The 115,343-nt window shown below is 40.2% G+C and carries 99 protein-coding genes and 8 pseudogenes (2 of these 107 cut by a window edge); 76 read left to right on the forward strand and 31 right to left on the reverse strand.

Features of this window, described 5'->3' with window-relative positions; genetic code table 11:
* On the forward strand, positions 1-1,716 hold the end of the coding sequence (locus ACRWSG_RS18930; protein WP_462167191.1) for an ATP-binding protein. The gene continues 1,749 nt to the left of window position 1, outside the view; the window shows 1,716 of its 3,465 coding nt (coding positions 1,750-3,465); the start codon falls outside the window, past its left edge; the stop codon is at positions 1,714-1,716.
* Between the two features lie 296 nt (positions 1,717-2,012).
* Here the strand turns inward: ACRWSG_RS18930 and ACRWSG_RS18935 are convergent, their stop codons facing one another.
* Genes ACRWSG_RS18935 through exbB form a run of 5 tightly spaced genes read right to left on the reverse strand, consistent with a single transcriptional unit; the run spans position 2,013 to position 5,234 of the window.
* Positions 2,013-2,429, reverse strand: a complete 417-nt coding sequence (locus ACRWSG_RS18935; RefSeq protein WP_462167192.1) for a YbaN family protein — start codon at positions 2,427-2,429, stop codon at positions 2,013-2,015.
* A gap of 13 nt (positions 2,430-2,442) precedes the next feature.
* Positions 2,443-3,048, reverse strand: coding sequence for a biliverdin-producing heme oxygenase (locus ACRWSG_RS18940; RefSeq protein WP_462167193.1), 606 nt, complete (start codon positions 3,046-3,048; stop codon positions 2,443-2,445).
* Between the two features lie 23 nt (positions 3,049-3,071).
* Entirely contained in the window at positions 3,072-3,920 is an 849-nt protein-coding gene (locus ACRWSG_RS18945; protein ID WP_462167195.1) for an energy transducer TonB family protein, read from the reverse strand.
* Positions 3,921-3,925: 5 nt separating this feature from the next.
* The gene (locus ACRWSG_RS18950; protein ID WP_054553556.1) at positions 3,926-4,357 is read right to left on the reverse strand and encodes a biopolymer transporter ExbD; all 432 of its coding nucleotides are present in this window, start codon (positions 4,355-4,357) and stop codon (positions 3,926-3,928) included.
* Between the two features lie 4 nt (positions 4,358-4,361).
* The gene (gene exbB / locus ACRWSG_RS18955; RefSeq protein WP_462167197.1) at positions 4,362-5,234 is read right to left on the reverse strand and encodes a tonB-system energizer ExbB; all 873 of its coding nucleotides are present in this window, start codon (positions 5,232-5,234) and stop codon (positions 4,362-4,364) included.
* A gap of 286 nt (positions 5,235-5,520) precedes the next feature.
* Between exbB and ACRWSG_RS18960 the strand changes: the two genes are divergently transcribed.
* The 16 genes from ACRWSG_RS18960 (at position 5,521) to csm6 (ending at position 25,459) form a co-directional block, all read left to right on the forward strand.
* Complete coding sequence (locus ACRWSG_RS18960; protein WP_200909101.1) at positions 5,521-6,024, forward strand: sigma-70 family RNA polymerase sigma factor; 504 nt, start codon at positions 5,521-5,523, stop codon at positions 6,022-6,024.
* 6 nt (positions 6,025-6,030) lie between these two features.
* Positions 6,031-6,996, forward strand: a complete 966-nt coding sequence (locus ACRWSG_RS18965; protein WP_462167198.1) for a FecR family protein — start codon at positions 6,031-6,033, stop codon at positions 6,994-6,996.
* A 101-nt stretch (positions 6,997-7,097) separates the two neighbouring features.
* On the forward strand, positions 7,098-8,000 hold the full coding sequence (locus tag ACRWSG_RS18970) for an STN domain-containing protein (protein WP_462167200.1): 903 nt from the start codon (positions 7,098-7,100) through the stop codon (positions 7,998-8,000).
* Between the two features lie 45 nt (positions 8,001-8,045).
* Positions 8,046-9,605, forward strand: coding sequence for a TonB-dependent receptor domain-containing protein (locus ACRWSG_RS18975; RefSeq protein WP_462167201.1), 1,560 nt, complete (start codon positions 8,046-8,048; stop codon positions 9,603-9,605).
* Between the two features lie 17 nt (positions 9,606-9,622).
* A complete protein-coding gene (locus ACRWSG_RS18980) occupies positions 9,623-11,563 on the forward strand; it encodes a choice-of-anchor tandem repeat GloVer-containing protein (RefSeq protein ID WP_462167202.1) in 1,941 nt (646 codons plus the stop codon).
* Positions 11,564-11,669: 106 nt separating this feature from the next.
* The gene (locus ACRWSG_RS18985; protein WP_462167204.1) at positions 11,670-12,086 is read left to right on the forward strand and encodes a heme acquisition protein HasA; all 417 of its coding nucleotides are present in this window, start codon (positions 11,670-11,672) and stop codon (positions 12,084-12,086) included.
* A 26-nt stretch (positions 12,087-12,112) separates the two neighbouring features.
* Positions 12,113-12,310 (forward strand): hypothetical protein, encoded by a 198-nt coding sequence (locus tag ACRWSG_RS18990; RefSeq protein WP_462167205.1) that lies wholly within the window; start codon positions 12,113-12,115, stop codon positions 12,308-12,310.
* A 54-nt stretch (positions 12,311-12,364) separates the two neighbouring features.
* Complete coding sequence (locus ACRWSG_RS18995; protein WP_462167206.1) at positions 12,365-14,260, forward strand: hypothetical protein; 1,896 nt, start codon at positions 12,365-12,367, stop codon at positions 14,258-14,260.
* Entirely contained in the window at positions 14,257-15,969 is a 1,713-nt protein-coding gene (locus tag ACRWSG_RS19000; RefSeq protein ID WP_462167208.1) for a type I secretion system permease/ATPase, read from the forward strand. The genes ACRWSG_RS18995 and ACRWSG_RS19000 overlap by 4 nt, the downstream gene beginning before the upstream one ends.
* A complete protein-coding gene (locus tag ACRWSG_RS19005) occupies positions 15,966-17,249 on the forward strand; it encodes an HlyD family type I secretion periplasmic adaptor subunit (RefSeq protein WP_462167209.1) in 1,284 nt (427 codons plus the stop codon). The genes ACRWSG_RS19000 and ACRWSG_RS19005 overlap by 4 nt, the downstream gene beginning before the upstream one ends.
* Positions 17,250-17,361: 112 nt before the next feature.
* Complete coding sequence (locus ACRWSG_RS19010; protein WP_054553565.1) at positions 17,362-17,877, forward strand: sigma-70 family RNA polymerase sigma factor; 516 nt, start codon at positions 17,362-17,364, stop codon at positions 17,875-17,877.
* Positions 17,878-17,882: 5 nt separating this feature from the next.
* Entirely contained in the window at positions 17,883-18,863 is a 981-nt protein-coding gene (locus tag ACRWSG_RS19015) for a DUF4880 domain-containing protein (RefSeq protein WP_138599171.1), read from the forward strand.
* A 77-nt stretch (positions 18,864-18,940) separates the two neighbouring features.
* On the forward strand, positions 18,941-21,643 hold the full coding sequence (locus ACRWSG_RS19020; protein ID WP_462167211.1) for a TonB-dependent receptor: 2,703 nt from the start codon (positions 18,941-18,943) through the stop codon (positions 21,641-21,643).
* Between the two features lie 29 nt (positions 21,644-21,672).
* Positions 21,673-23,469: a PKD domain-containing protein gene (locus tag ACRWSG_RS19025; protein ID WP_462167212.1), complete on the forward strand. Its 1,797-nt coding sequence runs from the start codon at positions 21,673-21,675 to the stop codon at positions 23,467-23,469.
* Entirely contained in the window at positions 23,400-24,107 is a 708-nt protein-coding gene (locus tag ACRWSG_RS19030; protein ID WP_462167213.1) for a hypothetical protein, read from the forward strand. The genes ACRWSG_RS19025 and ACRWSG_RS19030 overlap by 70 nt, the downstream gene beginning before the upstream one ends.
* 359 nt (positions 24,108-24,466) lie before the next feature.
* Positions 24,467-25,459, forward strand: coding sequence for a CRISPR-associated ring nuclease Csm6 (csm6, locus tag ACRWSG_RS19035; protein WP_462167214.1), 993 nt, complete (start codon positions 24,467-24,469; stop codon positions 25,457-25,459).
* Here the strand turns inward: csm6 and ACRWSG_RS19040 are convergent.
* Entirely contained in the window at positions 25,442-26,389 is a 948-nt protein-coding gene (locus tag ACRWSG_RS19040) for an IS30 family transposase (RefSeq protein ID WP_462167215.1), read from the reverse strand. The two genes, csm6 and ACRWSG_RS19040, sit on opposite strands and share 18 nt — an antisense overlap.
* Before the next feature lie 127 nt (positions 26,390-26,516).
* Here ACRWSG_RS19040 and ACRWSG_RS19045 point away from each other — a divergent pair, with 127 nt between their 5' ends.
* The 11 genes from ACRWSG_RS19045 (at position 26,517) to ACRWSG_RS19095 (ending at position 39,209) form a co-directional block, all read left to right on the forward strand.
* Complete coding sequence (locus ACRWSG_RS19045; protein WP_462167216.1) at positions 26,517-28,649, forward strand: hypothetical protein; 2,133 nt, start codon at positions 26,517-26,519, stop codon at positions 28,647-28,649.
* A complete protein-coding gene (locus tag ACRWSG_RS19050; protein ID WP_462167217.1) occupies positions 28,649-29,218 on the forward strand; it encodes a dynamin family protein in 570 nt (189 codons plus the stop codon). Before ACRWSG_RS19045 ends, ACRWSG_RS19050 begins: the two co-directional genes overlap by 1 nt.
* Positions 29,215-30,288: a LeoA/HP0731 family dynamin-like GTPase gene (locus ACRWSG_RS19055; RefSeq protein WP_462167541.1), complete on the forward strand. Its 1,074-nt coding sequence runs from the start codon at positions 29,215-29,217 to the stop codon at positions 30,286-30,288. Before ACRWSG_RS19050 ends, ACRWSG_RS19055 begins: the two co-directional genes overlap by 4 nt.
* 467 nt (positions 30,289-30,755) lie before the next feature.
* The gene (locus ACRWSG_RS19060; RefSeq protein ID WP_074989424.1) at positions 30,756-31,703 is read left to right on the forward strand and encodes an IS30 family transposase; all 948 of its coding nucleotides are present in this window, start codon (positions 30,756-30,758) and stop codon (positions 31,701-31,703) included.
* 231 nt (positions 31,704-31,934) lie between these two features.
* On the forward strand, positions 31,935-32,465 hold the full coding sequence (locus tag ACRWSG_RS19065) for a HEPN domain-containing protein (RefSeq protein WP_058584613.1): 531 nt from the start codon (positions 31,935-31,937) through the stop codon (positions 32,463-32,465).
* A gap of 11 nt (positions 32,466-32,476) precedes the next feature.
* On the forward strand, positions 32,477-33,130 hold the full coding sequence (locus ACRWSG_RS19070; protein WP_462167219.1) for an AAA family ATPase: 654 nt from the start codon (positions 32,477-32,479) through the stop codon (positions 33,128-33,130).
* Positions 33,090-34,022 carry a hypothetical protein gene (locus tag ACRWSG_RS19075; RefSeq protein WP_462167221.1) on the forward strand — a complete coding sequence of 311 codons (933 nt, stop codon included), beginning with the start codon at positions 33,090-33,092 and terminating at the stop codon, positions 34,020-34,022. The genes ACRWSG_RS19070 and ACRWSG_RS19075 overlap by 41 nt, the downstream gene beginning before the upstream one ends.
* Positions 34,023-34,198: 176 nt before the next feature.
* A complete protein-coding gene (locus ACRWSG_RS19080) occupies positions 34,199-35,491 on the forward strand; it encodes a VWA domain-containing protein (protein WP_462167223.1) in 1,293 nt (430 codons plus the stop codon).
* A 101-nt stretch (positions 35,492-35,592) separates the two neighbouring features.
* Positions 35,593-37,158, forward strand: coding sequence for a DUF262 domain-containing protein (locus ACRWSG_RS19085; RefSeq protein ID WP_462167224.1), 1,566 nt, complete (start codon positions 35,593-35,595; stop codon positions 37,156-37,158).
* On the forward strand, positions 37,151-37,585 hold the full coding sequence (locus tag ACRWSG_RS19090; protein ID WP_462167225.1) for a DUF262 domain-containing protein: 435 nt from the start codon (positions 37,151-37,153) through the stop codon (positions 37,583-37,585). The genes ACRWSG_RS19085 and ACRWSG_RS19090 overlap by 8 nt, the downstream gene beginning before the upstream one ends.
* 88 nt (positions 37,586-37,673) lie before the next feature.
* Complete coding sequence (locus ACRWSG_RS19095; protein WP_462167226.1) at positions 37,674-39,209, forward strand: HNH endonuclease family protein; 1,536 nt, start codon at positions 37,674-37,676, stop codon at positions 39,207-39,209.
* Between the two features lie 85 nt (positions 39,210-39,294).
* Here the strand turns inward: ACRWSG_RS19095 and ACRWSG_RS19100 are convergent, their stop codons facing one another.
* Both ACRWSG_RS19100 and ACRWSG_RS19105 read right to left on the reverse strand, forming a co-directional pair.
* Entirely contained in the window at positions 39,295-40,755 is a 1,461-nt protein-coding gene (locus ACRWSG_RS19100) for an ankyrin repeat domain-containing protein (protein ID WP_462167227.1), read from the reverse strand.
* A 179-nt stretch (positions 40,756-40,934) separates the two neighbouring features.
* Complete coding sequence (locus ACRWSG_RS19105; RefSeq protein WP_462167228.1) at positions 40,935-41,297, reverse strand: hypothetical protein; 363 nt, start codon at positions 41,295-41,297, stop codon at positions 40,935-40,937.
* Positions 41,298-41,673: 376 nt separating this feature from the next.
* Between ACRWSG_RS19105 and ACRWSG_RS19110 the strand changes: the two genes are divergently transcribed.
* The 5 genes and pseudogenes from ACRWSG_RS19110 to ACRWSG_RS19130 all read left to right on the forward strand — a co-directional run bounded on the left by ACRWSG_RS19110 (position 41,674) and on the right by ACRWSG_RS19130 (position 44,921).
* Entirely contained in the window at positions 41,674-41,919 is a 246-nt protein-coding gene (locus tag ACRWSG_RS19110) for a YfhL family 4Fe-4S dicluster ferredoxin (RefSeq protein ID WP_054553587.1), read from the forward strand.
* 88 nt (positions 41,920-42,007) lie between these two features.
* The gene (locus ACRWSG_RS19115) at positions 42,008-43,327 is read left to right on the forward strand and encodes a methyl-accepting chemotaxis protein (RefSeq protein ID WP_054553588.1); all 1,320 of its coding nucleotides are present in this window, start codon (positions 42,008-42,010) and stop codon (positions 43,325-43,327) included.
* Between the two features lie 276 nt (positions 43,328-43,603).
* On the forward strand, positions 43,604-44,083 hold the full coding sequence (locus tag ACRWSG_RS19120) for a PAS domain-containing protein (RefSeq protein ID WP_462167230.1): 480 nt from the start codon (positions 43,604-43,606) through the stop codon (positions 44,081-44,083).
* A gap of 40 nt (positions 44,084-44,123) precedes the next feature.
* A pseudogene (locus ACRWSG_RS19125) lies at positions 44,124-44,330 on the forward strand (PAS domain-containing protein); the annotation flags it as partial.
* A 33-nt stretch (positions 44,331-44,363) separates the two neighbouring features.
* Positions 44,364-44,921, forward strand: coding sequence for a methyl-accepting chemotaxis protein (locus tag ACRWSG_RS19130; RefSeq protein WP_462167542.1), 558 nt, complete (start codon positions 44,364-44,366; stop codon positions 44,919-44,921).
* Positions 44,922-44,923: 2 nt separating this feature from the next.
* On the opposite strand, the gene ACRWSG_RS19135 is transcribed toward ACRWSG_RS19130, so the two are convergent.
* Together ACRWSG_RS19135 and ACRWSG_RS19140 are read right to left on the reverse strand one after the other, a co-directional pair.
* Positions 44,924-45,175: a TIGR03643 family protein gene (locus tag ACRWSG_RS19135; protein ID WP_054553589.1), complete on the reverse strand. Its 252-nt coding sequence runs from the start codon at positions 45,173-45,175 to the stop codon at positions 44,924-44,926.
* A 45-nt stretch (positions 45,176-45,220) separates the two neighbouring features.
* Positions 45,221-46,105: a LysR family transcriptional regulator gene (locus tag ACRWSG_RS19140; protein WP_462167232.1), complete on the reverse strand. Its 885-nt coding sequence runs from the start codon at positions 46,103-46,105 to the stop codon at positions 45,221-45,223.
* 102 nt (positions 46,106-46,207) lie between these two features.
* Here ACRWSG_RS19140 and ACRWSG_RS19145 point away from each other — a divergent pair.
* The 3 genes and pseudogenes from ACRWSG_RS19145 (at position 46,208) to ACRWSG_RS19155 (ending at position 48,643) form a co-directional block, all read left to right on the forward strand.
* A pseudogene (locus ACRWSG_RS19145) lies at positions 46,208-46,836 on the forward strand (NAD(P)-dependent oxidoreductase).
* A 68-nt stretch (positions 46,837-46,904) separates the two neighbouring features.
* Complete coding sequence (locus ACRWSG_RS19150) at positions 46,905-47,927, forward strand: Kelch repeat-containing protein (RefSeq protein ID WP_166338459.1); 1,023 nt, start codon at positions 46,905-46,907, stop codon at positions 47,925-47,927.
* A complete protein-coding gene (locus ACRWSG_RS19155; protein WP_462167234.1) occupies positions 47,924-48,643 on the forward strand; it encodes an SIR2 family NAD-dependent protein deacylase in 720 nt (239 codons plus the stop codon). The genes ACRWSG_RS19150 and ACRWSG_RS19155 overlap by 4 nt, the downstream gene beginning before the upstream one ends.
* 34 nt (positions 48,644-48,677) lie before the next feature.
* Here the strand turns inward: ACRWSG_RS19155 and ACRWSG_RS19160 are convergent, their stop codons facing one another.
* The gene (locus ACRWSG_RS19160) at positions 48,678-50,270 is read right to left on the reverse strand and encodes a carboxylesterase/lipase family protein (RefSeq protein WP_462167235.1); all 1,593 of its coding nucleotides are present in this window, start codon (positions 50,268-50,270) and stop codon (positions 48,678-48,680) included.
* A 252-nt stretch (positions 50,271-50,522) separates the two neighbouring features.
* Between ACRWSG_RS19160 and ACRWSG_RS19165 the strand changes: the two genes are divergently transcribed.
* Complete coding sequence (locus ACRWSG_RS19165; RefSeq protein WP_462167543.1) at positions 50,523-51,134, forward strand: MarC family protein; 612 nt, start codon at positions 50,523-50,525, stop codon at positions 51,132-51,134.
* 40 nt (positions 51,135-51,174) lie between these two features.
* On the opposite strand, the gene ACRWSG_RS19170 is transcribed toward ACRWSG_RS19165, so the two are convergent.
* Positions 51,175-52,173, reverse strand: coding sequence for a DUF4382 domain-containing protein (locus ACRWSG_RS19170; RefSeq protein WP_462167544.1), 999 nt, complete (start codon positions 52,171-52,173; stop codon positions 51,175-51,177).
* Positions 52,174-52,402: 229 nt separating this feature from the next.
* Here ACRWSG_RS19170 and ACRWSG_RS19175 point away from each other — a divergent pair, with 229 nt between their 5' ends.
* Positions 52,403-52,843, forward strand: coding sequence for a hypothetical protein (locus tag ACRWSG_RS19175; RefSeq protein WP_054553598.1), 441 nt, complete (start codon positions 52,403-52,405; stop codon positions 52,841-52,843).
* A gap of 37 nt (positions 52,844-52,880) precedes the next feature.
* Here ACRWSG_RS19175 and ACRWSG_RS19180 read toward each other — a convergent pair whose 3' ends face one another.
* The 6 genes and pseudogenes from ACRWSG_RS19180 to ACRWSG_RS19205 form a co-directional block, all read right to left on the reverse strand.
* On the reverse strand, positions 52,881-54,569 hold the full coding sequence (locus ACRWSG_RS19180) for a methyl-accepting chemotaxis protein (RefSeq protein WP_462167236.1): 1,689 nt from the start codon (positions 54,567-54,569) through the stop codon (positions 52,881-52,883).
* 98 nt (positions 54,570-54,667) lie between these two features.
* Positions 54,668-55,177, reverse strand: a complete 510-nt coding sequence (locus ACRWSG_RS19185) for a GNAT family N-acetyltransferase (RefSeq protein WP_462167237.1) — start codon at positions 55,175-55,177, stop codon at positions 54,668-54,670.
* A gap of 3 nt (positions 55,178-55,180) precedes the next feature.
* A complete protein-coding gene (astB, locus tag ACRWSG_RS19190) occupies positions 55,181-56,524 on the reverse strand; it encodes an N-succinylarginine dihydrolase (RefSeq protein WP_462167238.1) in 1,344 nt (447 codons plus the stop codon).
* A gap of 48 nt (positions 56,525-56,572) precedes the next feature.
* The gene (locus ACRWSG_RS19195; RefSeq protein ID WP_138617797.1) at positions 56,573-56,803 is read right to left on the reverse strand and encodes a helix-turn-helix domain-containing protein; all 231 of its coding nucleotides are present in this window, start codon (positions 56,801-56,803) and stop codon (positions 56,573-56,575) included.
* A gap of 752 nt (positions 56,804-57,555) precedes the next feature.
* Positions 57,556-58,569, reverse strand: a pseudogene (locus tag ACRWSG_RS19200) (zinc-binding alcohol dehydrogenase family protein).
* Between the two features lie 93 nt (positions 58,570-58,662).
* Entirely contained in the window at positions 58,663-59,094 is a 432-nt protein-coding gene (locus ACRWSG_RS19205; protein ID WP_054553603.1) for a MarR family winged helix-turn-helix transcriptional regulator, read from the reverse strand.
* A 123-nt stretch (positions 59,095-59,217) separates the two neighbouring features.
* On the opposite strand from ACRWSG_RS19205, the gene ACRWSG_RS19210 reads away from it, so the two are divergent.
* Positions 59,218-59,646 (forward strand): organic hydroperoxide resistance protein, encoded by a 429-nt coding sequence (locus ACRWSG_RS19210; RefSeq protein ID WP_054553604.1) that lies wholly within the window; start codon positions 59,218-59,220, stop codon positions 59,644-59,646.
* Between the two features lie 27 nt (positions 59,647-59,673).
* Here the strand turns inward: ACRWSG_RS19210 and ACRWSG_RS19215 are convergent, their stop codons facing one another.
* Entirely contained in the window at positions 59,674-61,407 is a 1,734-nt protein-coding gene (locus ACRWSG_RS19215; RefSeq protein WP_462167240.1) for a GMC oxidoreductase, read from the reverse strand.
* Positions 61,408-61,558: 151 nt separating this feature from the next.
* Between ACRWSG_RS19215 and ACRWSG_RS19220 the strand changes: the two are divergent.
* Positions 61,559-63,680, forward strand: a pseudogene (locus ACRWSG_RS19220) (methyl-accepting chemotaxis protein).
* 1,235 nt (positions 63,681-64,915) lie between these two features.
* Here the strand turns inward: ACRWSG_RS19220 and ACRWSG_RS19225 are convergent.
* Complete coding sequence (locus tag ACRWSG_RS19225; RefSeq protein ID WP_294408200.1) at positions 64,916-65,212, reverse strand: hypothetical protein; 297 nt, start codon at positions 65,210-65,212, stop codon at positions 64,916-64,918.
* A gap of 414 nt (positions 65,213-65,626) precedes the next feature.
* Complete coding sequence (locus ACRWSG_RS19230; protein ID WP_462167241.1) at positions 65,627-67,099, reverse strand: sensor domain-containing diguanylate cyclase; 1,473 nt, start codon at positions 67,097-67,099, stop codon at positions 65,627-65,629.
* Positions 67,100-67,499: 400 nt separating this feature from the next.
* Between ACRWSG_RS19230 and ACRWSG_RS19235 the strand changes: the two are divergent.
* Positions 67,500-68,964: pseudogene (locus ACRWSG_RS19235) on the forward strand (DUF3360 family protein).
* 80 nt (positions 68,965-69,044) lie between these two features.
* On the opposite strand, the gene ACRWSG_RS19240 reads toward ACRWSG_RS19235, so the two are convergent.
* Positions 69,045-69,578: a TetR/AcrR family transcriptional regulator gene (locus ACRWSG_RS19240; RefSeq protein WP_462167242.1), complete on the reverse strand. Its 534-nt coding sequence runs from the start codon at positions 69,576-69,578 to the stop codon at positions 69,045-69,047.
* Positions 69,579-69,680: 102 nt separating this feature from the next.
* On the opposite strand from ACRWSG_RS19240, the gene ACRWSG_RS19245 reads away from it, so the two are divergent.
* Positions 69,681-70,223: a carboxymuconolactone decarboxylase family protein gene (locus tag ACRWSG_RS19245; protein ID WP_054553610.1), complete on the forward strand. Its 543-nt coding sequence runs from the start codon at positions 69,681-69,683 to the stop codon at positions 70,221-70,223.
* A gap of 75 nt (positions 70,224-70,298) precedes the next feature.
* Here ACRWSG_RS19245 and ACRWSG_RS19250 read toward each other — a convergent pair whose 3' ends face one another.
* Entirely contained in the window at positions 70,299-70,823 is a 525-nt protein-coding gene (locus ACRWSG_RS19250; protein ID WP_138599194.1) for a hypothetical protein, read from the reverse strand.
* Positions 70,824-70,875: 52 nt separating this feature from the next.
* Between ACRWSG_RS19250 and ACRWSG_RS19255 the strand changes: the two genes are divergently transcribed.
* Positions 70,876-71,103 carry a DUF1294 domain-containing protein gene (locus ACRWSG_RS19255; RefSeq protein ID WP_462167243.1) on the forward strand — a complete coding sequence of 76 codons (228 nt, stop codon included), beginning with the start codon at positions 70,876-70,878 and terminating at the stop codon, positions 71,101-71,103.
* Positions 71,104-71,285: 182 nt separating this feature from the next.
* On the opposite strand, the gene ACRWSG_RS19260 is transcribed toward ACRWSG_RS19255, so the two are convergent.
* The 7 genes and pseudogenes from ACRWSG_RS19260 to ACRWSG_RS19290 all read right to left on the reverse strand — a co-directional run bounded on the left by ACRWSG_RS19260 (position 71,286) and on the right by ACRWSG_RS19290 (position 78,689).
* On the reverse strand, positions 71,286-71,630 hold the full coding sequence (locus tag ACRWSG_RS19260) for a PEGA domain-containing protein (RefSeq protein ID WP_054554082.1): 345 nt from the start codon (positions 71,628-71,630) through the stop codon (positions 71,286-71,288).
* A 246-nt stretch (positions 71,631-71,876) separates the two neighbouring features.
* Positions 71,877-72,197 carry a hypothetical protein gene (locus ACRWSG_RS19265; protein ID WP_054554081.1) on the reverse strand — a complete coding sequence of 107 codons (321 nt, stop codon included), beginning with the start codon at positions 72,195-72,197 and terminating at the stop codon, positions 71,877-71,879.
* A 21-nt stretch (positions 72,198-72,218) separates the two neighbouring features.
* A complete protein-coding gene (locus ACRWSG_RS19270) occupies positions 72,219-72,746 on the reverse strand; it encodes a hypothetical protein (RefSeq protein WP_054554080.1) in 528 nt (175 codons plus the stop codon).
* A gap of 214 nt (positions 72,747-72,960) precedes the next feature.
* Positions 72,961-73,823 (reverse strand): annotated as a pseudogene (locus ACRWSG_RS19275) (immunity 49 family protein).
* 166 nt (positions 73,824-73,989) lie between these two features.
* Complete coding sequence (locus tag ACRWSG_RS19280) at positions 73,990-74,556, reverse strand: immunity 49 family protein (RefSeq protein ID WP_462167244.1); 567 nt, start codon at positions 74,554-74,556, stop codon at positions 73,990-73,992.
* 2 nt (positions 74,557-74,558) lie between these two features.
* Entirely contained in the window at positions 74,559-74,852 is a 294-nt protein-coding gene (locus ACRWSG_RS19285; protein WP_462167245.1) for a hypothetical protein, read from the reverse strand.
* Positions 74,853-74,864: 12 nt separating this feature from the next.
* A complete protein-coding gene (locus tag ACRWSG_RS19290; protein WP_462167246.1) occupies positions 74,865-78,689 on the reverse strand; it encodes a contractile injection system protein, VgrG/Pvc8 family in 3,825 nt (1,274 codons plus the stop codon).
* A 303-nt stretch (positions 78,690-78,992) separates the two neighbouring features.
* Here ACRWSG_RS19290 and ACRWSG_RS19295 point away from each other — a divergent pair, with 303 nt between their 5' ends.
* From ACRWSG_RS19295 to ACRWSG_RS19455, 33 genes and pseudogenes are all read left to right on the forward strand, one after another.
* Complete coding sequence (locus ACRWSG_RS19295; RefSeq protein WP_138599200.1) at positions 78,993-79,412, forward strand: hypothetical protein; 420 nt, start codon at positions 78,993-78,995, stop codon at positions 79,410-79,412.
* Positions 79,413-79,440: 28 nt separating this feature from the next.
* Positions 79,441-79,908 (forward strand): type VI secretion system lipoprotein TssJ, encoded by a 468-nt coding sequence (gene tssJ, locus ACRWSG_RS19300; protein ID WP_082389302.1) that lies wholly within the window; start codon positions 79,441-79,443, stop codon positions 79,906-79,908.
* Entirely contained in the window at positions 79,908-81,248 is a 1,341-nt protein-coding gene (tssK, locus tag ACRWSG_RS19305; RefSeq protein ID WP_054554076.1) for a type VI secretion system baseplate subunit TssK, read from the forward strand. The genes tssJ and tssK overlap by 1 nt, the downstream gene beginning before the upstream one ends.
* Positions 81,249-81,259: 11 nt before the next feature.
* Positions 81,260-81,982, forward strand: coding sequence for a type IVB secretion system protein IcmH/DotU (gene icmH / locus ACRWSG_RS19310; RefSeq protein ID WP_462167247.1), 723 nt, complete (start codon positions 81,260-81,262; stop codon positions 81,980-81,982).
* Between the two features lie 8 nt (positions 81,983-81,990).
* Positions 81,991-85,706 (forward strand): annotated as a pseudogene (gene tssM / locus ACRWSG_RS19315) (type VI secretion system membrane subunit TssM).
* 8 nt (positions 85,707-85,714) lie between these two features.
* Positions 85,715-86,707, forward strand: a complete 993-nt coding sequence (gene tagF, locus ACRWSG_RS19320; protein WP_054554073.1) for a type VI secretion system-associated protein TagF — start codon at positions 85,715-85,717, stop codon at positions 86,705-86,707.
* The gene (locus ACRWSG_RS19325; protein ID WP_054554072.1) at positions 86,704-88,269 is read left to right on the forward strand and encodes a TssA family type VI secretion system protein; all 1,566 of its coding nucleotides are present in this window, start codon (positions 86,704-86,706) and stop codon (positions 88,267-88,269) included. The genes tagF and ACRWSG_RS19325 overlap by 4 nt, the downstream gene beginning before the upstream one ends.
* A gap of 52 nt (positions 88,270-88,321) precedes the next feature.
* Positions 88,322-88,843, forward strand: a complete 522-nt coding sequence (tssB, locus tag ACRWSG_RS19330; RefSeq protein WP_054554071.1) for a type VI secretion system contractile sheath small subunit — start codon at positions 88,322-88,324, stop codon at positions 88,841-88,843.
* Positions 88,844-89,054: 211 nt separating this feature from the next.
* Positions 89,055-90,379 (forward strand): annotated as a pseudogene (gene tssC, locus ACRWSG_RS19335) (type VI secretion system contractile sheath large subunit).
* A gap of 137 nt (positions 90,380-90,516) precedes the next feature.
* Complete coding sequence (locus tag ACRWSG_RS19340) at positions 90,517-90,831, forward strand: hypothetical protein (RefSeq protein ID WP_462167248.1); 315 nt, start codon at positions 90,517-90,519, stop codon at positions 90,829-90,831.
* 74 nt (positions 90,832-90,905) lie between these two features.
* Positions 90,906-91,352, forward strand: a complete 447-nt coding sequence (locus ACRWSG_RS19345) for a hypothetical protein (protein WP_152967163.1) — start codon at positions 90,906-90,908, stop codon at positions 91,350-91,352.
* A 193-nt stretch (positions 91,353-91,545) separates the two neighbouring features.
* Positions 91,546-92,031: an Hcp family type VI secretion system effector gene (locus ACRWSG_RS19350; RefSeq protein WP_054554067.1), complete on the forward strand. Its 486-nt coding sequence runs from the start codon at positions 91,546-91,548 to the stop codon at positions 92,029-92,031.
* A gap of 54 nt (positions 92,032-92,085) precedes the next feature.
* Complete coding sequence (tssE, locus tag ACRWSG_RS19355; RefSeq protein ID WP_054554066.1) at positions 92,086-92,493, forward strand: type VI secretion system baseplate subunit TssE; 408 nt, start codon at positions 92,086-92,088, stop codon at positions 92,491-92,493.
* Positions 92,494-92,515: 22 nt separating this feature from the next.
* Positions 92,516-92,998, forward strand: coding sequence for a type VI secretion system baseplate subunit TssF (locus ACRWSG_RS19360; protein ID WP_462167249.1), 483 nt, complete (start codon positions 92,516-92,518; stop codon positions 92,996-92,998).
* A complete protein-coding gene (locus tag ACRWSG_RS19365) occupies positions 92,958-94,235 on the forward strand; it encodes a type VI secretion system baseplate subunit TssF (protein WP_462167545.1) in 1,278 nt (425 codons plus the stop codon). The genes ACRWSG_RS19360 and ACRWSG_RS19365 overlap by 41 nt, the downstream gene beginning before the upstream one ends.
* Positions 94,232-94,483 (forward strand): hypothetical protein, encoded by a 252-nt coding sequence (locus tag ACRWSG_RS19370; protein WP_462167250.1) that lies wholly within the window; start codon positions 94,232-94,234, stop codon positions 94,481-94,483. Before ACRWSG_RS19365 ends, ACRWSG_RS19370 begins: the two co-directional genes overlap by 4 nt.
* Positions 94,484-94,527: 44 nt before the next feature.
* A complete protein-coding gene (locus ACRWSG_RS19375; protein ID WP_462167251.1) occupies positions 94,528-95,211 on the forward strand; it encodes a type VI secretion system baseplate subunit TssG in 684 nt (227 codons plus the stop codon).
* A 27-nt stretch (positions 95,212-95,238) separates the two neighbouring features.
* Positions 95,239-97,977, forward strand: a complete 2,739-nt coding sequence (tssH, locus tag ACRWSG_RS19380; RefSeq protein WP_462167252.1) for a type VI secretion system ATPase TssH — start codon at positions 95,239-95,241, stop codon at positions 97,975-97,977.
* A 21-nt stretch (positions 97,978-97,998) separates the two neighbouring features.
* Positions 97,999-100,020 (forward strand): type VI secretion system Vgr family protein, encoded by a 2,022-nt coding sequence (locus ACRWSG_RS19385; protein ID WP_462167546.1) that lies wholly within the window; start codon positions 97,999-98,001, stop codon positions 100,018-100,020.
* A gap of 15 nt (positions 100,021-100,035) precedes the next feature.
* Positions 100,036-101,610 (forward strand): hypothetical protein, encoded by a 1,575-nt coding sequence (locus ACRWSG_RS19390; protein ID WP_462167253.1) that lies wholly within the window; start codon positions 100,036-100,038, stop codon positions 101,608-101,610.
* A complete protein-coding gene (locus tag ACRWSG_RS19395; RefSeq protein ID WP_462167254.1) occupies positions 101,600-102,631 on the forward strand; it encodes a DUF2169 family type VI secretion system accessory protein in 1,032 nt (343 codons plus the stop codon). The genes ACRWSG_RS19390 and ACRWSG_RS19395 overlap by 11 nt, the downstream gene beginning before the upstream one ends.
* Positions 102,621-103,529 carry a hypothetical protein gene (locus ACRWSG_RS19400; protein WP_199528963.1) on the forward strand — a complete coding sequence of 303 codons (909 nt, stop codon included), beginning with the start codon at positions 102,621-102,623 and terminating at the stop codon, positions 103,527-103,529. Before ACRWSG_RS19395 ends, ACRWSG_RS19400 begins: the two co-directional genes overlap by 11 nt.
* Positions 103,517-104,542 carry a DUF4150 domain-containing protein gene (locus ACRWSG_RS19405; RefSeq protein ID WP_462167255.1) on the forward strand — a complete coding sequence of 342 codons (1,026 nt, stop codon included), beginning with the start codon at positions 103,517-103,519 and terminating at the stop codon, positions 104,540-104,542. The genes ACRWSG_RS19400 and ACRWSG_RS19405 overlap by 13 nt, the downstream gene beginning before the upstream one ends.
* Positions 104,539-108,396, forward strand: a complete 3,858-nt coding sequence (locus tag ACRWSG_RS19410; RefSeq protein ID WP_462167256.1) for a toxin VasX — start codon at positions 104,539-104,541, stop codon at positions 108,394-108,396. The genes ACRWSG_RS19405 and ACRWSG_RS19410 overlap by 4 nt, the downstream gene beginning before the upstream one ends.
* A gap of 81 nt (positions 108,397-108,477) precedes the next feature.
* The gene (locus ACRWSG_RS19415) at positions 108,478-109,281 is read left to right on the forward strand and encodes a hypothetical protein (RefSeq protein WP_462167257.1); all 804 of its coding nucleotides are present in this window, start codon (positions 108,478-108,480) and stop codon (positions 109,279-109,281) included.
* A gap of 14 nt (positions 109,282-109,295) precedes the next feature.
* On the forward strand, positions 109,296-109,673 hold the full coding sequence (locus ACRWSG_RS19420) for a hypothetical protein (protein ID WP_462167258.1): 378 nt from the start codon (positions 109,296-109,298) through the stop codon (positions 109,671-109,673).
* A 92-nt stretch (positions 109,674-109,765) separates the two neighbouring features.
* Positions 109,766-110,830, forward strand: a complete 1,065-nt coding sequence (locus ACRWSG_RS19425) for a hypothetical protein (RefSeq protein ID WP_462167259.1) — start codon at positions 109,766-109,768, stop codon at positions 110,828-110,830.
* Between the two features lie 40 nt (positions 110,831-110,870).
* Positions 110,871-111,047: a hypothetical protein gene (locus ACRWSG_RS19430; RefSeq protein WP_199529348.1), complete on the forward strand. Its 177-nt coding sequence runs from the start codon at positions 110,871-110,873 to the stop codon at positions 111,045-111,047.
* 108 nt (positions 111,048-111,155) lie between these two features.
* Positions 111,156-112,388 carry a hypothetical protein gene (locus ACRWSG_RS19435; protein WP_462167260.1) on the forward strand — a complete coding sequence of 411 codons (1,233 nt, stop codon included), beginning with the start codon at positions 111,156-111,158 and terminating at the stop codon, positions 112,386-112,388.
* Positions 112,389-112,475: 87 nt separating this feature from the next.
* On the forward strand, positions 112,476-113,360 hold the full coding sequence (locus ACRWSG_RS19440; protein WP_462167261.1) for a hypothetical protein: 885 nt from the start codon (positions 112,476-112,478) through the stop codon (positions 113,358-113,360).
* A gap of 48 nt (positions 113,361-113,408) precedes the next feature.
* Entirely contained in the window at positions 113,409-113,678 is a 270-nt protein-coding gene (locus ACRWSG_RS19445; RefSeq protein WP_462167262.1) for a hypothetical protein, read from the forward strand.
* A gap of 92 nt (positions 113,679-113,770) precedes the next feature.
* The gene (locus ACRWSG_RS19450) at positions 113,771-114,199 is read left to right on the forward strand and encodes a hypothetical protein (RefSeq protein WP_462167263.1); all 429 of its coding nucleotides are present in this window, start codon (positions 113,771-113,773) and stop codon (positions 114,197-114,199) included.
* Positions 114,200-114,487: 288 nt separating this feature from the next.
* Positions 114,488-114,685, forward strand: a complete 198-nt coding sequence (locus ACRWSG_RS19455; RefSeq protein ID WP_462167264.1) for a hypothetical protein — start codon at positions 114,488-114,490, stop codon at positions 114,683-114,685.
* On the opposite strand, the gene ACRWSG_RS19460 is transcribed toward ACRWSG_RS19455, so the two are convergent.
* A protein-coding gene (locus ACRWSG_RS19460) for an IS30 family transposase (RefSeq protein ID WP_074989424.1) crosses the window boundary here: on the reverse strand, positions 114,668-115,343 show its 3' portion. It continues 272 nt past the right edge of the window; 676 of the gene's 948 nt are visible here — the last part of the coding sequence; the start codon falls outside the window, past its right edge; the stop codon is at positions 114,668-114,670. The genes ACRWSG_RS19455 and ACRWSG_RS19460 overlap by 18 nt on opposite strands.

The raw sequence follows: 115,343 nt of genomic DNA on the forward strand, positions 1-115,343 counted from the left end.
CTCGATTTAAACATTCAAAAAATCAAACCTCAATTACTGATCGAAAGTTTAGTCGAGTCATGCTCTGTGAGGGCTTTTGATAAAGGTCTTGATGTTTATTTAGATACGAGCGGGCTGGCTTGTTACGAAGTTAAGACTGATCCTCTTAGGCTTACTCAGATCATTAATAATTTGATTAGTAATGCGATTAAGTTTACAGAGCAAGGCTTTATCAAAGTAACGGCATCATCTGAGCAGGTTTCTAATACAGAGCATACCTTAAAAATTACCGTGCAAGATACGGGGATAGGAATAGAGTTAAATACTCAACGTCATTTATTTGATGCATTTCAACAAGCTAATAGTTCTATAGCCGACAACTATGGCGGAACAGGGCTTGGTTTATCAATATGCAAACAGCTGTGTAATATAATGAATGGTGATATTGCAGTTAATTCTGCAATTAATGAAGGGAGCGCATTTAGCTTTTACATTAAAGTTGGGAGTAGCCAAGCCCCAAAACCAGATGTTTCAGACTATTATAATCATAAACGTATTTTATTGATTAGTAACAACTCGCAATGCCATGATGTGATGCAAAAGTTACTAAAAGTATATGGGGCTGATGTTAAAGTTAGCGACATAAACACACTTGCTGATGAACATACAAGCAATGTTGATTATGTTTTTATTGATTATGAAAGTATTCAAGCGATAAACCCTCAATCACTGGTAAATAGCCTCGCGAATACATTAGAACAAGGCCGTATAATTTTACTGCATCTACCAGCTAACCCCCTTCCAAAGGCGCTCGTTACAAAAGTTACATCCCTTAATAAACCAATTACACAAACTAATTTATTGAGAGTTGCAGGTTTTGAAGTATCAGAAAATGAGCCACTTTATTTGCTGAGTGAAAACAGAACGACAGAAAATGACATAACAGCAGATGTTTTAACCCAACTTAAAGGCTGCCGAATATTAATTGTGGATGACAATGATATAAATATTGAAGTTGCACTTGGCGCCTTAGATGGATTGCCTATAGAGGTTATTACTGCTCAAAATGGTCAAGAAGCGCTGGAAATTTTATTAAATTCTAAAGCGAGTAACGAAGTTATTCATTGTATTTTAATGGACTGCCAAATGCCGGTTCTCAATGGTTATGAAGTGTGTGAAAAAATCCGAGCCGCAGAGGCTGGTCAGTACTATGCACAAATTCCCATCATAGCAATGACGGCAAGTGCTATGGCTGGTGAGAAGGAAAAGTGTATTGCAGTTGGAATGAGTGATTATGTTAGTAAACCTATCCAAGCTCACGAAGTTCAGTCAAAAGTTGTTAAGTGGTCTTTATCGAATTACGAGGGAGATTCGCTAAGTACTGAACAAAGTAATTTAGAGCCTCTTTGGGATCGTGAGCAAGCATTGGTTAGACTTTTAAATAAAGAAGCCTTATTAATCAAAATATGCGAGATGTTCATTACTAAAGCGCCGCTAAGGCTTAAAGAATTGCAAAGCCAAATTAATGCTAAAGATAGTGAGCAAGTTCGTCAGGTTGCACATGCCTTAAAGGGGATGTGCGGAGAAATAAGTGCCAGTCACTTGAGAAGTTTATTCGCTGACGTTGAAAAAAAAGCGAGCCAAGGCAATTTAAACCTTGAGAAAACTATTATAGAAATAGAGCAAATACTTACCCAGCTTATTACTGATATCACTCAATGGTTAGAAGAAAATTAGTTTATGTTTCATTCAAAGAGCAATTTAAAAATAAACACAATTTTACGATATCGAATTATACCAATTCGCTTAATAAAGTGGTCTATTTTGAGGCAATAAAACCTCGTTGATAACAAGGCAAAAATTTCGTTATTCAGTTGTGCTCGGCAATTGCCTCTTGATTGCTCTACCTTCTGCATCCATGCGCTCGTAAAGCAGAAATTTTTAACGCAGATCGTGGGTTTAATCCCTTAAAATGATTAAGTATTATTGCAGATTAGTATTAGCTGTAACTTTAAACAGCTAACGTGAGTTTCTTACTCATTTGCAACCGAATTTGATAAGACATACCAAGCTGACAATAGTATAAACAAAGCGACTGTTGTTGTAAGCGGCCACGCTGGTGACGCACCAAGATAAAATAATATGAAGCCTATTGCCATCCCCACACAGGCAATACATTTAACTTTACGCGAAATCGCGCCATATTGTTGCCAGTTTCTTAATGTTGGTCCGTAATGGCGATGATTTAAAAGCCAGGCTTCGAACCGCGATGAGGAGCGCCCAAAGCAATAAACAGCAACAATTAAAAAAACAGTCGTAGGCATCACGGGTAGAATCGCACCTATAATTCCAAGCCCTGTAAAAATTAAACCTGTGAGAAAGAATAGTACTTTCAGTACTTTGGAACCTTCAGTCATTCCGTGTGCGTTTTTTATTTTGTTGCTGCTCATTTTTATTTTTGGCTTATGCAAATGTTTTATCGACTAGCTCACGAACAAACGAAAATGCTTGTTGAGCAGCAATAAGCGCATTTTTTCTTTGTAAATCATCAAGCTCTATTTTATTGATTGAATTAGAAAACTGTTGCCATGCAGCACCGCGGCCTTGCTCGGCTGGTGCTAAATGTCTAGCGCCAAATGTCTCTGATAAATCAATACGTTTGGCGGCTTTTAATAAATATTCTGCACCGAGATTTGAGCCTTCAACTACATACAACCACGCTAAGCCTTGTTCAAATGAGAATGTGTGCTTATCAGCGTATTGCTTACGAATTTCATCGGCCTGCTGCTTAAATAATAAATCGCATAAATCATCGTACACAGCATCTAAGCGCTGCATACCTGCAAGCCCTGCAATGCAATCTTGAAACCTCTTATCATGATATAAAGGGGCGACCGTAATATGAAATGCTAGCTGTACTTGTAAAAACAATGCATAGCGTTCAATGCTTGAAAAAGGCCTTTTAGTCATAATCGCTTTATCTAAACCATCATGAATAGAAGATGTTTCTGCTTTAAACTGGGCTGTTAAAGTGTTCTCTTTAATTGTTTCCATATCCAATGAAGACATGATTAACTCCGTGTAGCTAATATTTAATTTATAAAAAATTCAACAGGTAAGGTGAGCGTTAATGTAGTACCTGCTATTTCGTCTGGGGGTAAGGGTAATGGTTCTGCACGTTTGACCAGAGCAAGTACCTCTTCATCAAGGGATGACACACCGCTTGCTCTAAATAAAGAGACTGCAATTACTTGGCCTTCTCGATCCATTGTAAATTTGACCCAAGGTACGCCTTGCTGACGTTTCAGTTTTGCCATTCGAGGATAGCGTTTACGTCTTTCAAGGTGAGCTGATAATTGCATTTGCCAGCGCTGCTTAGCCTCAGCTTGTTGCTTGCTAAATACATTACTTACTGGGCCTGTACGCTGTTCTGCTGGGGCTGCATCAATTGATTTTGGTGCAGTTGTCTGTGCAACAGCGCTGTCGTTCTGGGAATTTTGTTTTGTCTGTTCAACTTTCTCTTTAACAGGCTTAGCGTCATCAACAGCTGTTTCTTGCACTTTTTCAACTTTAGCTACTTTGGGTTTTTTAGTTACTTTAGGCTTTGTAATTTTAATTTCAGACTGCTTGGCGATAAGCTCTGGTTGCTCGACTTTAGGCTGTTCTTTTGGTTTGGGTTTAGGCTTACTCTCAGCTGAGGATTGACTTGCCATCTGTTGTTCAGGCCCCTCAGGTAGTGCATTTTTGGGTACTTTAGGTGCGGCTACCATACTAATGACGACGGCATCAGGCATTGCGGCATTTGCAGTTTGTGTTATTGCAACTGCTGGGCTCATAATAAAGTAAGCTGCAACCAATAGATGAACAACTAATACTGTTGAAACACAGAGTAACTGTAATTTACGATAGCCTGTTCTAAGCGTTGGCTGGCCAGCTATCATGCTCATTACTGCTGACTCGCTTGTGTTTTTTCTAGCCCAACTAACGCAATGTTCTTATAGCCTGCTTTAGAAAGAATATTCAGCAAATCAACAAAGTCCCCGTAATCCACACTGCGATCTGCGCGGATCAAAATTGCGTGCTCATGAGTGATTTTTTGCTGCAATAACGCTTCAACTAGTTCGGTTTTCGCGACAGACTGCTTTTCACCAATAACCAAAGACAAATCTTTTTGTAATGTAAGGTAAGTTGGTTTTTGTTCAGAGGCTTTCGTTTCAGAATCAATACTGGGTAGTTCAACAGGCACGCTAACTGTTGCTAATGGTGCAGCAACCATAAAAATAATCAGTAAAACCAACATAACATCAATAAACGGCGTGACATTAATGTCATGTTGTTCAACTAGTTCTTCATCATCTTGTTGTAAGTTAAAAGACACGGCTTTATTTCCCTGCAGCTTTGATTTGCTGATAGTCAATTAACTGCTCTAGTGGTTTTGCTTGAGAATCTTTTGCTGATAAATCTCGGCTAAGGATTGTCATTATGACAGTCACAGTGTCTAATAATTGCGATTTATAGGCTGTTATAGAGCGTGAAAAATAGTTGTACATTACAACTGCGGGTATTGCTGCAACTAAACCAAGAGCTGTTGCAAGTAATGCTTCAGCTATGCCTGGCGCGACAACAGCAAGGTTGGTTGTTTGTGTTTTGGCGATGCTAATAAAGCTATTCATAATCCCCCAAACAGTACCAAACAAACCAACAAATGGAGCAACAGAACCAATGGTTGCTAAAATCCCCGTTCCTTTGTTCATATCTGCAGATAGCTCGGCTTTTACCCTATCTAATCGAGCTGCAACACGCTCTTTTAATGCATCACTTGTCGTTGCGTTATTACTACTTAAGTTAAGCTCATGTAGGCAAGCTTGAATTAATAGTTTTGCCGTACTTGGCTCTTGAGTTAAACCTTGTTCTGCCATTTTTAAGTTATGACTATTTAATAGTTTGACTAATAAAGCCCTGCCTTCACGTTTACTTTTATTAAGATAAATAAGCTTCGCGATAAAAATACCCCAACACACAATTGAAGCTAGTAGTAGGCCAATCATAACGGTTTTAACAATCACATCGGCCGCTAAATACATACCCCAAGGCGACAGATCATGACTAACAAAAGCTGCGCTATCGGCTAATTGTGGGTTATCTAATTTAGTTACTTGGCTTACTATTTCATTTACTGGGTCTTGCTCAGATGAATAACTATGCCCGGAAAAAAAGCCAACAAGAGCCACAAAAAGCACTACTCCAAATTTCATTAAACCTACTCCAGCCAACTGACAAAAATGGCGAAAAAAATAAACGTCATATTTAATAAGACGCACCAAAATCATTTTCCCGTAATAAAAATTAAAATTTTTTGTCGACGGCGGGCATTTGCCTTAAGCGATTCGTTGTAATTCTCTGATTGAATGGAATGTTTTGAAAAGAGATTAGCCAAAAGTAGTAATTATCATATTTTAAACAACAAACTTGCCTTGAATAAATAACAATGATACGGTAATGATAATTGTTATCATTTGCCGTTGTTGGTAGGGAACCGCAGTGCTTAATTACACCGGTATGGATCTATTTGTTCGCGACAATCAATTTTGGTTATTAAGGTTTTTACAGAAGAAACTTAACCTTCATTGCCATCATGATGCACAAGACCTTTCACAAGACACATTTATTCGTGCTCTGACTTCGTCAATTGATTTATTTGAAGTGAAAGAACCCCGTGCTTACCTTGCTACAATTGCAAATCGTTTAATTATCGATAAAGCAAGACGTAAACGCATTGAGCAAGCCTACCTTGAAGCTCAGTTAGAGTCTTCACAAGAATATGCCCCTTCGTGTGAAGAAGTGCATGAAATGATTCAAAAACTAGAGGCGTTATCGCGCTTACTTGAAGGGTTAGCAGATAAACCAAGGCGCGCATTCTTAATGGCAAGGTTAGATGGTCTGAAGTATCAAGAAATTGCTCAGGAACTGAATATATCGGTGAGTATGGTGCAAAAATATATCGCTCAAACATTGCTTCATTGTCACAGTCAATTACTCGATTAAGCCATAATGTCCGTACAGTACCCAGACTACAAATCTAAGCTTGAACAAGCCGCAAATTGGTGTGTCTTACTCAATTCTGACAACTTCACCGATGCTGATATTCAAGCCCATAGTCAGTGGCTCAAAGCCAATCCTGAAAATCAAAAAGCTTACTCAGAATTGCAAGCACTGTGGCGCGAATTTGACAGCACTGATAACAGCCATTTTGATTCGAAAATCCTCAATAGGGTACTAGATAAAGATAAGCCTAAGTCTAATCATTTTGCTAAATCGGTCGTTTTATCGGCACTTTTTGTCGGGTTTGGTCTCATAGCCAGTCATGTAGGTCTAACAGGAATCAGTTCTGATTATTACACTCTAAAAGGGGAGCAAAAAACTGTTGAGCTTAAAGATGGCTCCATACTGACTCTCAACGCGCAAACCCAAGTGGATATAGAATTTAGTTCTAAGCAACGATTGATTAAGTTGAATCAGGGAGAGATACATTTAGTGGCAAAAACTAATTCAAGTTGGTCATTAGTGGTGGAGACAGATAAAGCAACGGCAACAGCCTTGGGGACACAATTTACTGTTAAACGCCACGAACAAGATACCTTTGTCGTTGTGAGTGAATCAAAAGTAGAGCTGTGCTATTTACCTGCTCAAAAATGTGTCGTAGGTAAGGAAGGTCAAGCAATGTCAGTGGCTAATAGTCACCTCATTGGGCCAACAGCTGCAAACCCCGATATAGAATTAGCATGGTTAAATAATAGGTTAGTTGCTAATAATATGAGTTTAGCTAGGTTATTAAGTTTGCTTGAGCCTCATTATCAAGGCGTGTTTATTTACAACCAATCCGCACTTGAACATATCCGAGTTTCAGGTGTTTACCCAACAGACAATATTGCTATGGCGCTACAGATGATAGCGTCAGAACCCGCGGTGACCCATACCTCTGTCGCTAAGTATTTTGAATATATCTCATTGAAATAAAATAAGTTATAAAATTATTTTCATTATTTAATAAATTTTATTACTGCTTTTTGATTTTGCTGCGTCCTATTAATAGCTCTAAAAAATAATGAGAACTATTTATGTTAAAAGGCCGCTTATCGCGTTTAATTTTTACAGTCTTGCTATGCTTGCAATTTACATTTTCTGCAAAGGTGTTAGCGGATCAAGCCCACCAACTTGATATACCGCAAGGTAGTTTGGCTGAAGCACTTAATACATTTGCCCTCCAAACAGGCATCTTGCTGCAGTTTGATCCTAAGCAAGTTGGCGATCTGCAATCAACTGGTCTAAAAGGGGAATTCGAACTTGATACAGGATTCCAACAGCTTCTCTTAGGGACTGGCTTGTATGCCGAGAAAACGGCTAATGGAAGTTATGTTATACGTGTACTCTTAGCCCAATCAAATGGTGATATTTTACTCGATACCTTAGAAGTTCAGGCTACATCTAATAAGCGTATAGAAATTTATCAATCAGCCTCTTCAAATACTCAACTTGATCAAGCTCAGCTTCAACGTATTGCCCCACGTGATACATCAGATATTTTCTATAACGTTTCAGGTGTTACCACTTCCCAAACTCGGCAGGAGCCTGGGGTTGCAGTAAATGTTCGTGGCTTACAAGATTTTGGTCGAGTTAATGTGATGATTGACGGAGCTAGGCAGAACTTCAAACGAAGTGGTCATGGTGCCAATGGGATGGTTTATTTAGATCCTCAATTACTGTCGAGTGTCGAAATTGCGAAAGGACCGGTAGGTGAAAGTGGTGGTGCTGGCGCGATTGCTGGTGTTGTAAATTTTAAAACGCTTGAATTTGATGATTTGGCGGCTCCCGGTAAAGATCATGGTACTAAGCTAGCCATTTCATCTGGCAACAATGCCTATCACATGCAAGGCTTATTAGCGTCTACTGTGCGTGTGGGAAAAGATCTAGAACTTGTTGCTGCGGTAGGGCATAAGAATGTTGGCCGTTTTAAGCTATAATGCCAACATGGTGGTAATGCTGATTCTAGTAATTACTTTAGCGCAATGAGTAACTTTACCGAGCAAGATAACTGGTCGTCATTACTCAAAGCTGATTACACAATAAATAAAGAGCAGTCAGTAAAACTTAGTTATATCGGCTTTTATGGCAACTTTGAAGAAGGCTCAACGACATCAGTAGATGCAGAGCCCGAAAGTAGCAGTTCACTTAATAACGATACGATTAAATTAGATTACACATGGGCTGCAAACTCAAATTACCTCAATCTTAATGCCAGTGTTTATTACAACCGCACTCAAATGCGTCAGCATGTTTATGAAATGGGAGAAAGCAGCAATCCCTACGGCGAGTTTAAATTGCAATATGAAACCAACACCCTAGGTATGGTTGTTGATAATCTTGCCTTTTTTAGTCTCAAGCATGATTGGTTAACACAACATGAGTCATTGTTATTAGTTACTTTAGGCGGCGAGTATTTTAAAGACTGGACAGAGCCTCAAGCAATACAGCAAACGCCAGGAACTGGCGACCCATCTTGGTTTACAGGTGCAACCCCTGAAGGTGATCGCTCTCTAGGCAGTGCTTATATTCAAGCAGAATGGCAATACGGCGAGCATTTTTCTTTTGAATCAGGTTTGCGCTATGAGCAATTTTCACTGCAAGGAGGTGGAGAAATATACTCTGGTTACATTCTTAACCCTCCCGGAGTTTCGCCTAGTCGCACTTTGATCTATACCGACTTTGACGTTGACCGGCATGAAAATTACCTTTCACCAAATATGCGTTTAGCCTATCGCTTTAACGATAAAATACAAGGCTACTTAAGTTCAGCTCAGGCAGTCAGGCCGCCTGAAATCACAGAGACCTTATTATTTGGTGCTCATGTTGGTAACTCTTTCCCTTTTTACCCAAACCCTGGACTTGAAGCTGAAGAAGCTTGGAATAATGAAATTGGTCTTAATTTTGAGTTGCTTGATATAGCCAAAGGCCACGATTTATTCATTAAAACAGCATGGTTCGAAAATACCATCGATAACTTTATTGTCCAAGGTCGCGTGATGAGACCTACTTCTATTGATGACAATGGAATGACATTGAGTTATGTCAATTTACAAGATGAAATCCGTTTTGATGGCCTTGAACTGCAAGCTGATTATGAATCAAAAAGGCTATTTGCTGAGCTTAATTACACCAAAATGAATGTTGGCCTTGGCAAGGGAGGCTATGATCCATTTCCTCTAGGCAGCCAAGTAGGTTATCCAGAAACAAGTATGGGTCAAGCTGGATCGGGAAGCTTGAACTATATCCCTCCACCAAAACACAGTGGTGCATTGACCCTAGGCTTAAAGTTATTTGAAGACACTTTAAAGTTAGGCGCTCGAATGCGTTACGAAGATAACGACGGTCGTGGTGGCAGCGCTTATGAAGACGTTGTTGACTGGCAAGTTTATGACTTTTGGTTGGAATATCAATTCACATCACAGTTTAAATTACGTATGTCGGTCGACAACCTGACCGATCTCAATTATGCCGAAGCAAATGGTACTTCATATTGGATTGCGCCTGGGCGCACCGCCACTGCTCAATTAACCGCAACATTTTAAATAATAAAGGAATAAAAATGCGACATACCTTTAAGCTAGCCCTTATTACCAGTGCATTGTTTAGCGCAAATCTTGCAAGTGCCGCTGAAATTAACCTACAACAATTACATGCATTTGGTACACCGCCGACCATTATGATGGGCGGCGATAAAGGCATGATGCCTGCAAAACCACCAACATTAAATACCCATAATGGTAAATTAATAGGTACTTTTCTTTCTGGTGGTGGTAGTGACTTTGCCACGCTAACGCAGTCGGGTATTTATAGCTTCACTCCCCAATTAACCGAAGGCGAGTTAACCGACTACACCACATATATAAACGAAGTAAATAACGACACGCTAGCCTTTGTAACGAATACCGTGGTTGATAGTCAGGGAGTTGTTTACGGTGGCGCAAACAGAACATTATTCAAATGGAGTGAAGGCGAAGTAATAGAGGATGCACTATCGCATTTGGATCTCTCTAGTATTAATGGGGGAGACTTCCGAGTACAAGGCTTGATGACGATAGATGCACAAGACAACATCTATTTTGCCGCTTATGAACGAGGTAGTGATTATAGTGCATTACTGCGCCTTAATAGTGAAGGTGAAATCGCTGTACTGATTGACTTTAGCCGTGATGAATATAAACAAGGCAATATTTTTACTAAAGGTGAAGCGCCTGCCTCACTGATATACAGTGAACAAGATAATGCGATTTATGGCCTTGCACATAAATCTTCAAAGTCTGACGGAGCAGGCAGTACCGAAGGCTTAGAAGATGGCGACTTCCCAAGCGGCACTCTGTTTAAGCTAGATTTAACCAATGTTAAAACGGATGGCAGCTCAGAAGTACAAATTTTAAAAACCTTTTCTAATAACCTACATGGTCTTATCGATGACCATACCTTAGCAACCAACTCGTTAGTAGAAAGTGGTGATTGGTTATACGGAACGTCAGCTAAAACAGTATGGCGTGCCCACAAAACCAATTTAGACGCATTTACCGTGTTACATACATTTGGTTCGGAACAAGATGAAGCAGAAACAAACCTAAATGGTAAAACGCCAGCGGGTCCACTTGTAGTTGCAGCAGATGGAAATATTTATGGTACAACAACCGCCGGAGGCAGTGACGATAATTCAGGTGTGCTATTTCGTATTAATCTAAGTACAGACGCACGTGACCTTGATAAAGAGCAAGACAATTTTCAGCTTGTCCTCCACTTTGCAGATCAAGCCTCACCTTTACCAGTAGGTTTAACTGCTGGTGCGCGAGAGAATGGCGAACAAATTATTTACGGTGCCACCAATGGCGACGCGGTAAACGACACAGGAAGCGTATATCAATTCACTGTAAAAGAGCATGCCTTGGAGTTTAATACTCAAACCACTGAAATAACTTTAGGAGAGAGTGTTGAAGTCAACTGGCAGTCAACCAACTTAAGCCAATGTACTGCCAGTGGCGATTGGCAAGGTGCAAAAGAAACCAGTGGTACTGAATCAATTGAGCCAAGCTCTGAAGGTGAAAAATCTTATTTATTAAGTTGCCAAGACACTGACCAAAAAACACATGTTCAGTTAGTTAATGTGGTTGTAAATCCAAAACCAGAGCTGAACTTTACTTCTTCAGTTACCGAAATCACCTTAGGAGAAAGCGTAGAGTTAAATTGGCAAACATCTAACTTAAGCCAATGTACGGCTAGTGGTGACTGGGAAGGTACAAAAGAAACCAGTGGTACCGAAACTATCGAGCCAAGCACTGATGGCAACAAATCATACATTCTAACTTGCCAAGATAACGACCAAACTGACTATGTTCAAACTTTGGATATTTTAGTTAATCCTGCACCAGAACCAGAACCAGAGCCTGAACCAGAAGATAATAGCAGCAGTGGTGGGGCATTTGGCAGTCTAATCTTGGCTCTTGGCTTATTAGTTGGTAGACGCTTTCGTAACAAAATTAAAAGCTAAATTAGCAACCAGTTTTGCTAATTAACCCAGTCATATCAATCTGGCGCGCAATTGATATGACTATTTCAGACCTCTAGGTCATTACAAAAACAGAAAAGGAAATATTATGTCTATACAAGTTTCATATGGTGCAAATTATAGCTACGGCAGTTTAAATGACTTTTTCACCTACGCAAGTGAGTTTTTTACTGATACAACTTACGATGAAAGCATTGGTAGTTTCGCTGGTACTGAAAATCCAAATCCTATTGTAGATTTAGGTTTTTGGGGGAGCTTTGGCACATTCTCTGGCACGCAATTTGTGCAAGAGGGCACTTCAAGCGATGGCAGCCTAGGCTTTATCATTCAGGCTGCTGATGGCTCTTACTTAGATTACACCTTCTTCTCTAGCCCATCTCATACAATTTACGGTGAAATTGCCTCAATTTCCTTTGGTTACGGCATCACTCAAGATGCTAACGGTGAATACAGCTTCACTGATGAGTTAGTTAGTTTCGATGGTCTAGATACCATAAACGCCTAAATGCCGGTATTGATACAAGCGGCAATGTGATTGACCGTACAACTGGTGACAATACCACCCATAACATTGTAGATGGCTTAAAAGATGCGGAGTTTGATTACTTCACTACTTTACTATCTGACAATGGAATTGACTTAACCCTAAACGACACTGGTGCTGCTAGCTTTGCATCACTTGAGACTATTGGTGTTTCAAGCTTTGTCGAATACGAACTCGTTGCATAATCTAACTGCACTGTAGCTTTGCTGCAGTGCTACTTAAAATTTATTGAGCTAGCTATGAAAACACTCTGCATTTTTTTATTCACTTTGCCGCTTTCTTGTTTTGCTACCACGGCGGTTGACGATGTTAGTGTAAATTACCTGACTTCACTTCATTATAGTGGCCCTGAAGGTTGGCCTACGGCAGGGAAACCCTATGCACCCCCTATCTATAATGCTGAGCGAGACCAACTACTGGGAATATCATCCACAGGACATGTAGATATTTTTGGTAACGACACTAGGGCAGCAAATATGTGGGGGCTGGCGCCGGTGCAAGGTCATTATTTTTCATTGGCTAAAGATATTAAATCATACGTGGGTTTTGCTGAGCATCCACAGCTCGATAGGCTTTATAGTATTGATTTAGATGGTAACATTTTTTATGTCCACTCAGATGGCAGCAATAAAAATATTGTTTTTGATAACAGTGAGGAAGAGCTTAGCAGTCAACCTAACGTTCAGCCTATTTTTGATCAGCAGGGGCGGCTACTGTTTATAGACACTGACGGCGAATCTTACTCGCGGTTAATGCGCTTAGACGCCGATAACACCCTGATTGAACTGCATAGATTTAACAATAACCCGCATGGCTATTATACTGGTGCGGGAGGTATGTTGTTGAGTGGTAATACATTATTTGGCTATTTGGCCTACCCCAGAGGCACACCATTTTTAGATACACTCTCGATTGATGATGATTTTATTGTCGGCGCCCTCTACGCAATGGACTTAAGTAACGACCCAGTACAAAGCCCTGAAATTATACACGAGTTTACCTTAGCCGAGGGAGAAGTTCCGTGGACAAGAGGTGAAGCTGCGCGTATAGCCACCTATTTGGTTGAAGACCAACAAGGTTATTTATACGGCACCACGTCGGTAGGTACTTGTAAAACAAAAGGAATAATCGTTCATAATCAGCAAGAGGCAAAATTTGATAATGGCATTTGTGGTGGTAGCTATGACTTATATTCTGTGACCGATAAAGAAAACCTCATCCATACAGAATATCCTCATTATGATGGCAGTAACCCTTTTGGCTCTGTATTTAGAGTAAAAAAAGATGGTTCTGATTTTGTGTTAGTGCATACATTTAGTGACCTAGATGGCAGTCAGCCCCGCGGACCAATGGCGATTACGGACAATGGCTACCTTTATGGTACAACGATGGGGGGCGGTGCCCATAAAGATGAAGTTATAAGCGTAAAGCAAGGTAACCCCTATCCCTCGGAATTCGGGGAAGTAACCGGGAATGGCACCATTTATCGCATTCGCCTCGCAGATATTAAAGTTGAAAATGGCGTGGTCGTTGAAAGTGGTTTTGAACATGTACACTCTTTTAAAGCGGGGATAGATGTTGATGCCGACGGCAAAGTGCCAACCGGTATTATGTTAGCTGCAAACGGTAACTTATACGGCACCACCTTATATGGTGATCGAGGGTACACCGATAATTCTGGTAATAAATACCTCAATGATAAATTCGGTACTGTATTTGAAGTAGATTTAAGTGCTCAACAGCCGACAGGCTCAGTGTCAATTAGCATAACTCCAGGGTCTATAAAGCAAGGAGAGCAAGCCGAAGTGACTTGGTCCAGTTTCAATGCAACAGACTGTAAAGCAACGGGGGAAACAGTGATTGGCGACTGGCAACCTGATTCGCCACTAGAGCCGCAAGGCAGTATGGTTATTTCGCCACAGACAGGGGTTTATACATTGACAGTTAATTGTAAGGATAGCGATGTGAATAGTCGTTTTGCTGCCCTAGCAACCTTGTATGTGGATGCAGAAGCAAAAGCAAAAGACAGTGAGTCACTTAGCTATGGTAATGGCGGCAGTTTAGACTGGCGTTGGCTGTTTTTGTTAACTGCGGCAGCATTGTTTAAACCAGTTCGTACAACGAGGTTTAAATGAACGCTTCGCAAGCGCTTAGTAAACCACTTAAAGATGCTTTAAAGCTGCAAATGCGCAGTTTTTATCATGTTGCAGGGTTTAGTGCTGTCATTAATGTATTAATGCTGTTGCCTGCAATCTACATGTTGCAGGTTTATGATCGCGTTTTGAGCTCAGCAAATTTAGACACCTTATGGCTAATCTCTTCGATGGTTGCGGTATTTTTCTTATTAATGGGGGGGCTGGAGTGGATCCGGAGCCGAGTATTAATAAGCATTAGTCAACAATTTGATAAAACTTTACACAACCGTGTATTTAATGCGCTATATGAGCATCAACTTAAAACTGGTAACGCTAACTCAGGACTACTGATTAACGATCTTAATCAAGTTCGTCAGTTTATGACAGGGAGTAGCGTGTTTGCCTTTTTTGATGCGCCTTGGGCGCCTATTTTCTTAGTCATTTTGTTCTTTTTTCACCCTTTATTGGGCACGCTCGCATTGGTTGGTAGTTTAGTGTTATTTGCATTAGCTTTAGCAAATGAATTATGGGCTAAACAGTCTCTAGTTTTAGCCTCACAAGCAACTACAAATGCTAACAGACTCGCCAGCGATATCATTAATAATGCCGAAGTTGCTCAAGCCATGGGTATGCAGCAAAATTTACAAGAACGATGGCAGTCAGAGCACTGGGCTGGAATTTGCCATCAAAGTGAAGCGAGTAATTTAAGTTCTGTTCTTACTGCAACCAGTAAAGTTTTACGACTAGCATTACAGTCAATGATGCTAGGTGCAGGCGCATGGTTAGCTGTTGCGGGAGAAATAACAGCTGGAATGATGATTGCGGGCTCTATTTTGGCAGGACGCATGCTCTCGCCAGTTGAGCAATTGGTTGGTGCTTTTAAACAATGGCAATCAGTAAAGCAATCACAACAACGTTTAAATGGCTTGTTATGTCAATATCCATCAGTAAAGGAAGGGCTTTGTTTACCTAAACCAAGCGGTAAATTAACCATTGAGAACGCCACTTTAATCCCACCAATGGCTCAGCATCCTGTTCTTAAAAATATTAGTTTTGATCTTGAACCAGCAGAAATTTTGGCCATTATAGGCCCCTCAGGTGCTGGTAAATCATCAATTGCGAGAATGCTATGCGGTATTTGGGAGCCGCGTATAGGTAAAGTGCGTTTAGATGGCGCAGATGTGTTTCAGTGGAATAAACAAAGCTTAGGCCCTTTTATTGGTTATTTACCACAGAATGTGAGCCTTTTTGCAGGCAGTATCGCGCAAAATATTGCACGATTTGGCGAGGTGGATGATCACTTGGTGATTAAAGCCGCGAAGTTGGCTGGGGTCCATGACATGATACTCAAGTTAAGTAATGGATATGAAACGCAACTAGGTGAAGCCGGAACCGGTTTATCGGGCGGCGAAAAACAGCGCATAGGTCTTGCAAGAGCAGTGTATGCTGATCCTAAGGTGGTTATTTTAGATGAAGCAAATGCGAATTTAGACGACAGCGGTGAGGCTGCGTTAGCAGCAACAATCAAAACGTTAAAGCAAGCTGGAAGTAGTGTGATATTCATAACTCACAGAGCGAATATTTTAGCTATGAGCGATAAAATTTTGTTACTAAACAAAGGCCATGTTCAGGCATTTGGCGCTAAAGAAAACGTATTAAACGCCATGCAAAGAGCCAAACAAAGTCAACAGGGAGTGGCAATAGCATGAATGCTCAACACGGCATAGCAGGTCGTAAATACATTCTTTGGGGCTGGATTATGACGGTACTAAGTTTGGGTGTTTTTTTACTTTGGGGAGCCTTTGCACCACTGGATAAAGGTGCTGTGATTGAAGGTCAAGTTATTGTATCTGGAAGAAAAAAACAAATACAAGCTCCACAAAGTGGGGTGCTTGCCCAGCTGTTAGTGCAAAATGGTCAGTGGGTTGAGAAAAATCAGCCTTTAGTGACCCTCGATAACCGAGTCGCTAAAAGTCAGCTTGAGGCCGCAACAACTCAATATTATATGGCACTGGCAGAAAAGGAACGTTTATATGCTGAGTTTACACAAACGCCGAAGTTGCATTATTCATCAGCGCTAACCGAAATAGCATTACCACAAGCCGAAGAGGCTATGCGCTTGCATCAGCAATTGTTTGTACAAAGAAAAGCAACACAGGATGCTAAACTCTTACTGTTAGAAAATAACAAACACACTACGCAATCGAGAATTTTAGGCCTACAAAATGTGGTTGCCAGTCAGCAACAGCAATTGGCGGTATATAAAAACTGGCTTAGAGACACACAAGCTTTAGTTGATAAAGGCTATCAATCACAAGAAAAACTTTATCAATTACAGGCACAAGCTGCGGAGATCAGTGCTGATTCAGCAAATTCACAAGCAGAACTAAAAGCACAACAGACCAGGTTATTAGAGCAAGACACTCAATTACAACAGACAATAAAAGCTTACAAACAAGATCTCAGTCAACAGATGGCTACCAATCAAGCAAGTATTAGTCATTTCAAACAGCAGATCATTACGGCTCAATTTAGCCTGGATAATAGTGAAGTTCGCGCACCAGCAGCGGGGCAAGTCGTAGGCCTTAATGCGTTTGGTGATGTAGTATCCCAATCACAATTATTAATGGAAATAATGCCTAAAGGCCAAACTCTTATTGTCGATGCGAAAGTACCAGTTCATCTAATTGATAGCATCTTACTTGGTCAAGAAGTTGATTTGCTATTTAATGCTTTTAATACCAGCACCACGCCAAAGGTAAAAGGCAATATAGATAGCCTGACACAAGATATTGTCAACGACCAACGAACTGGGCAACCTTATTATCAAGTAACTATTCGCGTCAATGAACAAGCGCTGCTAAAAGATTTGGTGTTACAGCCAGGGATGCCAGTTCAAGCATTTGTTAAAAATGGAGAGCGTTCGATGCTGAGTTATTTGTTTAAACCTTTAATTGATCGTATTCCTCATGCAATGGCTGATAATTAAAAAGAATTTCACTTCAATTAATAATTAAGAAGGTTTACCTAATAAATTAGCTTGAATGAGAATGATTATTGTTTATAATGTCCGCCTGCCACGCAACGGGACTTTGTAAATTTTGACTAGCAAGACCACTAACAGAACTGGGTTCAACTCGCTGTATCAAGAACACCACGAATGGTTAGTTCGTTGGATTGCTAAACGAACAAGTAGTGCTGATAATGCCCAGGATCTGGCGCAAGATACGTTTATAAAATTGTTAAATAAGCCAATGCTTTATGATGATATGCGTAGCCCTCGTGCCTGGCTTACGAAAGTTGCTGGTAACTTGATGACAGATCAATTACGCAGGCAAGTGCTTGAACGTAATTATCAAAGCATGCTCGAATCAATGCCTGAGTCTGACTACTTTTCGCCCGAAGAGCAATTAGAGTTGCTTAACTTACTTGAGCAAATTGACAAGTTACTCACGGGTTTGAAAGCAAAAGAAAAAAAAGCTTTTTTAATGGTTAGATTGGATGGCATGAGTTATAAAGATGTCGCAAGCGAACTAAAAGTAAGTTTATCTTCAGTCGAAAAATATATCGCTAAAGCAACACTACAGTGCTACCAACTTGTTTATTTTGACAGCTAAATCTGATGAATTTTAGACTCAATCACAATCAAGCTCATATTCCAGAACACATAGTTCAACAAGCAATTCGATGGCAAATTAAAATTGAATCTGGCAGCATCAGTGAGGCAGAGCAGGCACATTTTGTGAAGTGGCGCAGTGCAGATCCATTGCATGAGCTGGCATGTGCTCGGTTACTACACCTTGATAAAGCATTTAGTGATGTTGCTGTTAAGTCCGCCGGGTATGCACGAGAAACATTACAAAAAACAGACCATGAAATTGATAATCTGCAGCGTAGACGTTTGCTCAAAAGCGCGCTTGGTACGACACTAAGTGTAGCTGGTGTGGCTTTTTTAGCTGAGCAGCAAGGCGTTCGTCATTATTTAAGTGCCGATTTATCAACCAGAAATAGTCGCGAAGAATTTACCGTTTTCAAAAATAGCCAACTGTGGTTAAACCGCCATAGTACGGTAGAAATTGATGAGCACAAGAGTAATTCTATTACGCTCACGCAAGGTGAGTTATTTTTAAAAACCGCAGCTATTGATGCACCTGTTCAACTGCACACTGCGCATGGTGTATTTGCTACTCAAAACGCAGAAGTTTTTGTTCGTCATGAGGCAAGCCATGCGATTGTACAAGTAAACAAAGGCCTACTGCATTATAGTGCAGCGGCAGGTGAAAACAGTTTATCCCTACAAGCAGGCTCAACGTATCAACTCTTTTCCAATAAACAATTTTCGTTAAATTCTGGGGTTTTTGATTACAGTAGTTGGCGTCAAAATCTACTCACTGCCAGGGCCATGCCACTTGCCGATTTTTTACACGAGTTGGCTCGTTATCGAAGCGGTCATATTCGTTGTCATCCAAGTTTAAACGACACGCTAATTTCTGGTGTATTTCAGCTTTCAGATACAGATTTAATTTTATCAACTGTCGCACAGTCAGTGGGTGCAAAGCTTAACTATCTGACCCGTTTCTGGGCTGAAATTTTACCAAAGTAAAATAATTCTCATTTATTTTTACGGCTTTTCATTTTTCGTTCGGCTTTATAGGTATGTAACGAAAAAAGGAAACTCACATGCCGTCTCGTGTATTGCTTACTAGCTGTGCCATATTTGTTTCGAGCCTGTTGTCTGTGGCCCCAATTTATGCGGCGCAATCATCAGCTAGTTCAGCTAATTTCACATTAGTTCAATTTGACTTACCTGCAGGTAATCTAGGTGATTCATTAACGCTGCTTTCACGACAAGCAGGGATCACACTGAGCTTTGATGAGCAAATCGTAAAAAATATCTCTGTATTAGAGCTTAAAGGACGCTACAGCACAGAAACGGCTTTAAATAAACTTTTACAATCAACCTCATTAGAAGCGTTTTTGATTGCTCAAAACGCTTGGATCATTAAAGCAAAGCCACAATCAGATGTGATTGCTCTTGATACTATTCAAGTTCAGGGACAACACAATAAACTAAAAAATAAAACCTATACCGAGGCAAAATCGCTAAACGTCATCACTCAGCAAGATATTGAACGATTTCGCGGTACCAGTGTTGGCGATATATTCCAAGGTACACCTGGGGTATTAGTCAGTGAGAACCGTAACTCAGGTGGTTTAGACATCAATATCCGCGGTATGCAAGGTCAAGGCCGTGTGCCAGTTATTATTGATGGAAGTCGCCAAGAAACAACTGTTTATCGAGGGTATTCAGGTGTCTCTAGCCGCAGTTATATTGACCCCGATTTAATTGGCTCAATGACGATTAGTAAAGGCCCTGTTATGGACGCGCAAGGGACCGGTGCGACGGGCGGATTAGTGAGTGTTATCACTCTTAATGCAGACGATATTGTCAAAGAAGGTGAGCTGTCAGGTGTACGTTTAAGAGCGAGTGCTATTGGTAATAGCTCAAACGCACCTCAGCCTGGAACCTATGCAGGCTATTATCTCCCTCGTAATGCTTATCGCTCAGACTGTCGCTTTCCAACTTATTGTACTGAACAGTACTTGATGCCTGAGCATTTTGCCCCAGAAGAAGGAATGGACAGGCCTAGTTTGTTAGAGTTTGCGAGTTACGCGGGGAGTGTCGCTGCAGCAAAACGCTTTAGTTGGGGTGACTTAGTTGGTGCTTACGCTAAGCGTGAACAAGGCAATTATTATGCAGGTAGCCATGGCCCTAAACCCGAATTGATTTATGGTGAGCCGGTTAAAATGGCTTGGTATACCGAGACTCCAGTTTCTGTGGAAGGTGCGTCAAGATTTCGTGCTAATGAGCGTATACCAAATACAAATTTCAATAGTGAGTCGGTATTACTTAAAACGAACTTGGTGATGCCAAAAGATCATAGCTTAGAGATGAGTTATATCCTTTATAACAGCGAATATGGCGAAATGATGCCTTCGCAAATTCGCTCTTTTGGACAAGCAAGACAATGGCTTGACAGCGAAGTAACAAACCATACCTATACATTAAAATACAAATGGCAACCGCTTACTTATGATTGGGCCGACTTTTCGGCTAATTTGTGGCACACAGATGCGATTACAGATTTAAATACGCCAGATGTCGGCTCGGTGGATATTGCCGATAACATAGCTCGAAAAGATGATTATCAGCGTTGGGGTGCTGAATTTAGTAATAAAATGATGTTCTACAATCATGGCGAACTTGCATTGAGCTATGGCATTGCTGGGCAGTGGGAAGATATGGATACCGACACGCCCCAAACAGAAGGTTTTTATGCTGGTTCAAGAAGCGGTTGGCGTAAAGAGTTTAGTGCTTTTAGCGCCGTCGATTGGCAAATTACAAAGCAGTGGCAATTAGAAGCAGGATTGCGCTTTAGTCATTTCTCTTCAAAAGATAATAACCCTTTAGAACTTAAGCCTAATAACCCTGCATGTACACCTGATGGGCAAGGAGGCTGTGTTCCTGTCAATTATCAGAATAGTCACTCAGGTGGTGCGCCGATTATAGCTTTAACGTGGCAAGCGTTAGACGGTCTTCAATTATACATTAGACACGCAGAAGCTTTACGCATGCCAAGCTTGTTTGAAAGTACCTCTGGTTTGTCTGCGAGCCCTGTGCTTGATATATCTCTGAAGCCTGAGCATGCCAAAAACCAAGAATTGGGTATTAATTATTTAAACGAAAAAATAGCGAATAACACAGAGCAACTGGCTATCAAGCTTGCCTATTTCGAGAATCATGTAGATGACTATTTAACTCGAACACAACCAAATGCGTGGGAGGAATCACAAGGCGGTTTGCTCGATTTATTTCGTATGCGCAATATCGACAGTTTAGATCTTAATGGTGTTGAGTTTAACTTTAGTTACACAGCACCTTTTTGGTTAGTTGAATTAAGTGGTACTAAATATTCTTATATTGAAGTGTGTAATGATGGTAGCTACGTGCGTTATGAATGTACTGATTGGGGGATCACACAGAGTTACATCAATAATATGATCCCGCCTAACTGGCATGCCAGCCTGCATTTAGGGTTACGTCTTTTTGATCAAAAATTCGAGACTGGTTTACGCGCTACCTTTATGGGCAAAAGAAACCCAGTTCCTCGATATAACGCACCAACAGGTTTTAATGAGCCTGTGCTATGGCACAGCTATAACCTTTTAGATTTCTACAGTTCATACCAATTTAACGATACGGCGACCCTTGATTTTACTATCGATAATATTACCGATCGTTACTACTTAGACGCATTGAGCTTAGGACTTGTGCCAGCCCCAGGGCGCACAGCCAAGCTTAGCTTAACTTTACAATTTTAATTGCCAGAAAAACCTGCAAGGAGACCCCGATGAAATTGATGCTACATACATTCACCGCTATAGGGCTAGCTTTAGCGCTAACCGCTTGTGGTGGAGGTGGTGGTAACGACGATAGCACCCCTGTTGTTGAACAAAAACCGACGGCTGTTATCACTAGCAGTACAGAACAAACAACGTTGTCACTTAAAGATGGTGCAGTACAAATTCAACTAAGTGCTGATCAAAGTAGTAGCGCTGATAACAAAGAACTTAGTTATCAATGGCAACTTATTTCTCGCCCAGAACAAAGTGAAGCGGTTTTAACCAGCAATGATAGTCTTAGCACCGATTTTGTGGCTGATCTTCCTGGTGAATATGTCATTAGTCTTATTGTTAATGACGGTGTTAATAACAGTGAAGCAACACGCATTACTTTTAATGCAACATCACCATATCCGACAGCAATCACTGAGCCTGTATACAGTGTAAGTTTGGGCACAACGAGTGTCGGCCTAGATGCAAGTGCTAGTTTACCTCCTACAGGCGAGACAGGCAGTTTAGATTATCAATGGAAGATTGTTGAAAAACCGGCTGAAAGTGCGGGTTATTTAAGCAATGAAACACTTAGTTTAGCTACTCTATTTGTTGATGTAGCTGGAGATTACAAACTTGAGTTGGTTGTTTATTACGGAAATATTGCCAGTGAACCAAAAACGGTTACCGTAACTGTTTCATCAGGTAATGCTCCACCTGTTGCGATTGCTGACGATGTGACGGTTAAGCTTGGGCAAACAGTCACGCTTGATGCATCACAAAGTAATGACCCTGAAGGAGCGTCTTTACAATACCGTTGGAAATGGGCTTACAGTCCTGTTGAACCTGATGCTATTCCATTACCTGAATTAACAGGAAGAACAACAGATACACTTACTTTTACGCCAGCTGCAGCGGGAGAGTATTCATTGGTACTGTTTGTGTTTGATGGTGCAAGAAAAAGCGAAGAGCGTGAAGTTCTTGTAACTGTAGAGAAAGATCCTGAGTCTAATGAAAACAAAGCACCCGTTGGCGAGTTACTCGCAACAGGCTATTTCCCTTCTTATAGTATTGGTGAACAAGAAGTTGGTTTACGCGCTGAGTTTAATTTTTCAGGCTATGATCCAGAAGGTGAAGCACTGCAAATAATCAGTGCGGAACTTATAGAAAAGCCAGAAACAAGTACTGTTGAGTTAGTTGATATTGGTTCTTGGAAGCCAATGGGCAAAAAGATCCAAAAGCTTGATGTTGAAGGCATGTATAAAGTACGAATGGTTGTATCTGATGGTGTTAATCAACTAACAACCAATGCAACAATGGAAGCTAAAATTGGTAATGTTAATGGGCAGCCTTCAACACGCGGTGTAGATGCTCAATCTAAATCAGTTATTGTAGGTGATGCACTTGTATTCGATGCATCAAGTGAAGACCCAAATGATGATCCAATGACATTCCATTGGGAACTTGTTGATCGTCCAGATGGCAGTAACGCGGTTATTGAGCCAGTTATTGAACCTGAAACCCAAGAGTATCGCCGTGCTCGTGTGGTAACTGATGTACCAGGCTCATATACTGCGCGCTTGATTGTTGAAGATGATCGCGGACTTTTTGCAAAAACTTATGCAGAAGATGATGGCGTATTGCAAAACTTACCAATACTGCGCCTGAAATTCGTTCTGTTGTGTGGGCACGTAGCTGGGGAAGACTACAGCCAGGTGAAGATTACTATCAAATCTTACCGTGTATGTCATTATTACATCGCCCAGTTACGGTTGATGCTGATAGTGACGAAGTATTCACCCATGAAGAGTTAATTAGCACGCCTGAAGGAGGAGAATTCACAAGTTACCCTGATGAAGCTGATTGTCCTGCCACACGCGGTCAAGTGTTTACCAAACCAGGTACTTATACATTCCGTTATTCAGCGACTGATTTAATAGACGATGCACCACAATATGATTTTGTTGTTAAAGTTGATCCATTATCAGAAGCGAAAGGTGTTCGCTTACGAAGCATTAATGAAGATGGCGAAAGCTTATGGCACCCACTACCGTATGAAACAATTCCACCATTTGCAAATGGCTTTAGTGCAAGCTCGCGTCCATTCTTAGAAGAAGGCTATGTGCAGTGGGAGCTAAGTGCTATGGACAGTGCGTATACAGTTGAAAATGTTAAGGTGAGCCATATTAATGGTGGTCTTGCGAGTCTTACCCCTCGCTTTGAAAACCTATATGAAGGACGTGTTATTCAACAAGGCGAAAGCTTAGCATTTCAAACCGTAGTACCTGCAGTGCCTTGTATTCGTAATGATGATAAGTCTGAAGGCTTCCATTTCTCTTTCAATATTAGAGAAATCCCAGAAATTACTTATGTATACGAAATATGGCGCACAGCCGATGAAGACAGTCTTTTCAACGAGTGGGAAGAGTGTGAAGAAGGCCAGCTAAATTAAAAACTTAAACAAGCGAACCTTCGGGTTCGCTTTCTTAATATTACCCCTTCCACGTTCCTTTAGACCATATCGTAAATCAAACAAACGCATTCAGAGTTCACTCTGATAATACTAGTGAGGGAATTGTACGCAAATATACTTTTCCATTGTGATAATGCAAAAGCGTATTGCTAACGATAATGTAAGGCGAGGCTTAAGGGCAATGAAGGATTAGCGCGCTACTCCTTTTTTAAATTTAAGTATTAGAGAAAGTTCGCAAAACATACATCGTCAATAAATCATAAAAATAGCATTCGTCTCATACTTTTTGATTTTATTTAATATTCAGATATTATTCAGTTTCATCAAAAGGAAATTGAATGAAACACATATTACTCATCATCACAGGGGCTAGTCCTCAAGTACTTACAGAAACCTTGTTTGCTATCCATAAGCAAGGCAAAAGTCTGCCAAACGAAATCTATGTCATCACAACGCAAAGTGCCAAACCTTTGCTGGTAGATGGGCTATTCAACCAAGGTCATTTTCAACAGTTATTAACAGACTACAAATTGCCAGAAATCGAGTTTTCTGAGAAAAATATTTGGCTTATTGAAGATCAAAATGGTCAACCTGTTTTTGATGCCAGTACTGAGGTTGATCAGGTCTATATGGCAGATTTTATAACCCGTAAGGTAGATGAGTTAACCAAACTTGAGAATACAGCAATACATGCATCAATTGCAGGTGGACGTAAAACAATGGCGTTTTACTTAGGATATGCCATGTCTCTCTTTGGGCGTGAGCAAGACACTCTAAGTCATGTATTTGTAGATGAGAGCTTTGAATTTCTAAAAGACTTTTGGTATCCGACTCCCCATTCAAAGTTTGTAAAAAATAAAGCAGGGAAATCGGTCGATTGCAAAAATGCCAATATTACTTTAACGAGCATACCTTATGTTCGCATGCGTAACCTAATTGATAACTCTGTGCTTACCAGTATCAAAAATGTATCTTTCAGTAAAACAGTAGCAAGTCTTAATACAGTCAACTCAAAAGTAATTTCATTAGTTATAAACCCTTCTGCTAAGCAGTTAACATTTGCGGGGATTGATATAAGCTTAACGGCAAAAGAAATGGCATTTTACTTATGGTTACTTGATCAGTACGAACTCAATGTTGATCGTTATTTTGAAGATACAACAAGTTATTCAGAGGCTTACTTAACTCAGTTTTCTAGGGTAGGTACCGACTTACGAGTATTTCGTGATACATTTGGAATCGAGCCGGAAGATTTTAAAATTAATAACTTAAGTGGCCCGCGAATTCAAGTCCGAAGTGCACCACTCGCTAAATTAGGCTGCTTTGCGTAATTCATCGAATATTACCGCTGGTTGCCTAAACCCTAGACATTTTCTCGAACTCGCATTGAGCGCCTTTTCTATGTGCGCAATTTGCTTATCTGTCACCGTTCGTAAATCAGTGCCTTTGCGAATATATTGACGCAACAAGCCATTAAAGTTCTCATTTAACCCTCTTTCCCATGATGAGTAGGGGTTAGCAAAGTAGATGTCGGTTTTTAGCTTGTCTGAAACATGCTCATGTTCACAAAACTCACTCCCGTTGTCTGCGGTTATCGTATGAACATGGCGTCGATAGCGCCACAGCATACCTATCATTGCTCTGCTCACTTGCGCTGCACTTTTTGCTGGCACTTTGCGTATCAGGTAAAACTTACTTGTACGCTCGACTAAACTAACGATTGCTCCCGTACCATGCTTGCCAAGTACTGTATCCGCTTCCCAATCACCAAATCGTGTCTTAGTGTCAACAATCGCAGGTCTATGTTCAATGCCAACACGATTTGGGATGATGACACGTTTGCTTCGGCTGCCTTTACGATAACGTCTGTGCCCTTGTCGCAGATGTTTGTATAGCTTGCCACCACTCAATTTATCTTTTTGAATATAGCCATAAATCCATTCATGACTCACAGGATGCCCGATAATTTTGCTTACACCCGCAACCTGCTCAGGGCTCCATTTTTGCTCCAATCCAAACTCAACGAACGCAATTGTAAGTGCTGGCATGGAATACTTGGCAGCTAGATGTTTTCGTTTACATGCCTTTGAATGTGCAACCTCAGGCAAGTAATGACTTCGAGTACTATTGCGCCTAACTTCACGACTTATAGTGCTGTGGCTCACTTTTAGCCTTTTCCCTATCTCTCGATAGCTAAAACCCTCGCGTAAGTAGGCCTCAATCTGGTATCTTTGCCCTTCGATCAACTGCTTGTAACTCATGGTATCTACTCTTGTTTTTTGGCGATTACAGAGTACCACCAACAGGCAGTTGATCTCTTCTCACCGTTTAACCATGAGTGGTGCACTTATTATCTGAATTCGGGAGCTGCAAAGTGTAATTAAGGATTTGATTAACACCATTGAAGCATCAGAAGTTGAAACTACAGATAAGGAAATTGCAACATTTAGCCGCAATTTACTTAATGAGTTGGATGCTAATATAGCGGGCGAGTTAGACAAGCTAAAAGCTAACTCTGAGTGGGATACGTTTACAGTTGCATTTTATGGAGAAACAAATGCTGGTAAATCAACAATCATTGAAACGCTACGCATTTTATTAGCAGAACCTCAAAAAACTTCCTCACAAAATAAGTTTAAAGAACTTGTTACCTCATTAAATATTGATAGCGCGTCATTTGAAAAGATTAACCAAAAAATTGCTGAGCTTAAAGATAATAAAGTTGTACTTGAGCAAAGCTTGAACAGCGTTAAAGACAAAAGTAATGAACAGCTTAGTAACTTTAAAAACGAACTAGCTACGCTTAATAAAACAATCGAATCTAAGCTTGCAGCGTTTAATATTTTTCAAAAAATTTGGCACTTTTTTAGTAAGCTACCTGAAGAAGCACAAATAGTTACTAAACAAGAGCAGTTTGAAAGTACAAAATTAATACTTGATGAGAAAGTTGCCCAAGCAGAAAACGAAGTGTCTGAAAATGATGAACGCTACAACGCTGCTTGTTTAAAATTAGAGCATATGAAAGGCGAGCTAGAAAAATTAGTGCCTTATGCTGATGGCGCCATTATTGGCGATGACCGCTCAGATTACACTTTAGATAGCCAATCTTACTCAATGCAAGGTGATGAAAGTACCTTTACGGTTTTAGATGTCCCTGGTATTGAGGGGAAAGAAGAAAAAGTAGGAGAAAGTATTTGGAGTGCTGTGCATAAAGCGCATGCTGTATTTTATGTAACGTCTAAAGCGGCTGCACCTCAAACAGGGGATGATAAAAACAAAGGTACCTTAGAGAAAATAAAAGAGCACTTAGGTGACCAAACTGAAGTTTATAGTATTTACAACAAGCGTATTACTAATCCTTTGCAGCTGCAAAAAAGTCAACTTGTTAGCGAAAGCGAGTTAGCTAGTTTAGCCGAGCTTGACACTAAAATGGCGGAGCAATTGGGCGAAAACTACCAAGGTACTAAAAGCGTATGTGGTTTAGTGGGTTACCTAGCTGCTGCAAACTGCTTAGTTGCTGGAACAACGGATCACAAACGCAAAGAAAAGTTTATGAAGGATAATACCGAACAGCGTTTACTAGATTACTGCGGATTTACTGACTTAAAGCAGTTTTTAGTTAGTGATTTAATCAAGGACTATAAAGGTAAAATTATTAAAGCCAACTTTAACAAAGCAAACCAGGTTTTGAGGAGAGCAAGTGGCAGTATTACGGCTTTACGTGATGAAAAATTTGAACCATTACACACCAAATTAAAGGAAGAAATAGGTTCTGCTTCAGAGCAATTAGATATTGCTTTAAGTAGCTTAAAAAGTAGGTTACTCACTTCAGTTGGTACCAGTATCAACACCTTTAAATCATCAGTGCGCAAATCGGTTTATTCTGAAATTGAAGATGATATAAGCAACGATGACTTTAAATATGAACTGAAAAGAGAGGTTAGTCGAGCACAAAGTCAGTTTGATGAAAGCTTACCTGAGACAATTAATATTCAACTTAATGAGTTTGGTAAAGAGGTTAATGGCATTGTAGAGCGTTTTCAAAAGCATGCAGGTGAATTGTTAGATGCTTATTCATCTTTTGAAACCAATACAATTGCAAGCGATTTTAGTATATCTGTAGATATTGATAAAGGGTTTAACGTAGCTGGAATAATTGGGTCAGTTGTTGGTGCTGTTGCACTAGCATTCTCTGGTGTTGGTATAGCTGCGCTTGCTATAGGGGCAGTTGGAGTAGTAATTTCATTCGCGAAATCAATAGGCAGCTTTTTTAGTTCAAGCTATAAAATGTCTCAGCAGAAAAAAACAACGGATGAGAATATTTATAAAATTGCATGCAAGCTTGAAGACACGGCAAAAACAAATATAGACGAAGCGCTTAAAGTGCTTGAGGAAAATATTTACACTATAAAGCTCTCTTTAAAGACCCCAATTGAACATACCGCATTAATTAATAAGATACTTTCAATTTCAATTGAAAAGCTTCTTAAAACATCAAGACAGTTAGACAAGGAACTATAATGGAAGCAACATTAAAAACGTTTAATACTCAAAAAGAGAACACGCTTAATATATTAAACCAGTTGCATGCTTTTTTACTGCAGGGTGAAGGGTTGGGTATCAATATTGACCCATCTTTAGTTAATAAATTAGATACGGCTATTAAGTCACTCTCTGATGATAATTTGAAAATAGCTTTAATAGGTGGCTTTTCAGAAGGTAAAACATCAATTGCTGCAGCATGGATGGAGCGCTTAGATCAGTCAACAATGAATATTAGCCAACAAGAGTCGTCTGATGCAGTATCGGTTTATGATGTTAGTAATGGGCTTCAGCTAATTGATACTCCTGGACTTTTTGGTTTTAAAGAAAAAATAAATGCAGACAGTTCTGCAATAGAAAAATACAAAGACATTACCAAAAAATACGTGAGTGAAGCGCATTTAGTTTTATATGTGATGAATTCGACTAACCCTATTAAAGACAGCCATCAAGAAGACTTGCAGTGGTTATTTAGAACGCTAAATATACTACCAAGAACAGTATTTGTACTTAGCCGCTTTGATGAAGTGGCCATGTTGAAGATATAAATGAATACAATGAAAACTTAAATGTAAAAAAAGAAAATGTTGTTAACCGTTTAAAAGATTTAATAAACCTTGAGCAAGATGAAGCCGAGAGTTTATCTGTTGTTGCTGTTGCTGCTAATCCTTTTGATATGGGAACTGAGTATTGGCTCGATAACCTTGAAAAGTTTAAACAGCTATCTCACATTGAGTCGCTGCAAGCAGCTACAAATGAAAAAGTAGCTAGTAATGGTGGTGTTGAAAGTATTGTTGTTGAAGCTAAAAATAGCATTGTGAGAGATGTGCTAAACGAAGAGTTACCGCTTGCTATTGAGAACGACAAAAAGCTAGGCCAAGAGGTTGATAAAATGCTTGATGTTGTAGATACAATGAAAGCAAAGCTAGCTAAAACTCAAGGTTTAATTTCGGATTCTCGTGTAGGGTTGCGTGACTTTGTAACCAGTTATTTTTCAGACTTAATTTTACAAGCAGAAGGCACTGATTTAGAAACATTTAATGACTTCTTTCAACGAGAAGTTGGAGATGAAGGTGTTGTTATTTCGTCAAGATTACAAAGTGAGTTTGAGCGTTATTTGCGTTCAGCTGACTTAGAAGTAAAAAGTATGGCGTCAAGCTTTACACAAGAGGTAAATCATTTTAATGATGTGGTGCTTGGGTACGGTAAGCAAGGGGTTGATTTTTTAGTAAAAGGTAATGTTATTAATAACACGTCTGTTATTGCTGCTAGGGATGGAATAAAAAGCCTTGCTAGTTTAGTAGGTGTTGATTTATCTAATCTACTTAAATTTAAGCCTTGGGGAGCTGTAAAAGCGGCTAATGCTATGAATGGTGTGCTAGCTGCAGCGGGAATCGCCTTTGAAGTATGGGATAGCTACCAAGAATCTAAAAAGCAAGATGAATTTCAAAAAGCTGTAAAAAAAATGATTAAAAACTTTAATACTCAACGCGCGGAGCTTTTAGAGTTAATAAATGGCAATGAATTTGTTTCAAAGTTTTTTCAGTCGTTTATTGAGCTTGAAAATGGCGTTAGTGAACTTGAAAGTAATTTAGCTGGACCGGACAAAGCAACGTGATAACTTCCACAACTGGCGCATGACAGGTGAAAAAATTAAGCAGGAATTTGAGAGGGTTTAGTATATAAACTATGTAAGTTAAAGCCGTTCAACTATTTTCGCTTCTACTAGTGTATTAAAATCATTAGTAGAAGGAAAACAAAGTTGTTTAATTTTCCAATTTACCAAAAAACTTCTCATGCCTAAAAAACCACAGCCATTTAAACAAATTTGTAAAAATTGTCATTGGAGTGAGATTGTTGCTCCTAATTCAGATGTTTTACTCCCAAATACGATAAAAAGTGTTTGTCCAAAGTGCCATTCAACTCTGATAGAGAGAGCTGAATTAAATATCCTTGATAATATTAGACTAAGAGTTAAATCCCGAATTCAGATAATAAGTGCACCACTCATGGTTAAACGGTGAGAAGAGAATCAACTGCCTGTTGGTGGTACTCTGTAATCGCCAAAAAACAAGAGTAGATACCATGAGTTACAAGCAGTTGATCGAAGGGCAAAGATACCAGATTGAGGCCTACTTACGCGAGGGTTTTAGCTATCGAGAGATAGGGAAAAGGCTAAAAGTGAGCCACAGCACTATAAGTCGTGAAGTTAGGCGCAATAGTACTCGAAGTCATTACTTGCCTGAGGTTGCACATTCAAAGGCATGTAAACGAAAACATCTAGCTGCCAAGTATTCCATGCCAGCACTTACAATTGCGTTCGTTGAGTTTGGATTGGAGCAAAAATGGAGCCCTGAGCAGGTTGCGGGTGTAAGCAAAATTATCGGGCATCCTGTGAGTCATGAATGGATTTATGGCTATATTCAAAAAGATAAATTGAGTGGTGGCAAGCTATACAAACATCTGCGACAAGGGCACAGACGTTATCGTAAAGGCAGCCGAAGCAAACGTGTCATCATCCCAAATCGTGTTGGCATTGAACATAGACCTGCGATTGTTGACACTAAGACACGATTTGGTGATTGGGAAGCGGATACAGTACTTGGCAAGCATGGTACGGGAGCAATCGTTAGTTTAGTCGAGCGTACAAGTAAGTTTTACCTGATACGCAAAGTGCCAGCAAAAAGTGCAGCGCAAGTGAGCAGAGCAATGATAGGTATGCTGTGGCGCTATCGACGCCATGTTCATACGATAACCGCAGACAACGGGAGTGAGTTTTGTGAACATGAGCATGTTTCAGACAAGCTAAAAACCGACATCTACTTTGCTAACCCCTACTCATCATGGGAAAGAGGGTTAAATGAGAACTTTAATGGCTTGTTGCGTCAATATATTCGCAAAGGCACTGATTTACGAACGGTGACAGATAAGCAAATTGCGCACATAGAAAAGGCGCTCAATGCGAGGCCGAGAAAATGTCTAGGGTTTAGGCAACCAGCGGTAATATTCGATGAATTACGCAAAGCAGCCTAATTTAGCGAGTGGTGCACTTCGGACTTGAATTCGCGATTAGTATAAGCTTATTATTTTTTCGGCTAATTTATTGATATGGATTTAGTATTAATAGCGACCTCTGTTTTATTTCAGAGTTTAAACTATGTGATTTATCGCAAGCTTGCGAATTAAAGAATGATAATCTTCTGTATATTATAAAAAAGGAATAACTAACAAGCACTCAGTTGTTAGTGATGTATAAGGAAAAATATGACTCTCTCATTACAAAATTTTAATAGGGCTCTATCTGAAGCAGAACAGCTATTAACATGCTTTGAAACTTTAAATAACCACCCTGAATTGTGTTCGTATGATGTATTGAAAAAAGCTAGCCTGATAATGATCTTAACTGCATGGGAAACCTATGTGGAAGATGTTGTAACAGAAAGGTTTGATGACAAATTTGCTTTAATTAAAGGGTCTCAATTCGGTCGTTTTGCTGAAAAGCAATTACATGAAAGGTTAAAGTTTTTTCATAACCCAAATTCAAATAAAACTAAGAAACTATTTGAAGAATTTTTTGGGCTAGATGTTACAGAGCAGTGGAAGTGGCCGAATGTATTACCAAAAGATGCGAGGGAACAGCTCAACAAATGGATTAATAAAAGAGGAGATGCAGTGCATCGAGTACAATTTGACACTACAAAGCCTCAAATAATCAAAAAAGATGAACTAGAGAAGTGTGTACGTTTTTTTAAAGCACTTGCACAAGCAACAGACAAAGCATTAGAACAAATTTAAAGGAATAAATAATGAGTTTACAAACAAGAATAAAAAAATTAATTGATCAAATTTCTGTTGGCATGCATGAGCGTGAGGAGATAATTCCTGTTGCATTACTTGGTGCACTAACTGGGCAAAATACATTTTTATATGGCCCACCAGGCACAGCTAAGAGTTTAATATCGCGACGTATCGCAAAAGCATTTGATAACCCGCCTTATTTTGAATATTTAATGAACCGTTTTAGTACTCCAGAAGAGGTGTTTGGATCGGTATCGATAAAAGCGCTAAAAGAAGATCAATATATACGTAAAACTGAAAATTATTTACCGAAGGCAGAGTTTGCGTTTTTAGATGAAATTTGGAAATCGAGTCCTGCAATATTAAATAGTCTATTAACGCTTATAAACGAGGGGATTTTTAAAAATGGGCAAGAGCTAGAAAAGACCCCTTTAAAGGCTTTAATTGCAGCGTCAAACGAAACACCAGAAGAAAACCAAGGTTTAGATGCTTTATATGATCGCTTTATTATCAGGTTAATGGTTGGTCCAATTGAGATAAAAGAAAACTTTGAAAGCCTAATTAGTAGCAAACCAACCCTCGCTGAAATTAAAGTGGCTGATGAGGTAGTCATTAAGAATAATGAATGGGCTAGCTGGCTTAAAAAGAATCGATACCGTTGAACTTTCACAAGATACGTTAACAATTATTCATTTAATAAGAAAAGAGCTGTCGGAACAATTTGAAGAGCTTGGTGTTTATGTGTCTGACAGACGTTGGCAAAAAGCTGCCCAATTGCTTAAAGCCTCGGCATTTTTTAATAACCGTAAGGTTACCAATCATAGCGATACTTTATTGTTACGTTATTGTCTTTGGACAACAGAAGCAAACAGAGAAGAAGTTGAAAGAATAGTAAATACTGCTATTGAAGAGTCTGGTTTCTCTCCTGAAGTTAGCTTGGCGGAGCTAGATCGGAAGAAAGATGAGCTTGATAAAGAAATTAATGTTGAAGTTTTTTATCAAAATGATGTTTATGAAACACATAACATCAAAGGCAAAGATTATTATAAGGCGAAAATAACGTTTCGCTATAAGACCGGATATTATAATGATTATAAAGAGACTACACGTACCTTTTACATTCCAGTTTCTAAAATGAAAAGTAGAGAAGCCTTCAAACCTTTAGACTCGAATGGCAATGAGCTTACAGGTTACACGTGTACATTTGATGGTCAAGGTAGTTGCGATGTTAAAATTACAGGGCTAGAGGGGCGATATGATTCTGAGGCTCACTTCACACCTAAAATCTTATGCTCAAAAGGTCAAAAAAAACAGAACGTAAATAGTCGTTTAATTGACGCTTTAAAAAATGAAGTTAAGGAACTAAAACAAACTTTGAGAATAACTTTAGAGTTATGTGAGGCTAAACAATCAGAATATATGGCTAACTTGTACTCGCCATTTGTGTCTGAGCAATCGTGTAACATTGCGCTAAATGGTATAAATCAGCAAATAAGTGATTTGAAATTAAGAATTAAAGATTGTGACCGTTTAAAAGGGCTATGCAGTGCGTAAAGTTGATGACTATATGAACAATATGCGCGCTAATATACATGACGATTTCCAAAGCGTATTTAAGCACGCTCCAAATTTAGCATTACAAGTTGAAGAGCGATTGACAACTTGATAATAAGTCCCACCGCCATTGTATTTTAGAGTTTCCTCATTATGAAGCTCAAAATGAACTTAATGTGTTTAAAACACTAGATTTTGATAGCCTAACTATAGAACAGTATGAACTAGCTCTAAATCAATACAAAGTTTTGTGTTCTAAAAGTAACGTTAATTATAACAATAATTTTTGGGATAATGACTTAGCGAGCATTAAGCATGATGCTGTCACTTTGAGTGCTAACGGTGTTATGGGTACAAGCAATTTAGTTACTTCAGTTAATTTATTGGCGAATGAGTGGGAAAAGTTACTCAGCTTACAGTATGAGCAGTGGGAACTAGAGCAAATATCCCTACTAAGAAAAAAGTTCTTAAATGGCCTGATTGAAAAACTAAAACTCATTGATGAAATGCTTGGGTTACTTCGTTCTTTAGGTATCGAACCAGGCTTTTTTCTTGATCTATCTAGTGGAACTTTAAAGCTAAATAACTTATCAAGAGTTAAAAACTTGTTGCAGCAGATATCTAATGATGAGGGAGTTAAAAGGCTCTTAGACTTGCTTGGGCGTTTAAACCAAACAGAAAAAAGCAAAAAAATTGAATCCGTTACGCATTCATTCATACAAAAGTCAGCTGTAACAGATGCGAACTCCAAAGAAGAAATTATAGGTGTTAAATTAAGTAAAGATATTGAGCACGCTCTCCCTTCAGAATTAGCACTATTGAGTGATATTGAAACATCAATCTTATTTGATCTTAAGTATGTTGAATCATCCTTGATGTGTTTTGAAATGTCTGGCCAACAACTTGTTGATGAAGAGTTTGAAATTGAAGAAGCTCTAGCTGTAGACGAAGATGAACAAAAAGGTCCTGTTATTATATGTATCGATACTAGTGGATCAATGCAAGGTGCGCCTGAAACTGTTGCAAAAGCGGTCGCCTTTGTTATGTCACTAAAAGCACAATCAAAGAATAGAGACTGCTATATAATTAATTTTTCAAATTCAATCAATACATTAGATCTTTCCAAAGGGTTTAGCTTGGATAAACTCACAGATTTTTTATCTATGTCGTTCCATGGTGGTACAGATGTCGGTCCTGCAATTTCTCATGCTTTGCATTTAATGACTGAAAATACTTACAACAAAGCTGATTTGCTAATTGTTTCTGATTTTGTCATGAGAAAATTACCAAAAAATCAATTAGACTCAATTTCTGAATTAAAACAAAGTGGGAACAAGTTTTTCTCTTTGGTTGTTGGTGATTGTTACTTAAGTGAACGAATACGAGAAGTATTTGATCAAGAATGGATTTATAACCCTCAACACGCAAGTATCTCTGAATTAATTGCTATTAATAGTTGGATTGATTGAGTATTGTAAGATTGCAGAAATGTGTTTTATAAGTCTTTGTATTTAATAAATGGATTTGCGTGACTAAGATAAACTTCTTAGTCAAGCTAATAAGGAGTTTTATGTCAGTTGAAGTCGCATCTTGTACTTTAGCACAGTTATTCAGTGGCAAAAGTATTATTAGTTCTAGTAAAGCGGAAATTGCTGGTGAGTTAGCAATACCTGAGTATCAACGACCTTATCGTTGGGGCGAAATACAAATAAAAAAGTTGTTGAGTGACTACCAGCTTTTTTTAAGCGATTTAGCACAAAGCGATAGTGCCTATGGGTATTACTTAGGCAGTGTAATCTTGCATCAGTCAGCAGAAAGTGGGCAGCTATATATTATTGACGGTCAGCAACGTTTAACAACCTTAGCGTTGATTTCCTATGTGCAATATCTATCTTATACGGTTAATAACGCTAACGAAGCGAATGAATCACATAGCTTTGCTCTTAACCTAAGTTACGATTCGCCAGAATCACAACAACAAATCGTTAAAAACCTTGCTTGGTTACAGACATACTCGACAACCAGTAATGCTAGCCAAATAGCCACTTTTGATGCCAATAAAATCAATTTAACTCTGGTTGTTACTCGTAGCGAAGACGATGCCTATCGCTTCTTTGAAACTCAGAATACTGGTGGTGTTAGGTTAAGTGGACCTGACATTATTAAAGCACATCACCTCAGAGCCATTGCGCGACAAAACCAAAATGAATTTGCTGCAAAATGGGAAGCATTAGGCGATTTAAACCCCGTTGTTGGATCATTGCTTAAAGGGCGCTATTGGCAAAAACTTTATAACCGTAATGTACCTTCTCACCGCCAGCCTAATCTAGTAAGAAGCGCAGTTGTCAATGAACTAGGCGAAAGTACGGGTAAAGGTGAAGATATTGCTTTTGGGCGCTTTAAACGTACATATTTGCCAGACGGTGGACAAATAGATAAACAAGCACAGCAAGGTTATGAACTGAGACAGCCATTAAATAGCGGCATTAATACTATTCATTATATAAGCTACTTTGAACAATTAAGGTGTAAGTATTTAACGGGCGGAATTAATAATAAGGCTAACCATAGAAAGGTTACTTCACATTCTCCAACGAATACAGAAAACACTCTTGTTAGCTTTTTTCATTTTTATCAAAACATGATCTGCGAGCTTGAGGGTTGTAGTTATGTAAAAGGGTTATACGATACAGCACTGCTTATATACATTAGCCAATTTGGTGAACAACAGTTAGACATTGCAGCGAAGAAGCTGTTCCGAGTTATCTACTCACCTCGGGTAAGCAATCAAAAAGCGGTGAGAGAAAATTCTATATCAGCCTTTGTCCGCGATAACCCTGTACTTGACTGGATTACAGCTAGCTACACACCAGCCATGTGTTTTGATTATTTAGACCGTTTTAGCTTTAAAGCAGAGCCAGCTAATTTAGCTGTTAATAAAAATAGCGTTAAAAAACGCTTTATACATAAAGTATTAAATAACTTTGGACTAGACGTTGATAATAGCCTTTCAGCAGAAGAGCTCGCAAACACTTACACTACAAAGTTAGATGCTTACATTCTTCCTCTAGACACTGAAAAAATGGCTATGCATCAGATTAGCAAGCGCACAAATCAAGGAGGTCAAAATGGCTAATGTATTCTCAGGAGAAGCTAAAAGTAAAGGAAATAAGATAACACAGCATCACGTTGAAACGCAGGTTCTTACGTTAAATTACATTCAAACGAATCAATATCAATTTAGTATACCGAGTTATCAACGTCCCTACGTTTGGCCAGATGAAGCAGTATTAAAGCTATTCAACGATATTAACGATGCTCGTTTGGCGGAAGAGCCTAATTATTTTATTGGTACAGTGCTTACCTCAGTAGAACTAAATGAAGATGGTAATGGTATTTATGAGCTAATCGATGGACAACAACGCACTACCACGCTAATGCTAATTGCGCTTGCATTTAAAATAGCAAAAGTTGATTCAGCCATTGCAGATATAGCCGCCTTTAAAAAGCAGCCGAGACTTCAATTTACTATTCGAGAATCAAGTACAGCACTTATTAGGTAGCTTAGCTGGCTTTGATGATTATGTATTTCCAGGGCTAGAATCGATTGGTGAGAATCCATATTTAAAGCGTATATATGCAGCGTTACAAGTGTTAGAGCAACAAGTAAAAGCGCTCAAAAATGAAGAACGTATTTTATTAGGTGATTATATTTTTGAAAATGTGCAATGGGTGAATAATATAGTGCCCTCTCAAATGGACTTGAATCGTTTGTTCGCTACCATGAACACTACTGGCATACAGCTTGAGCAGGCTGATATATTAAAGTCAAAACTGCTTAAACAAGTTTCTAAAGATAAAGCTTTATTCGATGCTATGTGGTTAGCGTGTGAACACATGGAAAATTACTTTGAGCGCAATGTGCGTAAAGTCTTTCCTAACGCTCCGTGGGATAGAATTGAGCCAGAGCATTTGGCTTGTTTTAAGGAGGAGCTTTTTGTAAAAGATGAGAGTGCTAGTAAAAGAGCTAAGCAGAGCTTGACTATTATGCAACTAGCAGAACAATTAAATTCAACTACAGTAAGTGGTAGCGAAGGAAATCAAGATAATAAATCTAATATTGAGCTAGGTGATGTCGCCTACGATTTAGACACCGAAACTGTATATTGTCGTCCCATTATTGGTTTTCCATTATTACTTATCCATGCTTATCGTATTTATTTGGCTAACCGAGCTGTTGAGCTAGGCGATGGCACTAATGATGTTGCTCCTCGCGTGCATGCTGACAAGTTACTAGAAACCTTTGAGCCACTCATTACAGCCAGTGAAGATGAAGTTAAAGAATTTATCAAAACTTTGTGGCAAGTGCGTTATCAGTTTGATCGTTGGGTGGTTAAGTGGGTTGAGCGTGACGATAGCGATGATGAACAATTGCGTTTAACTAATATTAGTCAAAGTGATTCAAATGGGATACGGTACATTAATCGTACTCAGAAAGAAATAAATGAATTAGTAATGCTGCAAAGTGTGCGTAACTTTACTGGTGAGCGAAGTGCGCAGTATTGGATAACCCCATTTATTGCAGGTTTGATAAAAGACAATATTACTCAAGATGCACAAGCCATAGCCTTGCTTGAAAAAATTGATAATGACTTATCGTTGGCGGCTAAGCCTGAAACTCAAAAAACAGCTAGTTTCAAGCTAGCTAAGCAACATCAGCCGGAAGTTTACTCTTGGCAGGTATACGAAAATTATTTTGCCAAACCAAGAGGAACAAGTTTTGAGCATTACTGGTTTCAAAAGCTGGAATATATTTTGTGGAAAAAAGAATCTGATAGGCAGCGGCAACAATTCAAAAACTATCGTATCACGGCTAAGAATTCTGTTGAGCATGTTTACCCGCAGCATGAAGAATACCAAAATATGTTGGAGCGAGACTTTTTAGATGCATTTGGAAATTTAGTTTTATTAAGCCCTGGTGAAAACTCTTCATATAGTAATCAAGCAGTCAAGAAGAAGCTTGTCGATTTTGAAGCAAAACTTCAATACGACTCTTTAAAGTTAAAAGCTATGTTTAAAATATTAAAAGAACAAAACGATTGGCAAGAAGCTCAAATAAAAGAACACCAAAAAGACATGTTAAGTGCATTAGCAAAACATTACGATGCGATCTCTAATATGCTCTAGCAAAGAACAAAAATGACAGTTACCGATTCGTGAGGAGGTAACTGTCAGTTCAAGTCTGAGCTAGTAGAGTCCAAGTACAAATAAATCACAATGTGCTTAATGCGTTTAAATAGCTTTGACCGAGGTTTATATGTCGTGTGTATTCCTTGAAATAATATGTGCCTGGTTCGTATTGTTCTTTTAATTTTTCTACTAACCCAATATGTGATCGATAAATGTTCTCAGTTGCTTCAATGACATGTTCAGGCTTTTTCTCTAATTTATTCATAATACGCTTAGCAACTTTTAGGTATGAATTATCTTTTGGTTGCTTAGACTCGAGCATAGGGTAATAGCCATCAAGTGCTTTTAAAAGAGATATTTCTAACGCTACGTTTTCGTTCACTGAAACATCAACGGTATTATGGTCTAGTAATAGGTCTGCAACATTTAGATTCTCATTTTCTATCGCTAAAGCTAGAGGTGTATATCCACTAATACTAGTCAAATTTGGATTATGACCTCGTTTTATGAGCTGCTTTGTGAGTTCAAGTTCTCCTAAAACTGATGCGGTATGGAGTAAGGAGTAGCCCCCTCTTTTTGTGGAATCTTTTTTCATTCTATGTAAAGGGTAACTTATTAGTGACCGGTTTAAATTAGACATATTGTTACCCAGCAGTTCTTGAGGGTGAAGTGTTTCGTACCCAGCGGGATTTCTGTTTGGGTTGAGTGACTCGTGTGCATAGAAATCTGCAACAGGTGACTTCAAATGTTCACTTTCACTGAACACGTCAAATACGGTAATTAATTTCTCTGTTGGAATATCTAATATTACTAAACTGTGTATTAGGTTAGCGTATTTAGGCATGCGTAAGAGAGCATTATTTCTTTCATTATCAGATGTAAATAAATAAGGATAGACAGTTTCCTGTCGATTAAGTTTCAGTTTGGCATTTTTGAAATAATTAAGAACCTCAACCAACTCTGAGCCTGATGTTTCTTGAATTGCTCTATAAAAATCCCAGCTGTTAGCAACACTATATCCCAGTTCAGCAAGAGTTTGTGTTGCTGTAGCTTTGGTATTTTGAAGGATTACCTTAACATCGTTTTGCGTTTCTTCAACACCCAATTGAGTCGTTTTAATTCTTATGTTGTTGTCTTTAACAGTTAAATTTGTGTCTTTTACAATTTCATTCGTTTCTTTGACTAAAGAGAATATTTTATTTTGGACATCTATAAAAATTGGCATTTTCTCAACTAAAATACCTTTACCACCTTGTTTTACATTTTTGCTAGAAAAACTGGTGCATATAAATACACTAACGCTAATTATCAGTAGGCTTACTATGAGTGGCATTTTCCAATGCTCACTCATCTTCTTTATTCGCTCGCCAATTTTAGACTCCTCAGGAACGAAGTATAATGCGATAGCTAAACACAGAAAGACCAAGCCTGCCCATACACCAAACTTACCAATAGGAGCTAGTATGTCTTGAACAGCACCTAAGAATCCGCCGATTATTGTTATTGGCACGATTAGTTCTAAAATTTTTTTCCCTTTACTCATACGCTTACCTGATAATCCATTTTAGTAACATCATAATAAATAATTTCATTGTTGAATAGATATGTTCAATCTAGATTATTACAGGATAAAAACTGTAGGTCGAAAACGAACTTTTGAAAAATAAATTATCTTAGTTAATTACTTCGTTTTTAATACTCCTCAATTAGGGCTATATTTTTCTAAATACTACTAAAGCAATTGTAATGAGGATCAGTAAAGAACCTGGCATTTGTATCTAGTAAAGAAAAATTAGCTTTTATCTTTTTGACTATATGCTTTTTAAACAAGCTTTTGTCTAAATATACGTATGAGGTATTTTGATCAACATTAAAAACAACTCGACCTCTGGGAAAGTTGTAGTAGTCAGTGTTGTCTAGCATTAAACTAAACAATTGATAAATATTATTATCTTCCCACTCAACTTGGTGTTGCAGCGTGCTATCAATAAATCCAAGTTGATCTGGCTTTAAGTCGATAGCACTTTGAGCTTTAAAGACTAATGTGTTTTCAGCAAACCAAAAGATGCCAACTTTGCTATTCATGAAGGGCTCCTAAACTTATTTTTCCTGACATTACTCGGTTAAGTCCAATTTAGAACCCTTCCTCATTGCCTCTTTCTGAGAAAATTTATACTTCTGATGAGGTGCTTATTATCGCTACTGGTATGGGTAGGCAAAATCTAAATGCTATAAAACCTCTCACTTATCTCATCACATAACTTAGTTCGGTAGATAATCAATAATTGCATTTATTTTTGCAGTATCGGACTTGGAGATTCCAAACAGGTTTTAAGCTTGATCTAAATCAAAGAAACTTATTACGCTGCAATTTATAGTGCGCGGCTGCAATTTTCGTTGTTTTTAAAAACTAGATTAGATTTTAAAAATAATACCCTTTTATAGTGCTTAAAGGTGTGTCATGGCATTACTCATCAACAACAAATGTATTAACTGCGACATGTGTGATCCTGAGTGCCCGAATGAAGCTATTTATATGGGGGCAAAAATCTATCAAATCGATCCTAATAAATGCACTGAGTGTGTTGGGCATTATGATAATCCTACCTGCGTTAGTGTATGTCCTATAGACTGTATTAAGCCTGATCCTAATCATCGTGAAACGTTAGATGAGCTTGCTGAAAAATATATTAAGCTGACTGAGTGAATTAATAATAAAATTTACAGCTTATTAGTACACCTTGATTCAAATGTTCTACACTTACTTTAATGCACGTTAATCTCTTGAGGATCCTATGTTTTTCAGTAAGTCAGTAAACTCTGAGCTTGTGTCGTTAAAGACTGAGTTATTTCATCTACAGCAGGTGCGTGATGGCTTGAATGAAGAAATGATTTCGCTTAATGTACTTGAAAGCGGCGAGGTATCCTATATAAATCAGAACTTTATCAAAGCACTTGGCTACGATAAAGATGCGTTCCCTGGCACGCACCTATTTGACATCATTACAAATGAGTCCAAATCTACTGAACAATTTAGCCAATTCTCTTCTGCTTTAGAGCATTGTAAGCACTGGGTTGGGGCGCTGCAGTTTTATCACAAAAGTGGTAAAACAGAGTGGCTTAGAATTATTTCGCACCCAGTAAAAGGTCCTCAAGATCAAATTCTATTTTTCGCAATTTATGCCACTTTACTAACCGATACAATTGCTACCGCAAGAGAGCATAAAGACATTATTAAAGCGTTACACCGTGCTATGGCGGTTATTGAATTTGATTTAGAGGGTCATGTTTTAAGTGCAAATAGTCATTTTTATAATGCGATGGGTTACTCCGAAAAAGAGATAAAAGGTAAACATCACAGAATGTTTTGCGAACCAGAAGAAGCAAACTCTACTGAGTATGAGCAATTTTGGCAGCGTTTAAAAAATGGTGAGTACATAGCATCTCGCTTTAAACGTGTTGATAAGTTTGGTAATACCGTTTGGCTTGAGGCCTCTTACAATCCGATTTTTAATGATTTTGGGGATCTCTATAAAGTAATGAAATTTGCAACTGTGATCACTGAACAAGTGAATCGTGAGCATGCAATTTCTCAAGCGGCAGAGATTGCTTACGGTACCTCAACAGGAACCGACAAACTCGCTGTAAAAGGAGCTGAAGTACTTAAAAACACAGTGGCTGTTATGGATGAACTTGCTTTACAGATGGAGCAAGCGGCGCAAGAAATCGCAGCCTTAGATAAGCAGTCGCAACATATAGCAAGTATTGTACAAAGCATTAGTAGTATTGCTGATCAAACTAATTTATTAGCGCTTAACGCTGCAATTGAAGCTGCTCGTGCAGGTGAGCAAGGCCGTGGTTTTGCGGTGGTTGCAGATGAGGTTAGGCAATTAGCATCTCGGACATCTAAAGCAACTGAAGAGATTGTGGAAGTTGTTCAGCGAAATCAATCATTAACTCAAAATACAGTAAAGGTTATAGAACAAGGGAAAGTCAAAGCAGAGCAAGGTCTTGCTTTGTCGAATGAATCAGGACAAGTAATGGAAGATATTCAACATGGAGCACAGCAAGTTGTTGATGCGGTTGGCCAGTTTGCTAACCAGTTAAATAAGTGATTCTAATTTGCAATAAGCCTTAGGCATCTGCATTGATGCAGCTGTAGAGTATTATAAGCAACCTAATAACGAAATTTTGCTGTGTTATCAATGCGGTTTAATTTCCTTAAAGCTCCTCCTATTTTTTGCGAATTGGAAGGAATACCTTGTCTCACTTCTTGAAACTCCATATCATAGAAATATAGGGATATATTGTAATAGTTTAATATTCAGTAACTTTTTAAGTAAATGAGTTCACTGTTTGAATTTTAATTTAGCAATGAAGTGATGTACCCCATGTTTTCTACCAAGCCACTAAAAAATAAAATAACCAATCTTGAAGACGAATTATTTAGGGTTTCTCAAATAAAGCAAAATCTTGATGAGCTAATGCTTACATTAACGCTTGATGGCAAAGGCTGTGTTATTGATACTAATCCCCAAGTTCAAATTGAACTGGGTTTTAGCGCAAATCAACTTGATGGGATTGCATTACTTGATTTAGTGCCGCAATTGGCGCGAAAAACAGAACACTATCTGAACTTTAAACACGCACTACAAAACAAAAAGCCATGGGCAGGAGCCGTTCAGTTGGTCAATGCTAAAGGTGAAGAGGCTTGGCTAAGAGTGTTCGTTCATCCTGTGGTAAATAAGCAAAACCAATTTCTTCATTTTACATTGCATGCAAATGCATTAACACGCACGATTGAATCGTCACGCGAAAACCAGGACTTAGTAAAAGCAATTCATCGCTCTATGGTCCGTAATCGAGTTTGATTTAACGGGTCATGTATTAAAAGCAAATCAGCAATTTTTACTGGGTGTCGGCTATAAAGAACACGAAATTATTGGTAAGCACCATAGTATGTTTTGTTCACCTGAAGAAGCAAGCTCATCAGAGTACGCGGCATTTTGGCAGAAACTTCAAAAAGGTGAGTTTGTTTCCTCTCGATTCAAACGTGTTAATAAGTATGGTGATCCCGTGTGGTTAGAAGCCACATATAATCCTGTGTTTAGTGAACAAGGGGAGCTTTATAAGGTTGTTAAGTTTGCAACGGTGATTACTGATCAAGTAAATCGTGAAATAGCTGTGTCTCAAGCAGCTGACATTGCTTATAGTACCTCGACTGAAACTGATCAAATCGCTCATCAAGGGGCTGAAGTACTCAGTAATATGGTTAGTGTTATGGATGAACTTGCAAATAAAATGGAACAAGCAGCAAATGAGATCACAGCACTTGATAAACAGTCTCAGCAAATCGCAAATATAGTTCAAAGTATCAGTAGTATTGCTGATCAGACAAACCTATTAGCGCTTAATGCAGCGATTGAAGCAGCTCGTGCTGGCGAACAAGGAAGGGGCTTTGCTGTTGTTGCTGATGAGGTAAGACAGCTCGCTTCACGTACTTCAAAAGCGACTGTTGAAATTGTTGATGTTGTACAGCAAAACAGGGCACTGACTCAAAATACAGTTGAAGTTATAGAACAAGGTAAGAGCAAAGCTGAACAAGGCTACAGCCTAGCAACTGAATCTGGCAAAGTTATGTCAGATATTCAAAATGGCGCACAAAAAGTGGTCGATGCGGTTGGTCAGTTCGCTGACCAACTTAAATAGTGTTACCTGTGCTTATATTGAGTTTTGCAATAACCTCTTAAAATATCGGGATGGCGAAGTTTAATATGTTTACTTTGTCTCCCTGATACGCGCTTTCGCCAGAGTTTAAAACTCGAGCTCGTTAATTGCTCACGCATCAGTGCAATAACGTTTTTTTCATTTAAACCAAACTGTTGGTTTATTGCTTCAAACGGGGTTCTGTCTTCCCACGCCATTTCTATGATGCGTGATACTTCATGATCTAAGTGCTGCATTACGGCTCCTTTTTGTAGCTTATACGTATTTGCAGCAGGTTTAGATTATAAAATATCGTGTTGCCAGTGCTCTGCTAAAAAGTCGATGAACGCTCTCACCACATTTTGTTGGAAGTTACGCGATAAATACACCGCCCATAAGTGAGAGCCCATAGTAGTATGCTCTGGCAGTACTTTTACAAGCTCACCCGATGCCAAATAGTCATTGGCGAGATCGCATGGTAGGTGAGCCACCCCGATTCCTTGTTTTGCTGCTTTTAGAAGCACCCCCATATCGTTGGCAACAATGTTGCCCTTCACGTTCACTTTTTGTGTGTTGTCGTTGTGTTGAAATTGCCAAATAGTGTGTTTGTTATGAACAAGACAATTGTGAACAGATAAGTCACTCGGCTCAAAAATCGGTGGGTGCACAGCTAAATAATCGTTAGAGGCACACACTGCGGTTGCGATATACATTAGCTTACGGGCAATAAGACCTTCATCGGGCTGGTGGATGTAACGCAAAGCGATATCAACGCGGTCATCAACCAGCTGCGATAAACTATCTGAAAGTAACAGTTCAAAGCGCGTCTGCGGGTGGCGTTTGGTAAACTCTTCAATGGCATCAAATAGCTTATGTTGGCCAAGCCCAATCGGGGAGGCAACGCGAATGGTACCTACCAATTCGTTGTTATGACTGTGTGCTCGGCTTTGTAAATCAGACACTTGATTTAATATTTGCTGGCAATAGCTAAGGGCTTCTTCGCCTTGAAGGGTCAAACTTACTTTGCGTGTTGTGCGATGAAACAACCTTAAATTTAGCCACTTTTCAATGTCTTGAATATGCCTAGAAACTTGTAATCGGCTTAAACCTAAATGCTCTGCAGCCTGAGTAAAACTGCCTGTACGGGCAACTTCGACAAAGCTAGTAATTGAAGTGAGTTTATCCATTGGTATCTTAAAATGAAACAATGTGTATCTATATAGTGTATTTATCAGTAATTGGTGAACAAGTAAACTGCAATCATTGAAACAAACAACGGAGAATTCCTCATGAAATTAGCAGTTATTGGCGCAACAGGTTGGATTGGCAGCCACATTACTTCAGAAGCAATCGCACGTGGTCATCAAGTTAATGCATTAGTTAGAGACGCAAGTAAAGTAACCCAAGATAACGTCACTGTGACTGAATTTGATTTAACTAAAGACGATATCGCAACTGCAGCTGCAGGTAGTGATGTTGTTATTGCGGCAATTGGTGGTCGTGCTTTAGGTAACCATGAAATTGTTGCAAACACAGCAAAGCAATTATTAAACGCGCTTGCAGGTACTGGCACACGTATTTTATGGGTGGGCGGTGCTGGTAGCATAGAAGTGGCACCCGGTGTAACTCTGGTATCAAGCCCAGATTTTCCTGCTGAATACAAAGCAGAAGCCATTGCTCAAGGTGAGGCACTTGATGTATTTAGAGCATCAGCAGCAGATACAGCTTGGACTTTTGTATCACCGGCAGCGGTCATTTACCCTGGGGAGTCAGAAGTTCGTACCGTGTTGGTGGCGACAGCTTCTTTACTGATGCAAATGGCGAAAGCAAAATATCAGTTACTGATTATGCTAAAGCGATGCTTGATGAAGCACAGTCGGCAGCGCATTTAAATCAACGTATTAGTATTGCTTACTAATAGCGAGCCTTTATTCAGGCTCATAAAATGGTATTCTTAAGAGACGTGTTAAGTTACCTGTTTAATTTATGAGCCTGTTATTTTCTATTGCACTTGCAACCATTCCTGCTTTACCTGAACCCGTCGCAAACAATGCTGTCGCCAAAGTTGTTATTGATGAACAAGCCTACTTCCTAAGCTTTATGGGCTTGAGTTCAGGCAAGGCACATACCGATGTTCATAATAAAGTGTGGGTCCTTAAAGTGGGCGACAACGCGTGGCAAGCGGCTAAAGCTGTGCCAAGTACATTGCCTCTTACTGGTCGTTTGGCGAGTACCGCAGTGGGTGTGGGTAAGCATGCCTATGTATTTGGTGGGTATACCGTTAGCGCCGATCATCAAGAAATCTCTACACCCGATGTATATCGCTATGATGTGCTCTCTAATTCATATACGCAACTTGCCAGTATGCCTGTGCCCGTGGATGACAGTGTGGCACTTAAGTACCAGCAGCGTTATATCTATTTGGTCAGTGGTTGGCATAACGATGGTAATGTTAACTTAGTACAAGTGTATGATACGCAAACAGATACTTGGCAACAGGCATCGCCGTTTTTAGGTCAACCGGTGTTTGGCCAAGCAGCGGCAATTAGTGGAAACACTCTATTGGTGTGTGATGGCGTTAAAACACAGGCGAATGCTGATAAGCGCCGCTCTTTTGCTGCGGTTGCACAGTGTTTAAAAGGCACGATTGATGCTGATAACCCATTAAAAATAGATTGGCGTACCGTGCCGCACCCTACAGGTGTAGCCCATTACCGTATGGCAGCAACCAGTTTTAATGGCGATATTTATATGATGGGCGGCTCTGATAACCCATATAACTACAATGGCATGGGATACGATGGCAAACCAGCACCAGCGAGTGATCATGTTTGGCGCTTTGATGTTGAAAAAAACACATGGCAAGTAATGCCAAAAGCCGATACCGCGAGCATGGATCATCGAGGTTTATTAGAGCACCAAGGAAGTTTGTATCGTCTGGGTGGTATGGACAATAATCAACAAGTGACAGCCGATGCCCTTGGTTACAAGGTAAAGTTATCTCTATGAATACACTCTATATTACTGGAGCGGGAGTGAGTGCCGCTAGCGGTATACCAACCTTTCGTGGTGAAGATGGTTATTGGACCATTGGTAGCAAAAATTATACGCCGATGGAAATGGCAACCCGTGCTATGTACGAAAACAACCCTCGCGAATTTTTAGCTTGGTATTATCATCGTTTTGCAACCTACCGCCATCACGATCATAATGAGGTTCATCATTGGTTGAGTGATAAAAATCTCATTACACAAAATATCGATGGCCTTGATGGCAAAGCGGGAAACACTGATTTTATTGCTATTCATGGTTGCTTAGATCAAATGACACTGTTTCACCATCAAGGTGACGATGTGATGGCTTTTAACGCACCGTGGGATAAAGTCAACGAAGACAACCTCCACCACTCCTTGCTTGAGGTGTTCAATATTAATAATGAAAGCCCTAAGCTCAACGAATCGTTTAAGCCTTACGTGTTGTTATTTGACGAATACTACACTGAACTTTATCGAATTTCTGAGGCGCAACTGCGCATGCTCGATGCCGATAAAATCGTCTTTATCGGCACCTCGTTTAGCGTCAATATTACGCAAATGGGACTCGATATTGCACGCAGTCAAGGCACGCCAATTGAAGTAGTAGACCCAGATCCTACTCATGTATTTCATCCTAATGTGACATACCACAAGTTGACAGCGCTTGAGTATGTTCAGCAGCAAGGATAAAAATAAGGCGCTTATTAAGCGCCTTATTTAATTATTACTTTTCAGCTTTTGTTGCTGTGATGTTTAACCGCGCTTGTAAGGGGTCCGGTAAAAACTCTGCAGTCCCTGACTTACTCATTTGCAGTATAAAAGATTCATCATTTTGATATGCTTGCCAAGTCGGTAAACCTGGGCCATTTGGTGTGCCTAATTTAATAAAGTTCGTCACATAACGGTGCATTATTTTAGCGGCTTGCTTATCTTGCTCAGTGGTAACGTGCCCATATTTTGCAGCCACAGTATTGAAAAAGTATGGGATTTCGCTGGCGTGCTCTGCACCGGGTTTATCTAAAGTTTGCGCCACATAGCCAAAACGATACAAAAAGGCATCTTTTCCCATATCTGTCACACGTTTTGCAACGAACCTTGCAGGCTCTTGCATTAAAGCATCTTGCCCAACTTGGTAATTGAGTAAATGCAATGGCGTTTCGCCGCTTGCATCGTAAGTCATTTTTGCTTGTGTACTGTGCGGAGCAAAACTCGCGAATAGCGCATCTTTAGAAGCAAAATTAGCAAAGCCTAAATCCATATCTGTTGTGCCAACCATAGTCGCGACATGGCTAAATGTACCTTTACTCAAGCGTGCTTCTGTCGCCGAATTGATAATAGTGCCATCAATAATTGGCCCGCCAACGTACGTAGGTTCATCATCATTTTGTCGGTTTAATGTGCTCAAATTTAGGTTATCAACCACGTCTTCGGCTGATAACTCACGTAGTGCAGCAAGGGCATTTTCATCACTGCCTAAAATGGTGTGTTGTTTGGCAAAGTTTTCGCCAATCTTTTCGGCGCTTAACACGGTGTCGTCATCACTATTAAGTGGCAACTGCTTAAATAGTTCTCGTCCGCCTGCTGACATAATAATCGCTTGCTGGAATAAGCTGCTAGCTGCAGGGGTTTGCATCATCGCATGTACCGATGCGCCTCCTGCAGATTCACCCATGAGTGTCACTTTTGCAGCATCACCACCAAATTGAGCGATATTTTGTTTCACCCATTCTAGGGCTGCAATTTGATCCATCAAAGCGTAATTGCCCAGTGCATCGTTCTCAAAACGACTAAGGGCAGGGTGCGCAAAAAAGCCAAATCGGCCTAAGCGATAATTAAAGCTAACAAAAATAACCCCTTGTTTAGCAAAGCTCTCACCTGAATAAACAGCAGGTGATGCGCCACCATTTACAAAACCACCCCCGTGTATCCACACCACAACAGGGTAAGGAGTATCGCTGGGTTTAGTGGGTTTAAATACATTTAAATAAAGGCAATCTTCCGAAGGGGTTGTTGTCAGCGGTGCTGCATCGGCTGCAAACGGCTTTTGCATACAGTCAGGCGCGTAATCGTTAAGTATTTTTACATCTTGCCACTTGGGCACAGGTTGCGGCGCTCGCCAGCGTAACTCTCCCACCGGAGCTGCAGCATACGGAATGCCTTTATAGGCAATAAAACGTCCTTCTTTTTGCCCTTGGATAAGCCCGCCGGTGACGGCAATTTGATCTGATTGAGGTTGTTCTTGGCAACCTTGCAAAAATACAGCAGAGCCTAATAGAAAAGATGAGTAAAAAATCGATTTGAGAATACGCGATGTCATAACAAAGCCTAGGCTGTTTGGGTAGGCTTATAATATTAACATATTCAGATAGTAACAACGAGAAAACCAGCATAGCTACAAGGGGAGGCTATGCCGGTTTTAGTATTTGGCTAATAAAGAGTTTTCCTGTCATTAAATCGTTACAAAAAGGCTCTAAAAATCTGCAGCTCAATAACTCAAGGATCTGTGTAATACTTATTAGTGCAAAAAATTGCTAATGTAAAAGGAGTGCATTCTCATTTTAAGGTATATATGTTAGATAAAGTTTTGCATGATTTTTTAGTCATTTGGGCAACAATAGACCCTATCGGCACAATGGCGTTGTTTGCTGCTTTAACAGCTAAATTGCCTGCCGATAGGAGGCGAAAGACTGCTTTTAAAACGGTGGGTTATGCTGCCATTGTATTAATTGGAGCTATTGTCATAGGGCAGTTGCTGTTAACTGCAATGGGTATTAGTTTGTTGTCGTTCCAAGTTGCTGGTGGCATTATTTTATTTCTGTTCGGTCTACAAATGATTTTTGCTGAGGATGTTCAGCAAGGTGATGTTGAGTCACAGCACGATATTTCTGTATTCCCTTTAGCAATTCCCGCAACAGCATCGCCGGGTGCAATTTTAGCGGTTATTCTAATTACCGATAACCATATTTATAGCGTTCAGGAACAAGTAATTTCGGCAATAACAATGCTGGTAGTGTTATTGATCACTTTATTATTGCTGTTGTTAAGTGAGCGAATTTTGAAAGTTATTGGGGTTGGCGGTGCATCGATACTAACGCGAATTATGGGGTTAATTTTAGCTGCATTATCTGTTGAGTTTGTGATGGAAGCACTAGGAGTCGCTAAATGGGTGGCCAATAATTAAAAAGCCCGCAGTGCGGGCTTTTTAATGGGGTATGCCAATATTATTCAGAAACAGTGAAAGACACGTCTAAGTCTTCACCCGATGTTACTGTAATTGGTTTTACTTGATAAAGCGTAAATGCTTCGTCTTGCGTTTCAGCGTCATCGATGTGCGCTGCACAGGTATAAGCAAGTTGATAATCACCTGGTTGAATGAACGCAAGTTCAAATTCGAATTGGTTATCTTCGCTATCGAACACAACATCTGCCGTTGCAAGAGGTGCATCTAATGGTGTTTCATCTTCGTTAACTTCATAATTGTCCATTGGCATTTCAACATCGCTGCTATATAGGTAAACAGCATGACCGAATGAGCCATCTTCTAGTGCGATATCGATATTATCAGTTTCACAGTTAGCGATAAGTACGTCGCTTACAGTGCCTTCGATATCTTCAGATTCAGCAAGGTTTTCTAAGCGAACACCGCGTGGTTTTAAGAAGATCTCATCACTATTTTGTGGATCAACTAATGACTTTTTGAGGTCAAATTCAATAACAAAGTCGTTACCAGCTTGGTTAAGGGTAAAGCCATCAAGTTGAATTTCACCGATACCATCGTTGCCTTTACGTTTAACAACCAGTGGTGCAATGCTGTCATCTTCGTAAACAACATGCGAAGTCATGGTTAAATCGTTTGTGTCACCATTGATCACATCTGCACGGATCCATTGATATTCGCCAGCAGGCACTTCTTCATCTTCTAATAAAGAAAATACATCATCACCTGTGTAGTCTAATAAGTTAACCATTTCAGGCATGGTTTCATCATTATCTTCACGGGTCTCAAACGTGAATTCTTCACCACCTTGGGTTTTCAATGTGATTGAATCAAACACAACATTTACAGCTTTTAAACCTGTCACTGGTGCATCAGACACACCTAATGTGAACTGTGCAGTTTGCGGCTGAGGATCAACCGAGTCGTTCTTGTCGTTATCTGAGCCACAACCAACAAGTGCAAATAAAACGGCGCTGCTAAGTAATGTAGTTTTAAAGTTCATCATTTCTTCCCTCTGTGTTCTAAAAATTTATTAGCAGTGTAATAACTAAAACTTAATGTAACTTGAACTTCTAATGATAAGTTTCGATTAACACCTTTGTACCTTTTATGTAACAAGCTGAAAGTCAGAATAAAAAATAACTGCAAGTTTAGAATGCTTTTTAGGTAAATCCATTTTTCTTCCACATTTTGCTGACACCATGACAAAAAATAAGAACCTAGGAACGAAAATGAAGGTTATTGACTTGGAAAAGCGCTTTGAGCTTATGAGCTGGGCATTATTAAGTGCAGTAAATATGCTTTTACTAGTGGGGTTTATGAATAGTAAATCGGAGGTAAGTAATTTACTTTTTAGTTTTTTGTTGTGCTCTGTTTCATTACTATTAGCGGTACTTGTATTCAATTCAAAACGCAATTTAACGGTATGCCGCCACGGTGTGCATTACCGCAATTTATTCGGGCAATGCCGCCATATGCATGCAAGACAAGTGCAATTTATTCACCATTACTCGTTTTTTGGTTTGCGATTAGTGCTTGTTATGGGCGAAAAATATATTTGCTTTGCGCCTTTTTATAGCCTTAATGACAAACACCAACAACGTTTAAAGCGCTACGATAACGATTTGTTTGATTGGTTAAAGAACTTACAAAAGACCAATGATTTTTGTTAAGCAGGCACATTTACCTGCTTAACCATGGCGCTAGATATTAGGTTTTATAACGACTTACATTTTGTTCTAACTGAGTTGCTGTGTCTGTCAGCTCGTGCATGTACGATGTGGCTACATCGGTATCATTGGCGGTTTTATTCGCAATATCGACAATGGTCGTCATGTTTTGGTTAATCGCTTCAGACACTGATGTTTGCTCTTCAGCAGCTGTGGCTATTTGTGCATTTTGTGACGTGATAGTGTTAACCGAAAGCAATACTTCATTGAGTGCTTTTTCGACTTCGCCCGCTTCATTAACACTGGTTGCACTGCCTGATTTGATTGACTGCATAATGTTATTTACAGTTGTTGTTCCTTGTTGTACTTGCTCAATCATCGCCTCTATTTCATGAGTGCTATCTTGCGTGCGTTTTGCAAGCGTTCGCACTTCATCAGCCACCACCGCAAAGCCACGACCCGCTTCACCAGCTCGGGCAGATTCAATTGCCGCATTTAGTGCTAGTAGGTTTGTTTGCTCGGCAATGTTTCTGATCACATCAAGCACACTACCAATTTGACTCGATTGTTGATTAAGCTGATCGACCGCATTCGCCCCTTCATCAACTTGTTTAGCAATGCCGTTAATCACCTTTATGGCAATGAGCAACTGGTTGTTAGCCTGTTTGACTAAATGATCGGCATGCTCAGCAGCCGTTGAGGCCTCTTGCGCACTGCGTGCAACTTCCATTGACGCCGCCGACATTTCGTTTATTGCGGTTGCAACTTGTTCACTTTCTTCATGTTGGCGATTAATACCTGCATGCATATTGGCAAGTAGCTCGTTGAGCTTATGTGACGCTTGATTCATCGATTGCGATGATTGGCGAATATCAATAACCATTTTACCAACGTCATCGGCAAAGCGGTTAAACGAACTGCCAAGCTTGCCGAGTTCATCGTCTCGTTTCACCATTAATCGTTGGGTTAAATCGCCATCACCTTGTGATATATCGTTCATTGCTAGTACGGTTGTGTGCAAAGGGCTAGTAATACTGCGCGATACCACCACTGCAATCGCTGCGGTAATTGCGACAGCAAATACAGAAGCGATGATGGTGTTTATAAAGGCATTATCGATACCTTCATTAACGCGTTGTTCTGTCGCTGCGACTTGTTGCTCAAGACCACTGATCCAAAAACCTGTTCCTAGCACCCAATTCCATTTTGGTACTAAAGCGGCATAGCCGAGCTTAGGATTCACACTGCCATTGGTATTTTTCCAAGAATACTGCACATAACCACCGCCGTTCTTTGCAGCATCAATCAGTTCTCGAATGAGATAAACCCCATTAGGATCTTTGAAATCATAAAGGTTTTTACCCTCAAGAGAGGTGTTAACCCCATGGGCAATGTTGACACCTTTTACATCATAAACAAACACATAGCCAGTATCGCCAGCATCATCAAAACGCAAATTACGTAAAATGCTTTTTGCTTGGTTTTTTAGTTGCTCAGTATTAGAGCCATCATCTTGTGCGATGAGGTTAGCAATCGAGCTCATGGCAATTTTTTGGTAATTGCTAACTTCAGACTTACGGTCGTTTTCCATTTGTGTTGCAAAACTTTCAACGGTTTGTGCACCACTGTGTTTTGATTGCACATAGTTGTAGAGTGTCAGCATAATTGCAATGAGTAGGGGGGGAAGTAGGGCTAGAAAGAGTACCCGTTGCTGTATTGATAGCGCCATTTATCGCTCCTAATAAAAATCCGCAGTACTAGTTTAGTACTTTTCAAAAGTTTTATTAGTCGACTTTATGGTTAGATCGATAGGCTATTGAAGCTGGTTTATGCGACCTGCTTATAAAAATACACTGTTGCGTCAAATTCACCGGAGGAACTTTTCGCAAATCCAGGAATAGTGCCCGCTTCAATATAATCGAGTTTACGATACAAATATGAGGCAGTGTCACCTTGGCGGGTATCAAGTAATAGTAATTGAAGACCTAAAATACGCGCGTCGGTCTCTAGGCTATTCATCAATTGTTTTGCAATTCCTTGGCCTTGATATTCGCTGTGCACCATGAGCTTTTCTACTTCACCGCGGTGAGCGCCATTAGCTTTGGCGCATAAAGAAAGCTGTACTGAACCAATCACCGTATCACCATTTAGGGCAAGGTAAAGCCTACGGTAAGGCGTTGCTAAATCTCTATCAACCCCTTGCCAGTAGTCGTGTGCTGACTGTAATGATAAAGGAGCAATAAAGCCAATTGACGCGCCACAGGCCACGCTATCAATCAGCAAATTATTGAGGGATTTCGACACCCCTTTTATAGAATGCACTGCTTTAATTTTCATTATTTATTCTTGTTGAAATGGATACACAGAACCTAAATTAAGTAAGCTGGTTAGCTCATCAAGTGCCTGATAGCTTTCGGTTAAAAGCATCGGATCGGCAAAGTCATCACTACTTAACGAGTCACGATAATGCTTATTCGCCCAATTTACTAGTTGGGTATATTTTTCTTCGCTGAATCGTACTGCCGGATTAACCGCGGCTAGTTCGTCAGTATTGAGTGCAACACGCAAGCGTAAACAAGCAGGATCACCGCCATTTTGCATGCTTTGGCGCAAGTCAAAAAAGCGCACTTGCTGAACAGGGTTATCAGCCAAAATCATTTCTTGAATGTAATCGTGAACAGCTTGATTACGCTGACACTCTTTAGGTGCAACCAGTATCATGCTGTCATCACTTAAGGTAATTAATTGGCTATTAAATAAATAGCTGCTTACAGCATCTGTAATGCTCACTTTATTGGTTGGCACTTCAATAATATGTAGCGGCTTGTTGCCAAGGTAGGCTTGTTTAATTTGTTTCAGCGTATCTGCTTGGTGCAAAAAGGCTTGTTCGTGGCATAAAAGTACATTGCCATTGGCCACAGCGATCACATCGTTATGAAAGACACCTTGATCTATCACATCAGGATTTTGTTGAATAAATAACTGATTTTCTGGCTTTAGCTGATGTAAACGGGCAACTGCTTGCGAAGCTTCAAGAGATTGTCTTGCAGGAAATTTAACAGGTTTTGGTAAGGCGCTATTAAAACTACTTGCCCCATAAACAAAGATCTCAAGCCCTGTATCTGCATGGCTGTCGCATAATCGATTATGATTTGCGGCGCCTTCATCACCAAAAAAGCCTTGATCAGGTAAATGCGTATGATGGCTAAAGTAACGCTCATCGTTAAACATGGCTTTTAATAATGCTGTAGTTGTAACGGGTTCTAGCGAGCGGTGAAACTTATTATTTAAGTTAGCAGCCGTAAAGTGTACTTTGCCATCAAGGGTATCGACTGAAGGCGAGATAGTGCCAGCATTGGCTGTCCACATTGCCGATGCACTGTAACAAGCTCGCAGTAAAATGGGGTCGGCTTTAAATGCTTTTTCAATAATTTGGCTATCGCTGCCTGTAAAGCCTAAACGCTTTAACACATTAATGTCGGGGCGAGCATGGGGTGCAAAAATACCTTGTTCTAGCCCTAACTCGTGCATCGCCTTCATTTTTTCAAGGCCTTGAAGTACAGCCTCTTTAGGGTTTGAATGTGAAGAGGCATGACTTAGTGAAGCGACATTGCCATACGATAATCCCGCGTAATTGTGAGTAAATTCCACTAAGCCATCAAAATTAACTTCTACTGCGTGCATACTTTGTCCATCATTTTTGTGCATGTATTTTAACCATACAGAAGTTATTTAGCTGAAGCCAGCTAACTCTAATTCGACATGACGCAAACTTTGTTGAAGGCGTTTCTGAGTGGCAATTAAATACGCTTTTTGTTTGTTCTGTTTAACTTGTTGCTGTCGTGCAGCTTTATACAACACACGTTTAGGAATGTGGTACTGCTCAGACGCTTCGGTGATTGTCAGTTGGTGCACCGAAATTTTTTTTAGCGCTTCAACAAATGCAGGGTCATTATTTAACATAACGACGCTCCAAATCAGCAACATTATGCGGATCGTTTGCTTCATGTATATGCCATGTGCTGATGTCTAATCGCCAAAGTAGATAAAGAGTGTGAAAGAAGTTAGTCACGTTAGTCTCCTTGTTAGTGCCAGTTCACACTCACTATTGGAAGATCTGTGCCAAACCTTTATCAAATTTATATGCGTTAAAAATCAATAAGTTAACTCATGGTGGTTTGGGTGTCCCTAAAATCAGGCACTAAAATAGTGAAAGGCAAATGCAGTAATGCACTTTAATGATGCGTGCTTTTATTGTTGAACGAGGAAATACGCGATGTGAAATCGCTGCTACCTACTCGTATCTATTTCTCGTAGGAATGACTTTAGTCATGAATAATTAACCACCACACAAAAGTAAAACCTTGGCCGTAGGCGTGAAACTTGTTTCGCGCGCCAAGCAAGCGTGACGCCTACAGGTAGCAGCGGCTTTATTCCGCGACATGGGTGAGGTCGGTGCGATACGAGAATAAAACGCAATATGAAATCGCTGCTACATGCTCGCATCTTGTATCTATTTATCGTAGGAATGGCTTTAGTCATGAATAATTAACCACCACACAAAAGTAAAACCTTGGCCGTAGGCGTGAAACTTGTTTCGCGCGCATAGGTAGTACCGGCTTTATGCCGCGACATGGCTAAGGTCGGTGCGATACGAGAATAAAACGCGATGTGAAATCGCTGCTACGTGTTCGCACCTTGTTTTTCATTCCTCGTTACTCAAACCCCTCCAACACAAGCTTTCCACGAGCTTTGTGAGATTCTAAAATCCCATGGGCTTTAATAAGGTTTGCTACGTTTATCTTACCTAAATGCTCACTCAATGTTGTTTTAATTGTGCCGTTATCAACCAAGGTGGCAAGCTCTGATAGAAGCTGATGCTGGGCAATCATATCCTCTGTTTGGAACATTGAGCGGGTATACATAAACTCCCAATGCAACGAAATACTTTTACGCTTTAACTTCAAAATATCAAAGCTTGCAGGGTCGTCGATCAGTGCCAATTTACCTTGTGGCTTGATAACTTCCATAATGCTATTAAGGTGTTGGTCGGTGTGCGTTAAGCTCACTACGTAATCAAATTCATTCAGGTCGGCCGCAAGACGTTGCTCGTTAAGGTTTTTGCTATGATCAAGCACATGATCAACACCTAAACCTTTAAGCCAGTTGGCGCTTTCTTCTCGTGCGGCAGTACCAACAACGGTTAAATTGGTAAGCTGTTTGGCAAGCTGCACTAAAATTGAGCCTACACCACCTGCGGCACCTATTACTAATACAGAGGCTGGCTTATTGTTCTTAGATTTTTCAATCTGTAAGCGGTCAAACAATAGCTCCCATGCCGTAATACTTGTTAAGGGCAGGGCGGCTGCTTCACTATTACTCAGGCTTGTTGGTGCAAGACCGACAATGCGTTCATCAACAAGTTGCAGCTCAGCATTACTGCCTTGGCGCGTTAAGTCGCCAGCATAAAACACACGGTCACCGACATTAAATAACGATACTTTGTCGCCAACAGCTTTAACCGTCCCCACAGCGTTTCAGCCAATAACTTTGTAGCCATTGTCTGGTGAAACGTTAGCGCGAATTTTAGTATCTACAGGGTTTACTGAAATTGCTTCTACGGCGACAAGAATGTCGTGACCTGTCGCAACGGGATCAGGTAATTCAATCGCTTGTAATGATGAGTCAGATAACGTTGGGGTTGCTGTAGTGTATCCAAATGCTTTCATGATGGTGTCCGTATTGATGAGTTTTAAACACTATAGCGTATAGAATTATATTAAAAAGAGGTGTAATCCAAATTCACTTTCAAATAATTTTTGTTAATTAAGGTCACTATTTACTAAATCGAGTAATTCAATTAGTTGCAGTGCTTGTTGTTCGTTAATGCTCGGGAAGCGACAACGAATTTGCGACGGTATCTCAGCGGCTTGATCTTGCATCGCCTTGCCTTTGGCTTCGAGCTGCACGAGTCGTTTGCGTTTATCATGGCTATCCTTAGTGATTGACAACAATGCTTTATCGCTCATTTTTTTCAAAATTTGCGTCATCGCACCGCCATCTATGGCGGTTTTTTCAAGTAACTCAGCAATACTGATCTGATCTTTTTCCCACAGCGCCATCATAACTACGTACTGTGGGTAGGTTAAATCTAATTGATTGAGAGAATCTCGATACGCACGGGCAATCCCATTCGATGCCATATACAAGCGGTGGCATAGCTGGTTATCTAATTTTAGTTGTGGGTATTTCATGCACGATCCTCAAAATTCAACACGAGTATTTTAATTTGCATGCAAAGTATTTGCAATCCCGAAAAAGCTGATCTAATATATTTTGCATGCAAAATATATTTTCACTCAATTAGGAGAGTAATCATGAAAGAACTACAAAGCGTCGCATACACAGCAAAAGCAACAGCAACAGGTGGCCGTGAAGGCACAGCAAAATCAGACGATGGTCGTTTAGATGTGGCACTATCAACTCCTAAAGGGTTAGGTGGTGATGATGGTCAAGGTACAAACCCTGAGCAGTTATTTGCAGCTGGTTACGCGGCTTGTTTTATCGGCGCATTAAAGTTAGTGGCAGGCCAAGCAAAAATTAAATTACCAGCAGATACCCACATTAACTCTGAAGTATCAATTGGTCCTATCGAAGGTGGTTTTGGTATTGCAGTTAAGCTTGCGGTATCGGTAGGTGATCTTGATAAAGACACAGCTCTTGCACTGGTTAATAAAGCGCACGAAGTATGCCCATACTCAAACGCAACACGCGGTAACATTGCTGTAGAGTTATCAGTGATCTAATCGCTATTTACCAAAATAGGCCGTGCTTTATGCACGGCTTTTTTGTTTTTCAGCAATCGATTTTGCTAAATCGCCTGAACCAGTAAGTGCTGATACTAGACCTTCGCGTGGTTCACTAAATTGTATTGGTTTTATCTTACTTGCTCGGGCTGCATCGAATACCGGTATTTGGCTCATTGCGTATTCCGACAATGCGGTAATGGTTAATGATGGGTTTACCCCTAAATTTCCGGGTATGATTGAGCCGTCAATAACACGTAGGTTTTGATAGCCGAACACTTCACCTGAGCTATCAACAACGCCGTTAGAGGCATCAGTGCCCATGGCGACTCCACTCATTATATGCGCCGTCATTGGGGCACCAAAGAGCACTTCAGTTAAGGCTGAACCGGGCACGCCACCGAGTTTTTCGGCGTAGAGTTTGGTTGCTTCTTCTGCTTTTGGAAAACTAACGCTAAGCGGCGTGTCATTGTCTTTTTGCACCGCAGTAATGCTGTTCTTAAATAACCGATACCACTTGCGTCGCCATTCAAGGTGAATAAACGCCTCGGATTTTTGCATCACCAAAAATACAATTGAGCTGCGGGCTTTGCCTTTTGGCCGCAATACTTTAGCTGTTTTTATTGGATGGCGCAGTGTATTCACTAAAAACTTAGCAATACGCTTGAGGCCTTTGCCTGTCACCATAGGAACGTAAGGTAAATATAGCCATGTGCCATCAGCGCCTTCTCTGAACCGGCAAATTTCAATGTTGGTGTATTTGTCGACCGAAATAAATGAGCTGATCGCAACGCCATCATCAACTTTTTTAGTGGTATTGTTCGCGGTGGTGAGGGTTTCTGAGTTAGTGCGAATTTGCTGGCCTAGCCAAGCTGAAATATTGGGCAGTGTTTTGTCTTTATCGCGCATTTTTAAAAGCAAAGGCACGGTGCCCATGACCCCTGCGCTTAGCACGACGCCCCGTGTTGTCAGCGTATAAATATGGCTATTGCGATGGCTGGTATCTTTAATTTTAATTTTGTATCCGGCGCTGCCATCTGCATTAAGCGGGATGATTTTGATTACTTCAGAGCTAGGTCTTATTTCTACACCGTTGCGTTCGGCAAAGTACAGGTAATTTTTCATTAAAGTATTTTTGGCATTATGGCGACAACCAATCATGCAGCTACCACAGTAATGGCAGGTATTTCGCCTCGGACCATCGCCATTAAAGTATGGGTCGGGTAGCTCTTTTTTATAGGCTTCGCCGGGTTTTGCAAAAAGCACCCCGGTGTTCACGGTTTTGAATGAGTCGCCTTGCCCCATCTGATCAGCAATGTCTTTTAGTGTGTGATCGGCAACATTGGTATAGGTATTTTTGGCGCTACCTAACATGCGCTGTGCAAGGCCATAGTAGGGCATGAGGCTGTCTTTCCAGTCTGATTTTATCCGTGTCCAAGCAGGAGATTGAAAGACTTCATCATCAGGAATAAGGTGCACATTGGCATAAATTTGTGAGCCACCGCCAACACCAACGCCATGTAACACTGCGACTTTGCTGGTAAACGAAAATTGAATGCAGCCTTTAAGGCCAATTTCTGGCTGCCACATATAGTTTTTGATATCTAGGTTGGTCTTTGGAAACTCTTTATCTTCGCGGCGAAGACCTTTTTCAAGTACTAAAACCCGGTTACCTTTTTCGCTTAGGCGAAGCGCACTCACAGAGCCACCAAATCCCGAGCCTATAATAATTTGGTCAAAATCAAATGTGTGTTGCTGCATTGTTTTCGCCTATTGGTGTTTATTATTAATTTAGCTGATTATTAACTTACTTTTTAATTATTAGAAATCATACTTTTTTTATATTTATCCTAATGAAACCAGTCAAATGGTCTAAACTAAAGGTGATTTATAATAGTAGCAGGAAGAATCAATGCGGCAGTTAGCGTTAGCGAAAAAGTTGTTATGGCTTACAGTTGGAAGCATTTTCATAACCGTTTTTGTTTTATCAAGTGTTTTATGGTGGCAATTATCGAGCAGTAACCAAGATTTAGCTGCGCAATCAGAAAAGCTGATTGTCGCCGAAGTTGAAGAAAAGCTAGCCTCAAATGCCGTAGCGTATGGTGAACAAGTTGCAGGTTTCATAAACGAAGCCTATCGAGTACCTTACTCATTTGCAGCAATCTTAGGGGACCACGATGCAGCAGGCACCTTAACTCGAGATGCGGTGGTTGAGTTAAATCGCTCTTTGCTACAAAAAAATACTATTCTTTCATCTATTTATTCGCAATTTGAAGCAAATGCGTTTGATGGCCGAGATGCTAATTTTATTAGTGGATATGATCACTCAGTTGCTGGTGTAGGTACTTTAGAAATCTACTTTACTCGTAATAGAGATGGCAGCATAGAACAGCAGGCAGTTGACGATGCGGCTGAAAAATATGTGGATACGCTCAATGAATTTGGTCAGCGTGAAGCTGAGTGGTACTTGTGTGTAAAAGACACCAAAGTGCCATGTATTATGGAACCCTACTTATACGAAATCACCCCTGGTTATTCTGAAATGATGACCTCTTTAACTGTGCCCATTCTTCGTGATAACGAATTTATTGGTGTTGCCGGGGTTGATTTAACATTGCCTGTATTTCAAAGCATGACCGAGCAACTCTCAAAAGAATTGTATAACGGCAAAGCCCGCGTCACTTTATTAAGCTCACTCGATTTAGTGGTTGGTAGCAGCCATTACAAAGATAAGCTTGGCAGACCGTTAAAAGAGGCGGTGGCTAAAAGCACTTTAGACAATTACGTAAAAGCGAAAAAGCAAAGTGGTGTATTTAAAGTCGGTGATGAGTATTTAGTTAACTACCCAATTACCATAAAGCTTGCAAAAACACAGTGGAACTTACTGATTGAAGTACCCGCCGAGCTTGCCCTTGAAGGATCAAGCGCTAGCAAATAGCATGAGTGAAAATGCCAATACACTAGGCGGTTTGATTTTGATGACGGGTATTATTATTGCTGGTGCAGCCTTTGTGATCATGACCTTAGTGATCCGTACAATTGTGGCGCCATTACAGCAGATTCAAAAGCGCGTTGATAACCTTGCTAGTGCTGAAGGTGACTTAACTCAGACCTTACATGTTGATACTCACGCTGAGCTAATCGCATTAGCAACTGGCTTTAATGCGTTTCTTGCTAAATTGCGCGATTTAATTGGTGAGCTTAAGAATGTATCAACGCAAACCAAAGAGCAGGCTCACCTAGCGACTAGTGTTGCCGTTGATACTAAGCACAACGTTCAAGCTCAATTCCAAGAAATTGAGAGCGTAGTGACCGCTATGAACGAAATGAGCGCAACAGCCCTTGAAGTTGCAAGAGCCTCAGAGCAGTCAGCGCAACAAGCCGATGAAATAAATGGTTTAGTTGTTAGCAGTGAATCGAGCTTGTCGTCTGCGGTTACTCAAGTTAAAACCATGTCGGACGAAATTAAAGAGGCTAATCAAGCGGTCGAAAAAGTTGCGGCACGCAGCAACGATATTACACAAATTTTAGATGTGATCCGAACGATTGCAGAGCAAACAAACTTACTTGCACTGAATGCTGCAATTGAAGCAGCAAGGGCTGGTGAACAAGGTCGTGGCTTTGCGGTGGTGGCTGATGAAGTAAGGGCTCTTGCTTCAAAAACGCGTTCATCAACCGATGACATCAGTGGTTTAATTGACAGCTTACAGCTAGAAGTAGGTAATGCGTCTAAGGTTATTGAACAAGGTGTTGTGCGTGCACAGACCGCGGTAGATGAAACCTCAGTTGCATTTGATGCATTACACGAAGTTGTAGTTAAAGTAGACGAAATCACGCAACAAATTACCCACATTGCAACGGCTGCAGAAGAGCAAAGCTCGGTCACAGAAGAAATAAACCGCAACCTGACGTTAATTTCAGATGCTGCATCACAACTCGCTGAGCTATCTACCCAAGCCGGTGATGGTAGCCAAACTCTTAATGCACTTGTTGCACAACAAGATGATGAGTTGAATAAGTTAAAAACGAAATAGAGAGGGAGCTATAAGTTCTAGTTGCGAGATAAGAGATGCGAGAAAAACGCGATGTGAAATCGCTGCTACAAGCTCGCATCTTGTATCTATTTATCGAAGGAATGACTTTAGTCATGAATGATTAATCACCACACAAAAGTAAACCTTGGCCGTAGGCGTGAAACGTGTTTCGTGCGCCAAGCAAGCGTGACGCCTACAGGTCGCAGCGGCTTTATGCCGCGACGAAGGGTAAAAATATCGTTATGCGATGAAGTAATCTAATCTGAAATCGATTAAGGGTGGTTATACATCGCTCGTAATTGTTAGATATTTATTTTTACCAAAAGTAACGTAATAAATGGGTAAAAATAGACCCGATAGTAAGTTACTGCTCATAGTGTTCGAAACAGTTACTTTATTTGATTGAATATCTTTGACAGAAAGTTTAGGGCTAGAGCACCAATCAATGGAGAACCAGATAAATCTAGCGTCGTCAGGTATTGTGTAGTTGGTTAAAGAGTTGGGTTTGATTTTTCCGATTCTTTTTAGAATGATTCATAAAGTGTAATCTCTAATTTTATCATGATGTTGTTTTGGTCTGGTTACTTCAATTTCCATTTGAACCTCACTAGGATAGTAATTCCATTAAACTTAACGGGCTTATAGCTCGTTTTCTTCCATATTCAGTGTATTTTTATCAGAGCCGTTAATTAATTACTAGTCGTATAGTGCAAAGAAACTTAAGCTCATGCTCGCACCTCGCATCTTTACTCTCGTCATTAATAATTAACCACCACACAAAAGTTAGCTCCTTGGACGTAGGCGTGAAACTTGTTTCGCGCGCCAAGCCTACATGTAGCAGCGGCTTTATGCCGCGACAAAGTGTAAAAACACAGTGATGTAATGGTTTTTTCACTATTACTCTATGATTCGCTTCAGAAAACTTCGCTTTAATTTACATTCATTGAATAAGCAGGCAGTTAACTTAAAACCTAGCTTAACTTCCTGATTATTTGCACCCGTAAAAGTTAAAGAATCAGTGACACTGCCCATACCACCAAATGCAGCTAGTGAATGATAAATACTTTTTTGAGGCTTACACATAGAGCAACTCTAATGATTTTTGAAAATAATTAGCCCAATGCTCTTCATTATATACCCGAAGTAATTTTATGAGATTTTCTAAATTATCTTGATAATCGGCATAATTAGATTTCATTAAAGTACTCGTCGTATGAAACATCGCGCAAATAATATTAGGCCTTATTAGAGATAAGCAGAATTATCTTGGTTGCCCATTTTTCTAAGAGATTGTTAGGTGCAAAAGAAAGGAAAATACCAAACAGAGGAAATAGCGCAGTGAAAATTACTGATCCAACTTTTGCAGTAAAATCCTTTGTTGGCACACCATTTATTTCAATCGCTGCATTTGGGTCTTGCGCAGCCTGAATAAAAAAGAAGACCAAAATACTCCCAATAATAATTAGCATGCCTCCGGCAAGGCGGCTTAGCCCAACGACAACATCTACTTGTTTCTTTAATTCTTCATCCATAACCATCTTAAATAGAACATTTTTATAGCTATTTAAAGCTCTTTATTAATTGCCTATTTTTAACAGAGCAACGAAGTAATTACTAGTCGTATAGTGCAAAGAACCTTAAGCTCATGCTCGCACCTCGCACCTCGCACCTCGCACCTCGCACCTCGTTTCTATCTCTCGTAGGAATAACTTTAGTCATGAATAATTAACCACCACTCAAAAGTTAAACCCTTGGATGTAGGCGTGAAACGTGTTTCGTGCGCCAAGCAAGCGTGACGCCTCAGGTAGCAGCGGCTTTATACCGCGACATGGGTGAGGTAAGGGCATACGAGAATAAAACGCGATGTAAAATCGCTGCTACATGCTCGCCCCTCGCATCTCGTATCTTTACTCTCGTACCTCGCAACTTTACTCTCGTAACTCATTCTAACTACACTGCGCTTGATTACGGCCTTGGTTTTTGGCTTGATACAATGCTTTATCGGCGCGTTTTAACATCGATTCTATATGCTGATCACTTGCTTGTAAGGTGCTAACACCAATACTCACGGTGAATTTAACGTGTTTGTTGTCGGCGATGATGTCTTGCTGTTCGATATCGGCTCTGATCTTTTCTGCGATAGCAAAGGCTGTGTGGTTATTTGCCATAGGTAAAAATAAGACAAATTCTTCACCACCAATGCGTCCCGCAATATCTGATGCTCTGCTATGTTGGGTGAGTTTATGTGCTGTGGTTCGTATTACTTCATCGCCAGTTGCGTGGCCATATTTGTCGTTTATAGCTTTAAATTGGTCTAAGTCTAACAGTAACAGGGAGCAGGTACCTTGAGCGTCACGATATTTTGCAAACTGCTGATTAACCTTTTCGAAAAAGCCACGGCGATTATAAAGTTGTGTTAAATGATCTGTCACTGATAAGGCTAATGCTTCATGCTTAGCACGTTCTAGCTCATAGGTTCTTTCTTCTACTTTTTGTTCGAGCATGGTGGTCAGCTTTTGTTGTTCTTTCTTGCGCTGAATAAACACAGCTTGAATAAGCAATACCGCTGAAAGAGTAAATAAAAAGAAAAACTGCATGGTCACTTCAGCTGTTTTAGGGTGATGATAATAAAAATACCCCCATCCTTGATTACTTCCTACCCAAGCTGCAAAAAATACCAACATATTCATGCAGCTGGTGGCGGTTGGTGATAACCGCGTGGCTGCATAAAGCAGCGGAAACAACAGTAATGCAGGTTGTAAAAATGGTAATGTCATGGCTGTGTATGCGGGGCCAAAAATAAAATAACACAACAAAACCACGGTCAAAGTAAGCAACAAAAGTTTAGAAAATTCACTATGGGTGACCGGGTGCGGCCAATTTCGCCATAAAAAGTAAAGGGCAGGGGTGAATACAATCGCCGCTAAGGCATTGCTAATACTCCAATTTAATATGCCTACATACAAGCCATTAAACCACTCGATACCAACTAGTGAGTATATGCCCACACCGAAAAGTGCAGAAATCACGCCAATCGCAATGCAAGCAACAATAAACACTCTGGCTAAACTGGTGACGCTTGTCAGCAGTGTGTGTTGTTTAAGTTTTCGGTTAATTAGCCAAAATGCTGTTAAAGCAGCGAGAGTATTACCTGTGGTTGTTGCGGCATTTATTGCTATGTGTTTAAACGTGAATGGATTTAAGTCGCTAAGATAAAAGTAACAAAGCACAACTAAACAGGTGCCTGATGCAACGCCCAACCAGGCTTTACGACCAAATAACATCAAGCCTGCTAATGCGACTCCTGCTGGTGGCCATACCGCCAGTGTTTTTAACACTTGCAAAGTAAACAAGCCAAACAGCAGATAAACAGAGCAAACAATGATATTAAATTGCCAAGGCTTGAGCTGTGTGTTCATACTTCCCTTTATGTGCTTATGTAAGAAAGCCACCGACTTGCGAGTTAGCATTAACCAAACTACTAATAAATTAGTATATTAGTAGTTGGAGAATAGGCAAATTCGATTAATCTAAAGTGGTTTTTCTCTAGCTGTTTGCTATTCATACAATTTATTAGACTAATAGTTAATGTGTTTGAAAAATAACCTTTAGCTTACTCTTTCAAAGCATTTTTTATAAATAAAGCTATTTATATCAATGTATTAAATTTATTTTCGGATGCTCTCAGTTTATTAAAAACACCTATTTTATAAATTCATACCCTACCTTTTGCCTAATCGTGTTTTACGTCAGGCTGCTTTACCCTAACTGCATAATAAAAACTCACACAATTTTTCAAGATAGGTAGTAGGAGAACTTATGAATAAGAAGCAACAAAGCTATCAAGATCTTCATAAACCCAGCAGTGAATTTTCGAGTCGTGACGAATACCTTGAACACGAATTACAAATTATGCAGCCTAAGCGTTGGCGTCCAAATTTACCATTTCGTGACTATCGGTTTGAATTAGAAGACTCTATCCCTGCCATGGCAGGGACCATAGGCAAGGTGGTCATGGTGGGTGCAATTGCTGCAACATTTGCAGCGCCACTGGGCTTAGGCGAAGGTTTTATTTTAGAAAACGTGCGTTATGAGCTGTTAATTGTATCGATCTTCATTTTATTATTTTCGGGCTTCTTTTTACCAACAGCAAACTTAGCGGGTACGCATGGGCCGCTTATTCCTTTGATCCCGATAGTGGTGGCAGCGGGTGGTCACCCAATGGCTTTTGGTTTGCTGATAGGGGCGTTTCGTTTTATTACTGGCGCTTAGTAAAGGCGGGAGTTTACTGGCGGGGTTAACCAGCCGAGGCGTGTGTGGCGGTTTACTGCTTTACCTTGGCTTTATTGGTACGATTTCACAGGTTAAAAAGCTGTTTGCATGGGCTGAAGGCATTGATATGACCCATATCGCTTTCATTGTGATTTTATCGACTATCGTGTTGTATGCCTTACTTGAGCATTACAAAAAACGTTGGTTAGCCGTGCCATTAAGTTGCTTGCTTGGCGGTTTAATTGCATTTTTACTGGGGGCGCCGTTTGAGTTTAAAACAGCACCGGGTTTACCAAATATGAACCCAATGTATTGGTGGGGTGAAAATACCGGTTGGATGCTGGGATTACCAACCCTAGAGAGCTTTGTAGTGGTCTTGCCATTCGCGGTGCTTGCGGTTGCCATGTGGTCACCTGACTTTTTAGGACATCAAGTATTCCAAAAAATTAGTTACCCAGAACGCACTGAAAAAGTACAAATGAACATTGACGATACCATGTTTAGTGCTTCAATCCGCCAGACATTTGGTTCATTGTTAGGCGGCTCTAACTTTACCTCGTCATGGGGAACCTACATCGTGCCAGCAGCTATCGCTAAACGCCCAATTCCTGCGGGAGCGGTGTTAACAGCATTATTTTGTATCATTGCCAGTATTTGGGGCTACCCAATGGATTTAGCTATTTGGCAACCTGTGTTATGCGTCGCGCTAATAGTTGGTGTGTTTATCCCACTTCTTGAAGCTGGCATGGAAATGACCCGTGAAGGTAAAACTACGCAATCAGCTGCTATTGTGGTGTTTTCCTCGACCTTAGTGAACCCTGCATTTGGTTGGTCATTAACTATGTTGCTCGACAATTTGGGCTTAATTGGTTGTAAAGAGCGAAGCTCTGAGCTGTCTCCAATGAGCCGCTGGATTATTCCATTAGTGATGTTTGTTATCTTAACAAGCGTGATGGCAATAGTGGGGATGCTGCCAGGTATTCCGGCTTTAATGTCAGACTTTAGACATTGATATGTGAGGGTAAGGTGATAAACGCCTTACCCTTTAATAATTTTTTATGAGTGTGAACATCATACCAATAAGCTGCTCAGTCATCGGTTTCGACATTGATTGTGTAAATAACTTCTTAAGCCAGTAAATTGTATCTGAAATAAACGAGCATATTCTAGCGGACTATGAGTGTTGGGTAGTTCACCACGCTGTTGTGCAATATCAAATAGAGTCGATAAGTCGTGTTCAAACTGCTGCAAAAGGTCATCGGTTAACGTTTTAAGTTTAGGCTGAGTGTGATCGAATTCTGTACTTGCTTTGATTAACATACATACTTCACATCCATCTTCAGCACTTTCAAGTACCGTAACAACAAATGCATGTAAGCCATCAAGCACTGTTTCGCTATTCTCAATATGGCTCGCTAGCAACAGCTTAAGTTGCGTAGCATAGACTTTTAAAGACTCTGAATATAAACCTTCTTTTGAACCAAACGCTGAATAAATACTGCCTGGGCGCATATCAACGACCGTTTGGAGATCACGGGTAGATGTTGTAGAAAAACCCTTTTTCCAAAATAGCATTTGTGCCTTCGTGATTACTTCATCGCGATTGAATTTAACTTTATTGACCATGACGAATACCAAAATTGAGCAGTTGTTCAATTTTAACTTGAACAACTGCTCAAAAACAACTAGGCTAATCATAAATCTTAGTCAGACACGATAGGAGATAACATGAAAAACTTTGAACTCTACACAAAAGAAACCGCGCCAGAGGGCTCAAAAGCACTTATCGATAACTCAGTATCAGCCTTTGGTATGTTGCCAAATTTACATGCCGTGATGGCAGAGGCACCTACACTACTTGAAGGTTACCAAGTGCTTCATGAGTTATTTCAAAAAACATCGTTTAATGCTCAAGAGCTGACAGTTGTTTGGCAAACAATTAATGTTGAACATAATTGTCATTATTGTGTACCTGCACATAGTGCAATCGCTGCGAGTATGAAGGTTGATCAAGAGATTGTTGATGCGTTAGTTAATAAAACTCCACTTGCTGATCCCAAGTTAGAAACTTTAAGAAATACAACCTTAGCAATGACGCGAAACCGAGGTGTAATTGACGAAAGTGAGTTAGAAGAGTTTTACAGTGCGGGTTATGGAAATCAGCAATTATTAGAAATTGTTCTAGGTTTAGCACAAAAAGTGATGAGTAATTATACGAACCATTTAGCTGATACGCCTGTTGATCAGCCGTTTAAAAAATTTATTAAGTAATAAATAAAGCACGGCTATATACCCAAACCACCTCAAGGTGCGAGTTTCTGCATCTTGAGGAGGTTTGGGCATAGCTTACTTAAACTTAACCGTTTTTTCGCTGCGGGTGTAAGCTCGGGTATCGGGTTTTGTCCATTGACCTTTTTTAAGGTAAGAGGTCGACACTACAAAGCTGTTATCTTTAAACTCGCTCGTCGATTTGACTTTAGTGATCCCATCTTTGTTACCCGTTACATTTTCATAAGCAACAAACTGAGTAGGGCTAAGTACATTCATAGTGCCTTGGGTGTAAAACCCAGCTGTAGTGAAGTAATAAAACACCAAAGACTGCTTTTTATTGTCCCAAAAAATCATCGACTCACCACCATATTCACCTTCATTGATAGAGTGAATGGTTTTAATAGCCGTGCCATTGAGCGCGCGTTGCCAGGTACTCACATCTTGCACCGCAGGTTTACCTGCTGCGACATTAAAGTCTGACTGCCACGTGCCTAAGTAAGGTTCAAACACTTTTAGCTTGTCATCAAGTTGTTGCTCTGCTGCCATAACAGAAAGCGAACACAGGCAGATTGATAGTAAAAGTGATTTTAGGTATGCCATAATAGCGCCCCGATAAAATTAATTTGTTTTGCACAGTATAGGTGATACTTCGTTGATTAAGAAAACATTAATTACATTTTCATTGTTGTTTTTAGCGCTGCTATGGCTGACATCATGGCAACTTAATATTACCTACTTTATTGCAGGCACTTACAGTGTAGCGAGCTTAATAAGCTTTTTGGTGTATGGCTGGGATAAACGTTTAGCAATGCAACATGGCGAGCATGTTATAAGAGTACCTGAGCGTACACTGCATATTTTAGGGTTAATCGGCGGTTGATCAGGTTCATTCATTGCGCAGCAATGGTTGAGACACAAATCTAAAAAACGCAGTTTTATTGCCGTACTCTGGTTAACAGTTATTGTTAATTGTAGTGCGATATGGTCGCTGTATTATTTTAAGTTAATTTAAAAGAAGCTCAAAAAAGGAAAGCAGTCGCTTTCCTTTTTTGTTAAAACCACTTATTGAGCAGCTTGAATTGATTCAATGCTATCAAGTTCAATTGTTAGAATTGTTTTCTTATCAACAACAACCCATTTGCGGTAAGTTAAGTAACCTGGCTTGGTTACTTCAATGTCGTACTTACCTTCATCAAGTTCAATACCATCTTCATAAACAGGTTTAATATTCATAATACGAACGCGCGCATCATCAGGTGTTGTGACTACCGTTAATGAAATAACCGATTCATCTACAACCACTTCAGGCGTTACTTCTGCAATAGGCTCAGGTTGTGGCTCAACATCATGGGTTGATGAACAGCCTGCTAAAACCAATAAGGCAAATAATGCGCTTAACTTTTTCATAAATACTCCATTTAATAGTTCACAATAAACGAAACCGCTTATAGTTTGAAAACTCATGAAGAATCAAGGAATAACAATAGAGGTGGGGAGCTATTATTCGTCTTCCGTGACTTTCATATTTATCATCAATAATAAATTTTTAGCTATTTTAGTATGTATCCTAATAAGGTTCAAATTATAGTTTCATTAATGTTATTAATTAATGATTTTTACCTATTATGTTTGTTGTGGTTTTGAAAGTAATGTTTATTGGTTCTCATCATTATTCTCTTTATCAAAAGCTATGCTGAAGTTACCCTGTCGAGTTAGATTGAAAATCGCACGTTGCCAATTTTCTGGTTGATTTTGTATTGCAGAATCAAACAGTGTTTTAAATAAATCAATAATGTGGTCAGAAACGGCAATAGGGTGCTGTGTTTCATCGGCCTCTTTTTCATAAAAGGCTTGGCATGTAATGACTTCATCGTGCTGGCAATCTATAACTAACATCGCTTTCGACCAGTCACCGTTAATTTGTTGATAGAGATATTGACCAAGTTGCTGTGGTATTTGTGAGTTGGTTGTCATGTGCTGTCCTTAGCGTTGTTGCTATAAAGTGCCGTTTTCGTATTTATTGGCAAGCTCTTTCCATTTGTCAAAAAATCCACCATGAAAGAAATAGCTATCAGAGATATTCAATATTTGATAATTTGTTGTCTCATGGCCTTTCCGTGAATAGTTTGATAGGCTATATCCTTGATCGCCTCGTTCATTTAGCCTCCCTATTAGTCTTGTGATACCGATATCTTCACCTTCCACGAGGTCATCAATACTTATTGTGCCATGAGGTAATCCACCTGCGTTCGGCATTTTGGTGAAAAACTCAAATTTTTTAACAAACCAAGGTAAAATTGATAGTGGTGCATCAAATTGCCTAGTAGCTAAAAACGGGGCTTGACCTTTTGGTGAAATAATCCAATGAAGGATAACTGATAAGTATCCGTTTTGATTGTAAAAGGAGTGATAACGGCCAGGGTAATTTAATGAATCTTCAATTGTAATTAGATGTTTTATCCCTTTTGGTGGATTCTCTGGGTCTTTTATTTCTTTTAGTGAGGGGAAAAATTGTTTAGTCATTTAAATGCCTCCTTTAATGGGAGTGGTAACAGGTGTGATTGTGATAGCATCACCAAACTGTTCTAAGTTGATCAGCTTTCTCTCAAAATTAAATGTTTCAACTGCACAATAGTCTGCTCCTTTGAATAAACTGTTTAACTAACGGAATTCCTCTGTATTAGTTTTAGTTATATTGCCAACATCTATGTTGTTAAAGAGCGGTTACTGTCGTTTATTAATTTGGGTCTGTTGGTGGTGTTACATCAATTAACCATGCTGGAATGTAGCCATTTTCAACTGTGAGCTTATAGCCTTTTACGTCTTTAGCGATGATGGCTAAGGCTGTTAAAGCTAATGGGATGGCACCTTCGTTTGCACCTTCGTGGTCTTCGTTGTCGTAATATTCTTTATGGACAGCAAGGCTTTTTCCATGGCCTGGTTATATTCTTGCTCTCCGTTATCAGTGAATATGGCGGTGATCACCGGGATAAGTGGCCATTCCAAGCGACTAACATATAAGTAAATTTCATCATCGGCATAATCATCTGGGTTACAGGTAAGGTATGCTTGCTCAATTAAGTTGGCTAAATCGGCGCTAGGGTTAAATAAGCCTTTTAGTAAATCAGATAATGCATAATCAAATGGGGTGCGCTGTTCACTTAGCCTTGCTTGTTTAAATACATCGTTGTCGACAGTAATCAGGTAGTTAATAGCTTCGTTATTACGAGCAATGATGCTGCTATAAAATGCAAGTAACCAGTTATTGTGTTTAGTGCCATAGTCGTCTTTTTTTCCAATCACTTCTATATATTCATCATCGTAAAAGAAAGGGAAAGGTTGGCCGTCATGGGCATTGCTTTGAAATATGCCATGACCTAATTGCGAAGCGCGAATAACATAGAGCCAAGCATGGTAGCTATTGGGATTTTGAATCGCTTCCATGGGGAATGAGTCAATGATATTACGGGTAAACTGTGTATAGAGTCCTAAGCTAGGATTCTTTTGAATACGGGGTATATTTTTATCTTCGTGCTTTTTATAGCGCTCTACCATATGGTCATAACTAACTTGTGAAAAGCTGTAATGGCTCTCAATCATTTTATTAGTTCCTTAAAATCCTATGTCAAAAATCGATACATCAATAACTTCGATAAGCCCAGCGTCATAGGCTTTTGATACATGATTACTATTAACGGCAACAAAGCATGGGTTTCATGCTTTGCTGCCAACATCCATGTTGTTAAAGAGCGGTTACTGTCGTTTATTAATTTGGCTCTGTTGGTGGTGTTACATCAATTAGCCATGCTGGAATGTAGCCATTTTCAACTGTGAGCTTGTAGCCTTTGACGTCTTTAGCGATGATGGCTAGGGCAATAAGGGGGATAGCTAAACCTCCTCGTCTACTACCTATACGCTCTTCGTCACTGTAATATTCTTTATGCGCCAGCAAGGCTTTTTCCATGGCTTGATTATATTCTTGCTCACCGTTATCAGTGAATATGGCGGTGAACACCGGGATAAGCGGCCATTCTAAACGACTTACATAGAGGTATGCTTCATCATCAACGTAATCATCTGGGTTACAGGTGATATAGGCTTGCTCGATTAAAGGGGCTAAATCAGCACTTGGGTTAAATAACCCTTTAAGTAAGTCAGACAGTGCATAATCAAAGGGTCTCAGTTGATTACCATAATTAGCTGTTTTAAACACATCGTTATCGATAGCCGTTAAGTAAGCGATAGCATCATGGTTACGGGCGATAATACTGCTGTACAAAGCAAGGAGCCACACTGGGTGCTCAGCATGTTCAGGATCGCGTTTACCAGTCACTTCTAAATACTCATCATCGTAAAAAAAGGGAAAGGTTGGCCGTCATGGGCATTGCTTTGGAAAATACCATGTCCTAATTGCGAAGCGCGAATAACATAGAGCCAAGCATGGTAGCTATTGGGGTTTTGAATCGCTTCCATGGGGAACGAGTCAATGATATTGCGGGTAAACTGTGTATGGAGTCCTAAGCGAGGATTTTTTTGAATACGGGGTATATTTTTATCTTCGTGCTTTTTATAGCGCTCTACCATATGGTCATAACTAACTTGTGCAAAGCTGTAATGGCTTTCAATCATTTTATTAGTTCCTTAAAATCCTATATCAAAAATCGATACGTCAATAACTTCGATAAGCCCTGCATCATTGGCTTTTTGTTGAATACCTATGTATTCAACTGCCCCATCTAATCTTGCATCATCAATATCATCCAGCATATCTTGAATGCCTTGAACCTCTTTCACAAAATCATCATCGCTCGCTAAGTAGCGTGGGTCTTTTGTTAGCGTATCAAGCTTAGAAGTGTAATTGTCAATTATCGAATTCATATACTTTTCAGAGCCTTGTTGCGCTCTATCTTTACCAGCACTCCGGCTACCCCAACTGGCATTACCGCCTTTGGCTTCGATAATTAATACTTTACCGTCTTCTGTTGCATACACTTGGTCAAATTGGCCTTGTTTGCCTTTACCTGGGAGTTTGCTTGCCAATGGTGTGGCATCTGGATAATTTTGTTTCACATAAATGCGTGCGGCTTCTTCACCCAGTGCTTCACTGGCTAAGCGCATGGCACTTTGCGCTTCTTTTAATGCAGTGGCGTTTCCGGCAAGGAGTGCGGCATCACGCTTGGCGACAGCTTGATTTCGTGCTGCTTCAAACTGTTTGAGTCGCTGTTTAACGTTGTCACTTAAATTAGCATGATTTATCTTTAATTTTTGCGCTATTTTGTTAAACACATTTATTTGGTCCGACACGGGCACTAAATTACCATTTTCGTAACGTAATTTAGGGGGCTTTTTGCCATCAAGGCGGCTAATAATGACTTTACCTTCACTGTTGGTATATGCGCGGTAATTGCCGCGAATATCGTCAGATAATTCAGTGAGTAATAAATATTCAGCATGGTCTTTTGCTGACACATGCGTCGCCACAGCGTGGTTTTTACTTGGCTGTAACTGTGTATCTGGTTTGGTTATTTTGGCTGAAACAGTTGGATGTTCAGCCGTCACAGCGTGTGATAACTGTTTATTTAGCTGCTTGCGTTTTACAATCTCGGCAATCTGAGTCAGTGCTTTATTTGCTTTTGCTAAATACCTTGATTTACTTGCCAGTGAAGCGATCGCACCCACGCCACCTGTGAGCAGTGCTAATACGACCTCAAATGCCAAAATACCCGTTAATCGTTCTTGCTCTACGTGTGAGTGGGCATCAATATACTCGTAAGGGAAACGCGCTAGCGCCAAGCGGGTTTGTTCATCATCAAGTAGAATGTAAAGTAACTCACATGCTTGAGTAAGTGATTGGGCTGATTTTTGTGAGAAAGAAATAATTGTTTCTAGCTCATATTTAACGGCTTCTTTATCACCGCGAGCAATGGCTTCTATAATTCTAAAGCAAGCAGAGTACACACTTATATTAATATCAATACCGAGTACAATCAGGTCCGCTACGCCCTCAATAAGTGACTTTGCACCTTGATAAAAACCAGTGGCATTTGCACCTAGCTCTATCATGTATTGGTTAAATAGGCTTTCTTGTTGAAACAAGGCATCTTCAATGGCCGCTTTTTGTCGAACTTCATTCAGCATTGCTTCTAGGGTCTGCTTAAACTCATTACGCAGTGCAACTAAACGCTGTTCGTCGTCATCAGATGAAGCAATAAAACGAACCTGACTTTGACCTTGCGGCACGTTGGCCAGTTGCGCTTTGCCATTACTGAGTGAGCCGGTGTGCTCATGGCCAAGGCTATCGATAAGCGAGTAACGAATATTGTCTTCAGCACTGCCATCTAGGTAGCAATAGCTTAAGTCTAGTGTGCATAGTGTAGTAGAATCGAGTGAGCTATCAGCCAAATAAAATGATGAAATAGCAGGCGCACGACTCACATTAACGCTTTGTGCACGCGCTGTACTTGGGCTTTCAATATCGTAATCAACGGGGCCATCAAAATTTATAAATGTGCCATCGAGGGTGAGTACATCGGTGGCAATAATCTCAACATTTCCTTGACTATCGAGTTTAATTTCGCCGCCTTCGTTATGGAGAATTAAATCACCACGGCCTGAGCCTGTAATCGCGATTGACTGGTTGGTTTGCAAAAATGTTGAGCCATTGGGGGCCGAAATAGTTAAGTCACTTGAGTTGGTTTTAAGCTGAATATCGCTTTGCGCAAAGGCTTTAACTGCGCGACCACTGACCATCGACAGTGCTTGACGAGATTCAATAAGGGTGTTTTTTCCTTGCCATGCTTGGCTACCTGCACTTTGCATGTTGATATCGCGGTTTTGAGTGCTGAGCGAAACATTGTTTTTAACATCAATAAACTGATTATTTTTAATCACAAACTGAATGTTGTCGTTCTCAGTTGTTAGGCAGAGGTCTTTGCCTGCATGTAAGTTAATGGTGCCGAGCTGGCTTATCCATTCTATAAATTGGCGGCCTGATTTTTTGGCATTGAGCTCAAGATAGTGCTCACTGGCTAAGGTTTGTAAAATGATTTTAGGTGCTTGCTTGTCATCATCAAACTGCAGCTCGTTTTGCGCCGCACTGACCAGCCTGTTTTGCGTATTATTTGCAGCGGTGACAACGCTTGGCTGCGATTCATTCATCGCAAAACCCATTAAAAACGTGTTGTTAGGGTCGTTATTTATACAGCCAATAAGTACCTCAGAACCACCAACAAGGGGGAAGTGCCAGCCAGTGGTTTGAGGTTGGTTTTGACATGCGTATAAAGCAAGTTGCTGAATTGCTTGGCTTGATTGCGCAATTGGCCTTGCAGTTGTGTCAAAATCAGTTCGCACACGGTAGCAACCTAAATCATCAATGAAACTAGAAGTCGTTAAAGACTCTACCTTAGCCGGAAATACCATAGGTTTGGGTTGATGTGGCAAAGGTTTGGCTTTAAAAGGCGTACCACGTTCGATAAATTGGGCTTTACAACTGTAGCGTGTTAAACCTTGGTGACTATTTTCGTCATTAGGTTGTTCACTGCTGTGATACACGCTAACACACAGTAAATCAGCACTACTGCCGGTGCCGGTTTGGTCGTCAATTGCAACTGAGCTACCCGCAAATAAATCACATACATTACCCACTAGCTGCGTTGTTTTATTAAGAGAGGCTAACGCGTTACTGAAATCTTGCGCTTGTAATGAGGCGGCACTGGGTGTTGATGCGCATGGTTCAAAGTAAGATTGACTGTTACTTGCGACCTTTAAATATTGTCCATGGGCCACGCAGTCAGTGCGATCATTGTAAATAGAGTGATGTACTTGGCTGTTAAAAAAGCCAACATAAGCGGTATTGTCATCGTTATTCATACCAGCTGAGTTTTTGACTGATACTATACCGCGCTGCAAATATGGGCTGTTTAAGTTACTATCACTGATCACTAACAGTTCAACGTTATTTTTTGTTTCAAACCAAATAAACAAGCCAAATTGGGTTAGTAAGCGTTGTAGAAAATGCCAGTTGGTTTCCATTGCTTGCACACACTGTGGAAGCGCTGGCAGTGATGATCCGACACGAAAATCAATTTGCCCTGGTGAATAGCCAGCTTGGCCTGCTAAATAAAAAATAACATCTTTTAAATTAACGCCAATAAAAACCTTACTGTTCGTAATGTTTTTTAATGTGCTCAATCTATCTTTAATAACTATTTTATATCGATATTTACCTTTGAATGTACCTAAATTGTCACACTCAAAAATGATCCCTGCTAGGTGGCGAAAAAAATTATCTTTATTAACGAATGTAATTAATGCGCTTTGTAAAAGCAGATGCTCTAAAAGAATTTGCTGGCTGGATTCACCAGTGAGAATAAACTCAAACCCTTGATTTAATTTCTCAATTCCATCTACCTGAGTGACATTTAGGGTTATGTTATTTACATCAATTAATAGTCGAGAATTAGACACATCCTTGTCCTTTTTTAACTAAGTCTTGTAGCAAGAAAGGGGAAAATACACACTTATTAATCAATATTCAATAGAATAATTGTAATCGTAATAATTACGTCATAATTTTGTTCATAATGCAGCTTGGTCTAAATTAATATATTGTTATTAGTTTTTATATTAAATTGAAATTAGTTTTATTTTTGAGCTGTATTGAGTTGACTTTTTTGAAAGGATGTTTGTATTATGCCCCCGTTTTAAGGACTAATGTACCAAAAGTATGACATGACTTTGTACTTTTTTTGGTTAATCAAGGATGATTTTATGGATAAAAAATTATTTATAAATCAAGTCGATAGCTTTTATTTTTTGGCTTGGTCTCTTACTAAAAGTATCTCTTCCTTACTTGATCAGACCGGTATTCCAGCACATCGAGTGTTTTCAGCGTCGGTGATCGATCAGTTTTTCTTTTTCCTGAATAGTCCACCTAAAAATGAAGGTAAAATCATTTTAATTAAAGAAGATATAAGCGCTTATATTGATGAGTTGATTGTTCTAAATACAAAAATAATCTCTTCTGTAGATGATGTGGTTATTAAGTCTCTTGCTGTTGATAACCAAGAAAATAGACGTTCAGGTATTTTTACGAAAATATTCAATAGTCATAAATGGTCCGATTGCGCATCAGTGCGATTTAATCGAGTAATCTGTCCTGTTTACGAAGAAGTTCTTTGTAAAAATTAATTAATCTAATAAATCAATGGGGTTTTGAATGCGTTTTGCAATTAAAAAAGCAGTGCTAATTACTTTGTTTATGTCTTTAACAGCATGTATGAGCACAAATGTAGAGCTAGATATCACTGCGACAGATAATCTTAATTTGAACCAATTTGATGAAGCTCTGCCTGTGGTACTAAGAGTGTATCAACTTTCGGACATACAGAGTTTTAAAACGGCGACGTTTGAAGATTTGTGGAAATCAGATAAGTCAGTTTTATCAAATACGTTGATCACCGTAGAAGAAAAAACAATTAACCCCGCTGAGAAAACAAAAATAGAATTTGAACAAGCAGAAAATGCGCGTTTTGTTGCCATTGTAGCCCTTTTTAGAGATCGCCAAGGTGATAAATGGAAAACGTTTTATCCTCTCGGTGACGGGCCAGTTAAATTATCTACATCGTTAGATGTATTGATTACAAATAACGAAGTTCAATTACCAGATGAAGACGAGGCTGAGTAATGAACGTTAAAGGGCCAATGAAACCTGTATGGGCTGAAGGCGTGTTGCTAGCACAGCAGCATTTTCAGTTGTTTGATGACTACCATGAGCAAAATCAGATTGTTAGACAAGGCTTGATTTCGCCATTGGCCTTTGGTTTGCACCACCTTACTATTGATGAATCCGCTCTCGCTCGCGGTATTTTAAAAGTGATCAGCTTTAAAGCGATTCTTGAAAATGGACGTTTACTTGAGTTTGATCGTCAACATCACGAAGAACTAAAGCTTGAGTTAGCTGCCGATACAGATGAAGTCACTGTGTATCTAGCGATTGCAGCAAATAAAGTTGTGAGCGACATTGAAGGCTATGCAACTAGCGGTCAACTCAGTGCCTATCAAGCAGATTACATTGAGTTTAGTGATCACCACGATGCAGCAAGAAACCGTGAAGTGTTAATTGCACAACCTAATTATATTTTGCTGACAGATAACGATGTAAAAACGTATTTTGATACGCTTGCTTGTATCAAAATTATGCGCGCTGAAGACGGCTCGTTTAAAGTCAGCAAAGAGTTTGTGCCGCCATTATTAACGATACAGGCCTCGTTTTATTTAACCGAGTTGCTTAATAGAACGGCGAACTTGGTAAATGCAAAAGTGAACGTGTTGCTTGGTCGCAGAAAGAACTTTGGTTCAGTTACTGATTTTGGGCCTAACGAAATGAATAGCTTTTTGCTGTTAAATGCAATGGCACCATCAGCAAAACGTTTAGACCATTTAAAAAGTTTGCAACTTGTTCATCCAGAGCGATTATATTGCGAGCTTGTTGACTTAATTAGCTCTGTGTCGATGTTCGAGCACAGTGATTTAGTAAGTCAAATCCCGCCTTATCAGCATAAGCAATTGACTCATGTCTTCGGCACCTTAGATATTTTATTGAGTAAATTACTTGAGGGTGTTGTTCCTAAGAAAATGGCAGGTCTTAAACTTGAGAAAGTATCGAACGCCATTTATCAGGTTGCCACCATTGATTCAGCCATTTTTGATAATAACGACTTCTACTTGGCCGTTTACTTTGAATCTGAAGATACCAAGTGGATTGATACGTTTAGTGATCAGGTCAAAGTTGGCGCCACAGAAAAGCTCGAAATTATGATTGCATCGGCTCTTGCGGGCGTGCAGTTAACACATTGTCAGCGACCACCTAATAAACTAGCTATCAAAAGTGGCTATGAATACTTCCGTTTAGAGGCTCATGGTTTTATTTGGCAGCAAATTATTGAAGAGCAATCGCTTAGTTTATTTATTCCATTTGGCTTACAAGCGGCGCAAGTCGAAATCGTTACAGTGGCAAGAAATTAGGACGCAAGACAATGCAAGAAGCAAAAAACGAACTTGATTTAATCGCCTGTATTGCGCCAGTGATAAACGCGCTTGCGCCTTTAAAGTTAAAGCAATCGACAGATTTTGAACTAAACGATTTTCGAGAGCAGTTACTTACGAGTTTTGATGAGTTTGAACGTAATTGTTATACCCAGCAAGTAACAACCAGTGTTATGCAGGAAGTTAAGTTTGCCCTGACTGCAATGTGTGATGAATTTGTAATGAGCTCTGGCGCGCATTTTCGAATGGATTGGATGTCGAGACCCTTACAGCTTGAGTTTTTTGGTAATAATCGCGCGGGTGAAGAGTTTTTTGAGCGATTAGCAAAACTTCGTACCGGAGGTGAGCCAAAGTTTGCAGCATTAGAAGTGTATTACATTTGTTTGCAACTTGGCTTTGAGGGTATCTACAAAGTGAAAGGAATTGAGCAACTTAAAGCCTTAATTGTTGATGTACGTGCGCAAATAGAAGATGTACGCGGCACACCTCGAGGGCAGCTATCAGATAATGGCGCGCCACTTGAAGGGTTCGCAATGAAGGTAGGCAGAAACATTCCTTATTGGGTGATTTTATCAATTTGCTTGGCATCGATTGTTTCGCTTTTTGCTGGTTTTCATTTTGTTATTAACAAGCAAGCAACTCAGAGCAGCCAACGTATAGATAACCAAGTAGAAGTACTTACGCAATTAAGTAAAACCAACGAGACTCGATAGGAAAAGTAATGCAAGGAAGAGTGAACAAAAGCGGTTTAGTGCACTTTTTACTGGGCTTAGTGTCATCAAGAGCAACAGGGCAGTTAATTGGCTTAATTGCTGTGCTCAGTATTATTTGGTTTGCTGGCCGAATCGTTGGTTTAGACACGACAGATAAAAAGCTTATCGCGATGGCTGCGGTAACAGCTGTTTTTATCGTTTTTATTTTTATCCGTTGGTTATGGACAAAGCGTTCGGGCGATAAGCTAGCCTCTGAACTTGCGAGCCATAATGCGGGTTCAAGTGCTGAACTTGATGAAATAAAAGAAAAGATGCAAGAAGCATTAAGCTCGTTAAAAGCTTCCCACCTTGGCGCAGGATACCGTGGTAATACAGCTTTGTATGCACTACCTTGGTATATGATTATTGGTCCTTCAGCAACCGGTAAAAGTACATTATTTGCGAACTCTGGTTTGCATTTTCCATATTCAAACTCAAATGAATTACACATCCAAGGTTTTGGTGGCACGCGTAACTGTGACTGGTGGTTTTCAGATCAAGCAATTCTGATCGACACCGCAGGGCGTTACACAACAGAACAATCTGAAAACAAAGAGTGGTTATCTTTTTTAAGCTTGCTCAAAAAATATCGTCCTAAACTGCCTATTAATGGTGTGATGGTCGCGATTAGTGTTGCAGATGTTTTAACATCAGACAGTGAAGAAATTCGTCAACACGTAAAACTAGTTCGTGAGCGTATTGAAGAACTTATTACTCAACTTGGGGTGATCTTCCCAGTTTATATAACCTTTACCAAAACAGACTTGATCAGCGGCTTTGAGCCATTTTTTAATGACTTAACAGAAAAAGAACGTGAGCAAGTGTTTGGTGCTTATTTGCTAGATATTAGCGAAGATCAACAAAATGATCCGGCTGAAATGTTTGAAGTGCGCATGGAGGAGTTATACCAACGCCTTTGTGAGCAACGTTTGAGCAAGGTTGCTCGCGAACGAAATGAACACCGTAAGCAGCTAATTTTAGATTTCCCGAATCAATTTAAGTCAGCATCAACAAAGTTGACTGAGTTTGTAAACTTGTTATTTAAAGCCAACCCGTATCAAGAGGTTCCATGGTTTGCTGGTGTATATTTTACCTCAGGCACGCAAGAGGGCACACCGATTGAACGTATTACGAATGGAGTAAGGGATCAATTTGGTGCTGTCGTTGTTGAGCAAAAACAAGAAAGCATTACGCAAAGCTACTTTATCAACCGTGTTTTTAATGATGTGATCTTCAAGTTGCAAGACCTAACTCGTGGTAACCGCAAAAAGCGCTTGGTTGTCGCTGGTTAAAGGGTTTAACAGTGACTTCAAGTTTGGCAAGTATTGCCGCCGTGACAGCATTACTCATTACTTCTTATACCAGTAATCAGCTATTGTTGAATCAAGGTGAAGCCCGTGTCAAAGCGATTGTAGAAGCGAATGTAAATAAAGCAAAAGACGAGCAAAAACTTGCAGCCACGCTTGATTTATTTGAACACTATCAATCGCTTAATAATTATGAAGAGCAGTTGCCATGGTATTTCATTTTTGGCATTTATGAGGGTGACGAAACCCTAACTAGCGTTTCGCAGGTTTTGTTTAATCAATTAAATCAGTTGATCACTCTTCCTGCAGAAAAGCAAACACTTGCGCAGCTCAAAGAGTTTGAAGCTATTTGGTCAGCAGATGATGCCGATGCTCGCGCAGCAAGTCGTCAGGCATATTACGATGCTTTGAAATTACATCTAATGTTAAGTGCTCACCCTGAACACAAAGACGATGAGTTTGCCAAGCAGCAGTTACTTAGTTTTATTAGCCAGCACTTTAACATTGAGATTGATGCTCAAGCTGATTCACCGATCACCTCACAATTAAACGATTTAGTTGATTTATATTTAGCGAACATAAGCACAGATTTAGAAAACCCAGGTGAAATTTTATTTTGGCAAAATAATGAAACGGCTGTACTGAATGCAAGAAATAGCCTGAACACACAACCAGAAGCCGAACCTCTATATCAACAAATTATTAGTAGCTTTGCTGAGCGTAAAAAAGCCATTCAGCTTAAACAGTTTATGGCTGCGAAAAATCGCGATGTACTGAAAAGCAACTTTAGCATTCCTTATGTCTATACCAATGCCGGTTGGCAAGAGTATGTTTATCCAGAAATTAAACGTATTTCTCGACTGGTATTCTCTGGTGATTGGGTAATGGGCACAAGTAATGAAAGCGGTCAAAATGCGGTTGATGAAGCGCAAGCTGATGCACTGGCAAAAGCAATGCGTAGTTATTACTTTAAAGACTATGGCAATACATGGTTCGCGTTTTTGAACAGTATAAAAGTGCCTACTTTTAGAGATTTAAATGATGCCAGTATTAATTTTGCTCGCCTTTCGTCTACTGATGGACCACTCATTGATCTGATGACGTTGGTGAATGACAACATCGTTGTTGCAGATAAACCATCTGCGGTTAGTGCAAACAACGACAAAATAGCGACCATTCTTTCTGGTGCAACAGATACTGCGGCTAAAAAAGTGGCCAAAGGAAAGCTAGCAAAGCAAGTTGCAGAGCGCCCTGATTTTTCTCAAGTTAGTACTGTTAGAGCCCCTGAACTTGAAACGCGTTTTGCTGACTTGCGTCGCTTCTCGCAGCATGATGAAGATAAGCAGATGTCTGATTATATGAGTCAGTACATTAGTTCTTTGAGCAGCATTCACTCAGATATAAAAGCGATGGCTGCTAGCAATGAAGATGATGCGCAAGCAATGGTGTTTGTACAAGACTTATTGTCTGGAAATAGCCAAGATAATGCATTGCAATCGTCTTGGATCATTATAGAAAGCCAAACTCGAGCGCTAGACCCAGAAACAAAAGACACGCTTGACGTGCTATTTAAAGCCCCATTGCAGTCAGGTATTGCAAGTATCATGGCAAAAGCACGTAGCCAGTTAAATGAAGAGTGGGAAAACCAAGTTTATACTATGTATAGCAACAGCATTGCTGGCAAGTACCCATTCAATTTGACTGGTCCTGATGCTGCTATTGCCGATGTTTCTGAGTTCTTAAATAGTGAAACTGGGGTGCTTTGGAACTTTATTAATAGCCAACTTAAACCATTCATGAAAGTACGCCGAGGTGTATGGGAAGAAAAGCAATGGAACGGTGTGGGGATTGGTTTTAATCAAGAGCTATTAGACGGTTTAACAAAAGCAAATAAAGTAACACGCTCTTTATTCTTGAACGGCTCAGACGCGGCTGGTTTTAACTTCCAAATGATGCCTGTACCACAAAAAGGCATTCGCGAAACGTATTTAGGTTTCTCTGAGCAAGGTTATCGCTATAGAAATGAACCGGAAGAGTGGCGTAATTTCTCATGGCCAGGAAGAGGTGCAGCAGAAAAAGCTATTTTGTATGGTTTAGATAACGCCGGACGAAGAGTCACTATTGAGCAAGATGGTCCATGGGCTTTATTAAAAGTACTTAACGAAGCAAATGTGAAATGGATTAAGGGTACAGAGTTTCTTGCTACCTGGGAATTAGTTGATAAATCAGAGCAAAGTTTAACAGTCCAGTTCTCATTAAAGTCTGGTCGCAATAGCGGTATTTTTTCAAAGTACATGTTGACCTCTTTTGCATTGCCTAATTCGTTGTTTGCACCTAAGCCACAACTTGCGCAAGCAAGCAGAGCCTCGGTTCAATAGGGGCAGGTATGTTTAATTTGTTCACCAAGAAAAAGTCGCCAACGCTGGTTAAGCAGTTTACCTACGGGTACATGGGTAAAACACCTGTTAGGCCTGACTTTGTAAAGTTAAATATATCTTCTAGGGAATCAGTAGCACTAGACCATTGGTTGCAAGAAGGTTTCGCGCATATAAACCGTGGTGTTATTGGCGGTAAAACAACTGCATTAAATGGAGTTTCTTCGTTATTTTTTGTATCTGGTAACAGTGACGACAGCAGTTTGTTTGGTGTTTTACAGCCAAGCACTGATAGCAGTGGTCGTTTTTACCCGTTTAGTTCGTTTATTCATAGCGGACTTGAGACTTACAAACGTCACCCTGCTTTTCTATTTTTATATGCAAGCCATGTCATTGAGCATCTATTAGGGGTTAATCAGCGCATCGTTGAAGCACATTCAATTGATGCGATGGCTGAGCAAGCTAAATCGTATAGTAAAGTGGCCGATGCATTAAAGCAGCAGCCAAATCTAAATCAAGAGCTTGATAAATTACGCAGTATTCCGATGAGTGTGGTTTGGCAGCATTTAGGGATCAAAGACATTCATCACCGAGCTGTTTTAATTGAAGAGCTTTCAGCGGTATTAAAGTCGATTGCGAATAGAGGTTGCCTACGTACACAGTTTGGTATTCGACTACCTATGCCACACTTTAGTCACGAAAGTGCCCTGGTTGCAGGTTTTTGGCTACATTTAATTGCTTCGATCGTTGCCGATCATAATTGGCAACCTTGGTTCTTTTACCAGCTAGGAAATGAAAGTTCGCAACCGAGCCTAACGGTGTTTTGTCGCCCTGTGCCGGCATCTTATTTTGGTTCAGTGTGGCTTGCTGAGGATAAGTCAAAAGACATTATTGATTTAGTAAATCTCTCACTAGACAAAGTGCCGAGCGAATACAGCCTTAATTTTGCTGATATGGACAATGTGAGTGTTTACGATGCGCTCAGAAGGTGGTGCAAAGCATGAGTGTAGTTAATCCGCATACCCATAACAGCTGGGAGCTGTGGCTTGAAGAGCTTAGTAAGCCACTTTCGGGGCTTGCGTGTGGTGAAGATTTAAAATACGAAGAAACCTTTAAAGCACTTAAAGCTTCATCATCAGGTGTGGGCGAAGTTGATTTTAAAGTCATGTTTATTCAAGCCACTGACCTTTTGCAAAACCAAAGTAAAGATTTACGTTTAGTGAGCTACTTGTGCCTCGCGGCTACCAGTGAGTTTGGCGTGGTGGGTTTAACCCATTCTTTAAAACTGTTTAATCAACTATTAAGTCAGTTTAGTGAACAGGTTCATCCTTTAAAAGCACGTATGCGTTGTGCGGTTAACACGTGGTTTTTACAGCAGCAAGAACGCTTAAAAGGAATCGCCCAAGCTCAATCATCGAGCCCTGAGCAATGGGCTGAATTAGAGACTGTGTTAGCTGAATATAATCAGGTTTCAGTGCCTGTACTTGATGCTGAATCAGGGCCTTTATCAACTCTGAATGAGTGGGTTAGAGAACAAGTAATTCGCAATCCTGTTGCTAAGCCAGAGCCAGAAGTTAAAGCAGAGCCTAAAGCAAAAGAGACGACCGTAGTTAGCGAGCCAACGACTGAGCCCGTAGCGCAACAAGTTGTTCAGGCAAAACCAGTGACAACTGCACCTAAAGTGGCTGACATTGCCAGCGATAGTGCTTACCTAGCAGCAATTCGTGAGCTGCTTAATTTTGATAAAGAACAAAACAACATTGAACGGGTTTTAAAGCTCTCGCGTGCAGCACGTTGGTCTGGATTAGCGTTACCTGCCAATGAAAATGGCAAAACAAGACTGCCAGCGCCGCGTGCGGCTGCCTTCGCCCCCATTGAAAACGCACTGGCAACGGAACAAGCAGAGCAAGCATTGTTACTTGCTGAGGGTTTGTTTATGGAAGGTGCAATGCAGTTTAATTTGAATCTGCAAATGCTTACTTTGTCAGCGCTGAAACAGCTAAATAAAGCAAAATTAGTACAGTGGTTAGAGCAACAGCTAGTCTCTTTAGTCAGTCAATTTCCGTTATTAACCAATTTAAAATATGACGATGGTTCGGGGTTATGCAGCCCACAAAACAAAGAAGCGTTATTAGACATTGCCAATTCACATGCTTCGCAAAATGAAACAACTCAAGTGCAAGCAAATCCATTTGACGAGCATTACATAGCCTTAAGCGAGCAAGTTGCAAAAGGGCAGTTAAGTGCAGCACTTAGCTTGGTTGCACAATTAAGTACGCCAACTGGATTCGACCAAGCTCAAAGTCAATTGCTTAAAGCTAAGCTGCTACTTAAAGCAGAGCATTATGAGCACGCATTGGCAATTTTAACCGAATTACTCGAGCAAATTGAAACTTATCAATTAGCGAAGTGGCAACAACAGTTTTGCATGGAAGTATGGCGTTTCGCCAAGCAATGTTATGCCAATTTGTCTCAGACAGAGAGTGATGACATGAGTTTAGCTGCTAAGCAAATTAGTCAGCGAATGATGGTTACAAACCCGGCTCAAGCAATAGCCTGGGTGTAACACGCCTAATTGGAATTTAGTCGTTAGACAAACAAACTGCAAAGGAAGAAACATGACAGATACATTTCAAAAAGAGATCCCACGAGCTCGGATCAACATATCGTTAGAGCTTGATACTGATGGGGCATCACAAAAAAGCGAATTGCCTTTAAAAATGCTGGTTATTGGTGACTATTCTAATGGTCAGAATAGCCAAGAACTTGCTGAGCGCGAACGCGTGACGATCAATAAAAATAACATTGAGCAAGTGCTGAAAGATATCGCGCCAAAAGCGAACTTTCAGGTGGCAAATAAGATTAAAGGCGACGGTGATATCAATGTTAATTTGCAGTTTGATTCATTTAAATCGTTCGATCCAGAGCAGGTTGCTGCACAGGTGCCTGAATTAAACAAAATGATGGCAATGCGTAATTTATTACGTGACTTAAAATCAAACCTTCTTGATAACTCATCACTTAGAAAAGAGTTGGAACGTGTTTTACAAAACCAACCAGAACTTGATGAGCTAAAAGCCAAGCTAGATGAAATTGCACCGCTTGCTTCTGAAGATGAAAAACAACCTGTGACGGAATAAGGACGCCGCTATGTCAATGCAAGAACAATTAAATGTAGCTGCTCACACGGTAGAGCAAGCGCCATTATCAACTTATGAAAACCTATGTAGCATGGTTGATATTGCCCCTGTAGGCGATGAAATCAAACTAGATACATTTAGAGATGCAGGTAATCTAGCAGAAACACGTGCGAATGAGCGCCTTACTGCCGCTATTAATGTCTTTTTAGATATGGCAGGTATGAGTGGCGAAGAAGTAACACGCATCGATAAGCTATTGCTTGATGATTATATTGCAAAAGTAGACACCATTATTTCGCAGCAGTTGGATCAGATTTTACACCACCCTGATTTTCAGAAAGTAGAATCAGCGTGGCGTTCACTGCGTTATTTAATTAACCGCACGCCAAATAACGCGAATATCAAAATTGAAATGCTCGATGTTGATAAAGAAACATTGCGTGATGACTTTGAAGAAGCGCCAGATACCACACAATCAGCGTTATATAAGCATGTTTACACATCAGATTATGATACTCCTGGTGGCGAACCGGTATCGACTATGGTGTCTAACTTTGAGTTTGATTGCTCAGCGCCAGACGTTTCACTACTACAAGAAATCTCGCGCGTTTCGGCAGCGGCGCATTGTCCATTTATGGGCAGCGTAGGTCCTAAGTTTTTCTTAAAAGAGTCATTAGACGAAGTATCTAAAATTCAAGATATTGGCTCTTATATGGAGCGTGCTGAATTCTTACGCTGGAAAAACTTCCGCGAGTCAGAAGACTCTCGTTATATTGGTCTTGCTTTCCCTCGTTTCTTACTACGTTTACCGTATGGTGAAACAAACCCAATTCGTAACTTTAACTACCAAGAAGATGTGAACAGTCAGCACCACGAGCGCTATTTATGGGGTAATGCAACATTTGCATTTGCTGCCAACATTATTCGTAGCTTCCATGATAATGGCTGGTCTGTGAATATTCGTGTCCGCAATCAGGTGGTAAAGTTGAAAATCTACCATTGCACTCATTTGAAGCAGGTAAAGGCTCTGAAACTAAAATCCCTACAGAAGTGCTTATCTCAGAGACCAAAGAGCTTGAGTTTGCTAACCAAGGCTTTATTCCTCTTAGCTATTACAAAAACTCTGACTTTGCGTGTTTCTTCTCGGCAAATAGTGCCCAGAAGCCGCAAGTACTTGAAACAGCTGAAGCAACTGCAAACGCCCGTATTAACTCGCGTTTACCTTATATCTTCTTAGTATCGCGTATTGCTCACTACTTAAAAGTATTGCAGCGTGAAAATATTGGTTCAAGCAAACCTCGTCATGAGCTAGAGCAGCAGTTAAACGATTGGCTAGGTGCGTTGGTAACGAAGATGAATAACCCAGATGAGTCGTTAATTGCAACACACCCGCTCAAAGACGCAAAAGTAACGGTATCTGAGATCCCAGGTAACCCAGGTTATTACCGCGTGAGCACTTACATTGTGCCGCACTTCCAAGTTGAAGGTATTGATGTTCGCCTTGCCCTTGTTGGGCAAATGCCTGGCGAAAAATGAACTGCCAAGCCGCCGATGAAACGGATTTAAGCAGGCTGTGTAAAGACGTCAATTTGGTGAGTAGGGATAATAAACTTAGTTAGGCATGCTTACTGATTAAGTTTTGCATGCTTAGCTTCGTGTAAAGGAGTATTAAAATGGATGACGAAAGAGTCCGTGCGGCTATCAATGCCTTTTATAAAGGGGCAGGTGTAAATAAGAAGTTTAATGACCAAGTTAACGAAAATGTAGCAGCTGTATTTGGGGTTATGATTTCGGAAACTAAGAAGTGCTCAAAAGCACTTTCGTGGGTTCCTGAGCCACCAAATGCAAAAGCTAGCATTTCTTGGGTTGTTCGTAATTTTGCAAATAGTGTTTTAAATCAGTTAAAAGATGAATCATCTTTAACTTGCGCTAAAAGAGTTATTCAAATATGGGACCGCAAAATCCAAATGGCAGGCATGGGTCTATGAGATTATTAAGTAATTTAATTTTCGTTTGCACGTTAGTTGTGTTTTGTACTTCGGCACAAGGCAAAAGTAATTCAATGTTTAAAATTAACTTCGCTAGTTTAAACCTTGAAATACCGAAAGAGAGTATTTGTTCCGTTGAAGTTCATAATTTGACAATGGCAGCTATGACTTTATTTGTTAATCAGCAAGATGAATGCATGGAAGTTGGTATTACTTATCTACCTGAGAGTAATGTAAGTGGTGGACTTGCCAAAAAACTTGGATTAAAAAACTCAGATTTATTTAGACAAGTAAGTGCACATGAATTAACAGCTAAGCAACTTGAGACTTTTGAGCGTGTTTTTTCAATTTCATCTGATGCGAAGTTTTCATTTGTAGAACAAGCTAGCGTGAATTTATTTTTCATAGAAGACATAGATTCATTAACAGTTTACGTGTTCAAAAATGAAGAAGTTGTATCAATTTCTGGGCAAGTTTCTCGTCAATTTTTAGATGTGATGCTCAGTAACTTGGTCGATTAAAATGAAAAGTTAACCTATTTTTCATTCTATATGTTGATTAGGTGTAAAAGAATGGCCCCAAGTTGGTTGCAGCCAACTTGGGACATGTTCCCCAGTGGCATGAAGCATCGGGCTTTTTGGGGGGCATAAACAAGGTTGTTTATGCCTATGCCATTAAACAGGAAACAATTCATTCTAAAAGGAGAATAATGAAATGGCAATTCCAGCGTATATGTGGTTAAAGGATGACCAAGGTAATGACATCAAAGGTTCTGTAACTGTTGCAGAGCGTGAAGGTTCAATTGAGATCCTACACTTTGATCATGAACTTCGCATTCCTACAGATAACGACACTGGCGAATTAACAGGTACTCGTAAGCACGAACCTTTTGTTATTACAAAAGCGGTTGATGCAGCAACACCTTACCTGTACAAAGCGTGCTCAAACGGTCAAACACTTAAGCAACTTGAGCTTAAATGGTACCGTATTGATGACACAGGGACCGAGCGTGAATATTTCTGCCACAAGTTGGAAGATGTAAAAATCACCTCAATTCTACCAACAATGCATAACGTAAAAGACTTAGACAAGGAGCGTTACCCGCACCTTGAAACAGTTAGCCTACGTTATAAGCGCATTACGTGGACTTACCTTGATGGCAACATCGAGTTCTCTGACTCTTGGACTGAAGGTCGATAAGTCAGCAAAATTAAAGGATATGCGAAAGCATATCCTTTTCTTAGAGGTAAGTTTATGGCGTTATTCGATTTTTTAACTCAACCAGTCACACGAAATGGTCATCAAGGTTTTCAAACTGATGAGCAAAACAGTGTCTGCAAACATCTAAATGAATTACTTAATGCGCGTCGTGGCGTGTTAAAACATTTGGCCGATTATGGGTTGCCTGATGTCGAAGATATCTACGAGGGCCTTCCGTATTCACAGCACACCTTGGCGTTTGAAGTTAAAAAATTGATAGAAAAATACGAGCCACGGGTTCGCTATGCCAATGTCATTCCTATGGAAATTCGTGAAGAAAATTGCGTGATTAGGCTTGATATACAAGCATTTTTAACCTCAGGACAATGTATCAAACTTAACACCCGATTTGAGTCGGGTGGTAAAGCCGATGTGGCAGAGCATGCCAAGCAGTTTGATTAATTCAGCGTAAAAGGATAGTTCAATGCAACAGTATTTTGATGCACAAATGCGCTTATTAACCCAAGCCGGCAAACAGTTTGCTCAGCATTACCCTGAGCACGCAGGCATGTTAAATATCGATGCGCTAAAAGATCGTGACCCCCATATTGAACGACTACTAGAAGGTGTTGCCTATTTAACTGCGCATACGCAAAAGCGTTTAGATGAGTCTGTTCCTGAGGTATCAGAGCAAGTGCTGCGTCAGCTATGCCCTATATTATTGAGCTATTACCCATCAAGCACGGTTGTAAAGTTTAGCCCTAAGTTAGCAATGCAAAAATCACATCTTATCGAAAAAGGGCTGACGCTAAGCGCTGATAAGTCAGTGGTTGATAAAAAACATATCACCTTTACAACAACGCACGACCTACAAGTTAGTCCTCTTGATGTTGAGCATGTGCGTTATCAAGAGTCGCATTTAGGATCTGAGCTACGTATTAACTTTACGTTTTGTTTGCCAAGGTGAGCGCAAAAACTATGACCTTGCAAATTTACAGTTTTACTTACGTGGTGACACGCCTTTATGTAGTTCTTTGTTTAAGCTTTTAAAAACAGCAGAGCAGTATACAGAGCTTGATTTTGGCCCCTCGCATTTTGAACATAATAAAAAGTTAAAAGTAAAAGGTTGTAGTGCTACTTATTTAGATATAGATGGCGCTTTATTACCGCATGCAGAACAAAGCCATCCGGGCTATGCGCTGCTGTTAGACTACTTTAACGCGAAAGACCGTTTTTACTTTATGCGCTTTGATGGTTTAAAAGATCTGACCTTACCTGAGCATATCGATCGATTTGAGCTAGTGTTTAGAGGCAGTAGTAAATTACCACCGGGTCATCAATTAAGCCGCGACAATATTTTACTCAATTGCGTGCCAGCTATTAATTTGTTTGCACAACCTGCAGAGCCAATACGCATAGAGTCAAACCGCACTGATTACATGATCACCGCAGATCAAAACAGAACAGATCATATCTTCAGTTACACCGTTAATGAGGTTAAAGGACGCAACTCGTTAAGTGGCAAATCGTATGATTATACCCCCAGATATCAAAGCGTGTTTGAAGACGAAAAGAAACTGTTTACCGTTTTAACGAAAGATGTAGGCGGGGCTGCGCCGTGCCACTATTTACAGCTGCCATTTAACCTTGAAGAAGAAAAAGAAACCTTATCGGTTGATTTAACCGTTTTTAATGCTGGTTGGCCAAGGCAGTTACTCCAAGAGGGCGATTTAAACATTGGCGGCCCAGATATGCCAAGCATTGCCAATGTAGAAAATGTAATTCGCCCGACTAACTATTTGCCATGCCCTGAACAACCAAAGCATTGGCAGTTGATAAGCCTATTAAATGTGAAGTTTTCACAGATTACACAAGTCACCGAATTAAAACGCTTGCTGGTATTATTTGATTGGTCACAAAAAGCTGAAAACCGATTACGTATTGATAGCATTCAAAAAATTACCGCAACACCGATTAGTCAAATTAAGCGTGGCATTTTTATTAAAGGTGTTGATGTACTGATTGATATTGATGAAAGCAAATTTGTTTGTGATGCCGACTTATACCACTTTTGCAATATGCTGCATCAATTCTTTTTAATGTATGCGCCAATTAACGAAAGCGTGCAAACCCGAGTCAATGCGATTCCGAGTTATAAAACCCACTGCTGGGAAATTGAACCGGGCAAGAGTTATCAGTTATGAATATGCACGAGTCAATAAATCACCCTGTTTGGGCAAAGTTACCTGAACCAATAGAAAAGCTGATTGCAGCTCCTTGGCAGTTTAATTTGTTTAAGGCGATGAGCCTAATTGAAAAACATTGGGCAACCCCTTTAGAACTTGAAAAAGGGATTAGCGAGCGAGTTATCTTTAAGCCTTATAAAGAACTTGGCTTTCCTGCCACTGATGTACGTAGCTGCGAATTAGATAACCTTGGTCGTGTCCATTAAGCTTATCGACATCATTTTTAGGCTTGTATGGTGTAGATGCACCTATGCCACATTATTTACTCGAGCAGGCGGCAAGTGATCAAGAAAGTGGGGGCCGAGTAAGGCGGTTTTTAGACATGTTTAATCATGTGCTTTATTGCCAATTGTTTCAAGCATGGAAAAAGTCGCACATCAATGTTGAAGGCCGTGGTGCAGAGCAATTCGATCATTTAATCGAAGCCATCTTATCAACCAAAACTGAGCAGAAAGTTCAGTGCGGTATCGCCAGTTTAAAACAAACCAGCGCTGCGGGTTTAGCGCAATTACTTCGCCACTCACTAGAGGTTGAGCAACTGACTGTGGATGACACCCGAGCAAATTGGCAACAAATCGACTCGCCAAGTTCATTTGGTCAAGATCAACAGATGGTGTTAGGCGAGTCAGCGGTTCTTGGTGAGCGCGTATTAGTCAGTGGTAGCGTACTGACCATAGTGATTGGTCCTGTGGACTCTGACACCGCGATAGCGCTTAATCCTCAGCACTCACAAGGCAAAAAAATGGCTGCCATGTTAAGCACTCATTTACCTAGTAATGTGCAATGGATTTGTCAAATTAAGGTGGCTAATCAAGCAGTAACAGAGCAAGCCTTAGGGCAAAACGATTTGCTACTCGGTCACAACTCTTATTTAGGCTGCGCTGAAGCAAATATCAGCGTGCACAGTTACACACATCAACAATATCAACATTAAAAGTAATCAGGATTTAAGGAAAACAACATGGATGCAAAAGGCATAAAGCAGCTTATCGACAAACTAAATGGCCATACTGCAACAGCACTTGAGTCAGCGGCAGGGTTTGCAAGCAGTCGTAGTCACTATGAAGTGTTACCTGAACATTTATTAATTAAGTTGATGGAAGAAGGTAGTAACGGCGATTTAGAGCATATTTTTCACTTTTTTAATATTAATCAAGACGCAGTGTGGCATGAGCTGCTCGACTTTTTAAACCGCCAACCTGCGGGTAACCAGAGTAAGCCGGTTTTTTCTCGTCGACTTTATGAGTGGCTTGAGCGAGCTTGGTTAAGTGCAAATGTACAGCACAAAAGTGACTGGATCACCGGCGCTGCGTTGATTGATGCCTTAACTGAGTTATTGCCATACAGCCCTGTACTGCAATTGCCTGCGTTACTTGAAAAAATTGACGCCCGTTTTATGGCTGAAAACCTCGATAAGCTTTGCCAAAACTCAAGTGAGCGATTAAATCCACAGGCAAAACAAAGTGCTCAGCATACTGCTGCTGATCAGCAAAGTGGTCAAGGTGGTGCCCTTGATGAGTATTGTGAAGACCTTACCGAGAAAGCGAAACAAGGCAAAATTGACCCAGTGCTTGGGCGCAATGACGAAATTCGCATGATGGTTGATGTGCTTTGCCGTCGTCGTAAAAACAATCCAATTTTAGTGGGTGAGCCAGGGGTAGGTAAAACTGCGGTAGTTGAAGGATTTGCTCAGCGTATTGTTGATGGTCAGGTTCCTGATGATCTTAAAGGTGTACGATTACTGGTGTTAGATATGGGCCTATTGCAAGCAGGTGCAGGGGTTAAAGGTGAATTTGAACGCCGTTTAAAAACAGTGATCGATGAAGTAAAAAACTCAACCACCCCTATCATCATGTTTATTGATGAAGCCCACACATTAATTGGTGCTGGTGGCGATGCTGGTATGAGTGATGCGGCTAACTTGCTCAAGCCTGCGCTTGCCCGAGGTGAGTTACGCACAGTCGCTGCAACCACTTGGAGTGAATACAAAAAATACTTTGAGCGAGATGCTGCACTTGAGCGCCGTTTTCAACTTATTAAAGTAGATGAGCCAACGGAGCAAGCAGCTCAGCTAATGTTAGCGGGTTTGAAAGATAAGTATCAACAACATCACAACATTCAAATTACTGATGATGCTATAGAAGCTGCAGTGGTCTTGTCGTCACGTTATATCACGGGTCGTCAACTACCAGATAAAGCCATTGATGTGCTAGATACCGCTGCGGCAAGAGTTCGAATGTCGTTTGCGACCGATCCTGCAGCCATTGAAGCTGAGCGTGAGCACATTAATTACCTTGAAACACGTATCCAAAGCATTGCAGCAGAAAGCGAGCAAGGTTTGGCGGTTGATATGGATAAATTGCTGCACCTACAACAAGAACTAAATGCAGCGCAGAGTAACTTAGCAACATTGACGAGTGCGCGTGAGTCACAAATTTCGACATTAGGCCAAATCAATGAGTTTAAGCAAGCTAATTCGCAAAATGAATTAGATAGCTCTGTGTTACTTAACTTACGACAAACACTAAAAGAGCAGAACACCCAAGATAATGGCCTTTACAGTGAAGTTGATGCCGATGCCGTCGCGCAAATTATTTCGCAGTGGACAGGCGTACCTGTTGGCGCGATGGTGAAAGACCAAATAAGCAATTTGATTACCCTTGAAAAAGCCATAAGCCAAGAAGTGATCGGTCAGCAGTCAGGCATTGCGAAAATTGCCCAAACATTGCGTGTAAGTAAGGCAGGTATAAGCAATGAGTATGGACCGCTTGGCGTGTTTTTATTAGCTGGTTCTTCTGGGGTGGGTAAAACCGAAACAGCACGATGTTTAGCTAAGCAACTATTTGGTGGTGAAAAGTTTTTAACCACCATAAACATGAGCGAGTATCAAGAAGCGCATACAGTATCGCAGCTTAAGGGTTCGCCACCGGGATACGTTGGCTACGGCGAAGGCGGGGTATTAACAGAGGCTGTTAGGCAGCGTCCGTACTCGGTAATTTTACTCGATGAAGTAGAAAAAGCGCATAAAGATGTACTAAACATGTTCTATCAAGTTTTTGAGCGTGGCAGTATGCGCGATGGCGAAGGTCGCGAAATCGATTTTAAAAATACCGTGATCATCATGACCTCAAACTTAGGATCTGCTGAGCTTATTGATGCTTGCACGCCACCTAATGTCATTGATTTAACTGAACCGACTGACGATGAACATGCCGACATTGAGAATCAAGACCAAATCAATGCAGCATTGAATAATGAACAAGCCCCTTTAAATGAAGACGGCAGCCCATGGCAAGTTCCTTCAATTACAGCACTAACAGAGCTAATTAAGCCGCAGTTACTACAATTTTTTGCCCCAGCACTGTTAGCGCGTATGCAAGTTATTCCTTATTTAGCGCTCGATAAAGAGGCACTGCAATCTATTGTCAGTTTAAAACTAGACGGTATTGCCAAGCGGTTAGCGAATAATCACAAAATGCAGCTACGTGTTGATGAAACCGTACTTAACAAACTGACCGAACAGTGCCAGTTATCAGACAGTGGTGCGCGCATGGTAAATGCGGTGATAGAGCAGCAAATATTGCCAGGCATTGCTAAATCAATTTTAGAGTTTATGGCAGAGGATGACATGCCAGATATTCTCACTCTAGCTGTTGATGAGAATGATGAAATTACCGCAACCTTTGCGGACCAAGCATAAAGGATTTGAACAATGGGATTCATGGATAGCCTTAATGAACTAAAAGCCAACACCAGTCATTTTAGTGTCAGCGTGCAAGGGTTACCGGATGGCATGGTTTCGGTGACCGATTTTGAATCAAGCAATGACAGCCTATGTGAAGACTTTGCTTTTTCTATTCAAGTGTTAAGTCAAGAGCACCTCAGTGCCGAGATGCTGTTAGGTAAAGATGCCAAGCTCAATTTAGTGTGGTCAATGAGCGACCGCACGATTTCTGGGATCATCAGTGCTTTTACTGCTCATGGGCAAAGCCATCAGGGTTATCACTATACGCTGACCATGAGTTCTTATTTAACCTTGTTGAAGCACCAACACTCTAACCGTGTTTTCACCATGATGGACCCAGCTGCCATAGTAAAAAGCGTATTTACTAAAGCTGGTTTTCCAATGCAAAAGTTTAGTATTCAAGCGTTGTATTCAACCCTTGAAATGACGGTTCAATACAACGAAACAGACTATGAGTTTGTTACACGTTTGATGCGTAAGTATGGCTTTGTGTATGGTTTTGTAGAGCAAACAGGGGGTGATTGCACCTTCAAAGTATGTAATAGCAGTAAAGACTTTTCGTCCTTGTGTGATGATGTAAGCCTGAGCTATGTGCCGCCATCAGGGCAAGTTCGAAATAGCGAAACCATTTTTGCAATAAGCCGTAAAGCACAGTTGCATCCACAAAGTGTGTCGCTTAATGATTACAACTACAAAGCCCAAGGTAACTTAAATGTGTCGACCGCAAATAATACCAGTTACCCAGGGTTTGGTGATGATAGTCATTATGCAGATAACTTTCCTAATGCCAATATAGGTAATTCGCTGGCTAAAGTACGCCAACAAGCCTTTGATTGTCAGCGTGAACAATTAATTATTGATACTGATTGCCGTGCCTTAAGACCCGGTATGTTGTTGACAGTGTATGACCACCCTGATCATAAAGGACTGTATTTAATTACGCGTGTTGATCACAAAGGCAGTCAATCTGCAGCAGTAGAGTATGGATCGCAAGTTAAAGGGTTAACCTATAAAAACCAAGCCTATTTATTGCCTGCATCCGTTGAGTTTAGAGCAGAGCTGTCTCCTGCACGTCGTGTATTTGCAACATTTAATGCCACCATTGAGCAAGAGGTTGACGACGATGGCAATTACTTAGTGCGCTTACCGTTTAACCAAGACGGTGAAGGCCAAGAAAGCCGCCCAACGCGCTTACTACAGCAGTATGGTGGCAGTGGTCATGGTATGCATTTTCCGTTAACGACAGGCACCGAAGTGTTAGTAACCGGTGAAAATGGCGACCTAGATAGGCCGATTATTTTAGGCGCGCTTTATAATCAGAGCAGCCCTAACCCGGTTACCAGCCAAAATCCGACAGAGAATAAGCTTGTCACCCGTGCTGGGCATAGCTTGATCATGGATGACAAAAGCGGCGAAGAAAAAATTAGCCTTGCGAATAAAGAAAATAAAAACCAATTGTTGTTAGATGCCACCGAGAATGCCCATCAAGCAACACTCAAGTCAGTGGAAGGTGACGTCAAAATTTCAGCCAAAGAGAACCTTCAGTTTGTTGCTGAGAATGACGCCATTTTTACTTCTGCCAACGATTTTACTAATCGTGTAGAGAACACCCTACAAGTTCAAACACGTGAGGGTGATATTAAGGTAACAGCTGCGGCTGATTTAACATTAAAGTCTGATGCCGATACTCGTATCGAAGCGACCGATGGCAGCAGTGAACTAAAAGCAGCGCAAGAGCTTAACTTGCAAAGTGAGCAAGATTTTAGTGTCTACTCGGTCGATGGCAACCTTGAATTTCAAGCGCTAAATGGTGATTTGAACCTCTCAAGCGGGGCAAATATTACCATCAAAGGCGAAGGTGGAGGTTCGATCCAGCTCAGCCAAGGTGGTGCAAGTGTAGAGATTGATGCCGCGGGTAATTTAACTATCGATGCCACCAATATCACTCTATCGGCTAGAAACATTGCTATTAAAGGCAATGCAATAAGTAATAACTAATTTCAAGGACTGAAAATGACAGCCACAGTAACTCAGTTATTTGATCAGCAACAAAGCCTCGCAGAGGTCAGTGAAGTGTCACCTCAGGGTAAAGCTTTGAGCGTGGTTATTAATCACATTCGTTACGATGTTGCTTTACAAGCTGCCCATGTATCGTGTTGCAAAATAGGTAGCCAAGTTGTGGTGCTACACAGTGAGCAAGGTGTGATTGTAACGGCACTTTTAGCCGCACCTGAACAATCTCCGGCGGCTCACATTAGCAACGAAGCAGGGCATATTATTATTGCCGCAGAGCAAAGCGTTAGCTTGCAAACCGCCAAGGGCAGCATCGAAGTATTTGCCGATGGCACTATCGTGCTTGAAGGCGAAGATATTACTGCAAATAGCCAACAAGACCTTACTTTGGCAGGTTGTCCATTAGGCTTAATTAATATGTTTGCAGCGGTTTCTAAGTTAAAACAGCATCAACAGCGTGTAACTACCTTAATGGCGCACCGTGAAAAGCTCCTTGCGTCAGGGGCGTATAGTCTTGCAAGGCAAAAAGTGTTAGAGCATCAAGTGCTTAATCATCTTTATGTGCTGGCATCGCTTAAGCAGCAGTCACCGTGCGACTACTTCAATGGGAACAGCTTTAATGACCTTGCTGAACTTAGTTGTGATGATTTTTGTGAGATCGCGTTAGCGAGCGACCAGCACGCCATTTTTGCCCTTTGTGCAACACGTTTAATGGCTGCACCAGAACAAGACAACAGTGATTATTTTTTAGCGCTTAAAAAGCAGCAAGCTCTGCCTGTTTATACTTTGTTATCGCAGCAACTTAGGTATTGGACTATCCCAGAACAAAAAGCACTCAGAGCCACAGTGCTAGAGGGTAAAGAGTCATTACCGCAGCAGCTTAAAACTATTTTGTTTTCGCAGCCTTTAAATGATGCCGAGTTACAACAAGCCCTCGCTCATGCTGATTTTACTTTGGTGTATGCCGCTTTAGTCAATTGCTATTGCCAAGGCGATAACAGCCTTAGTGATAAGTTGTTTAAAGTGTTTTCGAGTAGCAGTGAGCCTTCACAAAAAGCGCAGTTATTACAATTAGCGGGGCTGGTTGACGATAGTCGCTGGCATGAGCCGTGCGCTTTATTTTGTAAAGCGCACCCAGAATTTTGCCAAACCGTATTAAGCCACTTTGTGTATAAATCAGCACTGGTATTGGTGATAGAGCTTATGGGCGTTGCGCAAACACAGCAAGCAGCTTATCAGGCTTGGCTAACGTTAACAGATAGACCACTTGCAAAGGCTGAAGCCTTAACACTGGTAAGTGCGCAAAATCAGCATCATGTGCAAGCCGGTATAAACTTGCATGATGCAGAGCATGTTAGGCAAGCACTGGCTTTAAGCAAAGGAGAGTGTGTTTTAAAAGGCGTGAGTTTTACAAAAGCGCAGCCAGAGCAAGGCTTAGCAGAATTGGCAGGCGAGATTGTACAGCGAGTATTTGCCCCTCAGTTTGAATTAACACTGGCCTGTGGTCTTTATCATACTCAGCAAACAGCAGTTCAGTGGCAAAAGTTAATAGCAGGAGCACAACATGCTGCATAACTTTACTCCTTGGCAAGCAAGCGTGTTTGAAGGTTGGCAAGCAGATGGCACTGCGTCTCATGTTGTTTTGGTAAAACAGAGCTTTGAGTTTGATGAAAAAGGCAATACTAGCTTAATGGAACCGTGTGTTGAAATCGTCATGGCCGACGAATATAGCGGTGATCCGACTAGCGAGCCGCTGGTGGCAGTGAATGAACAAGTGGCATTTAAGCAAGGTTTCGAAGTGTATGGCAACTTTACTGCGTACCCGCCAAAGGGCAAAACTGCGCGTGTTATTGAGGTTGAGCTAGGTTTAGTTGCAAACGACACACCAATAATTAAAAAGCGGTTACGCCTTACTGGCGAACGTAAATGGCGCCGTTCACTGCTTGGCCCTGTCGCAACAGATCCTAGCCCAATTACGCCAACAGCTGTTTGCTATAGCCGTGCGTTTGGGGGTAAAGCACATCATGATCAAAGTGATTACAGCCTCGAAAATCCTATAGGTGTTGGCTTTAAACTGAAAAACAAGCACGCAGTAGGGCAGCTTTTACCTGCGATAGAGTATGCCAACGAGGTATTAAGAAAACCAAGCCATCAAGTAAGCGTTGCTGGCTTTTCGGCAATTCCGAGTCATTGGTCACCGCGTATAGAGTTAATGGCAGAGATTGACGAACAAGCGCTTATGGCTGGTAAGTACTCGTTCAAAACGTCATTGGCTAGCAACTTTTACAACACAGCCCCAGCAGATCAACAAACAAAGCAAGTGTTTACAAAAGGCTGGGCGTTTTCGTTAAGCGGATTATATCCATTACAAGAATATGGTCAGCAACAAACTGTAGAGCTTCCTGTGCTTAAGCCAATAGTGCAAGTGGCTAATACGTTAACGAGGCATGATATCGACATGCACTGCGATACCTTAGTGATTGATTCGGACGCACAGTGCTTTTCGCTGTTATGGCGCGGGCATATCAACAGCGATAACGTAGCAAGTAGCAGCAATATAATCGTTGCTGAGCAAGGAGGTAAAGATGCAGTTTGATACTCTTTATCATGTTAATGCCGCGGGGTGCTATACCGAAAGCTTTTATACTTCAGTGGCAAACCAAATGTTATATTCAAAGCCAAGCAAAGCGCTGATCCGCTGCGATATTAGTTTAGATGCCCCTTATGTATTTGTAGAACTGACTGAGCTTGCTGGGTTTGATAGGCAAACTCGTTGCTTGCTAATTTTGTCTCATATTATTGAAAATATTGAGTTAAAAAAACTTTGTTGTTCATTTAGGGTCAATAAAGTTCAGTTTATATTACCGCACGACAGTAATGGCGAGCCGCTGATTGATGATGACACATTAAGTGAATTATTGACTGACGCAATGCCTGAGCAAACACCTGCCTTTGAACAGGTAAGCGATTGGCAGCTCGAAGCAACCGACCTCGATACCCTCGTAGTTGCCGTTGATTCGTGTAATGATTTTGAATACGTGTCTGAGCAAGCCAAACAACACACAGTACAAGTTGTAAATGGCCCTAGCGGCGTAATTAATGGCGAAGGTGGCTATGCATTGTTGGTACACAGACACGGTTGTTTAAAAGCCACGACTTTTGATGAGTCAATGCCTACTCAGCTTAAAAGCGCAAACATACAGGTTAGTGACTCCTTTATTTTTGCTGGCATGCAGTCGTATGAATGGCAAAAACAGTGGTTTAGTTATACCCAAAAGCACTATAAAAATGATGACGAACTAATAGAGTTTGCCGAACTAAATACCGTACTAGGTTATCAAGGTGTGGCAAACCAATCTGCTGCATTTGCATTAGCTGGAAGCTATTTGCATAACCCGCTGATGGCTGACACTGAACACGTTTTTGTGGTGTTCAATCAGCCAAATGAACAGCTATTTAAGATTTCAAGGAGTGAAAGCGAATGTCATATATAAATGCCATGGCTGGCAAAGAATCAGGCAGCGTACAATACGACATAGACGCACTCACTGCTGACGTACGAAGCGGCGGCAGTGTTACATGGCGCCATAATAACCCGACATTACTTGGTCTAACCAATAGTGCACGCAGCAACGGTGCACTCGGCAAAGCCAATGGTATTGCCATTTTTTCAGACCGCTCTGAAGGCGAATCTGCTTTTTTAGATGAAATTGCCAGACCTAAGTACCGAGAGCATACACTTGGTGAACTGGTTAATCGGTTTATTCCTGATTACATTATTCCGCCACCACAATGGGATAACGAGAAAAACCAGCCAATTTTGCCGTGGAACGAACCGCAGACTAATATGGACGTTAACAAACCAATCGATAACCCTCGTGCCTTTTTAGATTTAGTGTCGAATCATTTAGGTTGGCAAGCAGGTACAGAGCAGCAATTAGTTAAAGATACAGAATCAGAGGCACCGCAAACCGCAACAGTCTCAGGGCAAAATGTACTTATTAATGACCGTACCGCTGTGCATCAAGATAGCGGTGGTAAGTTAACAACAATCGATGTGTGTTTAACCACAATTGGCACCAGCGTTGTGCCTATTCCCTACGGCAATAAAGCCCAATCAAGTGATGTTACCTCTGTTGCAAGTTCAGTCAAAGTGAATGGTCAAGGAGCTGCTAATGTAAAAAGTTACTTTTCTCAAAGCTCGGGTGACTCTCCAGGTAATAAAAAAGGAATTGTTAGCGGAACGAACGACGGTAAAGCCGAATTTATCATGGGGTCATTTAACGTAATGATTGAAGGAAAACCAGCGGCTCGCCAAGGCGACCCGATGATATCAAATAATAAAAATACCCCACCCATGCCTCTTATGCAGTCTGGCGGCCCTGCACCAAGGGGGCTAAGAGTACAAGTTAGGGATAGTTTGCAAGCTGAAAATGCAGGGAAGAAGATCATAGTTAAATTATCTGGAGCAGAAAAGCTAGACGAAGATGGGGTAAATATCCAATGAGTGATTTAAGTGTCGCAGACAAAATCAATATAAAAAATGCCCACAGAGAACTTATTTTTGAACGCCAATCAGATGGTACGAAAAATGTATCACTGATGGTTAAAGATGAGTCAGTTGATAGAAGTCAAAAAGGTTTTTACAAAATTCCTTTGTATAAAGTGGATGCAAAAGAAGAAAGTGATAATACAGCTGATATTGAACTGGTTCATATATTCCCCATTAGGTATGCACATCCTGCTGATGAAATAGATAATCATAAAACGAATCTTAGAGATGGTTACTTATACATTTTTGTTGATGGTCATTTATGGCGTGAACTCAAGGTTACAACTGAGCAAAACGTGACACGTTTTAATGATGTTAATCTTGCGTGGCAAAAAGGCATCATGACGTGGAAGCAAAATAAAGGTTACAGAGATGCAACGGGCGAAGAACTCAAAACAGTTATTGTGCCTTATAAACTTAATGGCCAAACCTGTGAGGTCCAAGTAGCTTATTCAGAAGTGCAATGGTCTTGGAAGCAAATAGAGCTTTTTGGTGGCCTTAACCCTGAAGATCCAAGATTAAATTATGGCGAGCCAGTAAAACCCGGTGATAATAATAGTGATGCGCAAATATTACGAGGTGATAGGCTTTTCACATTAGATAAACTCGGCGATTTTGAACAAGGTTATAATAGCGCCAAGCTACCTAAGCATGTTGTGCTTGATGTTGTTAATCAAGCGGGTGTGTATTGTCCAGTTATTCCTGACCAGATAGGCAAAGTTCGCCAAGCTGCAGCGGATATTACATTAACGCGTTCAGTTATTAGTTCACTGCCAATAGAACAAGTTGCAAATGGACAAATGGTGACGAGTGTAGCTGAACTCACAAAAGAACAAAGGGGGCAGCTTGAATTAGCATCGTTTGTTCAACAAACCTTTTTTGCTTTTCCACAGTCTGTTTCAGATAAGTTAGCAACTTTTGGTGAAGACAGTGTTTCTGAACAAGAGCAAGATATCGCTGCTGATTATAAAAAATGGGTAGATAACAAATTTGATAAAACTGCTTTCAGAAAATTTTTAGCTACAGCAAAAGTGTTCGAGTTAGGCGAATATATCAATGAATTAAGAGCCAATGTAAAAGATATAATAGAGGACGAAGATAGCGCCTCTAGTTTTTATCAATGTACAAGGGATTATGCATATCACACGGGCAATCGAAGGCTCGATATGTATCAACTAATGTGCGATGTATTAGCCCCACTTAAAGATTTAACGGCAGACTTGCTTCGTTCAAGTGTAGTGTATGAAAAAGACGCACAAAAGCTTAAGCAAATAGACAGTAATGACTTAGGCCAGCATATCATTTTAAAAGTGTTAGGTACCCACCCTGAAGATACTAGTAATCGTGAAAACTTATTAAAATTACACAAGTTACTTTTTCCTGACGAAAAGTGCAGTAACCCAGGCTTAACCGACTACTTAAATTTTAGAGACCCTGACGACCCTAAAAATATCGATTTTGATATGGATGAGTTTTATGCCCTTGAGAGCAACGACGATGGGCTAGATGGCTATATTGAAGGTGATTTAACGCAAGTATTTAGGCGAAGCAGTCAAGCTGTATGGGGCTTTTTTAATATTATTATGGAAGTCCCCTCTGCTACATATTCAATGTCTCAAGGTAGCGGAACTATTAAAGATGTGTTTACTGCTCGCATGCAAAAGCAATCGAGCTTACAGCAAGAAAGTAATAAGGTTCAGCGGCAAATAAAGAATTTAGAAGTACAGATAGAAAATAAACAAAATGAAATTAAAAGTTCTGAAAAATCACGTAATGAGCTAATTCAAGAAGCGCGTAATCAAGGGGTTGATGGCGATGACATCACCGAGCAATTAAACAGGCAACTAAAACAAAAAAATAAAGAATTAGAACATTACAAAACATTGCTAAAACAAGCAAAAACAAAAAGTAGTGTTACCCGCGCGCATTTATCAACCCTGAAAAGTGTTGGGCTAGACATGCTTAATAGTGAGGCACGTATTAAGTCAGTTGCGATGTCGTACAACCCGTATCAAAAAATAATGCATTTAGCGCATATGATCTCAGACGACTTGCTTGTTGAGATAGATATTGATGTAAACGACTATTATCAAGGCAACTTGCCCGATTCAGTTGTGCCGCTTAATTTTGACAGCCGTGCAAAGCGAGCTGAGCAACGCATTTTAGAGTTTAATAAAATAACCGAAGGCATAGATGAAGCATTAAGCCAAGGCAGTTACCCTGGTAATGGTGGAACGCGCCCAATCGTTAAACTTAAAGTTAACGATAAAGTAACCATACCCGCTCGGTTAGACCTTATTACCAGTTTAGATGGCGCTTTAAATGAACTTGAGGCTATGGTTACTAAGCAATATTACCAAGCAAACAGCGCCAGAAAAAAAGTAATAAAAAAAATGGTGGCGCTTGATAGAAGTAAGCTAACAGCTTTAGAAGAAGCAGAGAAAAAATTAGAAGGTGCTTTAGATGATGTTGAAAATAAACTACTTAAAACTGATTGGGATTTAGCTGGTTATAAAGATCATAATAAGTCTCTCAAAAAATACGCACAAACAGCATTTGGTAAACAGCAACAGGGTAAAGTAGGCTCAGCCAGTATTGGTGTATTGCCGTTTGTTTCTGGCTTATATGTTATTAACTTTTATACCGTAATAACGGGTGATGGCATTAGTGCCATGGATAAAGCATCGGCAGTATTAGATTTACTTGATGTGATGGTGAATATAGGTAAAGACCTTGTTGAGCGTCGTTATGGTATGCCAAGCTCTGAGCAGTTAAAACTTTTCTCCAAAAACAAAGTGCCAGCTAGTGAGTTTACTAAAAAAATACTCAGAGGAAGAGTCAGTGTAATTACCGCGAAAGTAATATTGTTTTACGCCGCCAATGCAGCGACATTGCTTGCAGGTGCGATTAGTACCTATGTGGCTGTAAGAGATGCTGTTAATGAATATAACAAGGGTAATGTAGGTCTAGCTACGGCTAACTCTATTATGGCGTTAGGTTTTTTAAGTATGACCGCAGCCTCGGGCATTGCTATTGTCACTAAAGGGGCATCTGCCTTAATTGCCGTTTTTGGTATAGCAGGCTTAGTGATCATTCTTATTGCAGCAGGGCTTATTTATTATTTCAGTGAGTCAGAGGTTGAAGCTTGGTTGCATGCCTGCCCGTGGGGTAAGGCAGCTTTTATTAATGATGGTTCAACAAGTGTGCGAGCAGAACAATGGCGAAATCGCCCTGATTTAGCACTTCTTGATGTATACAACGTACTTTACAAGCCTTATACAAAAGTCATTGCAAATGAACACGCTAAAACAGTCTCAATGGGCTTAACGGCTCCCGTAGCTGCAGTAAAAGAAGGTGTTGACACAAAAGTTAGTTGGCGAATGCTTCCTCCTGATAAGGGGATGCTAAATTATTACGCTGCATCATTACTAACTGATTATGACACAAGGCTAGCAAGATACAGCAAGTATAAGCACTTTACTGAAATTCCATTAGATTCGGTTATTTTCCTTAAAAGTATGTGGGCGTTGCAACCTGCTCGAACGGGTTGGCAGGCCGAAATAAATAATCACATTTTGTTAGCAGAGCTTGGTTTAAAACCTGGCGATCAAATAGAGCTTAAATTAGAAGCCACTGTTTATCCTGATGGTAGAGGACAATCTACTATTCAAGGCTTTAATAGTATTTATGGTTTACCAATCGAATATTACAAAGAAGGTGAAAAGCCAGGGTTCTTCTCTTGGGGGGATGATTGTAAGTTCAGCCATCGCATTGGCAAAGAAACTAGCAAAGCCATTATTCATTTATAAAAGCTAAATTATAAAAATCTAAGCTTTAATAAATTGAGTTGTAAAAAACACATAAGAAGTGCAGCAAATAAAGGAGTAACAATGAGTAGTGATGATAAAAACTCATTAAAATCAAACGCATTGGATGATTTAATTGATAATCTTATTAGTGATGAGGAGCTTGAGCGCTATATTGCTGAACAAAACGACGGCTTATCTAATGAAGAACGAGAAAAAATTAAAAGAGAAAACCGTATTAACGCAATTAACCAGTGGTGCGCCGAAAACCCTGGCAGAGACCCAACAAGAGCAAAAGATAAAACTATCAAACAGCTCGCCTTAGATGAAGAAGCTGAGGTGCGATTAGAAGAATTTAGAAGAGATAACCCCGAAAAAGCTGCAGAAAATAGAAGGAGAGCCGAGAACAGAAGTAAATACCGTAAGGATAGACAAACCTATAACGAGCAACTGCCAAGAGACTATTTACATCAAGACAGTTATGAAACGCGATTAAAAAAAGCAGAAGCACTCAATGGCTGCAGCTTTAAAACTCGTACCTTTAAAAGTAAGCGTTTTACTGATCAATATGCAGCAGAGCTTGAATCTCCTAATCGTGGCTCAACACTTGAGGGACATTGGGTAGAGAATGATGGTAAGCAGTTGGCTATTTCATGGTTTGGAGGCTGGTCAAATTTATTTACTGCTCTAAGTTTCCTGTTAATGGTCGCTGCAGTTATGTTTTTTTTCGTTGATTTGGTTGTTATTGGTTTTGTATGGGGCGACTATCGATGGGTGCCATTTGCTATATATGCACCTATGTTTATCGTCGGTTTTTATATGCTGAAACATCGAGCCATATTAGCGCACCGAGATAATTTTTACTTTAATCGCCATACAGTATTGTAAAAACTCCGCATACCTTGTTTAGAAAACCGTTTTATTTACCTTACGAAGACATTGTTTGCTATGGCGCAAATCAACGTAATGTCGGTTCAGCCCGTGGTGGCTCACGTGTATTTGTATCACTCATGGTGCCGTTAAAATACCCTAAACATTATCGCTTCACTAAGCCCACTTTTTATGTAGGTGGTTCAAATCGTGAATGGGATTCACTGGCATACGCCACAGCCATGACCTTTATGGATACATCCATCCCACTTGGTACTCACTTATATCAATCGATAGAGCATTACTTCAAAATTGATAAAGACATAACCGAAAAACATGGATTCCCTGAGGAGTTAAAACCTTATTTAGATCCAGTCGATTGCCAAGTAAATAGAGAAGCCGTGTGGTAGTGAAGCTAGTTTGGTTTGTATTTACGCAAAGGAGTGGTGCCGAACTGTAAATAAATAGTTAGTAATACAGTTCGGTAATAAGGAAGTTGAATATGCTTGAGCAATACGCAGAAAGCGCTTATCGCGGTAAACAAGCTGCAAAATTTAGAAATGAAATCGCAACAGGTGAACGTGATTCAATGTATTGTCGCTATCAAAGTAAACAAGAGCTATTTCCCAGGGGTAATGTATTTGGGCATTGTTATGATAGTTATCAAAGCGCTGCGTTTAAGTACAATTTATCTGGTAAAGCAGAGCACTATAGAAATGTCCTTGGTTGCACGCCAAACATTCTAAGCCTATCAACAATTGGTAGGAAAGTGTCTGATATATTATTACTGATTTGGGTTTGTATTCACTTAACTATTCTCTTATGTCTTTTTTTTATTCCAGTATTTTTATATCTTTTAGGTAATGAAAAACAAGGCACTCTTGCACTTTGCTATATATTTTTAATGTGGGTATTCTCTAAATTTTTTAATTTAACGATATTGAAGTTAATAAGGAAAAAGGTCAAAGCTTCAAGAGTTAACTTTGAGCGTACGAAAGGTCTCGTTTGGATGGATAATAATCGCGGAAGCCATTCTTTGAAATTTCCTTTTGAAGAGTTTAACGCTCACTATAAAGTCCAAAACAACCCTCAAAGCGGCTTTCCATATAGGGGATTTACACTATTACATTTCAAAAAAGACGTTTTTTATGCTTGGACAGGTGCTAATTTAATTAGCTCTGCATTTTTACATTGGGAGCTATTGCAAAATTTTATGGATGTTACTCAGCCATTAGCTGATATCCCACAATTTGAATATTATCGAGAGTTTGATAAAACAACCGCAGAGTTTGATAAAGCGAATGGTCGTCCAAAATATTTTTGGTATCGGGTTGATAAATCATTTTTAAAGCAAATGACCCAAGCAGATGATGAACTTTTAAAAGAATTTAATGATGATGAGCAACTAGATAATTTACTGATGGGTAAACCAATCAAAAAGCTCAAGCCACCTGAAATTTTTAAGTTTCCTTGGAAATACGCAGAAAATATAAAACCAGAAAGTGAGATTAAGTTTGGCAAAACAGCGTGGCAAAAATTCACTTCGTTTTTAATGATTGATTTATAAAAACTGACTGTTAGGGCAACATTGAAAGATAAGGATATCAATGTCTATTTCGTATAGATTCGCAAAAATGAATGCCAGCGCAATCGAAGTGTCACAAAAATTTAACCAGTGTATCGCTCCTAAGAAGTTTGAATATAGCTCACTAGCCACCTTAAACGCTGGGCAAACAAAGAAATCACTAAGCCATGGGAAAAATGGCCAATCGACGAAAGCTTAAATCAGCCTGATACAGCGCCTTATTGGAAGCGATTAACAAAAACCTTATTAAGACAAGTAGCAGTGGGTGTTTAATGTCTAATAAGTTTAAAAAGGAATTTATGTAACGATGCCTGTTAGTGAAAATCAGCTTGATCACGTAAAAATAACAAAAGAAACGCTAGAATACATAAAGCGCAAAGATCAAGAGCGCGAAGACTGGATGCGTGCAAACCCAGAAGAAGTCGATAGGCGTTTTGACGAGTTCAAAGCAAAGTTTATTGCTGAAGATGAAAAAAAGAGGCCTGAACGAATTAGGAAACTTGAAGAATGGAAAAAACTTAACCCAAGAAAAAAACCGATTTATGCAAAAGACAAAAACATTAGGCAATTAGCACTCGATGAGGGCCGTGCTGAAAGAAGAGAGCAAAGAAATAAAGAAGAAAAAGATCCAGAAATAGAAAAGGCAAAGAGAACTAAGCAAAGAAATTACTCGATTTATCAAGCCAATTCCACCAAGTACAGAGAAAGGCTACCAAGAGACTATTTACATCAAGACAGTTATGAAACGCGATTAAAAAAAGCTGAAGCACTTAATGGCTGCAGCTTCAAAACTCTTACCTTTAAAAGTAAGCGTTTTACTGATCAATATGCAGCAGAGCTTGAATCCCCAGATAGTGGCTCAACACTTGAGGGGCATTGGGTAGAGAGCGATGGTAAGCAGTTGGCTATTTCATGGTTTGGAGGGTGGTCTAACTTATTTACTGCTCTAAGTTTCTTGCTAATGGTCGCAGCGGTTATGTTTTTTTTCGTTGATTTGGTTGTTATTGGTTTTGTGTGGGGCGACTATCGATGGGTGCCATTTGCTATATATGCACCTATGTTTATAGTCGGTTTTTATATGCTGAAACATCGAGCCATATTAGCGCACCGAGATAATTTTTACTTTAATCGCCATACCGTATTTGTAAAAACTCCGCATACCTTGTTTAGAAAACCGTTTTACTTACCTTACGAAGACATTGTTTGCTATGGTGCAAATGAGCGTAATGTCGGTTCAGCCCGGGGTGGCTCACGTGTATTTGTATCACTCATGGTGCCGTTAAAATACCCTAAACATTATCGCTTCACCAAGCCCACTTTCTATGTAGGTGGTTCAAATCGTGAATGGGATTCACTGGCATATGCCACAGCCATGACCTTTATGGATACATCCATCCCGCTTGGTACTCACTTATATCAATCGATAGAGCATTACTTCAAAATTGATAAAGATATAACAGAAAAACACGGATTCCCTGAGGAGCTAAAACCTTATTTAGATCCAGTAGATTGCCAAGTAAATAGAGAAGCCGTGTGGTAGCGAAGTCTATTAAGACAAGTAGCAGTGGGTGTTTAGGGTCTGAGATATTTAAAATGGAATGGTTAAAAACAAGGAATGTAGAGAGCAATGACTATGAGTAGCGATGATAAAGGCTCTGTAAAATCAAGCAAGCTGGATGATTTAATTGATAACCTTATTAGTGATGAGGAGCTTGAGCGCTATATTGCTGAACAAAACGACGGTTTAACTCATGAAGAACGAGAAAAAATTAAAAGAGAAAATCGTATTAACGCAATTAACCAGTGGTGCGCCGAAAACCCTGGCAGAGACCCAACAAGAGCAAAAGATAAAACCATTAAACAGTTGGCCTTAGATGAAAAAGCGGAGGTGCGATTAGAAGAATTTAGAAGAGATAATCCTGAAAAAGCTGCAGAAAGTAGAAGGAGAGCCGCGAACAGTAGTAAATATTTTGATGATAGACAAACCTATACAGAGCAACTACCAAGAGACTATTTACATCAAGACAGTTATGAAACGCGATTAAAAAAAGCTGAAGCACTTAATGGCTGCAGCTTCAAAACTCGTACCTTTAAAAGTAAGCGTTTTACTGATCAATATGCAGCAGAGCTTGAATCTCCTAATCGAGGCTCAACACTTGAGGGGCATTGGGTAGAGAATGATGGTAAGCAATTGGCTATTTCATGGTTTGGAGGGTGGTCTAATTTATTTACTATTCTTGGTTTCGGTTGTACGAGTCTCGCTTTAATGGTTTTCTTTTTTCATATCATAATGTTAATTGGGAATGGACTTAAATATTTTTGGGTGATGGCGTCAATCTATGTGACGCTCTTTAGTTTGGGTTTATTTATTTTAAAACACCGCGCCATATTAGCGCACCGAGATAATTTTTACTTTAATCGCCATACTGGCCTTGTAAAAACCCCGCATACCTTGTTTAGAAAACCGTTTTATTTACCTTATGAAGACATTGTTTGCTATGGTGCAAATTAGCGTAATGTCGGCTCAGCCCGTGGTGGCTCACGTGTATTTGTATCACTCATGGTGCCGTTAAAATACCCTAAATATTATCGCTTCACTAAGCCAACATTTTATGTAGGTGGTTCAAACCGTGACTGGGATTCACTGGCATACGCCACAGCCATGACCTTTATGGATACATCCATCCCGCTTGGTACTCACTTATATCAATCGATAGAGCATTACTTCAAAATTGATAAAGACATAACAGAAAAGCACGGATTCCCTGAGGAGCTAAAACCTTATTTAGATCCAGTAGATTGCCAAGTAAATAGAGAGGTCGTGTGGTAGTGAAGCTAGTTTGGTTTGTATTTACGCAAAGGAGTGGCACCGAACTGTAAATAAATAGTTAGTAATACAGTTCGGTAATAAGGAAGTTGAATATGCTTGAGCAATACGCAGAAACCGCTTATCGCGGAAAACAAGCTGCAAAATTTAGAAATGAAATCGCAACAGATGAACGTGATTCTATGTATTGCCGTTATCAAAGTGAGCAAGCTATTTACCCTAGGGAGAACTTATTTGGATATTGCTTTGATAGCAGTCAGATGAGTTATTATAAAGGGAATATTAATGGTCAAACAGACTATGATCGCTCAATTTTAACTAAAGGAAAAAATAAGTTGACGTTGGCCTTAATTGCAAATGCTACAAATATTATTGGTTTGACGAACTTTACTTGGGCGATGCTACATTTATTCTTTGTTTTTTTTATGTTTATTCTACCCTTATTTTCCCTTGCTTTAGGGGCATATGAACTTGCATTTGATTTTTTTATCATTCTTTTAAGTTGCTGGGGGGATTTAAATTAATTAGCTTGCTAATTTGGCCTTTTTTTCGTTTCAAATTTAATCTAGCCACAATTTTTAACCGTAAAACGGGTATGGTTGAAGTACCGACTAAGAATGCAAAAAATTTTGATACACTCCCTTTTGAAGAGTTCAATGCTCACTATAAGGTAGCCCATAATCCTAAAAGTGGTTTTGCTAATAGAGGCTTTACATTACTGCATTATAAGAAAAACATTCGTTATGAACAGACTTATAGTAACCAAATAGCCTGTGCTTTTTTGCACTGGGAGTTATTGCAAAATTTTATGGATGTTACTCAGCCTTTGGTCCGATATCCCGCAATTTGAATATTATCGAGAGTTTGATAAAACAACCGTAGAGTTTGATAAAGCAAACGGTCGTCCAAAATACTTTTGGTATCGTGTTGATAAATCTTTTTTAAAAAAGATGAGCCCGCGAATTCAAGTCCGAAGTGCACCACTCGCTAAATTAGGCTGCTTTGCGTAATTCATCGAATATTACCGCTGGTTGCCTAAACCCTAGACATTTTCTCGGCCTCGCATTGAGCGCCTTTTCTATGTGCGCAATTTGCTTATCTGTCACCGTTCGTAAATCAGTGCCTTTGCGAATATATTGACGCAACAAGCCATTAAAGTTCTCATTTAACCCTCTTTCCCATGATGAGTAGGGGTTAGCAAAGTAGATGTCGGTTTTTAGCTTGTCTGAAACATGCTCATGTTCACAAAACTCACTCCCGTTGTCTGCGGTTATCGTATGAACATGGCGTCGATAGCGCCACAGCATACCTATCATTGCTCTGCTCACTTGCGCTGCACTTTTTGCTGGCACTTTGCGTATCAGGTAAAACTTACTTGTACGCTCGACTAAACTAACGATTGCTCCCGTACCATGCTTGCCAAGTACTGTATCCGCTTCCCAATCACCAAATCGTGTCTTAGTGTCAACAATCGCAGGTCTATGTTCAATGCCAACACGATTTGGGATGATGACACGTTTGCTTCGGCTGCCTTTACGATAACGTCTGTGCCCTTGTCGCAGATGTTTGTATAGCTTGCCACCACTCAATTTATCTTTTTGAATATAGCCATAAATCCATTCATGACTCACAGGATGCCCGATAATTTTGCTTACACCCGCAACCTGC

This window comes from Pseudoalteromonas sp. GB43 (assembly GCF_054923805.1).

Coding starts and splice junctions, on each gene's coding strand:
- ACRWSG_RS18935 (WP_462167192.1), bottom strand. CDS start 2,429: ATGAGCAGCAACAAAATAAAAAACGCACACGGAATGACTGAAGGTTCC.
- ACRWSG_RS18940 (WP_462167193.1), bottom strand. CDS start 3,048: ATGTCTTCATTGGATATGGAAACAATTAAAGAGAACACTTTAACAGCC.
- ACRWSG_RS18945 (WP_462167195.1), bottom strand. CDS start 3,920: ATGATAGCTGGCCAGCCAACGCTTAGAACAGGCTATCGTAAATTACAG.
- exbB (WP_462167197.1), bottom strand. CDS start 5,234: ATGAAATTTGGAGTAGTGCTTTTTGTGGCTCTTGTTGGCTTTTTTTCC.
- ACRWSG_RS18965 (WP_462167198.1), top strand. CDS start 6,031: ATGTCCGTACAGTACCCAGACTACAAATCTAAGCTTGAACAAGCCGCA.
- ACRWSG_RS18970 (WP_462167200.1), top strand. CDS start 7,098: ATGTTAAAAGGCCGCTTATCGCGTTTAATTTTTACAGTCTTGCTATGC.
- ACRWSG_RS18975 (WP_462167201.1), top strand. CDS start 8,046: ATGAGTAACTTTACCGAGCAAGATAACTGGTCGTCATTACTCAAAGCT.
- ACRWSG_RS18980 (WP_462167202.1), top strand. CDS start 9,623: ATGCGACATACCTTTAAGCTAGCCCTTATTACCAGTGCATTGTTTAGC.
- ACRWSG_RS18985 (WP_462167204.1), top strand. CDS start 11,670: ATGTCTATACAAGTTTCATATGGTGCAAATTATAGCTACGGCAGTTTA.
- ACRWSG_RS18995 (WP_462167206.1), top strand. CDS start 12,365: ATGAAAACACTCTGCATTTTTTTATTCACTTTGCCGCTTTCTTGTTTT.
- ACRWSG_RS19000 (WP_462167208.1), top strand. CDS start 14,257: ATGAACGCTTCGCAAGCGCTTAGTAAACCACTTAAAGATGCTTTAAAG.
- ACRWSG_RS19005 (WP_462167209.1), top strand. CDS start 15,966: ATGAATGCTCAACACGGCATAGCAGGTCGTAAATACATTCTTTGGGGC.
- ACRWSG_RS19015 (WP_138599171.1), top strand. CDS start 17,883: ATGAATTTTAGACTCAATCACAATCAAGCTCATATTCCAGAACACATA.
- ACRWSG_RS19020 (WP_462167211.1), top strand. CDS start 18,941: ATGCCGTCTCGTGTATTGCTTACTAGCTGTGCCATATTTGTTTCGAGC.
- ACRWSG_RS19025 (WP_462167212.1), top strand. CDS start 21,673: ATGAAATTGATGCTACATACATTCACCGCTATAGGGCTAGCTTTAGCG.
- ACRWSG_RS19030 (WP_462167213.1), top strand. CDS start 23,400: ATGTCATTATTACATCGCCCAGTTACGGTTGATGCTGATAGTGACGAA.
- csm6 (WP_462167214.1), top strand. CDS start 24,467: ATGAAACACATATTACTCATCATCACAGGGGCTAGTCCTCAAGTACTT.
- ACRWSG_RS19040 (WP_462167215.1), bottom strand. CDS start 26,389: ATGAGTTACAAGCAGTTGATCGAAGGGCAAAGATACCAGATTGAGGCC.
- ACRWSG_RS19050 (WP_462167217.1), top strand. CDS start 28,649: ATGGAAGCAACATTAAAAACGTTTAATACTCAAAAAGAGAACACGCTT.
- ACRWSG_RS19060 (WP_074989424.1), top strand. CDS start 30,756: ATGAGTTACAAGCAGTTGATCGAAGGGCAAAGATACCAGATTGAGGCC.
- ACRWSG_RS19065 (WP_058584613.1), top strand. CDS start 31,935: ATGACTCTCTCATTACAAAATTTTAATAGGGCTCTATCTGAAGCAGAA.
- ACRWSG_RS19070 (WP_462167219.1), top strand. CDS start 32,477: ATGAGTTTACAAACAAGAATAAAAAAATTAATTGATCAAATTTCTGTT.
- ACRWSG_RS19075 (WP_462167221.1), top strand. CDS start 33,090: ATGAATGGGCTAGCTGGCTTAAAAAGAATCGATACCGTTGAACTTTCA.
- ACRWSG_RS19085 (WP_462167224.1), top strand. CDS start 35,593: ATGTCAGTTGAAGTCGCATCTTGTACTTTAGCACAGTTATTCAGTGGC.
- ACRWSG_RS19090 (WP_462167225.1), top strand. CDS start 37,151: ATGGCTAATGTATTCTCAGGAGAAGCTAAAAGTAAAGGAAATAAGATA.
- ACRWSG_RS19100 (WP_462167227.1), bottom strand. CDS start 40,755: ATGAGTAAAGGGAAAAAAATTTTAGAACTAATCGTGCCAATAACAATA.
- ACRWSG_RS19105 (WP_462167228.1), bottom strand. CDS start 41,297: ATGAATAGCAAAGTTGGCATCTTTTGGTTTGCTGAAAACACATTAGTC.
- ACRWSG_RS19110 (WP_054553587.1), top strand. CDS start 41,674: ATGGCATTACTCATCAACAACAAATGTATTAACTGCGACATGTGTGAT.
- ACRWSG_RS19115 (WP_054553588.1), top strand. CDS start 42,008: ATGTTTTTCAGTAAGTCAGTAAACTCTGAGCTTGTGTCGTTAAAGACT.
- ACRWSG_RS19120 (WP_462167230.1), top strand. CDS start 43,604: ATGTTTTCTACCAAGCCACTAAAAAATAAAATAACCAATCTTGAAGAC.
- ACRWSG_RS19135 (WP_054553589.1), bottom strand. CDS start 45,175: ATGCAGCACTTAGATCATGAAGTATCACGCATCATAGAAATGGCGTGG.
- ACRWSG_RS19140 (WP_462167232.1), bottom strand. CDS start 46,105: ATGGATAAACTCACTTCAATTACTAGCTTTGTCGAAGTTGCCCGTACA.
- ACRWSG_RS19150 (WP_166338459.1), top strand. CDS start 46,905: ATGAGCCTGTTATTTTCTATTGCACTTGCAACCATTCCTGCTTTACCT.
- ACRWSG_RS19155 (WP_462167234.1), top strand. CDS start 47,924: ATGAATACACTCTATATTACTGGAGCGGGAGTGAGTGCCGCTAGCGGT.
- ACRWSG_RS19160 (WP_462167235.1), bottom strand. CDS start 50,270: ATGACATCGCGTATTCTCAAATCGATTTTTTACTCATCTTTTCTATTA.
- ACRWSG_RS19165 (WP_462167543.1), top strand. CDS start 50,523: ATGTTAGATAAAGTTTTGCATGATTTTTTAGTCATTTGGGCAACAATA.
- ACRWSG_RS19170 (WP_462167544.1), bottom strand. CDS start 52,173: ATGAACTTTAAAACTACATTACTTAGCAGCGCCGTTTTATTTGCACTT.
- ACRWSG_RS19175 (WP_054553598.1), top strand. CDS start 52,403: ATGAAGGTTATTGACTTGGAAAAGCGCTTTGAGCTTATGAGCTGGGCA.
- ACRWSG_RS19180 (WP_462167236.1), bottom strand. CDS start 54,569: ATGGCGCTATCAATACAGCAACGGGTACTCTTTCTAGCCCTACTTCCC.
- ACRWSG_RS19185 (WP_462167237.1), bottom strand. CDS start 55,177: ATGAAAATTAAAGCAGTGCATTCTATAAAAGGGGTGTCGAAATCCCTC.
- astB (WP_462167238.1), bottom strand. CDS start 56,524: ATGCACGCAGTAGAAGTTAATTTTGATGGCTTAGTGGAATTTACTCAC.
- ACRWSG_RS19195 (WP_138617797.1), bottom strand. CDS start 56,803: ATGTTAAATAATGACCCTGCATTTGTTGAAGCGCTAAAAAAAATTTCG.
- ACRWSG_RS19205 (WP_054553603.1), bottom strand. CDS start 59,094: ATGAAATACCCACAACTAAAATTAGATAACCAGCTATGCCACCGCTTG.
- ACRWSG_RS19210 (WP_054553604.1), top strand. CDS start 59,218: ATGAAAGAACTACAAAGCGTCGCATACACAGCAAAAGCAACAGCAACA.
- ACRWSG_RS19215 (WP_462167240.1), bottom strand. CDS start 61,407: ATGCAGCAACACACATTTGATTTTGACCAAATTATTATAGGCTCGGGA.
- ACRWSG_RS19225 (WP_294408200.1), bottom strand. CDS start 65,212: ATGGATGAAGAATTAAAGAAACAAGTAGATGTTGTCGTTGGGCTAAGC.
- ACRWSG_RS19230 (WP_462167241.1), bottom strand. CDS start 67,099: ATGAACACACAGCTCAAGCCTTGGCAATTTAATATCATTGTTTGCTCT.
- ACRWSG_RS19240 (WP_462167242.1), bottom strand. CDS start 69,578: ATGGTCAATAAAGTTAAATTCAATCGCGATGAAGTAATCACGAAGGCA.
- ACRWSG_RS19245 (WP_054553610.1), top strand. CDS start 69,681: ATGAAAAACTTTGAACTCTACACAAAAGAAACCGCGCCAGAGGGCTCA.
- ACRWSG_RS19250 (WP_138599194.1), bottom strand. CDS start 70,823: ATGGCATACCTAAAATCACTTTTACTATCAATCTGCCTGTGTTCGCTT.
- ACRWSG_RS19260 (WP_054554082.1), bottom strand. CDS start 71,630: ATGAAAAAGTTAAGCGCATTATTTGCCTTATTGGTTTTAGCAGGCTGT.
- ACRWSG_RS19265 (WP_054554081.1), bottom strand. CDS start 72,197: ATGACAACCAACTCACAAATACCACAGCAACTTGGTCAATATCTCTAT.
- ACRWSG_RS19270 (WP_054554080.1), bottom strand. CDS start 72,746: ATGACTAAACAATTTTTCCCCTCACTAAAAGAAATAAAAGACCCAGAG.
- ACRWSG_RS19285 (WP_462167245.1), bottom strand. CDS start 74,852: ATGATTGAAAGCCATTACAGCTTTGCACAAGTTAGTTATGACCATATG.
- ACRWSG_RS19295 (WP_138599200.1), top strand. CDS start 78,993: ATGGATAAAAAATTATTTATAAATCAAGTCGATAGCTTTTATTTTTTG.
- tssJ (WP_082389302.1), top strand. CDS start 79,441: ATGCGTTTTGCAATTAAAAAAGCAGTGCTAATTACTTTGTTTATGTCT.
- tssK (WP_054554076.1), top strand. CDS start 79,908: ATGAACGTTAAAGGGCCAATGAAACCTGTATGGGCTGAAGGCGTGTTG.
- icmH (WP_462167247.1), top strand. CDS start 81,260: ATGCAAGAAGCAAAAAACGAACTTGATTTAATCGCCTGTATTGCGCCA.
- tagF (WP_054554073.1), top strand. CDS start 85,715: ATGTTTAATTTGTTCACCAAGAAAAAGTCGCCAACGCTGGTTAAGCAG.
- ACRWSG_RS19325 (WP_054554072.1), top strand. CDS start 86,704: ATGAGTGTAGTTAATCCGCATACCCATAACAGCTGGGAGCTGTGGCTT.
- tssB (WP_054554071.1), top strand. CDS start 88,322: ATGACAGATACATTTCAAAAAGAGATCCCACGAGCTCGGATCAACATA.
- ACRWSG_RS19340 (WP_462167248.1), top strand. CDS start 90,517: ATGGATGACGAAAGAGTCCGTGCGGCTATCAATGCCTTTTATAAAGGG.
- ACRWSG_RS19345 (WP_152967163.1), top strand. CDS start 90,906: ATGTTTAAAATTAACTTCGCTAGTTTAAACCTTGAAATACCGAAAGAG.
- ACRWSG_RS19350 (WP_054554067.1), top strand. CDS start 91,546: ATGGCAATTCCAGCGTATATGTGGTTAAAGGATGACCAAGGTAATGAC.
- tssE (WP_054554066.1), top strand. CDS start 92,086: ATGGCGTTATTCGATTTTTTAACTCAACCAGTCACACGAAATGGTCAT.
- ACRWSG_RS19360 (WP_462167249.1), top strand. CDS start 92,516: ATGCAACAGTATTTTGATGCACAAATGCGCTTATTAACCCAAGCCGGC.
- ACRWSG_RS19370 (WP_462167250.1), top strand. CDS start 94,232: ATGAATATGCACGAGTCAATAAATCACCCTGTTTGGGCAAAGTTACCT.
- ACRWSG_RS19375 (WP_462167251.1), top strand. CDS start 94,528: ATGCCACATTATTTACTCGAGCAGGCGGCAAGTGATCAAGAAAGTGGG.
- tssH (WP_462167252.1), top strand. CDS start 95,239: ATGGATGCAAAAGGCATAAAGCAGCTTATCGACAAACTAAATGGCCAT.
- ACRWSG_RS19385 (WP_462167546.1), top strand. CDS start 97,999: ATGGATAGCCTTAATGAACTAAAAGCCAACACCAGTCATTTTAGTGTC.
- ACRWSG_RS19390 (WP_462167253.1), top strand. CDS start 100,036: ATGACAGCCACAGTAACTCAGTTATTTGATCAGCAACAAAGCCTCGCA.
- ACRWSG_RS19395 (WP_462167254.1), top strand. CDS start 101,600: ATGCTGCATAACTTTACTCCTTGGCAAGCAAGCGTGTTTGAAGGTTGG.
- ACRWSG_RS19400 (WP_199528963.1), top strand. CDS start 102,621: ATGCAGTTTGATACTCTTTATCATGTTAATGCCGCGGGGTGCTATACC.
- ACRWSG_RS19405 (WP_462167255.1), top strand. CDS start 103,517: ATGTCATATATAAATGCCATGGCTGGCAAAGAATCAGGCAGCGTACAA.
- ACRWSG_RS19410 (WP_462167256.1), top strand. CDS start 104,539: ATGAGTGATTTAAGTGTCGCAGACAAAATCAATATAAAAAATGCCCAC.
- ACRWSG_RS19415 (WP_462167257.1), top strand. CDS start 108,478: ATGAGTAGTGATGATAAAAACTCATTAAAATCAAACGCATTGGATGAT.
- ACRWSG_RS19425 (WP_462167259.1), top strand. CDS start 109,766: ATGCTTGAGCAATACGCAGAAAGCGCTTATCGCGGTAAACAAGCTGCA.
- ACRWSG_RS19430 (WP_199529348.1), top strand. CDS start 110,871: ATGTCTATTTCGTATAGATTCGCAAAAATGAATGCCAGCGCAATCGAA.
- ACRWSG_RS19435 (WP_462167260.1), top strand. CDS start 111,156: ATGCCTGTTAGTGAAAATCAGCTTGATCACGTAAAAATAACAAAAGAA.
- ACRWSG_RS19440 (WP_462167261.1), top strand. CDS start 112,476: ATGACTATGAGTAGCGATGATAAAGGCTCTGTAAAATCAAGCAAGCTG.
- ACRWSG_RS19445 (WP_462167262.1), top strand. CDS start 113,409: ATGGTGCCGTTAAAATACCCTAAATATTATCGCTTCACTAAGCCAACA.
- ACRWSG_RS19450 (WP_462167263.1), top strand. CDS start 113,771: ATGCTTGAGCAATACGCAGAAACCGCTTATCGCGGAAAACAAGCTGCA.
- ACRWSG_RS19455 (WP_462167264.1), top strand. CDS start 114,488: ATGTTACTCAGCCTTTGGTCCGATATCCCGCAATTTGAATATTATCGA.